Annotated in this window: 85 protein-coding genes and 1 tRNA gene (2 of these 86 cut by a window edge); 64 read left to right on the top strand and 22 right to left on the bottom strand. The window is 67.4% G+C overall.

The genetic code is table 11. The features are described 5' to 3' along the window. The 3 genes from pckA to M5D76_RS06770 all read left to right on the top strand — a co-directional run. A protein-coding gene (gene pckA, locus M5D76_RS06780) for a phosphoenolpyruvate carboxykinase (ATP) (RefSeq protein WP_248922630.1) crosses the window boundary here: on the top strand, positions 1–154 show its end. Its footprint begins 1,436 nt before the window's first position; only the last 154 of its 1,590 coding nucleotides appear in the window; its start codon lies off the left edge, out of view; it ends in the stop codon at positions 152–154. Between the two features lie 308 nt (positions 155–462). Then, entirely contained in the window at positions 463–2,286 is a 1,824-nt protein-coding gene (locus M5D76_RS06775) for an NAD(P)-binding protein (protein WP_248922629.1), read from the top strand. After that, positions 2,280–4,016 (top strand): [FeFe] hydrogenase, group A, encoded by a 1,737-nt coding sequence (locus tag M5D76_RS06770; protein ID WP_248922628.1) that lies wholly within the window; start codon positions 2,280–2,282, stop codon positions 4,014–4,016. The genes M5D76_RS06775 and M5D76_RS06770 overlap by 7 nt, the downstream gene beginning before the upstream one ends. Positions 4,017–4,111: 95 nt before the next feature. On the opposite strand, the gene M5D76_RS06765 is transcribed toward M5D76_RS06770, so the two are convergent. After that, on the bottom strand, positions 4,112–4,573 hold the full coding sequence (locus M5D76_RS06765) for an RpiB/LacA/LacB family sugar-phosphate isomerase (protein ID WP_248922627.1): 462 nt from the start codon (positions 4,571–4,573) through the stop codon (positions 4,112–4,114). Positions 4,574–4,614: 41 nt separating this feature from the next. Continuing rightward, positions 4,615–5,592 carry a phosphate acetyltransferase gene (pta, locus tag M5D76_RS06760; protein ID WP_248922626.1) on the bottom strand — a complete coding sequence of 326 codons (978 nt, stop codon included), beginning with the start codon at positions 5,590–5,592 and terminating at the stop codon, positions 4,615–4,617. Positions 5,593–5,808: 216 nt separating this feature from the next. On the opposite strand from pta, the gene glf reads away from it, so the two are divergent. From glf to M5D76_RS06745, 3 genes are all read left to right on the top strand, one after another. Then, positions 5,809–7,011: a UDP-galactopyranose mutase gene (gene glf / locus M5D76_RS06755; RefSeq protein WP_248922625.1), complete on the top strand. Its 1,203-nt coding sequence runs from the start codon at positions 5,809–5,811 to the stop codon at positions 7,009–7,011. A gap of 30 nt (positions 7,012–7,041) precedes the next feature. Then, a complete protein-coding gene (locus M5D76_RS06750; RefSeq protein ID WP_248922624.1) occupies positions 7,042–8,076 on the top strand; it encodes a glycosyltransferase family 2 protein in 1,035 nt (344 codons plus the stop codon). Positions 8,077–8,407: 331 nt separating this feature from the next. Further along, on the top strand, positions 8,408–10,450 hold the full coding sequence (locus tag M5D76_RS06745) for an MBG domain-containing protein (RefSeq protein WP_248922623.1): 2,043 nt from the start codon (positions 8,408–8,410) through the stop codon (positions 10,448–10,450). Positions 10,451–10,538: 88 nt separating this feature from the next. Here the strand turns inward: M5D76_RS06745 and M5D76_RS06740 are convergent, their stop codons facing one another. The 4 genes from M5D76_RS06740 to rlmD are packed head-to-tail and all read right to left on the bottom strand — an operon-like array spanning position 10,539 to position 14,356. Beyond that, positions 10,539–11,513 (bottom strand): P1 family peptidase, encoded by a 975-nt coding sequence (locus M5D76_RS06740; RefSeq protein ID WP_248922622.1) that lies wholly within the window; start codon positions 11,511–11,513, stop codon positions 10,539–10,541. Further along, a complete protein-coding gene (locus M5D76_RS06735) occupies positions 11,510–12,136 on the bottom strand; it encodes a Maf family protein (protein ID WP_248922621.1) in 627 nt (208 codons plus the stop codon). The genes M5D76_RS06740 and M5D76_RS06735 overlap by 4 nt, the downstream gene beginning before the upstream one ends. A 49-nt stretch (positions 12,137–12,185) precedes the next feature. Beyond that, complete coding sequence (locus M5D76_RS06730; RefSeq protein ID WP_248922620.1) at positions 12,186–12,992, bottom strand: M15 family metallopeptidase; 807 nt, start codon at positions 12,990–12,992, stop codon at positions 12,186–12,188. Between the two features lie 50 nt (positions 12,993–13,042). Further along, the gene (gene rlmD / locus M5D76_RS06725; RefSeq protein WP_248922619.1) at positions 13,043–14,356 is read right to left on the bottom strand and encodes a 23S rRNA (uracil(1939)-C(5))-methyltransferase RlmD; all 1,314 of its coding nucleotides are present in this window, start codon (positions 14,354–14,356) and stop codon (positions 13,043–13,045) included. Positions 14,357–14,920: 564 nt separating this feature from the next. Between rlmD and arcA the strand changes: the two genes are divergently transcribed. From arcA to M5D76_RS06700, 5 genes are all read left to right on the top strand, one after another. After that, the gene (gene arcA, locus M5D76_RS06720; RefSeq protein WP_248922618.1) at positions 14,921–16,162 is read left to right on the top strand and encodes an arginine deiminase; all 1,242 of its coding nucleotides are present in this window, start codon (positions 14,921–14,923) and stop codon (positions 16,160–16,162) included. 103 nt (positions 16,163–16,265) lie between these two features. Further along, positions 16,266–17,261 (top strand): ornithine carbamoyltransferase, encoded by a 996-nt coding sequence (gene argF, locus M5D76_RS06715; RefSeq protein ID WP_248922617.1) that lies wholly within the window; start codon positions 16,266–16,268, stop codon positions 17,259–17,261. Positions 17,262–17,446: 185 nt separating this feature from the next. Continuing rightward, positions 17,447–18,889 (top strand): basic amino acid/polyamine antiporter, encoded by a 1,443-nt coding sequence (locus M5D76_RS06710; RefSeq protein ID WP_248922616.1) that lies wholly within the window; start codon positions 17,447–17,449, stop codon positions 18,887–18,889. 92 nt (positions 18,890–18,981) lie between these two features. After that, a complete protein-coding gene (locus M5D76_RS06705) occupies positions 18,982–20,103 on the top strand; it encodes an aminotransferase (RefSeq protein WP_248922615.1) in 1,122 nt (373 codons plus the stop codon). Between the two features lie 493 nt (positions 20,104–20,596). Next, positions 20,597–22,171, top strand: a complete 1,575-nt coding sequence (locus tag M5D76_RS06700) for a YfcC family protein (RefSeq protein WP_248922614.1) — start codon at positions 20,597–20,599, stop codon at positions 22,169–22,171. A 223-nt stretch (positions 22,172–22,394) separates the two neighbouring features. Here the strand turns inward: M5D76_RS06700 and trpS are convergent, their stop codons facing one another. Together trpS and M5D76_RS06690 are read right to left on the bottom strand one after the other, a co-directional pair. Further along, the gene (gene trpS, locus M5D76_RS06695) at positions 22,395–23,447 is read right to left on the bottom strand and encodes a tryptophan--tRNA ligase (RefSeq protein ID WP_248922613.1); all 1,053 of its coding nucleotides are present in this window, start codon (positions 23,445–23,447) and stop codon (positions 22,395–22,397) included. Between the two features lie 66 nt (positions 23,448–23,513). Next, the gene (locus M5D76_RS06690) at positions 23,514–24,239 is read right to left on the bottom strand and encodes a M48 family metallopeptidase (RefSeq protein WP_248922612.1); all 726 of its coding nucleotides are present in this window, start codon (positions 24,237–24,239) and stop codon (positions 23,514–23,516) included. A gap of 117 nt (positions 24,240–24,356) precedes the next feature. On the opposite strand from M5D76_RS06690, the gene M5D76_RS06685 reads away from it, so the two are divergent. Further along, entirely contained in the window at positions 24,357–24,956 is a 600-nt protein-coding gene (locus M5D76_RS06685) for a 5-formyltetrahydrofolate cyclo-ligase (protein ID WP_248922611.1), read from the top strand. Between the two features lie 95 nt (positions 24,957–25,051). Here M5D76_RS06685 and aroQ read toward each other — a convergent pair whose 3' ends face one another. From aroQ to M5D76_RS06640, 9 genes are all read right to left on the bottom strand, one after another. After that, a complete protein-coding gene (gene aroQ, locus M5D76_RS06680; RefSeq protein ID WP_248922610.1) occupies positions 25,052–26,017 on the bottom strand; it encodes a type II 3-dehydroquinate dehydratase in 966 nt (321 codons plus the stop codon). 150 nt (positions 26,018–26,167) lie between these two features. Then, positions 26,168–27,466: a shikimate kinase gene (locus tag M5D76_RS06675; RefSeq protein ID WP_248922609.1), complete on the bottom strand. Its 1,299-nt coding sequence runs from the start codon at positions 27,464–27,466 to the stop codon at positions 26,168–26,170. Further along, positions 27,467–28,612 (bottom strand): bifunctional chorismate mutase/prephenate dehydratase, encoded by a 1,146-nt coding sequence (locus M5D76_RS06670; protein ID WP_248922608.1) that lies wholly within the window; start codon positions 28,610–28,612, stop codon positions 27,467–27,469. Position 28,613: 1 nt separating this feature from the next. Further along, positions 28,614–29,759, bottom strand: a complete 1,146-nt coding sequence (gene aroC / locus M5D76_RS06665) for a chorismate synthase (RefSeq protein ID WP_248922607.1) — start codon at positions 29,757–29,759, stop codon at positions 28,614–28,616. Between the two features lies 1 nt (position 29,760). Next, on the bottom strand, positions 29,761–31,122 hold the full coding sequence (gene aroA, locus M5D76_RS06660; protein ID WP_248922606.1) for a 3-phosphoshikimate 1-carboxyvinyltransferase: 1,362 nt from the start codon (positions 31,120–31,122) through the stop codon (positions 29,761–29,763). 3 nt (positions 31,123–31,125) lie between these two features. Continuing rightward, on the bottom strand, positions 31,126–32,250 hold the full coding sequence (gene aroB / locus M5D76_RS06655) for a 3-dehydroquinate synthase (RefSeq protein ID WP_248922605.1): 1,125 nt from the start codon (positions 32,248–32,250) through the stop codon (positions 31,126–31,128). Then, positions 32,247–33,110 carry a prephenate dehydrogenase gene (locus M5D76_RS06650; protein WP_248922604.1) on the bottom strand — a complete coding sequence of 288 codons (864 nt, stop codon included), beginning with the start codon at positions 33,108–33,110 and terminating at the stop codon, positions 32,247–32,249. Before M5D76_RS06650 ends, aroB begins: the two co-directional genes overlap by 4 nt. Next, positions 33,110–34,135, bottom strand: a complete 1,026-nt coding sequence (gene aroF / locus M5D76_RS06645) for a 3-deoxy-7-phosphoheptulonate synthase (protein WP_248922603.1) — start codon at positions 34,133–34,135, stop codon at positions 33,110–33,112. The genes M5D76_RS06650 and aroF overlap by 1 nt, the downstream gene beginning before the upstream one ends. A gap of 173 nt (positions 34,136–34,308) precedes the next feature. After that, positions 34,309–34,385: transfer RNA gene (locus tag M5D76_RS06640), tRNA-Arg, on the bottom strand. Between the two features lie 515 nt (positions 34,386–34,900). Here M5D76_RS06640 and M5D76_RS06635 point away from each other — a divergent pair. From M5D76_RS06635 to rsfS, 23 genes are all read left to right on the top strand, one after another. Beyond that, the gene (locus tag M5D76_RS06635) at positions 34,901–37,282 is read left to right on the top strand and encodes an HAD-IC family P-type ATPase (protein ID WP_248922602.1); all 2,382 of its coding nucleotides are present in this window, start codon (positions 34,901–34,903) and stop codon (positions 37,280–37,282) included. Next, positions 37,272–39,953 carry an aconitate hydratase AcnA gene (gene acnA, locus M5D76_RS06630; RefSeq protein ID WP_248922601.1) on the top strand — a complete coding sequence of 894 codons (2,682 nt, stop codon included), beginning with the start codon at positions 37,272–37,274 and terminating at the stop codon, positions 39,951–39,953. Before M5D76_RS06635 ends, acnA begins: the two co-directional genes overlap by 11 nt. 31 nt (positions 39,954–39,984) lie before the next feature. Continuing rightward, complete coding sequence (locus M5D76_RS06625; protein ID WP_248922600.1) at positions 39,985–40,965, top strand: zinc ribbon domain-containing protein; 981 nt, start codon at positions 39,985–39,987, stop codon at positions 40,963–40,965. A 332-nt stretch (positions 40,966–41,297) separates the two neighbouring features. Beyond that, positions 41,298–41,840, top strand: coding sequence for a peptidylprolyl isomerase (locus M5D76_RS06620; protein ID WP_248922599.1), 543 nt, complete (start codon positions 41,298–41,300; stop codon positions 41,838–41,840). A 31-nt stretch (positions 41,841–41,871) separates the two neighbouring features. Then, on the top strand, positions 41,872–43,239 hold the full coding sequence (locus M5D76_RS06615) for a tetratricopeptide repeat protein (RefSeq protein ID WP_248922598.1): 1,368 nt from the start codon (positions 41,872–41,874) through the stop codon (positions 43,237–43,239). A 53-nt stretch (positions 43,240–43,292) separates the two neighbouring features. Next, entirely contained in the window at positions 43,293–44,336 is a 1,044-nt protein-coding gene (mreB, locus tag M5D76_RS06610) for a rod shape-determining protein (protein ID WP_248922597.1), read from the top strand. 9 nt (positions 44,337–44,345) lie between these two features. Further along, positions 44,346–45,341: a rod shape-determining protein MreC gene (gene mreC, locus M5D76_RS06605; protein ID WP_248922596.1), complete on the top strand. Its 996-nt coding sequence runs from the start codon at positions 44,346–44,348 to the stop codon at positions 45,339–45,341. 9 nt (positions 45,342–45,350) lie between these two features. Further along, positions 45,351–45,917: a rod shape-determining protein MreD gene (gene mreD / locus M5D76_RS06600; RefSeq protein ID WP_248922595.1), complete on the top strand. Its 567-nt coding sequence runs from the start codon at positions 45,351–45,353 to the stop codon at positions 45,915–45,917. A 12-nt stretch (positions 45,918–45,929) separates the two neighbouring features. Further along, positions 45,930–47,954 carry a penicillin-binding protein 2 gene (mrdA, locus tag M5D76_RS06595; protein ID WP_248922594.1) on the top strand — a complete coding sequence of 675 codons (2,025 nt, stop codon included), beginning with the start codon at positions 45,930–45,932 and terminating at the stop codon, positions 47,952–47,954. A gap of 87 nt (positions 47,955–48,041) precedes the next feature. Next, entirely contained in the window at positions 48,042–49,196 is a 1,155-nt protein-coding gene (locus M5D76_RS06590; RefSeq protein ID WP_346348412.1) for an FtsW/RodA/SpoVE family cell cycle protein, read from the top strand. A gap of 30 nt (positions 49,197–49,226) precedes the next feature. After that, the gene (locus M5D76_RS06585; RefSeq protein WP_248922592.1) at positions 49,227–50,261 is read left to right on the top strand and encodes a hypothetical protein; all 1,035 of its coding nucleotides are present in this window, start codon (positions 49,227–49,229) and stop codon (positions 50,259–50,261) included. Further along, positions 50,258–52,144 carry a TIGR03960 family B12-binding radical SAM protein gene (locus tag M5D76_RS06580; protein ID WP_248922591.1) on the top strand — a complete coding sequence of 629 codons (1,887 nt, stop codon included), beginning with the start codon at positions 50,258–50,260 and terminating at the stop codon, positions 52,142–52,144. Before M5D76_RS06585 ends, M5D76_RS06580 begins: the two co-directional genes overlap by 4 nt. Next, positions 52,131–52,841 (top strand): TIGR03936 family radical SAM-associated protein, encoded by a 711-nt coding sequence (locus M5D76_RS06575; RefSeq protein WP_248922590.1) that lies wholly within the window; start codon positions 52,131–52,133, stop codon positions 52,839–52,841. The genes M5D76_RS06580 and M5D76_RS06575 overlap by 14 nt, the downstream gene beginning before the upstream one ends. A gap of 141 nt (positions 52,842–52,982) precedes the next feature. After that, positions 52,983–53,351, top strand: a complete 369-nt coding sequence (gene rplU, locus M5D76_RS06570) for a 50S ribosomal protein L21 (protein ID WP_248922589.1) — start codon at positions 52,983–52,985, stop codon at positions 53,349–53,351. 33 nt (positions 53,352–53,384) lie between these two features. Continuing rightward, on the top strand, positions 53,385–53,633 hold the full coding sequence (gene rpmA, locus M5D76_RS06565; protein WP_248922588.1) for a 50S ribosomal protein L27: 249 nt from the start codon (positions 53,385–53,387) through the stop codon (positions 53,631–53,633). A 351-nt stretch (positions 53,634–53,984) separates the two neighbouring features. Continuing rightward, entirely contained in the window at positions 53,985–54,536 is a 552-nt protein-coding gene (locus tag M5D76_RS06560) for a hypothetical protein (protein WP_248922587.1), read from the top strand. A 25-nt stretch (positions 54,537–54,561) separates the two neighbouring features. After that, positions 54,562–56,427 carry an ABC transporter ATP-binding protein gene (locus tag M5D76_RS06555; protein WP_248922586.1) on the top strand — a complete coding sequence of 622 codons (1,866 nt, stop codon included), beginning with the start codon at positions 54,562–54,564 and terminating at the stop codon, positions 56,425–56,427. After that, complete coding sequence (locus tag M5D76_RS06550) at positions 56,427–57,173, top strand: energy-coupling factor transporter transmembrane component T family protein (protein ID WP_248922585.1); 747 nt, start codon at positions 56,427–56,429, stop codon at positions 57,171–57,173. Before M5D76_RS06555 ends, M5D76_RS06550 begins: the two co-directional genes overlap by 1 nt. 86 nt (positions 57,174–57,259) lie before the next feature. Further along, the gene (gene obgE / locus M5D76_RS06545) at positions 57,260–58,723 is read left to right on the top strand and encodes a GTPase ObgE (RefSeq protein ID WP_346348404.1); all 1,464 of its coding nucleotides are present in this window, start codon (positions 57,260–57,262) and stop codon (positions 58,721–58,723) included. 2 nt (positions 58,724–58,725) lie between these two features. After that, the gene (gene proB, locus M5D76_RS06540; protein ID WP_248922584.1) at positions 58,726–59,850 is read left to right on the top strand and encodes a glutamate 5-kinase; all 1,125 of its coding nucleotides are present in this window, start codon (positions 58,726–58,728) and stop codon (positions 59,848–59,850) included. A 9-nt stretch (positions 59,851–59,859) separates the two neighbouring features. Continuing rightward, on the top strand, positions 59,860–60,564 hold the full coding sequence (gene nadD / locus M5D76_RS06535; RefSeq protein WP_248922583.1) for a nicotinate-nucleotide adenylyltransferase: 705 nt from the start codon (positions 59,860–59,862) through the stop codon (positions 60,562–60,564). Between the two features lie 23 nt (positions 60,565–60,587). Beyond that, on the top strand, positions 60,588–61,265 hold the full coding sequence (yqeK, locus tag M5D76_RS06530; protein WP_248922582.1) for a bis(5'-nucleosyl)-tetraphosphatase (symmetrical) YqeK: 678 nt from the start codon (positions 60,588–60,590) through the stop codon (positions 61,263–61,265). Positions 61,266–61,289: 24 nt separating this feature from the next. Continuing rightward, complete coding sequence (rsfS, locus tag M5D76_RS06525) at positions 61,290–61,730, top strand: ribosome silencing factor (RefSeq protein WP_248922581.1); 441 nt, start codon at positions 61,290–61,292, stop codon at positions 61,728–61,730. Here rsfS and dinB read toward each other — a convergent pair. After that, positions 61,727–62,959: a DNA polymerase IV gene (gene dinB, locus M5D76_RS06520; protein ID WP_428847233.1), complete on the bottom strand. Its 1,233-nt coding sequence runs from the start codon at positions 62,957–62,959 to the stop codon at positions 61,727–61,729. The genes rsfS and dinB overlap by 4 nt on opposite strands. A 419-nt stretch (positions 62,960–63,378) precedes the next feature. Between dinB and M5D76_RS06515 the strand changes: the two genes are divergently transcribed. Further along, complete coding sequence (locus M5D76_RS06515) at positions 63,379–74,940, top strand: InlB B-repeat-containing protein (protein ID WP_346348403.1); 11,562 nt, start codon at positions 63,379–63,381, stop codon at positions 74,938–74,940. 281 nt (positions 74,941–75,221) lie between these two features. Here the strand turns inward: M5D76_RS06515 and M5D76_RS06510 are convergent, their stop codons facing one another. Next, entirely contained in the window at positions 75,222–76,466 is a 1,245-nt protein-coding gene (locus M5D76_RS06510) for a sensor histidine kinase (RefSeq protein WP_248922578.1), read from the bottom strand. Between the two features lie 13 nt (positions 76,467–76,479). Further along, on the bottom strand, positions 76,480–77,160 hold the full coding sequence (locus M5D76_RS06505) for a response regulator transcription factor (RefSeq protein WP_248922577.1): 681 nt from the start codon (positions 77,158–77,160) through the stop codon (positions 76,480–76,482). 235 nt (positions 77,161–77,395) lie between these two features. Here M5D76_RS06505 and rpsP point away from each other — a divergent pair, with 235 nt between their 5' ends. From rpsP to M5D76_RS06365, 28 genes are all read left to right on the top strand, one after another. Continuing rightward, on the top strand, positions 77,396–77,764 hold the full coding sequence (gene rpsP / locus M5D76_RS06500) for a 30S ribosomal protein S16 (protein ID WP_248922576.1): 369 nt from the start codon (positions 77,396–77,398) through the stop codon (positions 77,762–77,764). 4 nt (positions 77,765–77,768) lie between these two features. Beyond that, positions 77,769–78,077, top strand: a complete 309-nt coding sequence (locus M5D76_RS06495) for a KH domain-containing protein (protein WP_248922575.1) — start codon at positions 77,769–77,771, stop codon at positions 78,075–78,077. Positions 78,078–78,082: 5 nt separating this feature from the next. Continuing rightward, complete coding sequence (locus M5D76_RS06490; protein ID WP_346348402.1) at positions 78,083–78,601, top strand: ribosome maturation factor RimM; 519 nt, start codon at positions 78,083–78,085, stop codon at positions 78,599–78,601. Then, positions 78,602–79,399 carry a tRNA (guanosine(37)-N1)-methyltransferase TrmD gene (gene trmD / locus M5D76_RS06485; RefSeq protein WP_248922573.1) on the top strand — a complete coding sequence of 266 codons (798 nt, stop codon included), beginning with the start codon at positions 78,602–78,604 and terminating at the stop codon, positions 79,397–79,399. Continuing rightward, a complete protein-coding gene (lepB, locus tag M5D76_RS06480; RefSeq protein ID WP_248922572.1) occupies positions 79,386–79,982 on the top strand; it encodes a signal peptidase I in 597 nt (198 codons plus the stop codon). The genes trmD and lepB overlap by 14 nt, the downstream gene beginning before the upstream one ends. A 130-nt stretch (positions 79,983–80,112) precedes the next feature. After that, positions 80,113–81,021, top strand: a complete 909-nt coding sequence (locus M5D76_RS06475) for a glycine--tRNA ligase subunit alpha (protein ID WP_248922571.1) — start codon at positions 80,113–80,115, stop codon at positions 81,019–81,021. Then, on the top strand, positions 81,022–83,118 hold the full coding sequence (gene glyS, locus M5D76_RS06470; RefSeq protein WP_248922570.1) for a glycine--tRNA ligase subunit beta: 2,097 nt from the start codon (positions 81,022–81,024) through the stop codon (positions 83,116–83,118). It abuts the gene before it with no gap. A gap of 55 nt (positions 83,119–83,173) precedes the next feature. Beyond that, the gene (locus tag M5D76_RS06465) at positions 83,174–83,575 is read left to right on the top strand and encodes a kinase/pyrophosphorylase (RefSeq protein ID WP_248922569.1); all 402 of its coding nucleotides are present in this window, start codon (positions 83,174–83,176) and stop codon (positions 83,573–83,575) included. 218 nt (positions 83,576–83,793) lie between these two features. Further along, complete coding sequence (gene ppdK, locus M5D76_RS06460) at positions 83,794–86,559, top strand: pyruvate, phosphate dikinase (RefSeq protein ID WP_248922568.1); 2,766 nt, start codon at positions 83,794–83,796, stop codon at positions 86,557–86,559. 123 nt (positions 86,560–86,682) lie between these two features. Continuing rightward, positions 86,683–87,750 carry a deoxyguanosinetriphosphate triphosphohydrolase gene (locus M5D76_RS06455; RefSeq protein ID WP_248922567.1) on the top strand — a complete coding sequence of 356 codons (1,068 nt, stop codon included), beginning with the start codon at positions 86,683–86,685 and terminating at the stop codon, positions 87,748–87,750. A gap of 151 nt (positions 87,751–87,901) precedes the next feature. Then, a complete protein-coding gene (locus M5D76_RS06450; RefSeq protein ID WP_248922566.1) occupies positions 87,902–92,626 on the top strand; it encodes an InlB B-repeat-containing protein in 4,725 nt (1,574 codons plus the stop codon). Between the two features lie 115 nt (positions 92,627–92,741). Further along, the gene (gene rplS, locus M5D76_RS06445) at positions 92,742–93,083 is read left to right on the top strand and encodes a 50S ribosomal protein L19 (RefSeq protein WP_248922565.1); all 342 of its coding nucleotides are present in this window, start codon (positions 92,742–92,744) and stop codon (positions 93,081–93,083) included. Between the two features lie 69 nt (positions 93,084–93,152). Continuing rightward, positions 93,153–93,941 carry a ribonuclease HII gene (gene rnhB / locus M5D76_RS06440; RefSeq protein ID WP_248922564.1) on the top strand — a complete coding sequence of 263 codons (789 nt, stop codon included), beginning with the start codon at positions 93,153–93,155 and terminating at the stop codon, positions 93,939–93,941. 227 nt (positions 93,942–94,168) lie between these two features. Continuing rightward, a complete protein-coding gene (locus tag M5D76_RS06435) occupies positions 94,169–94,768 on the top strand; it encodes a YraN family protein (protein WP_248922563.1) in 600 nt (199 codons plus the stop codon). Further along, entirely contained in the window at positions 94,768–96,267 is a 1,500-nt protein-coding gene (locus tag M5D76_RS06430; protein WP_248922562.1) for a YifB family Mg chelatase-like AAA ATPase, read from the top strand. The genes M5D76_RS06435 and M5D76_RS06430 overlap by 1 nt, the downstream gene beginning before the upstream one ends. Then, positions 96,267–97,187 (top strand): DNA-processing protein DprA, encoded by a 921-nt coding sequence (gene dprA, locus M5D76_RS06425; protein ID WP_346348401.1) that lies wholly within the window; start codon positions 96,267–96,269, stop codon positions 97,185–97,187. Before M5D76_RS06430 ends, dprA begins: the two co-directional genes overlap by 1 nt. A gap of 8 nt (positions 97,188–97,195) precedes the next feature. Next, complete coding sequence (gene trmFO / locus M5D76_RS06420; protein WP_248922561.1) at positions 97,196–98,530, top strand: methylenetetrahydrofolate--tRNA-(uracil(54)-C(5))-methyltransferase (FADH(2)-oxidizing) TrmFO; 1,335 nt, start codon at positions 97,196–97,198, stop codon at positions 98,528–98,530. Then, the gene (gene xerA, locus M5D76_RS06415) at positions 98,524–99,486 is read left to right on the top strand and encodes a site-specific tyrosine recombinase/integron integrase (RefSeq protein ID WP_248922560.1); all 963 of its coding nucleotides are present in this window, start codon (positions 98,524–98,526) and stop codon (positions 99,484–99,486) included. The genes trmFO and xerA overlap by 7 nt, the downstream gene beginning before the upstream one ends. Before the next feature lie 255 nt (positions 99,487–99,741). Further along, positions 99,742–100,515, top strand: a complete 774-nt coding sequence (gene rpsB / locus M5D76_RS06410) for a 30S ribosomal protein S2 (RefSeq protein ID WP_248922559.1) — start codon at positions 99,742–99,744, stop codon at positions 100,513–100,515. 49 nt (positions 100,516–100,564) lie between these two features. After that, positions 100,565–101,434: a translation elongation factor Ts gene (tsf, locus tag M5D76_RS06405; protein WP_248922558.1), complete on the top strand. Its 870-nt coding sequence runs from the start codon at positions 100,565–100,567 to the stop codon at positions 101,432–101,434. A 163-nt stretch (positions 101,435–101,597) separates the two neighbouring features. Next, positions 101,598–102,317, top strand: a complete 720-nt coding sequence (gene pyrH, locus M5D76_RS06400) for a UMP kinase (protein WP_248922557.1) — start codon at positions 101,598–101,600, stop codon at positions 102,315–102,317. Positions 102,318–102,325: 8 nt separating this feature from the next. Beyond that, a complete protein-coding gene (gene frr / locus M5D76_RS06395; RefSeq protein ID WP_248922556.1) occupies positions 102,326–102,871 on the top strand; it encodes a ribosome recycling factor in 546 nt (181 codons plus the stop codon). A 2-nt stretch (positions 102,872–102,873) separates the two neighbouring features. Then, a complete protein-coding gene (uppS, locus tag M5D76_RS06390) occupies positions 102,874–103,659 on the top strand; it encodes an undecaprenyl pyrophosphate synthase (protein WP_248922555.1) in 786 nt (261 codons plus the stop codon). Next, positions 103,656–104,600 (top strand): phosphatidate cytidylyltransferase, encoded by a 945-nt coding sequence (locus M5D76_RS06385; RefSeq protein WP_248922554.1) that lies wholly within the window; start codon positions 103,656–103,658, stop codon positions 104,598–104,600. The genes uppS and M5D76_RS06385 overlap by 4 nt, the downstream gene beginning before the upstream one ends. Further along, positions 104,597–105,796 (top strand): 1-deoxy-D-xylulose-5-phosphate reductoisomerase, encoded by a 1,200-nt coding sequence (gene dxr / locus M5D76_RS06380; protein WP_248922553.1) that lies wholly within the window; start codon positions 104,597–104,599, stop codon positions 105,794–105,796. The genes M5D76_RS06385 and dxr overlap by 4 nt, the downstream gene beginning before the upstream one ends. 4 nt (positions 105,797–105,800) lie before the next feature. Then, a complete protein-coding gene (locus M5D76_RS06375; protein WP_248922552.1) occupies positions 105,801–107,171 on the top strand; it encodes a M50 family metallopeptidase in 1,371 nt (456 codons plus the stop codon). 41 nt (positions 107,172–107,212) lie between these two features. After that, positions 107,213–108,298 carry a flavodoxin-dependent (E)-4-hydroxy-3-methylbut-2-enyl-diphosphate synthase gene (gene ispG / locus M5D76_RS06370; RefSeq protein WP_248922551.1) on the top strand — a complete coding sequence of 362 codons (1,086 nt, stop codon included), beginning with the start codon at positions 107,213–107,215 and terminating at the stop codon, positions 108,296–108,298. A 154-nt stretch (positions 108,299–108,452) separates the two neighbouring features. Continuing rightward, a complete protein-coding gene (locus M5D76_RS06365; RefSeq protein ID WP_428847248.1) occupies positions 108,453–110,162 on the top strand; it encodes a proline--tRNA ligase in 1,710 nt (569 codons plus the stop codon). Positions 110,163–110,241: 79 nt separating this feature from the next. On the opposite strand, the gene M5D76_RS06360 is transcribed toward M5D76_RS06365, so the two are convergent. Together M5D76_RS06360 and M5D76_RS06355 are read right to left on the bottom strand one after the other, a co-directional pair. Next, the gene (locus tag M5D76_RS06360) at positions 110,242–113,127 is read right to left on the bottom strand and encodes an InlB B-repeat-containing protein (RefSeq protein WP_248922549.1); all 2,886 of its coding nucleotides are present in this window, start codon (positions 113,125–113,127) and stop codon (positions 110,242–110,244) included. Between the two features lie 147 nt (positions 113,128–113,274). After that, a protein-coding gene (locus M5D76_RS06355) for an InlB B-repeat-containing protein (RefSeq protein WP_248922548.1) crosses the window boundary here: on the bottom strand, positions 113,275–115,343 show its 3' portion. Its footprint extends 874 nt past the window's final position; the window shows 2,069 of its 2,943 coding nt (coding positions 875–2,943); its start codon lies off the right edge, out of view — the gene reads right to left on this strand; it ends in the stop codon at positions 113,275–113,277.

Below are 115,343 nucleotides of genomic sequence, written 5' to 3'. Positions count from 1 at the left end.
GAGCGACCAGGTCCTCCAGCCACGAGAGACCTGGACCGACAAGGCCGCCTACGACGAGTGCGCCCACCGGGTCGCGAAGATGTTCGTGGACAACGCCGCCGAGAAGTACCCGGACATGGACCCCGAGGTGCGTGCCGCCGGCCCCGTCGCCTAGGTCGCAACCCCGCACTCAGGGCAGCAAAGAGCGTCTCACCTGTGGACCCACCCCGAGCGGGTGGGTCCTTTGCGCGGCGTGCGGCCGAGCGCGGAGGAGCGCGGGGGAGCGCGGAGGGAAGGTGTGGCGGCGGGCGAGGGGCAGGCTCCTCTCGCCAATGCGACTTCCGTCGCGCAATTGCTACCGTTGGGCGAAGGCGCGCGGCGCGTCCTCGAATGCAACGCCGTTCGCGCCTGCCGCTGTCATATAGTTCCGAGCATTGCGGTGCAAGCCGCGACGTCATGCTGAATGTCTTGATTGGGGGATCAATGGCAAGACTGCACGTCATGGAGAGGAGCGAGGCGCAGGTCGTCATGGACGACCTTCACGAGGCCATCGGCCGGCGCCTCGCGGTGAGCTCGCTGGCGCCGTGTCCCGTGGAGTTCACGGCGGCGTTCGTGGGCATGTGCGCCACGCAGAGCTGCGGCAAGTGCACGCCGTGCCGCGTTGGGCTCAACGTGTTGAAGGACCTGATGGAGAGCGTGCTCGACGGCACGGCCACCGAGGCCACGATCGACCTGATCGAGAAGACCGCGCGCACCATCTACCTCTCGAGCGACTGCGCCATCGGCTACGAGGCCGGAGAGATGGCGCTCGAGGCCGTGCTGGGCTTTCGCGACGACTTCGAGCATCACGTGCACACGGGCGCCTGCGGCTTCGAGCAGAGCCAGCTCGTGCCGTGCGTGTCGGGCTGCCCGGCAGGCGTCGACATCCCCGGCTACATCTCGCTGGTCGAGGCCGGCGAGCTCACCGAGGCCGTGCGCCTCATCCGCAAGGACAACCCGCTGCCGCTCGTCTGCGGCTACGTGTGCGAGCACCCCTGCGAGATGCACTGCCGCCGCGGCATGGTGGACGACCCCATGAACATCCGTGGCCTCAAGCGCTTCGCGGTCGACCACATGGAGCGCGACTACCGTCCGCACATGGCCGAGCCGACCGGCAAGCGCGTCGCCGTCGTGGGCGGCGGCCCGGCCGGTCTCTCGTGCGCCTACTACCTCGCGGTCATGGGCCACAAGGTCACGATATTCGAGGCGCGCAAGCACCTCGGCGGCATGCTGCGCTACGGCATCCCGAGCTACCGCCTGCCGCGCGAGCGCCTCGACTCCGAGATCCAGTGGATCCTGGACTGCGGCATCGACGTGCGCCTCGAGACGCCCGTGAGCGACCTCGCGGCGCTGCGCGACGAGTTCGACGCGACCTACCTTGCGATCGGCGCCCACAGCGACCGCAAGCTCGGCCTGGACGGCGAGGACGCCGAGGGCGTCGTCTCCGCGGTCGAGATGCTGCGCGCCATCGGCGACGGCGACATGCCGAGCTTCGCCGGCGAGCGCGTCTGCGTCATCGGCGGCGGCAACGTCGCCATGGACGTCGCCCGCTCGGCCGTGCGCTGCGGCGCCGAGAAGGTCACCATCGTCTACCGCAGGCGCGTCGCCGACATGACCGCCCAGGACGAGGAGATCGCCGGCGCGGCGGCCGAGGGCTGCGAGCTGCTCGAGCTGCATGCCCCGCTTGCGATCGAGGTGAAGGACGGTTCCGTCTCGGGCCTGCGCGTCCAGAAGCAGATCATAGGCGGCCTCAGCCGCGGCCGCTTCGCGCCGCGCGCCGCCGACGAGGACGAGGCGACCATCCCGTGCGACCGCGTCATCGTCGCGATCGGTCAGGCCATCGACTCCAAGGGCTTCGCCGAGCAGGGCGTGCCGTGCTCCCGCGACAGGATCGCCGCGGCGGATGACGGCTCCATCGAGGGCTTCGACGGGCTCTTTGCCGGCGGCGACTGCCAGTCGGGCCCGGCGACCGTCATCCGGGCGGTCAACGCGGGCAAGGTCGCGGCCGCCAACATCGACGGCTACCTCGGCTTCAACCACACGATCGACAAGCACAACGTAGACATGCCGCCCGTCACCTTCAAGGGCAAGGTCTCCTGCGCGCGCTGCGAGCTCACCATGCGCGAGGCGTCCGAGCGCAAGGGCGACTGGACGCTCGTCGAGAGGGGGCTCTCCGCCCAGGAGGCCCACCAGGAGGCATCTCGCTGCCTGAGGTGCGACCACTTCGGATTCGGGGCGTTTCGCGGCGGAAGGATCATGCAATGGTAACTCTCACTATCGACGGCAAGGTCGCCGAGGTCGAGGAGGGCACCACCATCCTCGACGCCGCGCGAACCGTCGGGATCGAGATCCCGACCCTGTGCTACCTGCGCGACCTCAACGAGATCGGCTCCTGCCGCGTGTGCGTGGTCGAGGTCGACGGCATCGACCAGCTCGTCGCCTCGTGCAACAACCGCGTCCTCGAGGGCATGGTGGTGCGCACCAACAGCCCCACGGTCCGCGAGGCCCGCAAGATGAACACCGAGCTCCTGCTCAGCATGCATGACTCCTCCTGCACGAGCTGCGTCCGCTCGGGCAACTGCACCCTGCAGGGGCTGGCCAACGACCTCGGCATCTACTACAACGACTACGGCGAGCGCTCGGTGCGCTACCTGCAGTGGGACAAGGACCTGCCGCTCATCCGCGACAATCGCAAGTGCATCATGTGCCACCGCTGCATCCAGGTGTGCGACAAGGTCCAGGCCTCGGGCGTGTGGGACGTCACCAACAGGGCGAGCCACGCGAGCATCAACGTCAGCGCCGGCGCGCGCCTCTCCGACGTCGACTGCACGCTCTGCGGCCAGTGCATCACGCACTGCCCCACGGGCGCCCTGCGCGAGCGTGACGACACCGAGAAGGTCTTCGCCGCGCTCGGCGACCCGGACGTGACCGTGGTGGCCCAGATCGCCCCGTCGGTGCGCACCGCCTGGGCGGAGTCGCTCGGCTCCGAGGGCGGCGATGTGCCCCTCGAGCGCCTCGTGGGCGCCCTGCACCAGATGGGCTTCGACTACGTGCTCAACACCGACTTCACGGCCGACCTCACGATCATGGAGGAGGGCAGCGAGCTGCTCCATCACCTCGAGCGCTCGCAGAAGGGCGGCTACCCGCTCTTCACCTCGTGCTGCCCGGGCTGGGTGCGCTTCGTGAAGGCCCACTACCCGCAGCTCGTCGACGACGTCTCGACCTCCAAGTCGCCGCAGCAGATGTTCGGCGCCATGGTCAAGAGCTACTACGCCGAGAACCTCGGGCTCGACCCGCACAAGGTCTTCTCGGTGTCCATCATGCCCTGCGTCGCCAAGAAGGCCGAGTGCTCCTACGAGAACATGAACGACGCCTGCGGCGACCCCGACGTCGACGTCGTCCTCACGGTCCGCGAGGTCGTGCGCATGATCCGCGCCGACCACGTGAACGTCGACGTGGTCTCCGACGAGCCCTTCGACGAGCCCATGGGCTACGGCACGGGCGCCGGCATCATCTTCGGCGCCACGGGCGGCGTCATGGAGGCCGCGCTTCGCACGGCACACTACCTTGTGCTTGGCAAGGCTCCGGAGGACGACATGTTCGAGTCCGTCAGGGGCCTCAAGGGCTGGAAGGAGGCCACCTTCGAACTCGGCGGCACAGATGTGCGCGTCGCCGTCGCGAGCGGCCTCGCGAACGCCAAGGCGCTCTGCGACGCCGTGGTCGCCGGCGAGGTTCACTATGATTTCGTGGAGGTCATGGCCTGCCCGGGTGGTTGCGTCAACGGCGGCGGCCAGCCCATCCACGACGGTTGCGAGCTCGCGGGCGTGCGAGCGGAGAAGCTCTACGGCCTCGACCGCGTCGCCAAGTACCGCAACTCCTACGAGAATCCGCAGGTGAAGGCCGCCTACGAGAACTACCTGGGCGAGCCGCTCTCCGAGCGGGCCGAGCAGCTGCTCCACACCGACCAGCACGCATGGTCGATGCCGGGGGAGCGCTAGCGCGGGAGGGCGTCTTCGCTTGCCAGGATCGCCACAAAGAGGGGAGGGCCGCGCATCCGCGCGACCCTCCCCGTTCCTTGCGTATGCGTTGCGCCCTACTCGACCTCGGTCGTGCGCTCCGCGTCGATCTCGAAGACCTTGTCGCGACGGCGGACGTACTTCTCGTCCGTGAGCGCGTCAGTCTCCATCCACGTCTTGACGACGGCCATCGCAAGCACCGGTCCGATGAGCTTGCCGCCCAGGCAGAGCACGTTGGCGTCGTTGTGCTGGCGGGCGAGCTCGGCGCAGACGGGGTCCTGGCAGACGCACGCGAAGATGTTGCGGTACTTGTTGGCGATCATCGCGCTGCCGTAGCCGACGCCGTCGACCAGGATCGCCCTCTCGCACTCGCCGCGCGAGACCGCGCGTGCGGCCGGGCACACGAAGTCGGAGAGGTCGCAGCTTCCCTCGTCGTGGGTCCCGAAGTCGACCACCGTGTGGCCCTGCTCCTCGAGCCATGCCTTGATCTGCATCTTGAGCTGGTATCCCGCGTGGTCATTGGCCATTGCGATCTGCATGGGTGCCTCCCGTCCCGTTCGGTGCGTTGCCTGAGCGTTTCTTACTTGTAGAGCTGTGCCTGGACCGCGGTGATCGCGACGACGCCCACGCTGTCCTCGGCGGAGCAGCCGCGCGAGAGGTCGTTCACCGGGCGCGCGATGCCCTGCAGGATCGGGCCGTAGGCCTCGGCGTCGTCGAAGCGCTGGACGAGCTTGTAGCCGATGTTGCCGGACTGAAGGTCGGGGAAGACCAGGACGTTGGCCTTGCCGGCGACGTTGGAGTTCGGCGCCTTGAGGTTGGCGACGGAGGGCACGAGCGCGGCGTCGAGCTGGAGGTCGCCGTCGAGCGCGAGCTCGGGCGCCTTCTCGTTGGCCAGCTTGGTGGCCTCCTGGACCTTGGTGGGGGTGTCGCCCTTGGCGGAGCCCATGGTGGAGAAGGAAAGCATCGCGACCCTGGGCTCGTCGCTCATGAAGAACTTCCACGACTCGGCGGAGCCGATGGCGATCTCGGAGAGCTCGTCGGCGTTGGGGTCGATGTTGAGGCCGCAGTCGGCGAGCAGCAGCGTGCCGTCCTCGCCGTACTCCTCCTTGCCGGTGCACATGATGAAGAAGGCCGACACGAGCTTGGTGCCAGGGGCGGTCTTGAGGATCTGCAGCGCGGGGCGCAGGGTGTTCGCGGTGGAGTGGCAGGCGCCGGAGACCAGGCCGTCGGCGTCGCCCATCTTGACCATCATGGTCGCGTAGTAGGTCGCGTCGTCGAGCTGCTCGCGGGCCTGCTCGATGGTGACGCCCTTCTTGGCGCGCAGCTCGGCGAACTTCTGCGCGTACTCCTCGTGCTTCTCGCCCCTCTTGGGATCGACGACGGTGACGCCGTCGATGTCGATCTTGTCGGGGTCGCCGAGGATGATGAGGTCAGCCAGGCCCTCGGAGGCGATCTCGCGCGCCGCCTCGAGAACGCGCTCGTCCTCGCCCTCGGGCAGGACGATCTTCTTCTTGTCGGCCTTGGCCTTGTCCTTCATTCGCTGCAGAAAGTCGCTCATGTGTACTCCTTATATATGGTTCCCTTCGCTGGTCAGGCACGAATACTTCGCGGAGTTGTGCACGGGTGCTGGGTATTTGGTGCCATCGGGCAATATTATAGGGCCGAGTGTTAGAATCACTAGCGAAATCGAGTCACGGGTATGCCCCTAACTCGATTCTTTTATGTACGAGACCTGCGGATTCGCCCGCAGGAGCTGGTCTGAAGGGATTAGTTCATGAGCATCCAGAGCGGTCTGCCCGACTCATTCAACCCCCAGTCCTATGACGCCATCGTCGTCGGGGCGGGCTACGCGGGTGCCGTCTGCGCCCGCCGCATGGCGGAGGCCTGCGGCTTCAAGGTCGCCATCCTCGAGAGGCGCAACCACATCGCGGGCAACGCCTACGACTGCGAGGACGAGGCGGGCGTGCTCATCCACAAGTACGGTCCGCACATCTACCACACCACCAACGACCGCGTGCACGAGTTCCTCTCGCGCTTCACGGAGTGGACCGACTACTCCCACAAGGTCCTTGCCAACGTGCACGGCCAGCTCATGCCCGTTCCCTTCAACCACCAGTCGCTGAAGATCGCCTTCGGTGACGAGAAGGGCGAGCGCCTCTACCAGAAGCTCGTCGCGACCTTCGGGCAGGACAAGAAGGTCCCCATCATGGAGCTGAGGGAGAAGAACGACCCCGAGCTCTCCGAGATCGCCGACTACGTCTACGAGAACGTCTTCCTGCGCTACACCATGAAGCAGTGGGGCAAGACCCCCGACGAGATCGACCCGGCCGTCATGGGCCGCGTGCCCGTCTTCGTCGGTGACGACGACCGCTATTTCCCGCAGGCTCCCTACCAGGGCATGCCCGAGGTCTCCTTCACCGACATGTTCGCGCACATGCTCGACCACGACCTCATCTCGATCTTCCTCGACGTCGACGCCCGTGACATCCTCGAGGTGGGGGAGCGCTCCGTCAACGTCTGCGGCAAGCCCTTCGGCGGCGAGGTCATCTACACCGGCGCCCTCGACGAGCTGTTCGACTTCGACCTCGGCGCCCTCCCGTACCGCACGGTCGACATGGTCTTCGAGACGCTCGACAAGGACCAGTTCCAGCCCGTCGGCACGGTCAACTACACCGTCTCCGAGAACTTCACCCGCATCACGGAGTTCAAGAACATGACCGGCCAGGTCGTCCCCGGCAAGACCACGATCCTGCGCGAGTACTCCCGCGTCTACATCCCCGGCGTCGGCGAGACCCCCTACTACGTCATCAACGAGCCCGAGAACATCGAGCTCTACAAGAAGTACCGCGCCCGCGTCGAGGGCGTCCTGAACTTCCACGTCGTCGGTCGCCTCGCTGAGTACCGCTACTACGACATGGATGGCGTCACTGCCTCGGCACTCGAGCTCTCCGACGAGATCATCAGCAGCAACCACTAGCGCGCGTGCGCGTACCAAGGACGGTTATCCATGCAGAAGACCCTCACGTTCGGCATTCCCTGCTACAACTCCTCCGAGTACATGGACCACTGCATCGAGTCCATCCTCGAGGGCAGCGACTATGCCGAGGACGTCCAGATCGTCGTCGTCGATGACGGCTCGACCAAGGACGACACCTTCGAGAAGGCCAAGTCCTGGCAGGAGCGCTATCCCCAGATCGTGAAGGCCGTCCACCAGGAGAACGGCGGCCACGGCATGGCCGTCCTCAAGGCGCTCGAGAACGCCGACGGCACCTACTTCAAGGTCGTCGACTCCGACGACTGGGTGGACGGCGACGCCCTCAAGGAGCTTCTCTCCAAGCTGCGCCGCTTCATCTCCTTCGAGACCCGCGTCGACCTCGTCATCACCAACTACGTCTACGAGCACGTCGAGGACAACAAGCAGACCACGGTGGACTACGGCTTCGCCATCCCCAAGGGCAAGATCATCACCTGGGACAAGATGGGCCACTTCAACCTCTGGCAGAACCTGCTCATGCACGCGCTGTGCTACCGTACGGACGTCCTGCGCGCCGGCGGCGTCCCCATGCCCGCGCACACCTTCTACGTGGACAACATCTACGCCTACGTGCCCCTGCCGCGCTGCAAGACCCTCTACTACCTCGACGTCGACCTCTACCGCTACTTCATCGGCCGAGGCGACCAGTCCGTCAACGAGGACGTCATGGTCAGCCGCATCGACCAGCAGCTGCGCGTAACGCGCATCATGATGCGCGCCTACCACCTCTACGACGACGTGGAGAGCTCGCGCCTGCGCAGCTACATGGTGGGCTACTTCACGCTCATGATGGCCGTGTGCTCCATCTTCTCCAAGCTCTCCGACAAGGAGGACGCGATGGACAACCTCGACGCCCTCTGGAGCGAGCTGCGCCAGTTCGACGCGCGCATGTACCGTCGCGCGCGCAAGGGCATCGTGGGTCTTGCCACCAACCTGCCCGGCGCCTACGGCACCAAGGCGACCCTGTTCTTCTACCACGTCGCGCAGAAGCTCGTTAAGTTCAACTAGAACACTCGTCTTCTGTTGCGCTTTCGCTCGTGATGCAGCGAATCGAATGCGGCCGGACCGACGTCTGTCGGTCCGGCCGCTCTTCACTTCTTGGGGCGCCCTGCGCGGTCGGATTCGCAGGTGGCGTGAGCGTACGCTTGCGTCGCCGACGCATAATGAGGCGCCGTCTACGGTGAGCAGCGGGTCGGAGTCCCTTTTCAGGACCCATGTTTGGTTAAGATTTATTTTTGACGTGACCGGCCGTCCAGGTGCAGCCACCTCCCTTGGAGACGTGTCCGAGGCGGGGGCCGAGTGCGCGAGAGCCGAAGCATTGGTCGGAGGGGATGCCCCGATGAAGCATGTAACGCATGGGAAGACGCTTGCGGGAAAGGCGTTCAACGTTGCGCTTGCGGTGGCGCTGGCAATTGGGCTGACGCCTCCGGTCCGCGCGTTCGGCAGCGATGGCGTGACGGCGGCGGAGCCCGCCGCAGGGGAGCAGGCGACCACACGGGACGCGTCTCCCTCCGATGAGGCGCAGACGGTGTCGGAGCCTACTGCCACTGGTGCTCTCTCCGCAACAGAGACCGAGGCCGTACGGGACGAGAGTTCTGAGGTGTCTGCGACTGATGACGTGGAGGGCGAGCAGACGGACATGGGAGGCCCCTACACCGCAAGGGCAACCGGCGTCGACAACCTCAATTATGCGCTTCCGTCCGAAGTTTCGACGCCCTTCACGATCGGCAGGGCCAGGCTGACGGTCAAGGCGAATGACAAGGCCATCACTTACGGCGAAGAGCCGGCCAGCGACGGGGTCACTTACAGTGGCTTTGCGGCTGGCGACGATGAGAGCACCCTCGGCGGCACCCTGGCCTTCTCCTACGACTACGAGCAGTATGGCGACGTGGGGAGCTATGCCATCACGCCCTCGGGCTTGACCAGTGACAACTACGACATCGTGTTCGAGACCGGCACCCTTACGGTAAGTCCGAAGCGGGTCAGCGTTCAGTGGGGAGAGGTCGTGCGCTTCACGTACAACGGGCAGCCGCAGGCCCCGACGGCAACGGTCAACTCTGACGACCTGGTGAACGGCGACGTCTGCGAGGTGACGATATCTGGCGCGGAGAAGGACATTGGTGGCTACCACGCGACGGCGTCAGGGCTTACGAACAAGAACTACGCGCTTTGGGGAACGCAGGAGAGGGACTTCTCCATCGGCCAGAGGGAGGTCGGTCTGAGCTGGGCCGACACGGAGCTTCCCTACACCGGCTCCCCGCAGAAGCCGACCGCGACGGCCACCGGGCTGGTGGAAGGCGACGTCTGCGAGGTCACGGTCACGGGCGAGCAGACGGAGGTGGGCGGCCCCTACACCGCCACGGCGTCCCGCCTGTCGAACCTCAACTACAGGCTCCCGTCCGCCGTGACGCAGGACTTCAGGATCGTTCCCGCTGACAAGGGCGGGCTGGATGAGGCAATCAAGAAGGCCGAGGAGATGCTCAATCCCACCGGCGGGGATGACCCGGCCGGCATGGACGACCCCGACGTCAGCAGAGCGGTGGGCAAGCTGAGGGCGGCAGTTGACAAGGCGAAGGAGACGTCGAGCAAGGACAACCCTACCAAGGGCGAGGTCGACGAGGCCGAGGCGGCCGTGATGGAGGCCCAGGCCGAGCTTGAGAGGGCAGTCGACGACAAGGTGAGGGCCGACGAGGTGACGGGTGAGATGAACGATCTGCCCGCACCTGACAAGGTCACGGCAGACGACAGGGACGCCATCGAGGCTGCGCGCGCGGCCTACGACGCGCTGACCGACGTTCAGAAGGCAAAGGTGAGCCCCGACGCGCTGAAGAGGCTTGAGGCCGCCGAGGCTGCGGTGAAGGATGCCAAGATCGTCTACACGGTCGTGAGGGGCGAGGGCGGCTCCTGGACGAAGGGCGGCTCAGATGGGCTTGAGTTCGCCTTCAAGCGCAACGTGAACGACGAGAGGACCATCGACACGTTCTCCGGCCTGAGGGTCGATGGCGTCGAGGTCCCCAAGGACGGCTACACGGCCGTCGCGGGGTCTGTGGTGATCACCCTCTCGCCCGCCTACCTCGAGACGCTCTCGGCCGGTGACCACGAGCTGACGGCGACGTTCGTCGACGGCGACGATGTGGCAGTGGGCTTCAATGTCCTGGAGGCGCCATCCTCTGGCGAGGCGGGTGTGGACGGCGGCACGGGCACCGATGACGGCTCGGCCGGCGCGTCCGCGAAGGCTGCCCCGAGCAAGGCGGCGACCCCCAAGACTGGCGACGTCACGCCGCTTGCGTTGCCCTTGTCTTGCGCCGCGCTTGGCCTTGTCTCGCTGGTCGCGTCACGTAGGCGGGAGCGCGGGTCCGTTCGCGACAAGCGCAATCGCTAGGGGGCATGCAAGCCGTTTCGAGCGCGGACAAGCACTAATGCCGAGAAGAGCCGGGGGCTAGGCCGCGGCTCTTCTCGGTGTCGTGTGTTTAGGCTAGGTCGCAGGCCGCCTTGAGGCCGTAGGCGCCCTTCGCGCTGCGGGCGGCGTCGGCGATCGCCTGCTCGAGGGCGACCGTGGCCGTGGCGCCCACCACGTCGACGGGCATGTCCACCTCGCCGGTCGCCATGACGAAGACGGTGTCGCCGTCGTTGGTGGTGTGGGTGGGCCAGATGGCGTGCGCGTAGGCGTCGGCGGCCATCTGGGCGACCTTGGTGGCGTCGGCCTTGGTGAGGCGGGCGTTGGTCACGACGCACGAGATGGTCGTGTTCGTGCGGAAGGAGAGCCTGGCGGCGCCGGCCGCGATGTTGGAGATCGCGGCGGCGGGGGAGACCACGTGCTCGCCCGCGTCGTCGGTGATGCCGGCGATCCAGGCGCCGGTCTCGGGGTCGCGGACGTTGCCGGCCGCGTTGACGGCGCTTATGGCGGCGCAGGCCAGCGGGCCCTCGTGGGCGACGGCCTGACCGAGCCCCGCCTTCATGGCGTGGTCGGGGCCGGCGAGCTTGCCCACGCTGCAGCCGCAGCCCGCACCCACGTTTCCGCTGGCGAGCGTGCTCTTCTCGTCCAGCGCGACGCGAACTGCCTCGGCGCCCTCGTTGGCCGAGGGGCGAACCTTGGGGTCGCCGACCATGAGGTCGAAGAGGCAGGCGGAGCTCACGATGGGGACGACACCGACGCCCACGTTGAGGCCGATGCCGCGGCGCTCGAGCTCCTCGGCGACGCCGCAGGAGGTGGCCAGGCCAAAGGCGCTGCCGCCCGAGAGGACGACGGCGTGCAGGACGTTGACGGTCTCCTCGGGGCGCAGCAGGTCGGTCTCGCGGGTCGCGGGCGCGCCGCCGCGCACGTCGACGCCGCCGGTGGCGCCCTTGGGGCAGACGATGACGGTGCAGCCGGAAGCGCCGTCCTCCATGGTCACGTTTGCGGCGTACACGCCCGAGATGGCCTCGGCTCCGCGGATTGTGCTCATCTGAGTCCCTCCAGTATCCGTGTGATGTTCTCGTCGCCGCCCCGTCGCTCGAGCACGCGGTCGAGCTCGCAGAGCGTGCGCGTCACGGGGAGGCCCACAACATTGTAGTAGTCGCCCTCGATGCCGGAGACGAGCAGGCGCCCCAGTCCCTGGATGCCGTAGGAGCCCGCCTTGTCTGCCGGCTCGCCCGAGCGGACGTAGGCGCCAATCTCTTCGGCCGAGAGGGTGCGGAAGCGCACGTCGGTGGTCTCGTGGAAGGAGACGCGCTCTTCTCGGCCGCCCGAGCGGACGAGCAGGCAGACGCCCGTGGAGACGTGGTGTGTGGCGCCTGAGAGCTCCTCGAGCATGGCTCGGGCCTGGTCGTCGTTTGCGGGCTTGCCGAGCGCGTGGCCGCCCTCGCGCCATACGATCGTGTCGGCGGCGAGCACGGTCTGGCCGGCGAGCTCGGCGGGAAGGTCTGCCGCGCAGGCCTCGGCCTTGGCGCACGCGAGGCGCTCGACGAGCTCCGTGGGCGACTCGCCCTCGCGCGGCGTCTCGTCGACGTCGGCGGGGCGGACGATGGGGGAGATGCCGAGGTCCTCGAGGATTTCTCGGCGCCTGGGCGATCCTGATGCGAGTATCAAGCTCTTCTCCTTACGTGGCGGGCGGTCCCGCCTGGTTGTGCGTTGTCGCCTACCTGGCGTAGGCCTGCGCGTAGGTGTCGGTCACGCTCGTGGGCAGCTCGAAGTGCTGGTAGTCCTTGCGGTCCTCCCAGTCGCCGCCCCATTCGAAGCCCTTCTCGAGAAAGAGCTGGTAGCAGAGGTCGCCCTTCTCGATCTTGTAGTCGAAGTCCTGGTCGCGGTCGAGGTAGGGCGCCCCCGTGGCGGGCTCGATCACCTCGGTCTGGCTCCCGTCCTCGGCCGTGACCACCTTGTGGTACGGGTTGTAGAGCGTGTTGATGTCGACCGCCATGCCCAGGCCGTGCTTCGAGACCTTGTTGGTGTGCGAGATGAAGCGGAAGTTGAAGCACGACGAGTTGTTGTCGCGCATCATGGTCTCGTCGTCGGCCAGGTAGTTGTCGGGCAGGACCATGCGCTCGATGGGGTAGCCGGCGTCGTAGAGCCGCTCGAAGATCTCGAGCACGTCCTGCGCGATGAGCTTGTGGCAGACCATCTCGCCCTGGTGGGTGTTGCCGGCCTTGTCCTTGTGCAGCACGGTCAGGTATCTCAGGTCCTCGCGGGGCACCACGCAGTCGTCCTTGTAGGTGCGGCCGCTGCGCATGCGCTCGAAGAGGTCGTCGGAGATCTCGCGCACCGAGAAGCCCTCGCGCGACGTTGCTGCCTGCGCGTCTTGGGTCTGGCCCTGTGCCTGCTGCGACTGTTGCTGCTGGCCCTGTTGCTCGCCCTGCTGAGTCTGCTGTTGCTGCGGCTGCTGCGCGCAGGCGCCGAGGCCCGCCGCAAGCGTGCAGGCGAGCGCAACGGAAAGTGCCGTCTTCCTCATGCTTCCTCCCGACCTCGTTGCCCTGTGGGACCCATTGTCGCGCGCCGCGGCTAGCGGCGGCGCAGGATGCAGACGTTCTCGACGTGGAAGGTCTGCGGGAAGAGGTCCACGGGCGTGACGGACGCGACCTCGAAGGTGCCGGCCTCCTCGAAGCGAGCGAGGTCGCGCGCGAGCGTGGCCGGGTCGCAGGACACGTAGGCGATGGCGCGCGCCGGCTGCTTGCTCAGCTTGGCCACGACCTCCTCGGCGAGGCCCGCGCGCGGCGGGTCGACCACGATCACGTCGGCGTCGGTGTCGGGGAACTCGCGGCCCGCGTCGCCGCCCTGGGCGTCCACGTTCTCGAGGTGCGCGCACTCGAGGTTGCGCCTGAGGTCGCGCACGGCCGGGCCGTAGGACTCGACCGCAGAGACGAAGGAGGCTCTTCTCGCCAGCGGGAGCGTGAAGGTGCCCGCGCCGCAGTAGAGGTCCATAGCCTCGTCGCCCTCGCCGGGCGCCAGCCCCTCGAGTACGAGCTCGACGAGCCTCTCCGCCGCGACGGTGTTGACCTGGAAGAACGACGGGGCGCTCACGGCCATGCGCTCGCCCGCGATCTGCTCGCCCCAGCTGCCCTTGCCCGAGAGGCGCTCGACGCCCACGATCCGGCGGGCCTTGGTCGGCCCCTTCACCATCACGCGCACGACCGAGGTGGTCTTGGCCGCGTCGCCGAGGATCTTGGCCGCCTGCGCGCGCGGGAACGGCCCCGGCTGCGTCCAGAGCGCGACCTCGACCTCGCCGGTGCGCCTGGACGCCCTGATGCCCACGCGGTCGAGCCTGATGCCGTGCGAGTTCGCGAGGTACGTGAGCGCGCCCGACACGGCCTTGGGCATCTTCTGGAACTTCTTGTCGAGAAGGGCGCAGGCTCCCACCTTCACGACGCCCGCGTCGCCGGCGCCGTGCATGCCGATGGTCACGCGCTTGGGCCCGCGCTCGAACGCGAGCTCGATCTTGTTGCGGTAGCCCCACTCGTCGGAGGGGGAGAGGAGCGTGCCCACGAGCTCGTCGGCCCGCTCGGGATCGAAGTGCCCGATGCGCCTGAGGGCGTCCACGACGCCCTCGCGCTTGGCGCGCGCCTGCGCGTCGTAGGCCATGTGCGCCCAGGGGCATCCGCCGCAGACGTCGGCGTAGGGGCAGGCAGGACGTACGCGGTCCGCGGAGGGCTCGAGCACCTCGGTCACACGCGCGCGGGAGTAGCTGCTTGCCTCGGACGTGACCTCGGCCTCGACGACGTCGCCGGGAACGCCGCCCGCCACGAACACGGTCTTTCCGGCCTCGTCGCGCGCGATCGCGTCGGCGCCGTAGGCCATTCTCTCTATCTCAAGGCGCACTATTGCTACCCACCTTCCGGAGTCCCTTGCCGCCTCGCGCGGCATTCGCTATGGGCATTATCGCCGAGGGCGTGCGTCGAGACGTCCTCCCGAGCCCGATTTCATCGCATCTCGGCTGGCGCCTGGTTTTCGAAGGTCGATATACCCCTATATGAAAGGTTCTTCGGAAAGTTGTTCCCTGTTACATAAAATCGCGATTCTATTCTCTAAACATGTATATTTCCAAACTGTGTCGAGAGCGTTCCAGTCCTCCGTTTTTCGGCTTGCCGGGAAGCCTGAACGGTATGCTTTTCTCGCCTGAGCGTTAAATTAGCGCAGGTAGAAGCCATGCCCTCAACGCGATATTCATATCTTCCTACCGTCTGTAGGCCAGATGCTACCGTTCCCCCTCCCGAGGGGCGCTGTGAAAAAAATTTCAAATTGATATTGGATATATTCGCTTTTGGCGTTATTGTTGGTACTGCAGCGGAGCCAGAGTGCCTCCGGCGCCCTCAGATCCGGCTGCAGAGTATTAGATTCGTGTGTCGGAAGAAGTCTTCTGGCACGAAAGGAGTGGGAGGAACCATGGCTAACGGGCTCTACGTCCACAGCGAAATTGGCCCCCTGAAGAAGGTCTGCCTTCATCGTCCCGGCGAGGAGCTTCTGAACCTCACCCCCGACGACCTTGAGCGCCTTCTGTTCGACGACATCCCCTTCCTGGAGGTCGCACAGGCGGAGCACGACAAGTTTGCGGAGCTCCTCCGCAACGAGGGTGTTGAGGTTCTCTACCTCGAGAAGCTCACCGCCGAGGCTCTCGACGCCGCTGGCTCCCGTGACGAGTTCACCGAGCAGTGGCTTGACGAGTCCGGCCTGCGCGGCCACAACACCCGCGCTGCCGTGAAGGAGTTCATGGACTCCATCACCGACACCCAGGCCTTCGTCGAGAAGTGCATCGCCGGCATCCGCAAGAACGAGCTCGACATTCCCCACGGCTCCGGCAGCCTCTCCGCGATCGTCGACGACCAGGACGCCGTCACCGACCTCCTGATCGACCCGATGCCCAACACCTACTTCACTCGCGACCCGTTCGCGATCGTCGGCAAGGGCGTCAACCTCAACCACATGTACTCCGTCACGCGTAACCGCGAGACCCTTCTCGGCAAGTACATCTTCCGCGATCACCCCGAGTACAAGGACGCTCCCCTCTGGTACCGTCGCGACAGCGCCTACCACACCGAGGGCGGCGACGTCCTGAACCTCAACGCCCACACCCTGGCCATTGGCATCTCCCAGCGTACGCAGGCTGCTGCCATTGACTCCCTCGCCCGCAACATGTTCTGGGGCGACAAGGGCTGCGAGATCGACACGATCTACGCCTTCAACATCCCGGCGTCCCGTGCCTTCATGCACCTCGACACCGTCTTCACGCAGATCGACGTCGACAAGTTCACCATCCACCCGGGCATCATGGGCACCCTCCAGGTCTTCAAGATCACCAAGGGCGCCGTCGACGGCGAGCTCAAGATCGAGGAGATGGTTGACACCCTCGAGAACATTCTCGCCAAGGCCCTCGGCCTCGATGCCGTCAAGCTCATCAAGTGCGGTGGCGGCGACCCCGTCGCGGCTGCTCGCGAGCAGTGGAACGATGGCTCCAACACCCTCTGCGTCGCTCCTGGCAAGATTTGCGTCTACCAGCGCAACTCCGTCACCAACGACGTCCTCTACAAGGAGGGCCTGGACCTCATCGTCGTTCCGTCCGCGGAGCTCTCCCGCGGCCGTGGTGGCCCCCGCTGCATGAGCATGCCCTTCGCTCGCGAGGACATCTAAGTCTCTCTTTGATTCACCGTCCGGGGGTGCGCAAGCACCTCCGGACTCTGAATGTTTGTACCTGGCGCCATCGGCGCAAAGAAACATCGAAAGGATCTAGAACATGGGCGTTAACCTTCGTGGTCGTCACTTCCTGAAGCTCCTCGACTTCACCCCCGAGGAGATCAACTACCTGCTCGACCTCTCCGTCGACTTCAAGAACATGAAGCGCGCCGGCATCCCTCACCGTTACCTCGAGGGCAAGAACGTCGCCCTTCTCTTCGAGAAGACCTCCACGCGCACCCGTTGCTCCTTCGAGGTCGGCGCCTACGACCTCGGCATGGGCGTCACCTACCTTGATCCCTCCGGCTCCCAGATGGGCCACAAGGAGTCCATCGCCGACACCGCTCGCGTCCTCGGCCGCATGTTCGACGGCATCGAGTACCGTGGCTTCGAGCAGGAGAAGGTCGAGGAGCTCGCTCACTACGCCGGCGTCCCCGTGTGGAACGGCCTCACCAACGAGTTCCACCCCACGCAGATGCTCGCTGACATCCTTACCTTCAAGGAGAACTTCAACAACGACATCAAGGGCCGCACCCTCACCTTCATGGGCGACGCTGGCAACAACGTCGGCAACTCCCTCATGGTCGTCTGCGCCAAGCTGGGCGTGAACTTCGTCGCTTGTGGCCCCAAGGCCAACATGCCCGAGGCTGCCCTCGTCGAGCAGTGCCGCGCCATCGCCGCGGAGAACGGCTCCACGATCAAGATCACCGAGGATGTCCACGAGGGCGTCAAGGACGCTTCCGCCATCTACACCGACATCTGGGTGTCCATGGGCGAGCCCGACGAGCTCTACAAGGAGCGCATCCCTCTGATGGAGCCCTACCGCGTCACCTCCGACGTCATGGCCCAGGCTCAGGACGACTGCATCTTCCTGCACTGCCTGCCCTCCTTCCACGACACCAAGACCACCAAGGGTGCCGAGGTTGCGAAGAAGTTCGGCATCACCGAGATGGAGGTCACGGACGAGGTCTTCGAGTCCCGCGCTTCCAAGGTTTTCGACGAGGCCGAGAACCGCATGCACACCATCAAGGCTGTCATGTACGCCACCCTCAAGTAAGAGGTTGTGCCTTTCGGGGCGCCGCATTGCGCGGCGCCCCTTTTTTATTTGCCAACTAAACAATGGTTTCTCTGTGTTTTGTCGTCGTGATTGGCCATCGGACATGCGTCTTGTGGTCGTCGGCCGTCTGACGTTTGTCCCTGTTGGGGCGTGTCCTGTTCGCACTATGCATTGGAGGTTCATCGATGTCCGACAAGAAGGGACTGGGGCTCATCGCCCTCGTCGGCATGGTTGTCAGCTCCTGCATCGGCTCGGGCGTGTTCGCCACGGCCGGTCAGCTCGCAAACGCTGCGAGCCCCGGTGGTGCTCTCGTCTCCTGGCTGATCGCTGGTCTCGGCTTCCTGTTCCTGGCTCTCGCCCTCGCCAACCTTGGCGCCAAGAGGCCTGAGATCAACGGTCTGTTCCAGTATGCGACCGAGGGCTTCGGCCCGTTCTCCGGCTTCCTCAGCGGCTGGGGCTACTGGCTCTCCGCATGGCTCGGCAACGTCGGCTTCGCCACGATGGTCGCCCAGACCCTCGCCGGCGCCATGCCCGACATCTTCAGCACCGGCGAGGCCGGCAACCCGAACGTGATGGCGATCGTGGCGGTCTCCGTCATCCTCTGGATCATCACCTTCCTCGTCATCAACGGCGTCGAGAGCGCTGCCACCCTGAACGCCGTCGTCATGGTCGTCAAGGTCGCCTCGATTCTCGTCTTCATCGGCTTCTGCATCATCTCCTTCAATGCCGGCGTCTTCACTGCCGACTTCTGGGGCACGATGGAGCGCAACGTGGTGCTTATGAACGAGGCGGGCGTAGAGCTTGGTGACCTTGGCACCCAGGTCATCAACTGCCTGCTCATCATGATGTGGATGTTCATCGGCATCGAGGGCGCCTGCGTCATGAGCGCCCGTGCCGAGCGCAAGAGCGACGTCGGCAAGGCCACGATCATCGGCCTCCTCGTCCTTCTCGTCCTCTACATCGGCGCGTCTGTGCTTCCCTACGGCGTCATGCCCTACGAGGAGCTCGTCGCCGCACCTAGCCCCGCGACCGTCACGGTCTTTGAGAAGCTCGCCCCCGGTTGGGGTGGCACCTTCCTGAGCGTCGCCATCATCGTCAGCGTCCTCGGCTCCTGGCTCTCCTTCACGATGCTGCCTGCCGAGACCTCCAGCGACATGAGCAACGAGCACCTGCTGCCCGCCAGCTGGAACAAGATGAACAAGAAGGGCGCCCCGCAGATGGCCCTCATCATCGTCGGCGTCTGCACCCAGGTGTTCTTTATCGTCTCCAGCTTTGCTGCCGATGCCTACACGTTCGCCATCAGCATGTGCACGGTCACGATCATCATCAGCTGGACCCTCGCGGCCGCCTACCAGGTGAAGATCGGCGTCCAGGACCACGACGTCCTCAACGTCGTCTTCGGCGTGATCGCCGTCGCCTTCCAGGTCGTCACCGTCATCCTCTCCGGCTGGGCCTTCATGCTCCTGGCCTGCCTCGGCTACATCCCCGGCTTCATCTTCTACGCCAAGGCGCGCAAGGAGGCCGGAAGTGGCATGTCCAAGGGCGAGGTCATCGCTGCTGTCATCGTCGCGATCCTCGGTCTCGTCAGCATCCCCATGGTTGCCACCGGCTTCATCGCCGTCTTCTAGGAGATGCCTCTCGGCCCCAGTCCGCGCTGCGGGCTGGGGCTTTTTCTGTCTAGCACTTCGTTCCTAAACTCATCGGCAATGGGGGAGTGTGCATGAGAATCAAGACGATCGGTGTCGAGGCCTTCCTCAACGACTACGAGCACGAGGCTCGTCTCGACATAGCCCAGAGCACCATCGCGAGTCTCACCATGGGCGAGATCCTCGAGCTCGACGGCCAGGGCGGCTCTACCTTCTACGATCAGCTCAACCGCGAGAAGATGAACTATGGCTGGATCGAGGGATCGGCCGAGTTCAAGCAGGAGGTCGCGAAGCTCTACAAGAGCGTCGACCCTGACAACGTGCTTCAGATGAACGGCGGCACCGGCGCCAACCTCAACGCGATCATGGCGCTCGTCGAGCCGGGAGACCACGTGGTCGCTGAGTACCCGACCTACCAGCCCCTCTACGACCTCCCCGAGGCGCTTGGCGCCGAGGTCGATCACTGGGTCATCCACGAGGAGGATGGCTGGCAGCCGCGCATCGACGAGCTCAAGAAGCTCGTCAGGCCGGACACGAAGCTCATCTGCATCAACAACGCGAGCAACCCGCTCGGCGCCGTCATCACGACGGAGGCCATGGAGGAGATCGTCGAGATCGCCCGCAGCGTGGATGCCTGGGTCCTCTGCGACGAGGTGTTCTTCCCCCTCGAGGAGCCCGAGAAGTGCACGAGCATCGTCGACCTCTACGACAAGGGCGTCTGCACCAACAGCGTGAGCAAGGACTACAGCGTGCCTGCGGCCCGTTGCGGCTGGACCGTCTCCAACAAGGAGCTTGCCGACCGCATGCGCGTGCTTCGCGACTACACCATGATCTGCAGCGGCGTCTTCAATGACGCACTGGCCACCTACGTCCTCAGGAATCGCGAGCGCGTCATCGAGCGCAACCTCAAGATCATCCGCACTAACCGCGAGATCGTGAACGAGTGGATGGCGGGGGAGAGGCGTGCGAGCTGGATTCCGCCCAAGGGCGTCAGCGTAAGCTACATGCGACTCGACATTCCCGTCGACGACGAGTCGTTCTGCCTGGACCTGCTGCGGGACACGGGCGTCCTCCTCGTTCCGGGCAGCCGCTTCGACCTCCCACGTGGTGCGCGCCTTGGCTACTGTGCCCCAGAGGCCACGCTTCGCGAGGGCCTCTCGACCCTGAGCGCCTACATGCACGAGAAGTTCGACTAGCCTCTCGTCGGCAACGGCAAGGTGAAGGGGCCTCCCTCGGGGGTCCCTCTTTTGTGGCGGTACGTCAACTTTTACGGATGCCTTCGTACAAACGTTTGCGCGAGATCACTTCGCAGTTCGTCATGCATACAGACTAGTATTTATGCACTTAGAATTTTCGGTCTCTCGGTCTGATTCATATATGTACAAACTGTGGCTTCAGCATTCATACATATTGTGATTTGAATGTCCCTGCAGGTAAATCATCCAATAGGACAGTTTGGAAATACGGCAGATGGTCGAAAATCCAGTGGGAACGGTATGTTTTAGGTGACCGGAAGTCTTTCGCGCCAAATCCCGCCCGCTCACCAACTGGCGCAAGAAACCCCTTGTTTGATTCATTCGATGCGTGTAGAGTGTATGGACGAACAGTTCGCTTTATGTTCAGTTTCAGTTTCTTGGGAGTTTCTGTACGTACGACAGATGCCTCAGAGCATCGAAAGGAGTTGCGGTCATGTCTGATACGACGACGCAGCCGAAGAAGAAGAAGAGGGAGATGCTTACCTCCTTCTCCATCATCTTCATCCTACTTGCCATCGTGGCGATCATCACGATCATCGTTGGCAACATCACCCCCGACGTCAAGGGCGCCACGCTCGGCGACTTCCTCATGGCTCCGGCCAAGGGCTTCGCTGACGCCATCGACGTCTGCCTGTTCGTCATGGTCCTCGGTGGCTTCCTCGGCATCGTGAACAAGACGGACGCCCTGTCCACCGGCATTGCCGTCCTCGTCAACAAGATGAACGGCAAGGAGATGGCCCTCATCCCCATCCTCATGGCCATCTTCGCGTTCGGCGGCACCACCTACGGCATGTGCGAGGAGACCGTCGGCTTCTACGCCCTCCTCTCCGCGACCATGATGGCTGCAGGCTATGACTCCCTCACGGGTGCCATGATCGTCCTGCTCGGCGCTGGCGTTGGTTGCCTCGGCTCCACCGTCAACCCGTTCGCCACCGGCGTTGCCTCCGCGGCCCTCACCGGTCTCGACATCGCAGTTGACCAGGCCGTCATCATCGGCCTCGGCCTCATCCTGCTTCTCGTGACCTACGCGATCGCCGTGTTCTTCGTCCTCAGCTACGCCAAGCGCGTCAAGGCCGACCCCTCTCGCACGCTCATGAGCGCCACCGAGATCGAGAACGCCGAGGCTGCCTACGCCAACGACGAGACGGGCGAGAAGAACCTCGCGCTCACCGGCAAGCAGAAGGGCGTCCTCGTCATCTTCGCTGCCGCCTTCATCGTCATGGTCATCTCCTTCATTCCCTGGGAGGACCTGGGCGTCAACGCCTTCGTGGCTGGTGCCTCCAGCCACGAGGAGGTTACCGAGGTCACTGGCGATGACATCGCCGAGAAGTACGCCGATGACGGCGTCCTCACCTTCAAGAACGAGGTCAAGGGCGAGCTCGCGACCGAGGTCGTCGACAACGCCGGCTGGTCTGCCTTCCTGACCGGCACCCCGCTCGGCAAGTGGTACTTCGCCGAGTCCACCACCTGGTTCCTCCTGCTCGCAATCATCATCGGCATCGTGGGCGGCCTCTCCGAGCACGAGATCGTCGACGAGTTCATGGCCGGCGCCGGCGACATGATGTCCGTCGTCATGATCATCGCCGTCTCCCGTGGCGTCTCCGTCCTCATGAGCTCCACCGGCCTTGCGGACTACGTCCTCAACTCTGCTGCTAGCGCGCTTTCCGGCACCTCTGGCGTCGTCTTCGCTATCGGCTCCTACCTGCTCTACTTCCTGCTGTCGTTCCTCATCCCCTCGACCTCCGGCATGGCTACCGTCTCCATGCCGATCATGGGGCCCCTGGCTGCGCAGCTCGGCTTCAACCCCGCCGTCATGGTCATGGTCTTCTCCGCCGCCTCTGGCGCCGTGAACCTGATCACCCCGACCTCCGGCGCGATCATGGGTGGCCTTGCCCTGTCCCGTGTTGAGTACAGCACGTGGTTCAAGTTCGCCCTCAAGATCGTCGCGTCCGTGGCCGTTGCCTCCATCATCGTCCTCACGATCGCGATGCTGGTCATTCCCGCGTAACAAGCCGGGACAAGAGACTGAACGAAAGGCGCCCCCAGAGATGGGGGCGCTCTTTTGTGCCGAGGCTCTCGGGCGAGGGCGTCTCGCGCGGGCGAAGATGGCTCGAGGGCAGGGCGTCGCCGGGCCAAGGGCGCCGTCGGATCGTGGCCTTGGCTCTTCTCGGCATGAGAAAAGGGCGACACCCTGAGGTGCCGCCCCGTCATTGGTTCTGGGTGCGTGTGGGCTAGTAGCTCATGCCCATGGCCTCGCGGACCTCGCCGAGGGTCTGCTCGGCGATGGCGTTGGCGCGCTTGTTGCCGTCGGCGAGGACGTCGCGGACGTAGTCGAGGTCGCCCTCGAACTCGTGGCGGCGCTCGCGGATGGGCGCGAAGTAGGAGTTGACGGCCTCGGTGACGTAGCTCTTGAGGGCCCCGCCGCCGCCGTTGCCGATCTCGTCGGCGATCTCGCGCGGGTCACGGCCGGTGCAGATGCCGGCGGTCGTGAGCAGGGCGGAGACGCCAGGGCGGTTGTCCGGGTCGAAGGTGATCATGCGCTCGGAGTCGGTCTTGGACTTCTTGATGAGCTTGGCGGTCTCCTCCTCGGTCATGGAGATGGAGATGGCGTTGCCGTAGGACTTGCTCATCTTGCGGCCGTCGAGGCCGGGGATGAGGGGGTTCGAGGTGAGAAGGCCCGAGACCTCGGGGAAGACGTTGCCGAAGCGGCTGTTGAAGCGGCGGGCGATCTTGCTCGTGACCTCGATGTGGGGCAGCTGGTCGCGGCCGACGGGCACGATGTTGCCCTTGCAGAAGAGGATGTCACAGGCCTGATGGACCGGATAGGTGAGGAGAAGGCCCGTGAGCGAGTGGCCGGAGGCCTCCATCTCCGCCTTGACCGTGGGGTTGCGCTGCAGCTCCGCCTCGCTCACGAGGGAGAGGAACGGCAGCATGAGCTGGTTGGCCGCGGGCACGGCGGAGTGGGTGAAGATCATCGTCTTGGCGGGGTCGATGCCGCAGGCCAGGTAGTCCATGACCATGTTGTAGACGTTGTCCTGGATGTGCTCGGTCGTGTCGCGGTCTGTGATGACCTGGTAGTCGGCGATGATGACGTTGGTCTTGACGCCGAGGTTCTGCAGGCGGACGCGCTCGACGAGCGTGCCGAAGTAGTGGCCGAGGTGGAGGCGTCCGGTGGGACGGTCGCCGGTCAGCATCGTGTACTTCTCGGTCTTGCCGGCGTCGATGTCGGCCTGTATCTCGTTGCTGCGCCTGAGCGCGGCCTCGTAGCTACCTTCGTTGGGCATTGTCTCTCCTTGTCGTGCGTTCACATACCTGTCTATGGTACGGCATCGGGCGGCGTCTGTGGCCGTCTATCTGCGCGGGGGCGTGGCGTTGAGGATCCTGCGCGCCTCGCGGTTCCTCGGGTAGTAGGCGTCGAGGAGGCGGTGGAAGCGCGCGTTGTGGCTGGGCTCGAGCAGGTGGCAGAGCTCGTGGACCACGACGGACTCGAGGCACTCGATGGGGTACTCGACGAGCTGGGCATTTATGGTGATCATGCGCGTCTTGGTGTTGCAGGAGCCCCAGCGGGTCTTCATGCGGCGGATGCGCCAGCCCGAGCAGTGGATGGCGCATCGATCCTGGAGGCGCTCGAAGACGTCGGGCAGGATCTGGGCGAGCTGCTGCTTGAGCCAGGCCTCCACGAGGCGACGGGCCTCGGCGTCGCGCTCGTCGGCTTCGAGGTCGGCCCTCAGGTGGATGCGGAGTTTTTCGCCCTCGCGCTCGACCGACTGCGCGCGCTTCGTGGGGGCGTCGGTGACGTGGGTGACGTGCAGCGGCGTCCCGAGCAGGCTCACGCTGCCGCCGTCTGCCCAGTGCCCAGCCTCGCGGTCGCGGATGGTCGCGACCCGAGCGAGCCGCTGCTCGACCCAGTCGCTCTTCTCGTCGGCGAAGTCCTGGATCTTTGCGAGGGGATAGCCGTAGGGGGCACTGACGGCGATCGTCGCGTCGGCGCGGACCTTGAGGTTGACGCGGCGGATGCGCTTTCTCGTGACGGGGACGCTCGTGCCCGCAATGCGTACGGTTTCTGGCTCTCTCATGCGGTTCCTGGTGTCTCAATGGTGAAGGTGAGGTTAACAAGATTCGAACTATCATATATCGAGTGCGCTCGAATACGGTAAAGTGTACGCTGTTTGTATGTAAAGAGGGGAGGGTTCGTGGCTAGTTCATACGGTGAGGACGCAAGCAAGCAGGCGCTTCGCAACGGCTACCTCTCCCTTTCCTCCAACATGTCGCCCGCGCTGCGGCGTCGCGTTGACGCCGAGGTGCGCGACCACCTGAAGGCGTGCCCGGCCTATCGGGAGGCCTCTCTGGTTCTGGCATACGTGCCGTTCCGCGACGAGGTTGCGACGCGCGGCATCATCGAGGACGCCTGGGATGCCGGCAAGACGGTCGCCCTGCCGCGCTGCGTCGGCGGCCCACGCTCCCTCGCGTTCTACTCCGTCGGGTCGCTCGACGGGCTGAGGCGTGGGTCGCGCGGCGTGCTCGAGCCCGTCTGCGGCACGGGCGTCGCGCCGGTCAACGGCGACGAGCTGGAGGAGTCGGTGTGCCTCGTGCCCGGTCTCGTGTTCGACTCCAAGGGCTACCGCGTCGGATACGGCGCCGGCTACTACGACAACTTCCTCTCGCACTATCGCGGGACCAAGATCGGGCTTGCCCGCACGATGCAGCTCAGCGGAAACCCGCTGCCGAGCGACCCGCACGACGTGCCGGTCGACGTCATCGTCAGCGACGGTGCCGTCTGGATGTGCCGCTAGCGGACGCGGCGGTTCTGCAGTTGAAAAGGCCTCGAGGGCGTGCCCCCGAGGCCTTGTTTCTTTCGTATCGCATGGTCGACTGAGTCGCGCCCAGGCTATCCCCTGAGGTGGCTGGCCATGTCCTCGATTGCCTTGCGGTAGCCGTCGATGCCCATGCCCGAGATCGTCTCGAAGCAGGCGGCCCTCACGTAGGAGACCTTGCGGAACTCCTCGCGCTCGTCGACGTTGGAGATGTGAACCTCGATTGCGGGGATCGACACCGCCTTGAGCGCGTCGAGAATCGCGACGGAGGTGTGGGTGTAGGCGCCGGGGTTGATGACGATGCCGTCGAACACCTGGTAGGCGTCCTGGATCTTGTCGACGATGTCGCCCTCGTGGTTCGACTGGAAGCAGAGGCAGTCGACGAAGCCCTCCTTGGACGCGACCTGCTTGCAGAGCTCGAGCAGCGCCGAGAAGTCCTGCTTGCCGTAGACGTCGGGCTCGCGCACGCCGAGCATGTTGATGTTGGGGCCGTTGATGACGAGCAGCCTCAGGCCGTCCTCGTCCTCGTCGTCGAGGTCGTCGGCCTCGTCCTCGAAGTCGTCCTCGCCGCCGAGCAGCATGCGCTCGAGCTCGCTCGCGTCGGACTCCGCGGCGTCGTCGTCGGCCGGGGCGGGTGCCTCGGGGGCGTCCTCGTCGTCGTCGAAGTCGTCGAGGGTGCTCGCCATGTCGGCGGCAGAGGCGACCTGGCCGCCCTGCGAGGTGATCTGCACGCTCAGGCGGGAGGGGGAGAAGCTCGTGACGGGAAGGGCCGCCTCGATGGTCGGCGGAAGCCCCGTGAGGCCGGCGAAGGACTCGAACACGTCCGCGACGACGCGGGGACCGAAGACGACCTCGAACCCGTCCGCGCCACGGGTGGTGGTGCCGAGCACGCCCTCGATGGAATTGAGAGCCTGCTTGTCGACGATGGTGGGGTTCGCGACCCTGATGCGTAGCCTCGTCATGCAGAGCGAGTTGGCCAGAACGTTGCGCTTGCCTCCGACGCTCCTGAGTACCTCCGCTGCAGCTTCGTTCACACCCATGTCTCGACGGACTCCAATTCCTTCGTGGGGCGCACGCGCGCCCATCGCAATCAAACCTTTGCAAGTATAGGGTCGCACCGTCCGACGCGTTGCGAAAACCATAGTGAAAACGGTGTGCGTAGCGTGTCGCGGGGCGAGCGTGGAAGACGCCTACGCCACGGGCCTCCCCAGCGCGGCCAGGATTTCACGTGCGTCACCCTGGGGGCTTCCCGTACATTGAATCCGCAGGTCAGCCCACTGTTGGTAGAGATGCATGCGCTGTCGCGCGAGCTCCTCGACGCCGCGGTCCTGCGAGAGCGGACGCCCCCTCTGCGAGAGCTCCTCGATGGGGCGCTCGAGCATCACGATGGTCGCGTTCTGGTGGAGAAGAGCGTAGTTCTCGGGCCTGGTGACGATGCCCCCGCCGCACGACACCACGAGCCCCGAGCGCGAGCACCAGTCGGCGCAGGCCGCGGTCTCGAGGCGGCGGAACTCCTCCTCGCCGCGCCGCTCGATGCACTCGGCGGCGCTCATGCCGTGCGCGATCTCGAAGGCGTCGTCGAGGTCGACGAACGGCCGGTTCTCGATGCGCGCGAGCTGGCGGCCCGTCGTGGTCTTGCCCACGCCGGGCATGCCGATGAGCGCGATGTTGCGGCTCTTGTGGGCGATGTCTTGGCAGATGTCGCCCACGAGATGCGAGGGCAGGCTCCTGCCCTGGAAAAGCTGGCTGGCAAAGTACGCCTGCGAGACGAGCATGCCGAGTCCCGACTGCGAGGGGATGTGGAGCCTCTCGGCCTCAAGGCAGATGCCCGTGCGCTCGGGGTTGTAGACCACGTCGACCACGCCCGCGAGCGACCCTATGCGCTCGAGGACGCCGGGCTTGAGGGGAGAGGCGGGGCAGTCGGGGTAGGTTCCCACGGGCGTGGTGTTGACCACGAGCGCGGTGTCTGCGTGGCGCTCGAGCAGGGTCTTATAGGTGTCCTCGCCGGTGCGCGAGATGACGCTCGTGCGACACCCGGCGTCTCTCAGCACGGGCACCACGGCGCGGCTCGCGCCGCCCGAGCCCAGCACGATGGCCTCGCGGCCGCCCAGCGCCTCGCGCGCGCTTGCGCCGAGCTCGCGCCGGCAGAAGTCCTCGAGCAGCCACGAGAACCCCAGCACATCGGTGTTGTCGGCGAAGATCGTGCCGTCCTTGCGCCTGACCAGCGTGTTCGCGACGCCCAGGCGGCGCACGCGCTCGGAGCGCGCGTCGGCGAGGCGCGCGGCCTCGGCCTTGTAGGGAATCGTGACGTTGAGCCCCTGCCAATCCTCGCGCCCGCGCACGAAGGGCTCGACCTCGTCGGGCTCGAGCTCGACGAGGCGGTACGGCCAGCTCCCGAGCGCCGCGTGAATCTGCGGCGACCAGCTGTGGCCGAGCTTCCTGCCCAGCAGGCCGAAGGGGGTCGCGTCTCGCTCGCCCTCCGTCGCCACCTAGACCACCTCCGCGTAGCTGCCGAGGTAGCGGAACTCGTCGCACACGTCACCGAGCGACGAGATCAGCGTGCGGAACTCGGGCGAAGCCGCCGGGCAGTCCACGTCGAAGTAGAACATGAACTCGAAGTCGCGCTCGGGGATGGGGCGGCTCTCGAGCTTGACGATGTTGATGTCGAGCTCGAAGAACTTGGCGAGGACCTTGTAGAGCGAGCCGGGCTCGTGCGGGAGCGTCAGCATGAGGCTGCTGCGCGTGGCGCCCGCGAAGATCGTGAGCTGCTTCGCGATGCAGGCGAAGCGCGTGTAGTTGTTGCCGCGGTCCTGGACGCTCTTCGCGAGCGGCACGAGGTCGTAGATGTCGGCGCAGGGCAGCGACGCGAGCGCGGCCACGTCGCTGCGTCCGCCCTCGGCGACCATCTTCGAGGCCACGGCCGTGTTCTCGCACACGTGGACCTGGACGTCGCCCATGGAGCGCAGGTACTCGCCGCACTGGTTGATGGCCTGCTCGTGGCTGTAGACGTGGCGGATGCCCTCGAGCGTGGCACCCGGCAGCGCGAGCAGGTTGTGGTCGATCTTGAGGCGGCACGTGCGCACGATGTGGAAGCTGTGGTCCATCATGAGGTCGAACACGCGCGTGACCGAGCCGGCGGTGCTGTTCTCGATCGGCACGACGCCGTACTCGCAGAGCCCCTCCTCGACGGCGCGAAAGACCGCCTCGAACGAGTCGAGGTAGCTGATCTGCGCGTGGCGGAACATGCGGTCGGTCGCGATCTGCTGGTAGGCGCCCTCGACGCCCTGGCACGCCACGAACGCCTCGCGCGGGAACGTCGCCGGCGACTCCGCGAGCGCCGCGCCGATCGCCTCGGCGACCTCGCTCGTGCGGCCCACGCGCTCGCCCTGGCGGTTGCGCGACGCCTCCATGAGCAGCTGGAACAGCACCTCCACGTAGGTGCGCATCTCGGGCGGGACCTGTCCCGCGCGCTGGGCGAGAAGAGCGCGCTCGCGGCTGCGGTCCAGCACGGGAAGCCCGCGGGCCGCCTTGTAGTCGGCAACCCGCTCCGCGCACGCCATGCGCTCGAGGAACAGCTCCACGATCTGGTTGTCGATCCGGTCTATGTCACGCCTGATCTCGTCAAGCTCGCTCATGCTACGCCTCCCGTCCGTCGTCCGCCCCACGGCCCTCCGCGGGGTTCGTGAGCCACGCGTCGAGCAGCGCCAGTGCCATCACGGCCTCGGCCACGGGCACGGCGCGCGGCGCGATGCACGGGTCGTGCCGGCCGCGGATCTCGAGCGCCTCGTCGCGCATCTCGCGCAGGTCGACGGAGCGCTGCTGCCGCGCGATGCTCGGCGTCGGCTTGACGGCGATGCGCATGAGCACGGGCTCCCCGGTCGAGATGCCGCCCAGGATGCCGCCCGCGTTGTTGGTCTCGCACGCGGCGCGCCCATCGCGCACGCGAATGGGGTCGTTGTTCTCGCTGCCGCGCAGCCGCGCCGCCTCGAAGCCGCGCCCGAACTCGACGCCCTTCACGGCCGGGATCGCGAACGCCATCCGCGCGAGCGCGTTCTCCAGCCCGTCGAACATGGGCGAGCCGATGCCGGCGGGAAGCCCGCACGCGATGCACTCGATCACGCCGCCCACCGAGTCGCCCTCGCGGCGCGCCTCGTCTATGGCCGCGAGCATGGCGTCCCTCGCGTCGTCGTCGATGACGGCGGGGCCGTCCTTGCCCTCGAGCGCCTCCATCTGTGCCGAGAGGAGCGCGCGTGACTCCTTGGAGCAGTCCAGGGCCGCGAACGCCTCGTCCGCCACGCCCGCGACCTCGAGGAGGTGCGCCCTCACGCGCACGCCACGTCGCTCGAGCTCCTGCAGGGCGATGCCGCCCGCCACGCAGAGCGGCGCCGTGAGGCGCCCGGAGAAGTGCCCGCCGCCCGACGGGTCCTGGTTGCCGTGCCACTTGGCCCAGGCCGCGAGGTCGGCGTGACCCGGGCGCGGCACGGCGCGCACGTTGTCGTAGTCGCCGGGGCGCGTGTCGGTGTTCGAGATCACGGCGCACAGCGGCGCCCCGCAGGTCTCGCCGCGGCCGTTGAGGCCGCTCAGGATGCGGGGCTGGTCGGCCTCGCGGCGGGCGGTGGCCCAGGGGCCCTGGCCGGGCGCTCTTCTCGCCATGAAGGCGCCAAGGCGCCCCATGTCGACGGGCAGGCCCGAGGGCAGGCCCTCGACCACGCAGCCGATGGCCTCGGAGTGTGACTGTCCGAACACGCTGACGCGCAGGGTGTCGCCGATGCTTGAGGGCATCCTATGCCTCGCTTTCGCTGGTAGTCGTGTCGTTCGCGGCGCCTGCGGCGTCCGGCGCCGGGCGCGCGATGCCGCCGAGGGCGCGGAAGTCGTCGAAGAACGCGGGGTAGGACTTCTGGACGCATTCGGCGCCGTGGATGGTCGTGGGGCCCGTCGCGTGGGCGCCGCAGATGGCGGCCATCATGGCGATGCGGTGGTCGTTCGCGGCGTCGACCTCGCCTCCCGCAAGGGTGCCGCGGCCGCGGATCGTGAGGCCGTCGTCCTCGACGGTGACGTCGGCGCCCATGGCCGTGAGGGCCGCGCACACGGTCTCGAGGCGGTCGGACTCCTTGAGGCGCAGGCGGGCCGCGCCGACGATCCTCGTGGTCCCCTCGCACAGCGCTGCGACGCCGGCCAGCGGCGGCACGAGGTCGGGAATGCCCGACGCCTCGATCGTGCGGCCGCGGAGGCCGTCGTGGGTGACGCTCGCTACGCCCGCGCCCGTGGAGACGCGCGCGCCGAAGGCCGCGAGGGCCGCGAGGCACGCGCGGTCGCCCTGGCCGCTCGCGAGGTCGAGCCCGCGCACGCCGACCGTGCCGCCGCACGCGCCCGAGCTCAGCCAGAAGGCCGCGTTGGACCAGTCGCCCTCGACGCTGACGGCGCCGCCGCTCGCGGGGCGTGCGCTTCCCGAGACGCGGTAGGCGAGAAGAGCATGGCCGCTCTTCTCGGTCGCTCGGACTTCGACGGTGACGCCGAAGGCCGCGAGCGCGGAGACGGTCATGTCGATGTAGGCGCGCGACTCGACGGGCTCGCTCACGAGGACCGTGACGTCGTCGCGCAGGGCGGCCGCGGCCATGAGCAGGCCGCTCACGTACTGCGAGGAGACGTCGCCGGGGAGCTCGAAGGTGCCGCCCGCGAGCGTGCCGGAGACCTCGAGGGGAAGGGTGCCTGCGGGGGAGAGGACGGCCCCATGCTCGACGAGCTGCTCGTAGAGGGGGCTGAGCGGGCGCTCGGCGAGTCGTCCGTGGCCCATGAGTCGTGCCGGGCGGCCGAGCGCGCAGACGACCGGCAGCATGAAGCGCAGGGTCGAGCCGGACTCGCCGCAGTCGAGGGTGGGCACGGTCGCGGGTGCGTCGGCGCCGCCCGCCGGTGCGCCCTGGGGGATGGGCCTCACGCGGAAGCCGGTCTTGGTGCGGGCGATGCGCGCGCCGAGGGCCTCGAGGCACGCGATGGTGGCGTCGATGTCCTTGGAGGTCGTGGCGCAGTCGATGTCGCAGGTCGCGTCCGCGAGCGCCGCCATGATCAGCAGGCGGTGCGCCGCGGACTTCGACGCGATGGCGTCGATGGTGCCCGAGAGGGGCTTGGGTTCGATGATGTAGTCCATGTCCTACCTTGTGAGCGTGCCGCACCCCTGGCGCACGAGCTCCTCGAACTCGGCGAGCGTGACGGTGCGGATGGTTGCGGAACCGATGGCCACGGGCACCACGATGTTGATGGTGTCGCCGTGGCGCTTCTTGTCGTGCGCGGCGAAGGAGACGATCGTCTCGTGGTCGAGGTCGGTGTCGGCGGGAAGGCCGTGGGCCAGGCACGCGTCCTCGATGACGCGCGCGACCTCGACGCTGCTCCAGCCGCGGCTCGCCGCGGCGCGCGCCATGCAGCAGAGGCCGGCGGCCACGCAGGAGCCGTGGCCGAGCGAGAAGTCGCTGGCGGCCTCGATGGCGTGGCCGATCGTGTGGCCGAGGTTGAGGGTCTGGCGAAGTCCCGCCTCGCGCTCGTCGGCGTCGACCACGTCGCGCTTGACGCGCACGTTCTGTGCGACGAGGCGCACGAGGGCCTCGCTGTCGCGCGACTCGGCCACGATGGGGTGGGAGACGAGGTCGCCGAAGAGCTCGGGGCCCGACAGGACGGCGTGCTTGATGACCTCGCCGCAGGAGTCGGCGAGCTGCTCGGGCGCGAGCGTGTCGAGGCAGTCGACGTCGGCCACCACGAGCGACGGCTGGAAGAAGGCGCCCGCCAGGTTCTTGCCGGCGGCCAGGTCGATGGCGGTCTTGCCGCCGACCGAGGAGTCGACCATCGCGAGCAGCGACGTCGGGACCTGGACGACCTGGCAGCCCCTGAGGTAGAGCGCCGCGGCCAGGCCCGCCATGTCGCCGGTGACGCCGCCGCCCACGGCCACGACGACGTCGTTGCGCGTGAGCTCGGCCGCGGCCAGGCCCTCGAGCAGGCCCGAGAGCGTCTCGATGTTCTTGTTGGCCTCGCCCGCGGGGAAGACCTGCAGCGACGTCTCGTAGCCGGCCTCGGCCAGCGACTCGGCCACGGCGTTGGCGTAGAGGGGCGCCACGTTGTCGTCGGAGATGACGCAGGCGCGCTCGCCGCCGCATGCCGCGCGCGTGAGCTGCCCCACCTCGTCGATGATGCCGACGCCCACGTGGACGTCGTAGGACCGGGACGGGGTGTGGACCGCCACCACCTCGTGCGCTCGGGCCTCACCCTCCATCTCGCATGCGCTCATTCGCCGTCGACCTCCCTCTTGATGCGGTCGCCCTCGGCGAGAAGAGCCTCGAGCCGCTCGGCGTCCCTCTCGTCGATCGCGTCCTTGTACTGCTGCAGGTGCTCGATGATCGTCTGGATCTCGCGGGACAGGTTGTCGGCGTTGTCGAGGAAGAGCTCCTGCCACATGGCCGCGTTGAGGCAGGCCACGCGCGTGAGGTCGCGGTAGGACCCGCCCGAGAACCCCCTCTGCTCGCGGGCCGTGGGGCTCTTCACGTATGCGTTCGAGACGACGTGTGCCAGCTGCGAGGTGAACGCGATCTGGCGGTCGTGCTGCTCGGGCGTGGCGAGCGTGTAGGAGCCGAAGTGGCAGGGCTCGAGCAGGGACTTGATGCGCTCGAGGACGTCGAGGCGCTCGAAGTCGTCCATCTTTGGCGGGACGACGACCATGGGGGCGCCGCAGAACATGTCGGCGCGCCTCCAGGCGAAGCCGGAATGGTGCAGGCCCGCCATGGGGTGGCACCCGACGAAGGTCCAGGCGCGACCCTCGGCGATCTCGAAGCAGCGCTCGCAGACGCTTCGCTTCACGCCGCAGGCGTCGATCACGATCGCGCCGTCTGCGATGAGGTCGCTCTTCTCGGCCAGCCAGTCGATCGTCATCTGGGGGTAGCCCGAGAGGATGATGAGCTCGCAGGTGCCGATCGTGTCGTCGTCGAGGCGCCCGTCGATGGTCTCGATGAGGGCGAGCTCGACGGTGGCCTCGGTGCGGTTGCAGGCGAGGACCTCGCGGCCGGCGTCGTGCAGGGCCTGGGCGAACGAGCCGCCGATGAGGCCGAGGCAGACGATGCCGACGCGGCCCGGCTTGAAGGTCCGGGCCGCCACTACTCGTCCCCGAGGTCGGCGAGGATCGCCTCGCGGATGAGGGCGATGCGCTTCATGGCGTCGGCGAACTGCGGGGGAGTGAGCGCCTGCGCGCCGTCGGACCAGGCGTCGGCCGGGCTGTTGTGGACCTCGATCTCGAGGCCGTCGGCGCCCGCGGCGCAGGCCGCGTAGGCCGCGGGGCGGACGTAGCGCGTGTAGCCGGTGGCGTGGCTCGGGTCGCCCACGACGGGCAGGTGCGAGAGGTTGTGCAGGACGGGGATCGCGTTCACGTCGAAGGTGTTGCGGGTGCGCGTCTCGAACGTGCGAATGCCGCGCTCGCAGAGGATGACCTTCTCGTTGCCCTCGCTCATGATGTACTCGGCGGCCATGAGCAGCTCGTCGATGGTGCCGGACATGCCGCGCTTGAGCAGGATGGGGACGTCGGTGCGGCCGACCTCCTTGAGCAGCGTGAAGTTCTGCGCGTTGCGGGCGCCGATCTGCATGACGTTGACGCCCTTCTCGAGGAAGAGGGGGACGTCGCGGGCGTCCATGATCTCGGTGACCACGGGCATCTCGAGCTCGCGGCCGGCCGCCATGAGGAGGTCGAGGCCCTTCTCGCCCATGCCCTGGTAGGCGTAGGGGCTGGTGCGGGGCTTGTAGGCGCCGCCGCGCAGCATCGTGGCGCCGGCGGCCTTGACCGCGCGGGCGATCTCGATGAGGTTGTCGCCCTCGACCGAGCAGGGGCCGGCGATGACCTGGAAGTTGCCGCCGCCGATCTTCACGCCGTAGCCGCAGTCGATCACGGTGTCCTCGGGGTGGAACTTGCGGTTGGCCTTCTTGAAGGGCTCGGAGACGCGCCTGACCTGGTCGATGATGTCCATCGACTCGAGCAGGAAGGGGTCGATGCGCGTGGTGTCGCCGATGATGCCGACGACGGTCTCGTTCTCGCCGCGCGAGACGTTGGTCCTGAATCCGCGGTCCTCGATCCACTTGACGAAGTGGTCCAGCTGGTCCTGGGTCGCGGAGTCCTTGACGATTGCGATCATGTGCATGCCTTTCTCGGCAGGGATGAATCCTGATTCCTGCCGATGCTACAACATAGATGCGCATTGCGAACGGGCGGTATTCAAAGTGTTACGAAGAGGATGCCGTCCGCGCCGCCGACGGCAAAAAAAGAGGCCGGCCCAGCGGCCGGCCTCGTGCGTGGCGATGAAGTAGATGGTGACCCCAGTGGGGTTCGAACCCACGACCTTTCGCTCCGGAGGCGAACGCTCTGATCCACTGAGCTATGGGGCCACGCAGGGATGGATTATACGTCAACTCCCACGGCCGACGGGCCTTGATTTTGGGTGCGGGCGGCGCAGCCTGGTCGTGCTGGCTGGGGACGTCGCTTTCGTCGCTGCCGACGCTGGCGCAAACCCGCCTCGACTCGCGAGTGCCAAAGGGCGTAAGCGCAAACTGGCCTCGAGGGCGCGATTTTTTGATGCCTTGCAGCGCAGATGTGGGTTGAGGGCGCGACCGTCAGCGCAGAATGGCCTCGAGGGCGAGAGTGGAGTCGTGCCCTCGAGCGGGTTTTGCGCTGCAGCTCACGCCCTCAACGGCATTCTGCGCTGACCCCTCGCGCCCTCGAGGCCACTCTGCGCACAGATTCACGCCCTCGACGGCAGTTTACGCTGAGCGGTCGCGCCCTCGACGGGGTTTGCGCTGCAGACGATTTTGAGTCGGGCCCTCCCGGCGAGTGGCCGCGCGCGTGGCGACAGGCCCGCATCGCCTACAATCGATTTCGTCAACGCAACCGAGAGGAGACTCCCTTGAGCTCGACGAAATCCGCGTCTCGTCCCTGGGAAGGCATGTCCGGCCTGAGCGACGCCGAGGTCGCCGACCGCGTCGCGCAGGGGCTCACCAACGCGAACACTGACGTCAAGACCAAGTCGATCGGCCGGATCTTCGCGGAGCACGCGCTGACGCTCTTCAACGCGATCAACGTCGCCATGGCGATCCTCGTCCTCACGACGGGCTCGATCAAGAACATGGCGTTCATCATCGTGGTCTTCGCCAACCTCGTGATCGGCGTCTTCCAGGAGGTCCGCGCCAAGCGCATGGTCGACAAGCTGACTATCCTCACCGCGAAGGACGTCCGGGTCCTTCGCGGGGGAGAGGAGCGTTCCATCCCGATCTCCCAGATCGTGTCGGGGGACCTCGTCATCGTCTCGCACGGCGACCAGGTGCCGGCTGACGGCGAGGTCGTGGCGGGCACGGCGCTTCTGGACGAGAGCCTGCTCACGGGCGAGAGCGACAACATCGAGAAGGCCGCGGGCTCCGAGGTGTTCTCCGGCTCGTTCGTCGAGACCGGCGCCGTCTGCTACAAGGTGACCAAGGTCGGCCGCGAGGGCTATGCGGCCAGCATCAGCGCCGAGGCCAAGACCGCCAAGGCCATCCGCTCCGAGATCATGGACACGCTCAACTTCATCATCCGCATCGGCACCTACGCGCTCATCCCCATCGGGGCCGTGCTCTTCACGAGGCTCATGCTGTCGTCTCACTTCGGCTACCAGGAGGCGGTCCTCCAGACCGTCGCGGCCGTCATCGGCATGATCCCGCAGGGCCTCGTCCTGCTCACCTCGTCGGTGCTCGCCATCGCGACGACGCGCCTCGCCATGCGCAAGGTCCTCGTGCAGCAGGCCTACTGCGTCGAGACGCTCGCCCGCGTCGACGTGCTCTGCCTCGACAAGACGGGCACCATCACCACGGGCTCGATGGAGCTCGGCGACGCGCTGGGGGAGGGCGCCCTCGAGGCCGCCTACGCTGTCGCCCGCGCCAACGAGGCCGACGCCAACGAGACCGCCCGCGCCATCCTGGCCGCCGGCGCAGACGCCGGCCTGGCCACGCCCGCCATCGAGAGGAGCGTGCCCTTCTCGTCGAAGACCAAGTACTCGGGCTGCGTGCTCGTGGGCGGCCGCTGCCTGGTCATGGGCGCCGCGCAGTTCGTGCTCGGCGACGACTTCGCCGCCCACGAGGCCGAGGTCCGCTCGTTCGACCAGCTCCAGCGCGTGCTCGTGGTGGCGGAGGCCGACTCCTTCGCCGACGACGGCACGCTCGAGGGGCGTCCGCGCGTCATCGGATTCGTCGGCATCCGCGACGAGATCCGCTCCACGGCGGCACAGACCATGAGCTTCTTCAAGGACCAGGGCGTCGAGCTGCGCGTCATCTCCGGCGACGACCCCTACACGGTGAGCGGCATCGCCGCGGCCGTCGGGCTTCCTGACGCCGAGCACTACGTGGACGCCTCGACCCTCACCGACGACGAGGCCATCGAGCGCGCCGTCGACGAGGCGCGCGTGTTCGGCCGCGTGACGCCGCAGATGAAGCGCGAGCTCGTGCGCAGGCTGCGCGACCGGGGCCACGTGGTCGCCATGACCGGCGACGGCGTGAACGACGTGCTCGCCCTCAAGGAGGCCGACTGCTCGGTGGCCATGGCCTCGGGCTCGGCCGCCGCGCGCAACATCGCCGAGATCGTGCTCGCCGACAACGACTTCGCGCACATGCCCGACGTCGTGGCGGAGGGCCGCCAGTCCATCAACAACCTGGAGCGCTCGGCGACGCTCTTCCTCATGAAGACCGTCTACACGGCCGCGCTCGCCCTGATCGCGATCCTCATCCCGCCCTACCCGTTCGTGCCGGTCCAGATGTCGCTCGTCTCGACCGTCGTCATCGGCGCGCCCTCGTTCGTGCTCGCCCTCGAGCCCAACCACGAGCGCGTGCGCGGCTCCTTCGTCAGCAACGTGCTGAGGCGCTCGCTTCCCGCCTCGATCGCGATTACGGTCATGCTCTTCTCGACGATGGTCATCGCCCGCGTCTTCGGGTGGGACATGGGCATGCTGTCGACGACCTGCATGATCGAGATGTTCGCCGTGGGCCTCGCGCTCGTGTGGCGCATCTCGCGCCCGCTCAACGCGCTGCGCGTCGCCGTGCTGGTCATGGTGGTCGCGCTTGCCATCATCGGGTGCACGGTGTTCGGGTCGTTCTTCTCGGTCACGCCTCCAACGTTAATTTCTGGTGCCGTCGCCGCCGTGTCGTCCGCTTTGGGCATATTCTTGTTCCTCAGAGCATATGACCGAGCCGCGAGCGACGAGGGCAACACCGGCCTCGTCTCGCGCGTTGTAGCGAGGGTGGAGAGGGCACATGAGTCTTGACGCAGAGTTCGACCGCGCGGTGGCTGCCGCGCGCACGCCGAGGGCCATCGAGGTCGAGGGGGTGCGCCGGCTCGCCTATGACGTCTCGGGCATCCCCGGTGCCAGCGAGCTGCCGCGCGCGCTCGTGGTGCTGCTCGAGAACTGCGTGAGGAGGGCCTCCTCCGACGAGGAGGCCGCGAGGCTCGCGCGCCGCGTGGTCGAGGCCGGCCTCGCGGGCGAGAAGGGCGAGCAGATCGAGTTCATGCCCGCCCGCGTGCTGTTCCAGGACTTCACGGGCGTGCCCGTGTTCGTCGACTTCGCCGCCATGCGCGACGCCATGGTCGAGAGGGGCGGCGACCCCGCCCGCGTCAGCCCGCAGATCCCGTGCACCCTGGTGGTCGACCACTCGGTCATCGCGGACCACGTGGGATGCGCCGACGCCGCCGAGCTCAACGAGAGGCGCGAGGCCGAGCGCAACCGCGAGCGCTTCGCGTTCCTGAAGTGGGCCGCGAGCTCCTTCGACAACGTGAGGATCGTCCCGCCCGGCGAGGGCATCTGCCACCAGCTCAACATGGAGCGCTTCTGCGAGGTCGTGGGCACCGACGCGCTCGCCGAGGGCGACGTGCCCGTGGCCTGCTTCGACACGCTCGTCGGCACCGACTCGCACACCACCACGGCCAACGGCCTGGGCGTGCTCGGCTGGGGCGTGGGCGGCATCGAGGCCGAGGCCGCCGCGCTCGGCCAGCCCATCACCATGCTCGTGCCGCCCGTCGTCGCGCTGCGCCTCACCGGTCGCCTGCGCGCCGGCGTGAGCGCCATGGACCTCGCGCTCACGGTCGCCGAGGTGCTCCGCCGCGAGGGGGTCGTGGGCTCCCTCGTCGAGGTCGTGGGCGACGGCGCCGCCACGCTCACGGCGACGCAGCGCGCCTGCGTCTCCAACATGACGCCCGAGTACGGCGCCACGACGACGCTCTTCCCGGTCGACGAGCGCGCCCTGGACTACCTGCGCGTGACCGGGCGCGACGAGTCGCTCGTCGAGCTGGCGCGCGCCTACTGCGAGATGCAGGGGGTCTTCGGCGCCAGCGAAGGCCGTCGCTATTCTCGCGAGATCGAGATCGACCTCGGTTCGGTCGAGCCGAGCCTGGCCGGCCCGAGCCGCCCGCACGACCGCGTGGGCGTCTCCGGCCTTCGCGACCGCTTCCGCGCGACGCTCGCCGCCCATGGCGTCGAGGACGTCCGCGGCGGCATCCGCGCCGAGGTCAAGGGCGAGGGGTTCGAGGTCGCCGACGGCACGGTCGCCATCTGCGCGATCACGAGCTGCACGACGGCCACCGACCCGGCCATGATGGTCGCGGCCGGCATCCTCGCGCGCAAGGCCGCCGAGCGCGGGCTCGCCGCGAAGCCCTGGGTCAAGGCGATCCTGGCGCCCGGCAGCCGCGCCACCACGCTCCTGCTCGACCGCGCGGGCCTCTCCGAGCCGCTGCGCGAGGTCGGCTTCTACACCTGCGGCTTCGGCTGCATGAGCTGCATCGGCAACTCCGGCGAGATCGCGGGCGCCCTCAAGGAGCACGCCAGCGAGGTCGAGCTCGCCAGCGTGCTCTCGGGCAACCGCAACTTCGAGGGTCGCATCTCGCCCGACGTGAGCCAGAACTACCTCTGCCAGCCCGCCATGGTCGTCGCGTACTCGCTCGTGGGCACCGTCGACGTGGACCTCTCGACGGAGCCGGTGGGCGTGGGCGCGGACGGCGAGCCGGTCATGCTCGCCGACATCCTGCCGACCGACGAGGAGGTCGAGGCCGTGCTCGGCTCCCAGCTCTCGCGCGACGTCTTCGACGAGTGCGCCGCCGGCCTCTTCGAGGGCTCCGGCGCCTGGCGCGACATCCCCTCGAGCCAGAGCGCGACCTTCGCGTGGGACGAGAAGTCCACCTACGTTCGCCGCGCGCCCTACTTCGACATCGCGCGCGCCGAGGGCACCATCGAGATCTCGCGGGCGCGGGCGCTCGCCCTTCTCGGCGACTTCGTCACGACCGACCACATCTCGCCGGCCGGAGCCATCGCGGCCGACTCGCCGGCCGCGCGCTACCTCACCGAGCGCGGGGTCGAGCGGCGCGACTTCAACACCTACGGCAGCCGCCGCGGAAACCACGAGGTCATGGCCAGGGGCACGTTCGCCAACGTCAAGCTCGCCAACGCGCTTGCCGAGGGCAGGCGCGGCTCGTGGACGCGCGACTTCGTGACCGGCGAGCTCGAGAGCATCTTCGACGCCTCCGAGGCCTACCGCGCGGCGGGCGTGCCGCTCGTGGTCGTCGCGGGCAAGCTCTACGGCTCGGGGTCCAGCCGCGACTGGGCGGGCAAGGGGCCGGCTCTTCTCGGCGTGCGTGCCGTCATCGCGGAGAGCTTCGAGCGCATCCACCGCTCCAACCTCGTGCAGATGGGCGTCCTGCCGCTGCAGTTCATGGAGGGGGAGAGCGCGTCCGCGCTCGGGCTCGACGGAACCGAGACCTTCGACATCTCGCCCGTGGACGTCTCGGGCGGCCTTCCCGCCAGTCGCGTGGCCCACGTCTGCGCGACGCGTTCAGACGGCTCCAAGGTTTCGTTTGATTGCGTGGTGAGGGTGGACACCCCGGTGGAGGGGGACTATATTTCCGCGGGTGGCATCCTGCCGTACGTGCTGGACCGCCTCTGCGAGTAGACGCCGCCTCCGATCTCTGCGGGAGGATCTCATGATATGTCCCAACTGCGGCTCTAGCGTGCCCGACGACGCCCTGAGGTGTCCGGCGTGCCGCGCGGAGCTCGACGTGACCATGCGCATACCCAAGCTCGACGGCCCCGTCTGGTGCGAGGGCTGCGGGTCGCTCATACCCCTCGACAGCCCCACCTGCCCCGGCTGCGGCCTTCCCAACCCCCGCTACGTCGAGGGTGCCGAGAAGAGCGCGCCCGACTCCTCCGAGGAGGCCCTTGACAGCGAGCGCACCCACGCCATCCCGCGCATCGAGAGCGCCATCCCGTCCGACCCCGAGGAGGGCGCCACGAACGTGCGCGACGGCCTGCCGCGCACGCGCGTGTTCATCCTCTCGCTCCTGATCGGCGTGCTCGCCATGAGCGCGATCGTGCTGCTCATCACCCACCCCTGGGACCCCAACGCCTTCGACACGAAGGCCAAGACCGAGGCCGACACCTCGATGGCCGGCTTCCCGGGCCACGTCAGCGAGCTGCAGGGGCAGGACAAGGGCGACGCGAACCAGGGCGGCGAGGTGCAGTCGGGCGACGACGCGACCTTCGACAAGCTCACGGACGTCCACTCCACCCTCGGCCAGATTGCGTCTGCCGTCGACGACAACGAGGACCTCTTCGGTCGCATCGCCGTCACCGGCTCGGCCGAGGAGCGCGCCAAGGGCAAGAGCGCGGCCGACGACCTCGCGATCAGGTGCAGCAACCTCATCGACCGCATCTCGACCATCGACGTCTCGTCGGGCACCTACGAGGAGGACGCCCAGAACATGACCACCTTGGGCAGCTGGCTGCGCAACAGGCTCGACGCGCTGTGCGAGGCCTGGAAGACCGACGTCGCCATGGACAACCCCGCCTCCCAGAAGGACGAGGTCGAGTCGCTCCTGCTCAACTCCGACGGCGCCTCGGTCACGAAGAGCTACAAGTCGCTCTTCGACCAGAACTACGAGGACTGGAAGCCGCAGAAGAAGTAGGGGAAAGGCGCCACGCTCTTCTCGCCTGCCGAAATCCCAAGCTTGCCGCAAGGGTAAGGACCAGCGAATGTTTGCCCCGGGGGCGCGTGCTCAGATGCGCTCCCGGGGCCAACTTGCGCCGCGGGACCCGTAGGCCTCACGCCCGGAGGGGCATCCGGGGACGCCAAGAACGGCTCCGGCACTAGAAAATGCAAACGTCACACGCTACTTTGTCTGCCGAATATGTGAAAGGTGCGCGCTGCTGCTAGAATTGGACAGAATGAAAATTGCAGGAGATATGTAGCTGCCACGCAGGCAATACGGCGGAGGCATCCGCCAGAGAAGGGGAGGAAATGGGCTTCTTCACCGATCCGCTCCACACGCCCGAGTACGAGCTCAAGGGCAACGAGGTCGCCGTCATCGAGACGAGCAAGGGCACGATCCGCGTCGCTCTCGACGGAGAGGGCGCGCCCATCCACGTCGCCAACTTCTGCGAGCTCGCGTCCGCCGGCTTCTACGACGACCTCAAGTTCCACCGCTACGTCCCGGGCTTCGTCATCCAGGGCGGCTGCCCCAACACGCGCGACATGACTCCCGAGCAGGTCGCCTCCGGCGCCACCGGCCCCTTCGGCATGCCCGGCACGGGCGGCCCCGGCTACCGCATCCGCCAGGAGTACACCACCAACCCCAACAACAAGCACGTCGATGGCGCTCTCGCCATGGCGCGCTCCCAGGATCCCGACTCCGCCGGGTCGCAGTTCTACTTCTGCCTCGGCCCGCAGCACATGCTCGACTCGGGCTACACGGTCTTCGGCACCACGATCGAGGGCCTCGACGTCGAGAAGGAGCTGCGCGCGGGCGACGTGATCGAGTCCATCAGGATCGTGAACGCCTAGAGGCGAGACACACCCACTACCGAGGAGAGACATGAATCAGCAGGCATACGAGGCTGGCAAGGCCGCATACAAGCAGGGCGACTTCCTTCAGGCCGTCGCTCAACTCTCGCAGGCGAAGTTCCCCGGCGAGGTCTCCGGTGAGATCGACCATCTCCTCGGAAACTGCCTCATGAAGCTCGGCCGCTTCGACGAGGCCGCCGTCGCCTACGGCGAGGCCGCCGCTGACTCCTCTTACGGCCACGCGGGCGCCCTCGCCTGCAACAGGGGCCGCGCCCTTCTCGCCGCCAACAAGCCTCAGGAGGCCATCGCCGCCCTCAACCTGGCGACCCAGGACCCCGACTACCCGACGCCGTACAAGGCCCACGTTGCCCTCGGCAAGGCCTACACGCGTATCGGCAACGTCCGCGAGGCTGGCGTCGCCTACCGCAACGCCGCCATCGACGAGTCGAACCCCGACCCCTCGAGCGCCCTTCGCAACCTCGGCGGCTGCTTCATGCAGATGGGCCGCGCCGTCGACGCCGTCGAGGCGTACCGCACCGCCCTCGACTTCTCGACGCCCCTGGCCGACCAGAACGTGATCTTCGCGGACCTCGGCCTCGCCTACGTGGCGGCCAACCGCATGGGGGAGGCCGTCGACGCCTTCAACCACGCCACGGCCGACGGCAACCTGACCCTCACCCCCGAGGCCCAGGCCGCCTACGACGCCGCGCGCAAGGCCATCTCCGCCATCTCCGGCGACGGCCCCTCCGAGACCGACGCCTTCCTGAAGGCCGCCGGCTACGGCACCGGCGCCATCGACCCGCTCGACCCCACGGGCTCCACCGGCGAGTTCATGCCCTCTCCCGAGGACACTGGCTTCTTCTCCATCAAGGAGGAGGACATCGTTGCCCAGGACAAGCGCGAGCGCAAGGTCCGTCGCAAGAAGAAGCGCGGCGGCGCCAAGGTCCTCATCGTCATCCTCGTCCTCCTGATCGCCCTCGTCGGCGTCGGTGGCTTCGCCTACTTCCAGGGCTACGGCTGGCCCACGCAGGAGAGCGTCGTCCAGGGCCTCTTCGGCCAGGGTTCCTCCCACGGCGACGTGGCGAGCTACCTCGACAGCTCCGTCTCCAACGACGCCCGCCAGCAGATCGAGAGCGTGCTTCCCGCCAACGCCTCGAGCGTCTCCGTCGAGGGCATCGACCGCTCCATGTCGTCCTCGAAGGTCCTCGCCAAGGCCACGCTCTCCGCGGGCGGCGAGCAGTCCTACGAGATCGAGATGGTTCGCAGCGGCATCGGCTGGAAGGTCAGCAAGGTCACCGCGATCTACTCCTCCCAGGAGGGGCAGGCCAAGGTGTCCGACGGCTCCTCAAGCACGAGCTCCTCGAGCACCACTTCGGGTACCATTTCCAACGGACAGTAGAGAACACCACGCCCGGGCGCGCCGCGCCCCCCACCACGTAGGGATTGGAAGAAATGTCAATTCTTGACTCTCTCTTAGGCGAAAACGACAGCGATCTCGCCATCGACCTCGGCACCGCGAACACCCTCGTCGCGGCCCGCGGTCGCGGCATCGTGCTGAACGAGCCCTCCGTCGTCGCCATCGACAAGAGCGAGGATCGCGTGCTGGCGGTCGGTGCCGACGCCAAGCGCATGATCGGCCGCACGCCGGGCAGCATCATCGCAGAGCGTCCCCTCAAGGACGGCGTCATTGCCGACTTCGACGTCACCGAGGTCATGCTCCGCTACTTCATCGAGAAGGCGCGCGGCACGAGCCGCTACCCGTGGTCGCCGCGCCCCCGCGTCGTCGTCTGCGTCCCCTCGGGCGTGACCTCCGTCGAGAAGAGGGCGGTCTTCGAGGCCACCATCTCCGCCGGCGCGCGCCAGGCGTACCTCATCGAGGAGCCCATGGCAGCTGCCATCGGCGCCGACCTGCCCATCGAGGACCCGACGGGTTCCATGGTCGTCGACATCGGAGGCGGCACCACCGAGGTCGCCGTCATCGCAATGGGTGGCATCGTCGTCTCGCAGTCCATCCGCACCGCGGGCGACGAGTTCGACCAGACGATCCTCGAGCACGTGCGCGACGCCTACAACCTCTCCATCGGCGAGAGGACCGCTGAGGACATCAAGATCAAGGTCGGCTCCGCCGCGCCCCTCGCCGAGGAGCTCGACGTCGAGGTCAACGGCCGCGACGTCATGAGCGGCCTGCCGAAGAGCGTCAGGATCGAGTCCGAGGAGATCAGGCGCGCGCTCGACGCCCCGCTCGACCTCGTCACCAAGGCCGTGAAGGACGCCCTCGACGTCACGCCTCCCGACCTCGCCAGCGACCTCATGTACTACGGCGTCCTCCTGACCGGCGGCGGCGGACTCCTTCGTGGCCTCGACCAGAGGCTCCGCGAGGAGACAGGCGTTCCCGTCAACGTGAGCCCCACGGCTCTCGAGAACGTCGTCAACGGCTGCGCGAAGGTCCTCGAGGCGAATGCCCTCTCGGGCGGTTTCGTTCAGAGCGCGAACTAGCGAGGCGCCATGCCTACGCTGAGTGCTGGCAGCTCGAACAACTCGGGCTTCCGCAGGAACAACGCAAGCTCTGGCGGACGCATCGCCATCATCTTCGTCGTCCTCTCGCTGGTCCTCTTCACGGCCAGTGCGCGCGACACGGGGACGGGTCCCTTTTCCGTCGTCCGCGGCGTGGTCTCGACCATCGTCATGCCGGTCCGCTTCGTCGGGGCCGCCGTCACGGCGCCCCTGCAGGGCCTTGGCAACGTGTTCGCCAACCTGACGGCCGACCAGGGGACGCTCTCCGAGCTCAAGGCCGAGAACGAGCAGCTCAAGGCCAAGAACTCCGAGCTCCAGGAGGCCGAGCAGACCGCGACGCGACTCCAGAACCTCCTGGCGCTGCAGAGCACCTACAGCCTCCAGTCGACCGCGGCGCGCATCATCTCCGCCTCGACCGACTCGTGGAGCGACACCGTCACGATCGACAAGGGCACGACCTCGAGCCTCGCCGTCGGCATGCCGGTCTCCGACTCCAACGGCGCCATCGGCCAGATCATCGAGTGCGGCCCCGCGAGCTCCACGGTGCGCCTCATCTCGGACGAGAACTCCTCGGTCTCCGCGATGGTGCAGTCGAGCAGGGCCCAGGGCATGCTCCGCGGATCTGCCGACGGGACGCTCCGCCTCACGCTGATCGGCACCGACCAGACCGTCTCGGTCGGAGACACGGTCGTCACGAGCGGCCTCGGCGGCGTCTTCCCCAAGGGGCTTCCGCTCGGCACCGTCGCGAGCGTCAGCAAGAACCCCGGCGCGCTCTACTACGACATCGTCGTCACCCCGCTCTCCAAGACGGAGAGCTTCGAGGAGGTCCTCGTCATCACCTCGCTCACCGAGGGGCAGCACGCGACCTCTGAGGACATCCAGTCCGCCGACAACCAGGGCTCCTCGGGCTCTGCCGACGCGCAGCAGTCGCAGGCGACCAACAGCGACGGCGCCGCCTCGAACGAGTCCGGCCAGAACCAGGGATAGGAGGGGAGCATGCAGGTAAAGGACACCAACAAGAACCGTCGTGACGTCGCCATCCTGGCGGTCGTCTGCCTCGTGCTGCAGCTTGCCGTCGCCCCCAACCTGGCCCTGGGCAACGGCCACATCAACTTCGCCCTCGTCTTCGCCGGCATCGTCGCCCTCACGCGAGGCGGACGCATCGGCGTCATCTGCGGCTTCGTCGCGGGCCTCGTGTTCGACCTTCTCGGCACCGGCCCGATGGGCGTCATGTCGCTCCTGCTCACCGTCGCGTCGTACTTCATGGGCATCGAGGTCAGGAACCGCCTCGCGGAGGACTTCTCCGGCTCGATGATCGTCTACGTCATCGCCGCGGTCGCGGTGTGCCTGCTGCACAACCTCACGATGTTCCTCGTCGGACAGGCGACCGACTTCGTCGACGTGCTCTTCCTCCGCTCGCTCCCGAGCGCGCTCCTGAGCGTACTGGCGTTTTTGCCCTTCGCCTACCTCATCTCGCGCGCGGGCTCCAACTCGAGCCTCGGCGGAGGCATTGGCTCTTCTCGTCCCAAGCACTCCGGCAAGTACAACATTGGCGGGGTATAGGGGGCGTAAGGCATGAGTCCCATCGTCGCCATCATCATCGTACTCGCGGTCCTGCTTGCGGCCCTCGTCATCGCCTTCCTGCTGGTGGGCCGTGGCGAGTCGCGCTTCAAGTTCGACATCGGCGGCTCGGCGCCCACGGCGGCCGGCGGCTCGGACATGTCGACCGAGGGCGGCTTCAAGTCGCGCCTGCTCGGCCTCGACGTGTTCGCGGGCTCGATCATCGTCGTCCTCCTCGCCCGCCTCTGGTCGATGCAGCTGATCTCGTCGAACGACTACAGCAACCAGGCCGAGTCGAACCGCACGCGCAAGATCTCCGTCGGCGCGCCCCGCGGCCGCATCCTCGACCGCAACGGCAAGGAGCTCGTCAACAACCGCCCGAGCCTCACCGTCGTCGCAAAGCCCGACGTGGCCGAGGACGCCGTCGAGCTCAAGGTGCTCGCGAACCTCATCGGCATGCCCGAGATGGCCGTCAAGCGCAAGGTGTCGAGCTCGACCGAGTCGGCGCAGAGCATGCGCACCGTCGCCGTCGACGTTTCCAGGCGCGTGGTGGCCTACATCGGCGAGCACCCCTACGTGTTCTCCGACGTGAGCGTCGAGGAGCGCACGCAGCGCAACTACCCGCAGGGCAACCTCGCCTCGCACGTGCTGGGCTACGTCGGCACGGTCAACTCCGACCAGCTCGAGAACGAGGACGAGGCGGAGGACAAGATCACCTACGAGTCCGGCGACATCGTCGGTCAGGCGGGCATCGAGATGCAGTACGAGAGCGTGCTGCAGGGCGTCAAGGGCGAGCAGACCGTCTACGTCGACGCCGACGGCAACGTGCTGAGCTACTCGAGCTCGGTCGAGGCGCAGAGCGGCTCGGACATCGTGCTCACGATCGACTCGGCGATCCAGAAGGCGGCCGAGGACTCCCTCAACGGGCACATCCAGCGCCTGCGCGACTCGGGCAAGGGGGAGTGCTATGGCGGCGCCGCGATCGCGATGGACGTCACCAACGGCGAGATCATCGCCATGGCGAGCGCGCCCACCTACTCGCCGAGCGTCTTCGTGGGCGGCGTCTCCTACGACGACTGGCAGAACCTCTCGAGCGAGGGCAGCTGGAACCCGCTCATCAACAGGGCGGTCTCCGGCCAGTACCCCTCCGCCTCGACGATCAAGCCGCTCTCGACCTTCGCGGCTCTCAACTACGGCATCGCCAACGTCGACTCCGCCTACGACTGCGCCGGCTACTGGACCGGGTTCGGCGAGGGCTTCGGCCAGTACTGCTGGGACCACAACGGCCACGGCCACATCGACCTCGAGAACGGCATCACCTTCTCCTGCGACGTCGTCTTCTACGAGATCGGCAAGGGCTTCTACTACTCGAGCCGGCAGGACGGCCTGCAGGACACGTACCGCAAGTGGGGCCTTGGCTCGTCCGAGGGGATCGACCTTCCCTCGGAGGCGTCGGGTCGCGTTCCCGACGCGAAGTGGAAGTGGAACTACTTCACGAGCTCCGACGACCAGGCGCGCTCCTGGCAGGGCGGCGACCTCACCAACCTCGCGATCGGTCAGGGCGACCTCCTCGTCACCCCGCTGCAGATGCTCTGCGTCTACTCCGGCCTCGCGAACAACGGTGAGGTCTGGAGGCCGCACCTGCTCAAGGGCGTCAAGTCCTCGCTCGGCGGCGGCGCCGTCGTCGAGTACAAGAACTCGGTCCTTCGCTCCGTCAAGGAGAAGGACGAGTACGTCGACATCGTCCACAAGGGCCTCTCCGGCGTCATCTACCGCGAGTCCGCCGAGCAGGCCTCGCACTTCACCAACCTCAGCGTCCAGGTCGCCGGCAAGACCGGTTCGGCGGAGACCTCGCACGACGACCCGACCGGCTGGTTCATCGCCTACGCGCCGGCAGACAACCCGAAGTACGTCGTCGCCTCCGTCGTAGAGAACGGCGGCTTCGGCAGCGAGGGCGCCATGCTCGTGGTCCGCGACATCCTGGGCGCCATCTACAACGAGCCCGACGACTCGACCGCGACGGCCTCGGGCTCGCAGTAAGGGGGAGCAGTGGCAAAGCACTCAACATCCGCGCAGGCGAAGGTGGGGGAGGGCGGACTCGGCTCCTTCTCGGCCTTCTACAGCCACATCGCCGGGCAGCGCGCGCCGCGCGCCAGCTCGCGCAACCTGTCGCGCGGTCCCATCTGGTGGCCGCAGCTCCTGCCTGCGATCCTGCTCGTCATCTACGGGACCGTCGTCATCTACTCGGCCTCGCTCACCATCCCCGAGGCGTCGTTCCCGCGTCACCTCATGGGCGTCGCCATGGGTGCCGTGGGAGGGTTCCTCATCTGGCGCTACGACTACCGCGCACTCGCGAACATGTCGAAGGTGCTGCTCGTCGTCGACTGCGTCCTCATGCTCCTGCCCAGCGTGCCGGGCCTCTCGCACAACGCGCTCGGCATGACCGGCTGGATCAAGATCCCGATCATCGGCATGACCTTCCAACCCTCCGAGATCGCGAAGCTCGTCACCATCTACCTCATGGCGTCGCTCGGCGCCGAGTACAACGGCAAGATCGAGTCGCTCGCCGACTACGCCAAGCTCTGCGGCATGCTCCTCGTGCCGTTCGTGCTGATCATGACCCAGCCCGACCTCGGCACCGGCCTCATCATCCTCGTGACCGGCGCGGCGATCATCATCTGCTCGGGAGCCAAGCGCCTCTGGGTCATCATCACGATCTCGTTCATCGTGGTGGGCGCCGCCCTCATCGTCACGACCTCCATGACCGAGGGCATGCCGCACCTGCTCAAGCAGTACCAGCTCAACCGACTCATCGTCTTCATGGACCCCTCGGTCGACCCCACCGGCGACGGCTACAACCTCCAGCAGGCCAAGATCGCCGTCGGCTCGGGCGGCCTGATCGGCAAGGGGTTCGGCAACGCCACCCAGGCCGCGAGCGGCTTCCTTCCCGAGGCACACACCGACTTCGTCTTCGCTCTTCTCGCCGAGGAGTTCGGCTTCCTTGGCAGCGTCGTGCTGCTCGGCCTCTTCGGCGTGCTCATCTTCACCACCGTCGCCCTCGCCCAGAGGATCGAGGCGCCCTTCGGCAAGCTCGTGCTGGTGGGCGTGGCCACCATGTGGTCGTTCCAGCTGCTGCAGAACGTCGGCATGTGCATCGGCATCATGCCCATCACGGGCATCCCGCTGCCGTTCGTCAGCTTCGGCTCGTCCTCGATGCTGGCGCAAATGACGGCGGTGGGCATGGTACAGTCTGTATGGAATCACAGGCCCAAGGCGGGCTAGCCGCGCCGGGGCATCGGGCAGGGGAGTCGTATGGCACGTAAGAGAAGGGTCTCCTTGGGAGACGTGGCAAGCGTCGTGAGCGCCGGGCGCGCGAGCGAGAGCCAGCGCACCGCAGAGGTCGCCGTGCTCCTGCTCGTCGACCCCACCGCGGCGCCCGAGCGCGCCCTCGCCCTCAAGCACGCCTTCGTGCCCGAGCTCGGCACCTCGGTCGTTCGCGTCGGAGGGCTCGACCGCGCGCTGGTCGCCTCGCGTCGCTTCGACGCGGCCGTCGTGCTCGCGGGTGCCGACGCCGCGGGCTCCCAGGCAATCGCCGAGGAGGTCGCGCGCTGCGGCTGCCCGGTCGCGCTCGTCGTCGAGAGCTCGCTTGACGTGCGTCGCCCCCAGCTCCCCGAGACCGTGGCCGCCCTCATCGACGTCATCTCCGTCGCCTCGGCCGACGCCCTCGCGTCGCGCATCGCCACCTGGATCGTGGGTGCCGCCGCCGAGAAGAGAATAGCCCTCGCCGCGAACTTCCCCTTCTGCCGCAAGGCCGCCGTGAGCGAGGTCGTAGGCTCGTGCGCCCTCGAGAACGCCGCGGTCGGCGCCGTGCAGATCATCCCGGGCGCCGACTTCCCGATCATGTGCGTGAACCAGATCCGCCTCGCGCTCGACATCGCCGCCTGCCACGGTCAGCCCATCTCGGTCGAGCGCCTGGCCGACATCGGCGGCGTCTTCGGCGTCGGCCTGCTCTACCGCTACGTCGCCCGCACCCTCGTCGGGCTCGTGCCGGGCGTCGGCTGGCTGCTCAAGGGCGCCGTCGGCTACGCAGGCACCGTCGCCACCGGGCAGGCGCTCTCGCTTCGCTTCAACCCCGACGCGCCCAGCCCCCGCCAGGGCGTCGAGCGCGTCCGCGACACGATCACCCAGCTCTCGCGCTCGGCCGCCGACGTCGCGCGCGTCGCCAGGGGAGAGGCGCGCCCCGCCCCGGCCGCGACCGAGCCCGCGGCGCAGGTCGTCGAGGCCGCATCCGCCCTTCCTGCATCCCAGCCCGCAGACGACTACCTCACGATTGGCCAGCAGCAATGAGACTTCCCCGAGAGGACCGCTACGACCTCATCGAGCCCCTGCTGCCGCTCGTAGAGAAGCCCTCGCGCTACCTCGACCACGAGTGGGGCGCCGAGACCGACCAGTCCGGACCCTTCCACGTCTGCCTCATGTACCCCGACGTCTACGAGGTCGGCCTGCCCAACATGGGCCTCGCCATCCTCTACCGCACGCTCAACGCGCAGCCGGGCATGAGCTGCGAGCGCGGCTACCTGCCCTGGGTCGACATGGCCGACCTCATCCGCGAGCGCGACGTGCCCCTGCTCTCGCTCGAGTGCTCCGCGCCCGTCGCGTCCTTCGACGTCGTCGGCTTCACGCTCGCCCACGAGATGGCCTGCACCAACATCCTCGAGTCGCTCGACCTCGCCGGTATCGCCCTGCTCGCGGCCGACCGCGACGAGGACGACCCCATCGTGATCGCGGGCGGCCCCTCGGTCTGGAACTGCGAGCCGGTCGCCGAGCTCTTCGACGCCGTCCTGCTCGGCGACGGGGAGGAGGGCATCGTCGACATGTGCGCCTGCGTGCGCGACGGTCGTGCCGCCGGCCTCAGCCGAGAAGAGCTTCTCCGCTCCCTCGCGCGCATTCCCGGCGTCTACGTCCCCTCCCTCTATGAGGTCGTCGTCGACGAGACGTCAACGCGCTGGGGCTACGCCCGCCCGCTTCCGGACACGCCCGCGCCCGAGGTCGTCCTCAAGCGCAGCTACGCCGACCTCTCCCAGTCCGACCCGCTCCCGCAGACCATCGTCCCGTACATGGGCGTCGTCCAGGACCGCCTCGCAATCGAGGTCCTGCGCGGCTGCGCCCGCGGCTGCCGCTTCTGCCAGGCCGGCATGAGCTACCGCCCCGTGCGCGAGCGCCCCTTCGACCAGGTGGTCGATGCATGCCGCGAGGGCCTCGCGATCACCGGCCACGACGAGGTCTCCCTCACGAGCCTCTCCACCACCGACCACTCCCAGTGCGCGCAGATCCTGCACCAGCTCAACGCCGACGCCCGCGAGCGCGGCGTGCGCGTCTCCATCCCCTCGCAGCGCCTCGACTCCTTCGGCGTCGAGATGGCGGCCGAGGTCGGCGGCGCCAAGAAGGGCGGCCTCACCTTCGCCCCCGAGGCCGGCAGCCAGCGCCTGCGCGACGTCATCAACAAGAACGTGACCGAGGAGAACATCGACCTCGCCGCCCGCAACGCCTTCGAGAACGGCTGGCGCCGCATGAAGCTCTACTTCATGATGGGCCTGCCCACCGAGACCGACGACGACATCGTCCAGATCAACCAGGTCGCAGACCGCGTCCTCGAGATCGGCCGCGACGTCGTCGGCAAGGGCCCCAAGAGCGGCGTCTCGGTCTCCATCTCGGTCGCCGTCTTCGTGCCCAAGGCCCACACGCCCTTCCAGTGGGCCGGCCAGCTCCCGCTCGAGGAGGTCCGCCGCCGCCAGCAGCTGCTTTTGCACTCCTGCCCTGACCGCGCGATCCGCATCTCCTACCACGACGCCGAGGTCTCTCTCGTCGAGGCCGCCCTCTCCAAGATGGGCCGCGCCGGCCTGCGCCTCGTGATGGCCGCCTGGAGGCGTGGCTGCCGCTTCGACGCCTGGACCGACCAGTTCTCCTTCGAGCGCTGGGTCGAGGCGGCCCGCGAGGTCGGCCTCGACCTCGAGGACATCGCCGCCGAGTCCTTCGACCTCGACGCGCGCCTGCCGTGGGAGCACACCTCGCCTGCCGTCTCCAAGGGCTTCCTCAAGCGGGAGTGGCGCCGCGCCGCCCAGGGCATGACCACGGCCGACTGCACCATGGAGACCTGCGCGGGCTGCGGCGTCTGCCCCACGCTCGGCGTCGAGAACCTGATTGCGGGTGAGCGCCATGCAGCAAGCTAGTCCCCAGCCGCGCCTGCGCGTCCGCTATAAGAAGGACGGCCGCCTGGCGTTCCTCGGCCACCTCGAGGTCATCAACACGCACAACCGCTCGATCCGCCGCTCGGGCGTGCCCTTCGCCGTCGGCAACGGCTTCGCCCGCCGCATGCGCCTGCAATTCTCGCAGGCCCTGCCCGTCGGCGCCTCCTCGGAGTGCGAGTACTTCGATCTCATGCTCACCGAGAAGATCGAGGCGTCCAGGGCCCTGGAGATGCTCGTGGCCGCGACGCCCGCCGCGCTCGCACCCCAGGACGCCGCCTACGTCGACCGCAGCCTGCCCGCCCTCGAGGCCTGGCTGACCCGCGCCCTCTGGCGCGTCGAGTTCCTCGGCCGCGACGTCGATGCCGCGGCCCTCGACCAGGTCCTCGCCGAGCTTCGCGGCGAGGGCGACCTCGAGTACCTGCGCGGCGACAAGCCCAAGCACATCGACCTCTCGAGCGCGCTCGTGGGCTGGACCCTCGACGAGGTCGACGGCCGCCAGGTGATGTCCCTCGAGACCCGCTCGTCGAACGCCGGCGCTCTGCGCCCGCAGGTGCTGCTCGACGCCGCCTTCGCCCGCATGGGCGCCTCAGAGGCCGAGGCTGGCGCGCCCGCGCTTCGCGTCGCGCGCGTGGGCCAGTGGCACGAGGCCGATGATGGGCATCTCGTGAATGCCCTGTAGCTGGGCACCCTCGGCCAGAAAGGCCGCTATCCTAGGCAAGGCGTGATGTGCCTGTGAACTATCTTTTTTCGTTGACTAGGCAGGTCATGGCTAGTAAGATGTGTTGCTGTTGCACTAAAACCAGTAATGAAGGGTTACCAAATGTACGCAATCGTTACCACTGGTGGCAAGCAGTATAAGGTTGCCAAGGGCGACGTCCTCGACGTCGAGAAGCTCGACGCGCAGCCTGGCGACAAGGTCAAGCTTGACGTCCTCATGCTGAATGACGGCAAGAAGACTGTCGTTGACGCTGCCACGCTCGCTAAGAAGAAGGTCACCTGCGAGGTCGTCGAGCAGTTCAAGGGCGAGAAGGTTCTCGTCTTCAAGCTCAAGAAGCGCAAGCGCTACCACCGCACCAAGGGCCACCGCCAGATGCTGACCAAGATTAAGGTCACCTCTATGCCCACCACCAGGACCTCCGCCTCCAAGGCTGCCTCCACCAAGGACGAGTCGGCCAAGGCGTCCGAGTAGTTTTTCACTTTGAGTAGATAGGCAGGTAAGACAATGGCTCACAAGAAAGGCCTCGGATCCTCCCGTAACGGCCGTGACTCCAACGCCCAGCGCCTCGGCACCAAGATCTTCGGCGGCCAGGCCGTGAAGACCGGGCAGATCATCGTCCGCCAGCGCGGCACGCACATCACCCCCGGCGAGAACGTCGGTCGCGGCAAGGACGACACCCTGTTCGCCCTCGCCGACGGCACCGTCGAGTTCACCAAGGGCGCCAAGCACTACGTGCACGTGCGCACCGCCTAGTTCAAGGCATATAGCGTGTTCGAGAGCCTTCCCAGCAGGGGAGGCTCTCTTTTTTTGCGTGCCCATTGTTTCGGTGTGATTTCGCATCCTTCGGCGGCGGGGACCGTGCCCGGTGTCTCTGGTAGATTTCCGCGCAACGGCAATCGACCAGAGGAAGGGGAGGTGAAGAACATGCTCGCACGCGCGCGCCAGAACTGGTGGTGGCATGGACTTCCTTCCCTCGGTCAACTCTGAGCCGATCGCTGCCGCATAGACAAAAGCCAAGGCGACTCCCGAGTTGGTCGGGGGTCGTCTTTTTTGTGTCTATGTCCCAGGTCCATCCGTCGCATTCGAAGTCACCAGGAGGAACCCATGTCCGAAACTACGCAGACCCGCACCGTCACCACCACCAAGGCCGCCGGCCTCGACGTCGGCGCCCTCGTCCTCGTCGCGATCCTGCTCGCCGCCGGCTTCATCCTCAACCTGACCGTCGGCAAGGCGCTCGCGATCACCGGCATCCAGCCCGAGTTCGTCATCTCCTCGTACTGCCTCGCGATCCTGCTGCTCCGCCCGACGCGCGCCCAGGCCGCCGTCATCGGCCTTCTTGCGGCGACCGTCATCCAGCTCACGACGTCCATCCCCGGCCTCGAGTACGTCTGCGACCTTCCCGCGTCGGTCCTGATGGCGACCATCGTCATCATGACGGGCGAGCGCGGCCCCAGGGGAGTCATTCCCTTCGTCGGCGCCTTCGCCACCACGGCAGTCTCCGGCCTCATCTTCGCGTCGCTGGCGACTACGGTCTTCCTCAAGGCCGACGCGCTCGCCATCCTCGCGATGCTGCCCATCGTCTTCGGCACGGCCGCCTTCAACGGCGTCGTCGTGCAGGCGCTCTACCTGCCCCTCAAGAAGGCCGTCAGGCGCTAGCGCAACGCCGGAAGGAGTCGTGACCGTGTCCATTACGCTTCCCACGCGCGTGGCCGAGAAGAGCCGACGTGCCGAGTGCGAGACCGCTGTGGTGCCACTCGCCTACACCGAGCCCGAGCCCAGTCACCAGGCCGGCGCCGAGGCGGGGCCCGTCGTCTCGCTCGACCACGTCAGCTTCTGCTACGAGGGCGAGCCCACGTTCGCCCTGCGTGACGTCAGTCTCTCCGTGGAGCCCGGCTCCTTCGTCGGCGTTATCGGCCCCTCGGGTGCTGGCAAGTCCACGCTCTGCTCGGTCGTCTCGGGTGCCGCGCCTCACCACTTCGCCGGCACCTTCCGCGGCACCGCCACCGTCGACGGCATGGACACCTGCGAGGTCGGCCTCACCGACGTCTCGCGCGTCGTGGGGTCGGTCCTGCAGGACATCGACTCCCAGATGGTCGCCGCGGGCGTCGAGGACGAGCTCCTCTTCGGGCTCGAGAACTTCGGCGTCCCGCGCGACCAGGTCGAGGCGCGCCTCGCCTGGGCCCTCGACGCCTGCGGCATCGCGGACCTTCGCTCGCGCGACATCGCCACGCTCTCGGGCGGCCAGAAGCAGAAGGTCGCCATCGCCGCGATCCTGGCGCTTCGCCCCAAGGTGCTCGTGCTCGACGAGCCGACGGCGGCCCTGGACCCCGCGTCCTCGCGCATGGTCTTCCAGACCCTGCGCGACCTCAACGACTCCGGCATCACGGTCATCGTCGTCGAGCAGAAGGCCGCCCTTCTTGCCGAGTTCTCGGACCGCGTGGTCGTCCTCGACGGCGGCCACGTCGTCCTCGACGGCTCGCCGCGCTCCGTCTTCGCGCGAAGGGGTGCCCTGCGCGAGGCCGGCGTCGACCGCCCCCGCGTGACGCTCGTCTCCGACCTTCTCTCCCAGGCGGGCGCGTTTCCCGCCGAGAAGAGCTTCCTCACGGTGGACGAGGCCGTCGCGGGCCTGCTCGAGGCGCTTCCTTGCGCCGTCGCTGCCGGCCCCGCCGCGCCCATGCGTGCCTCGCGGGGTCGCGCCGGCAAGGCGCCATGCCCGCCCGTCACGGGGGAGCCCGTGCTCCGCCTCCGGGACGTCTCGTACGGCTATGAGCGCGGCCGCGTCGCCGTGAGCTCCGTCGACCTCGACGTCCGTCCCGGCGAGATCGTCGCCGTGGTGGGGGAGAACGGCGCGGGCAAGACCACGCTCACCAAGCTCGTCGCGGGGCTGCTCAGGCCCACGTCGGGCGAGGTCACGGTCTGCGGGCTCGATGTGCGCCGCGCCCGTGCGAGCGAGGTCGCCCGCCACGTCTCGACCCTCTTCCAGAACCCCGACCACCAGATCTGCCGCCAGACCGTCCTCGACGAGGTCACCTTCGGCCTCGTCCTGCAGGGGGTCGATCCGACAGAGGCGCGAGAGCGTGCGCGTGGTGCCGTCGAGCGCCTCGGCCTCCCGGCCGAGGCCGCGCCCTTCGCGCTCCCTCGCGGCCGGCGGCAGGTCGTCGCCCTCGCCTCGGCCATGGCCCGCGAGCCGCGCCTGCTCGTGCTCGACGAGCCGACGAGCGGGCTCGACGCCCGCGAGCGTAAGACGGTCATGGGCGCCGTGGACGAGGCGAGGCAGGGAGGTTGCGCCGTCGTCATGGTCTGCCACGACATGGAGGTCGTGTCCGACTTCGCGACGCGTCTGGTCGTCATGGCCGAGGGGCGCGTGCTGGCCGACGGCGCCGCGGGCGAGGTCTTCTCGCGCTCGGACCTCCTGGCTCGCGCTCGCGTCGCCGCGCCCCAGGTGGCCGACGTCGCGGGTCGCCTCGCCCAGGCCGGGTTCGAGGCATTTTCCGGCGTGTCGGACCCGCGCGAGCTCGCGCGGGTGGCAGAGGGGATGGTGCGCTAGTGGTCGGCCTCTTCGAATACTCCCAGGGCAGCACGGTCCTGCACCGTGCGAACCCCGTGGCCAAGCTCGCGCTTGCCGCCTCACTCTGCGTGGCCACGTCGCTCGCCGCGCACATTCCGACGCTGCTCGCGATCATCGCCGTCGTCCTTCTCGGCGCCGTCTATGCCGGGGTGGGCGGTCGCGCCCTCGCACTCGTGCGCGCCCTTGCGGTGCTTGCGGCCCTGATGCTTATCGTGCAGACCGCCATCGTCCGCTCGGGCGAGCCGGTCATCCTCTGGGTGACCGACCGCGGGCTCGACCTCGGCGCGCACGTGGCGCTCCGCCTCGTCGCCTTCGCCATGCCGCTCGTCCTCATGCTGTCCGTGACCCGCATGTCCGACCTCACCAACGCCGCGGTCGAGGTGCTCCACCTGCCGTATCGATACGCGTTCGCGATCACCTGCGCCCTGCGCTTCGTGCCGATCCTCGCGCAGGAGATGGCCCGCATCGTCGAGGCCCAGACGGCCCGCGGCCTCGAGGTGGACTCGCCGAACCCCGTCAGGCGCCTGCGTCTGACGGTCCCCCTCGTCGCGCCGATGCTCATCGGCGCGGTGGGGCGAGCCGACGCGACGGCCCTCGCGGCCGAGCAGCGCGGGTTCTACCTCCGCGGGCGCGACTCCTCATACAAGCGCTACCCGATGCGGGCCAGGGACGTGGCTCTTCTCGGCCTGTGCCTTGTGGTTATTGTGCTTGGGGCGGCGTTCTAGGAGCGACCTTGGCACCCGTCCCAGCATGAGTCGGTCATTTGTTTTACGATGACAAGGCTATGTAGAGGCACTAAAGGAGGACCAACGTGCCCACCAACACCTTCACAGATCTCTGTCGCATCAACGTCAAGGGCGGCGACGGCGGCGCAGGCTGCATGTCGTTCCGCCGCGAGGCGCATGTGCCCAAGGGAGGGCCTGACGGCGGCGACGGCGGCAGGGGCGGCAATGTCGTGCTCGAGTGCGACCCCCAGCTCTCGTCGCTGATCGACTACCGCTTCAAGCACCACTTCAAGGCCGAGCGCGGCACGCACGGCCAGGGCGCCCGCCGCCACGGTCGCGACGGCAACGACATGGTGCTCAAGGTGCCCCTCGGCACCGTCGTGCGCGAGCTCGACCCCGAAACCATGGAGCCCGCCTTCCAGATCGCCGACCTCACCCAGCCTGGCCAGCGCGTCATCGTGGCGCCCGGAGGCGTGGGCGGCAAGGGCAACATCCACTTCGTCACGTCCGTGCGCCGAGCTCCCGCCTTCGCCGAGAAGGGCGAGCCCGCCATCGACCACTGGATCGAGCTCGAGATGAAGATCATGGCCGACGCCGCCCTCGTGGGCATGCCGTCGGTGGGCAAGAGCTCGCTGATCGCGCGCCTCTCCGCGGCGCGCCCCAAGATCGCCGACTACCCCTTCACCACGCTCGTCCCCAACCTCGGCATGGTGCGCGCCGCCTCGGGCGAGAGCTTCGTCGTCGCCGACGTCCCCGGCCTCATCGAGGGCGCGAGCGAGGGCAAGGGCCTCGGCCACGAGTTCCTGCGCCACATCGAGCGCACGGCCCTCATCCTGCACGTAGTCGACATGACCGGCGGCTTCGAGGGACGCGATCCCGTCGACGACTACGAGAAGATCAACGCCGAGCTCGCGGCCTATGCGTCCGAGCTTGCCGAGCGCCCGCAGATCGTCGTGGCCAACAAGTGCGACATGCCCGACCTCGAGGATGACATCGAGCGCCTGCGCGCCGCCGCCGAGCGCGACGGCCACCCCTTCTTCCAGGTGTCGGCCTTCACGGGCGCCGGCCTCGACGAGCTCGTCCTCGAGACGGCCCGCCAGGTCAGGGGCCTGCGCAGCGAGATCATCGTCCCCGACAACCTCGAGGACCCCTCGCTCGAGCTCGAGCACAGGCGTAAGCTGCGCGACCGTTCCATCACCATCACCCGCGAGGAGAAGGGCGTCTGGCGCGTCTCCGGCGGCGCCATCGAGCGCATGGTCGTCCAGACCGACTGGGACAACGACGAGGCCGTCGCCTACCTGCAGCATCGCTTTGCCCGCCTCGGGCTCGACAACAAGCTCGCCGCCGAGGGCTGCTGCCAGGGCGACGAGGTCCGCATCCTCGGATTCGCCTTCACCTACGAGGGCGGCGACGAGCGCGAGGACGACGTCGAGGAGCTCGACGAGGACTTCGCCCGCATGGTCGAGGCCGAGTCCATCGAGGTCGTGCCCGACGACGTCGACGACGCCGACGCCGACGAGACCGATGCCGACGCGACGGGGGAGGAGTAGCCGTGGAAGGTGTGTTCGACGCCCCCGGCGTTGTCGTCGTCAAGATCGGCTCCACGACCCTCGTCGACGACGCGGGTCGTCCCGACCGTGCGTTCATCGGTTCGCTCTGCGAGCAGGCGGCCCGCCTGCACGAGGACGGCTACCACGTCGTGATCGTCTCATCGGGCGCGGTCGCCGCCGGCATGGAGCGCCTCGGCCTGACCGAGCGCCCCGGCGACACGCCCGGCCGCCAGGCCTGCGCGGCCGCCGGCCAGGCCGCCCTCACCGAGGTCTACGCCGACCTGCTCGCCCGCTTCGACATCCCCTGCGGCCAGGTCCTCCTCACGCGTCGCGACCTCACCGACCGCGAGGGCTACCTCAACGCCCGCAACACCCTCGGCCGGCTCATCGAGCTCGGCGCGATCCCGGTCATCAACGAGAACGACACCATCTCCGTCGCCGAGATGAACTTCGGCGACAACGACATGCTCGGCGCCATCGTCGCGACGATGCTCAACGCCGACCGCTACGTGATCCTCTCCGACGTGGACGGCCTCTTCACGGCCAATCCCGCGACCGACCCCGACGCCCAGCTCGTCGAGCTCGTCGAGAGGATCACGCCCGAGCTCGCGGCCATGGCAGGAGGCTCGTCGTCTGCCGTCGGCACCGGCGGCATGGCGTCGAAGGTCCGCGCCGCCCGCGCGACCATGGTCGCCGGCATCCCCACCACCATCTGCCGCGGCCGCCTCGAGGGCTCCTTCGTCGACGCCGTGCACGGCGAGCACATCGGCACGCGCTTCGAGCCCACCGCCGACGCCCCGCACGAGAGCGCCCGCAAGCTCTGGATCGGCCTCGCCGAGATGGCCCGCGGCTCGCTCACCCTCGATGCGGGCGCCCGCCGCGCCGTCGTCGAGGGAGGCGCCTCGGTCCTGCCCGTCGGCGTCACCGAGGTCGAGGGCACCTTCGCGTCAGGCGACGTCGTGAGCGTCCTCGACGCCGAGGGCAACCTGCTCGGGCGCGGCGTCTCGCGCTACTCGGCCGATGAGATGGTCCGCGTCCGCGGCCTCTCGCTCGACGTCATCGAGCGCTTCATGCCGGAGAAGGCGGGCACCCCCGCCATCCACCGCGACGAGCTGCTCGTGTTCTAGGGAGGAAGCATGGCTCTGGGTGAGGACGAGATCGAGCGCATGGCCGAGGAGGTCGTCGAGAGGGCCGACCTGCCCTTCCTCGGCTCGGACCCCGCGCGAACCTACCGCCTCGGCATCATGGGCGGCACCTTCGACCCCATCCACAACGGCCACCTCGTCGCGGCCGAGCAGGCCTTCGACGACCTCGACCTCGACGTCGTCGTGTTCATGCCCGCGGGCCGTCCCGCCTTCAAGCAGGACCGCGGCGTGACGGCGGGGGAGGACCGCTATGCGATGACGCTTTTGGCGACCTCCGACAACCCGCACTTCCTCGCGAGCCGCTTCGAGGTCGATCGCGACGGCATCACCTACACGGCCGACACCCTCGAGCGCCTCAGCGCCATCTACCCCGACAACGTCGAGATCTACTTCATCACGGGTGCCGACGCCATCGCCGAGATCGTGACCTGGCGCGACGCCGACAAGATCGCCCGCCTCGCGCACCTCGTCGGCGCCACGCGCCCTGGCTACGACCTCAGCCACGCCCGTCGTATCGTCGACGAGTCGCCCTTCGACTTCGACGTCACCTACCTCGAGGTCCCGGCGCTCGCCATCTCCTCGAGCTACCTGCGCCAGCGCGTCGGCGCGGGCCAGAGCCTGCGCTACCTCACGCCCGGCACCGTGGTCGGCTACATCCACAAGCACCACCTCTACTCGCTCCAGCACGGCTGCTAGATCCCGAAAGGCACCAGAACCGCATGTCAGACCCCACGTCAGATCCCACGACCGCACCCGACCTCCCGCCCGCCTCGCCGGACGAGAAGAGCCTCTACACCGAGGGTCAGCTCGCCCTCATCCGCAGGCTCGAGCGCGACCTCGACGCGCGAATGGCCGCCGTCAACCCCCGCCGCCTCGCGCACTCGCTCTCCGTCGCGACCACGGCCGAGTCGCTCGCCGTAACCTACGGCGTCGACCCCTTCCTCGCGCGCGTCAGCGGCATCCTCCACGACTGGGACAAGGTCGTGCCCGCAGGCGAGCTCATCGGCCGCGCCCGCGACCTCGGCGTCGACCTCGGCGTCGACTTCGAGCTCGTCGAGCCGCTCCTGCACGGTATCGTCGCGGCCCGCGAGCTGCCCGCCCTCTACCCGGAGCTTCCTGCCGAGGTGTTCCGCGCGATCGAGCGCCACACGACCGCGGACGCCGACATGAGCCCGCTCGACATGGTCGTCTTCGTCGCCGATGGCATCGAGCCGCTGCGACGGGGTACGATAGGAATACAGGAGACCCGCGACCTGGTGGGCAACGCTCCTCTCGATGAGGTGTTCTGGAAGTCCTTCACGGGCGGCATCACCTACGTCGTCGCAACGGGGCGCTACCTCTACCCAGGCACGATCGACGTCTACAACAAGCTGGTTCTTCGCAGGTCGGCGCGCTAGCGCCCCTGCCCGAAAGGAGATTGCATGGCATCTACACCCCTCGAGCTCGCGAAGGTCGCGGCAGCCGCGGCGGACGAGAAGAAGGCAACCGACATCGTCCTGCTCGACATCTCGAACGTCTCCGACGTCGCCGACTACTTCCTGATCTGCACGGCGGCCAACAACCCGCAGATGGACGCCATCGTCGACGGCATCAAGGAGAAGGTCCGCGTCAACTGCCAGGAGAAGCCGCTTTCCTGCGAGGGGCGCGCCAACGCCACGTGGGTCCTTCTCGACTACGGCCCCGTCGTCTGCCACGTCTTCAAGCCGGAGTCGCGCGACTACTTCAGGCTCGAGCGCCTCTGGGGCGAGGGCGTGCGCGTCGAGCTCGACCTCGAGGGTGCCATGCCCGCCAGCGACCTCGACCTCGTCATGGCCGCCGCCGACGCGACGGACTCCGCCGCGGACGCGCCCGCGGAGTCCTAGTCCTTCGGCTGCCGATAGCCGAAACGCAGGTCACGCCCGTATGACAGGGCGTCCGAGCCAAACTTCGAGCGCACCTCGTCGGCAGCGACCGACAGGTCCCTCAGGCGCTTCTTGCGCAGCCTGGCCTCCTCGTCCCCCTGGTCGAGGAGGTCCATCTGAAACGACACGTCGTCGTCGAAGCCGCTCACGCCCACGCCCACGAGGCGCACCGGCGAGCCCTCTGCCCACATCTGGTCGAGAAGAGCCACGGCCGCTTCGCCGAAGACGTGCTCGTCGTCGGTCATCTCGCTGAGCTGCGAGCGCATCGTGCGGGTGTGCGACATGTCGCGCCTCAGCTTGAGGGTGACGACGTGCCCGGCGAGGCCCTTCCTCCTCAGGCGGCTCCCCACGAGCGCGCTCACGTGCCTGACGGCCGCGACGACCTCGTCGCGCTCGGTGAGGTCGACGGGGAAGGTCCGCTCGTTCGAGACGGACTTCGGGTCCTCCTCCACGTCGGCTCCCAGCACCTGCGAGCGCTCGAGCCCCTGCGCGCGCACGACCATGCTCGGTCCGTGCACGCCGAAGGCGAGCTCCATCTCGCGCAGGTCGGCCTCGGCGAGTTTTCCCAGCGTGGTGATGCCCATCTCGCAGAGGCGCCTCTCGGTCGCCGCGCCGATGCCGCTCATCGCGCGAACCGGCAGGGGAGCGAGAAACGACGCCTCGGTGCCGGGCGGCACCACCGTGAGGCCGCGCGGCTTCTGGCGCTCCGAGGCGATCTTGGCGACCGTCTTGTTGGTGCCGAGACCGATCGAGCAGGTGATCCCCAGCTCCGAGACGTTGCTCTGGATGCGCCTGCAGATCTCGATGGGGCTCTCCCTGGAGTAGCGGCCCGGCGTCACGTCGAAGAACGCCTCGTCGACGGAGACCTGCTCCATGAGGGGCGTCTCGTCGAGGATGAACGACATCACCCGGTTGGACATCTCCCGGTACCGGGCGAAGTTCCCGCCGGTCCAGATCGCGTCGGGGCAGAGCCGCCTCGCCTGCGCGGACGGCATGGCCGAGTGCACCCCGTAGGGGCGCGCCTCGTAGGACGCCGTCGAGACGACGCCGCGGCCCTCGGGGCTGCCGCCGACGATGACGGGCTTGCCTCGCCACTCCGGATGGTCGAGCTGCTCGACCGACGCAAAGAAGGCATCGAGGTCGAGAAGTCCGATGGCGGGCCCGTCCCAGTGCAGGAGCGGGTTTGTCACGCGTGCGTCTTCCATGCGTCGATTATACGGCTCGGGCCAGACATGGCGAGAAGAGCGTGCCTTCGGGGGCGCGACACCGTCGTGCGGGCGAGAAGAGCATGCCTTCGGGGGGTGCGACACCGTCGCACCAGGCTCGAACAGCGCGCCTTCGGCGCGAACTCGCCTGGCACGACGGTGGCCGCGCCCGGGTGGCGTCCACTTGCCGGCACGGCGTTGCGTCCCTTGCTCACCTCTTCATGCTGTGGCCGTCGTAAGCTGTTTCAATGATTGAAGTCTCCCATGGATGCCAAGTTGCCCCGTTCGCTGCTCAACGGGGTCGTTCGCACTTCTGACCTTTGCCTTTCGATGTCCGTCGTGTTTGTATTGAAATGTATATGGAACAAGAGCATTTTGCGTGAACGCGATAGAAGGGGAAGGCTATGGCTAGGAAGAATGCTTCAGGGAGGGGTCGCTCTAGGTTAGTCCTCTCTTTGTTTCTTTCTGCCGCGCTGACGCTGCAGGGCATGCCCGCGCAGGCGCTGGCCGAGATTGCAGGCACAAACGGGATCGCGCCCGCATCGGGGGCCGCCGCGCCAGCGCCGGGTCCCGATACTGTGATTGAGCCACAGGCTGCTGCATCCATCACCGTCAGATGGGACGCTAATGGCGGCCACCGACTGCCTGCGGACGTAGTCAATGAGCAAAGGTCGGCCGCGCTTGCCGAGGGTAAGAGCGTCGAGGAGGCGGCCGCTATTACGGAGGAGACGGTCAGCGAGCAGGCTTCCTGGTCCACCACTCAGGCCGCTGCCACTGCTCTCGGCGTGCTTCCGTCTGCCGAGCGTGTCGGATGGGCTCTGGCGGGATGGGCCGAATCTCCAGACGCATCTGAGCCAGGCATAGACGAGGGCACCGTGCCAACGCCCATAGATCCAGACGCGGCGGAAAAGGTCGTAACGTACTATGCGGTGTGGCAAGCAGCCTATACGATTCGCTTTGAAGCCAACGGCGGTGCGGGAGAGATGGACGCGCAGTCCCGCACGATGGGTGATGGCAAGGCGCTGTCCGCGAATGCGTTTACGCGCGAGGGCTACACGTTCATCGGTTGGTCCACCAAGCCGGACGACAACGGCACCGTTTACGCTAACGAGACCGTGGGTGACTTCTCGGCGGAGCCAGGCCAGGTGCTGACGCTTTACGCGACCTGGCAAAAGGACGATGCGAAGGCGCCGGTCGCGACCCAAGGCGAGTTGCCGCAGGTGAGCCACGAGGAGTCCGTGGGCGAGGGAGACGGCGCACCTGCCGTGGGACTGAAGCTCTCGACTCAGTCGGCGCCGGCGACCACCGACAACGCTCCCGTCGTGACCTTGGGCGACCCGGCATGGGCGGATGGGAGCCATGAGTTTGTCACCTATCCCAATGCCACCATTTCTGGCAACGCTCGCGCACTCGTGCTCACCAACTCCGCTGGCAAGGTGGAGTCCGGTGTTACGCCCGATCTCGGCGAGAACAATAACGACAACACGGGCATATGGCTTTTCTTCGACGAGTATGCCCTGTCCGGTGTCCCCGCCGGTGCGGATGGCAAGACCGCGCAGGACGTCTTGCGCCAGGCTAGGTTCGCATATGCGGCTGGCATGAAGGTTACGGTTGAGCTCGACGCCAACCCCAGTACGGCGAATCTTGCAGGGAAAGGTTGGTGCATAAAGGAGTCGGCGACCAGGCCCGGCCGCCTATTCATGTTCGTTCCAAACGACCCGGGCACCTTTGTCGAGGGGTACAATCTGGCCAAGAACTTCACCTATCGCGGCATGAGGGGCTACCTGGCTACGCCGCTTAGTAGGGGCGAAGTGGCCGAGATCTACGCGACCGGGGGCGGCAACAACACGATGCTCGGTTCTGCGGTGGCTTTTCACTACTACAACGGTAGACTTGCACAGGGCTGGAGTTACGCCGATCCGGACGAGATTTTCGCTTACGAGTACGGTACGGCGCACCTCGCCGAGGGCGAGGAGTGCAGGCCGCCCGATTATCTTCCAGCACACCGAACGAATTCTGGTTCTTCCATCGGGGGTTATTGGGAAGGCGGCAAGCGTGGGACCGCGGCTGCTGTCAATCTAGATAGAAGAACGGAAAGAGAAAAGCATACGTATTGGTGGTGCGGTCCGAACGCGGGCACCCTCATAAGGTCCACTGGCATGTGGGGGAACGGACAGCCCGACTGGTATGGCTTCAATAACACCAGTGTCTATTCCGTGCCCAACAGTCCCAACTACGAGTACATAGTTTGCCCGTGGGGCTCGCCCGCTAACAGCCTTAACGATTTTAGCGAGAACGTCGTTTATTCCTACGAGGTCGAGTTCGGCGGCTACGACGAAGGCGCGGACCCCTCGGGTCGTGTGACGGCAGCCCAGGCTGCTAACGTCGAGGACCTCCCGAGTGTGGAGGTCACCTACTCTGCCAACGGGCACGGATCGTATGAGGCTACGGATCGTGCGCTCGTGGGTTCCACGCTCTCAGAGCCTGCCGCGCCCACGGCGGAGGGATACACCTTCGGCGGCTGGTATACAGACGTTGCTTGTACAGACGCTAACAGGTGGGACTTCGCTTCAGCTAAGGTTGCTCGTGCCGACGACGGAACGCTCGCGCTCTATGCCAAGTGGGTGGTCAACGAGTACACGGTAACGTTCCACGGCAACGGCGGCAAGACCGCCGACAATGCGGAGACCTACACGCAGTCCTTTACATACGACGAGCCCGCCAAGGCCCTCACCGCCAACGCGTTCACGAAGGACGACGAGTTCTTCTCGGGTTGGACGACAAACGCTGCCGATGCCACCATCGCGTACTTGGACGGCGCCAAGGTGCAAAACCTGGCGAGTGCGAGCGGTGCCAACGTGGACCTGTATGCCCAGTGGGTCTCGGCTCCCACGCTCGATCTCGGTCCGGCCACCGACAACGGTGACGGTACGGTGAGTTTCAGGGACGCGCGTATTGTGGGCAAGGTTTACACCATGGAGGTAAGCGCCAACGAGGGCGCTATTACCAACATGCAGAGCGCTAATCCAAGCGTCATCTCCAAGGGACACGCCGCGGACCTCACGGAGTTCGAGAGTGGAACAAGCACTGTGAATACAAAGGTCGGCACCTGGATATACACCGACGAATCCATCTACGGCGGGGACACGGCGCTCGAGACCCTGCGCAGCCTCAGGTTCCAAAAGGTGGAGGGACTTGCCGTTACCGTGGACCTCGACAGTAACCCAAACCGTAACCTCGACCTGGTCTCGGGTCTGGTGTCCCTGGGAGGTGGCAAGTACATCACCAGGACTAAGGACCAGAAGATCATGACGGTGCAGCTTGCGGCTGTGAGGACCATTCTGTACCGCGGCATGCGCGCCTACGTCGCCACGCCGGTGAATGACGCGGAGCTCGAAGCGCTCAAGAAGCTGTGCTCCATGCCCCCTGCGGGGACGTACGAGAACTACAGGCTCGGGGCCTGGGCGGCCGTAAGGGCCGACGGCAGCAAGTTCACCTTCGAGGACGAAGGATACAGCAGAACGTGGAAGAGGCCAGCTGGATACCCGGCGCGCAACTCTTCTGTCTCGTACTCCGATGCGGATAAACAGAAGGTCGTAGACCTGTCGTACTGGTTTAACGGCCCGCTGGCGGGCGCTATGATAAAAAACAGCTCGCTGTCCGTAAGCCCCGCCAGCCCATATCACGGCAATATGTACGACGGTTACGAGGAGGGTGCAACGCTCGGCTGGAGGGTTATAGACAACAGGCGCGGAGTGGCCTCGGGTAGACCGGCTGACATCCTCCTTGATTCTATCAACGTGTCGGATACGCGTGCAGATGGTACAGGCTCTGCAGATCAGCCCGAATACGAACTCATCGAGTTCGGCGGGTACGAGGTCGGCCAGGATCCCGGCGGTCGCAAGGAGGCGCTGGACGTCACAAGTTCCACGTCGGTGTTCTACTCGGTCTCGTATGACAAGAATGCGTCCGACGCGACCTTCGACGCTGACGCGTACAACAACTCGTTCGCAACGTACGGTAACAAGCTCGCCAAACCCGACGTGGATCCCGTGCGCACGGGTTACGTCTTTGGTGGCTGGTACACGGATGCGGCCTGCACCGAGGCCAACAAGTGGAACTTCGACGATGACGTCATTGTTCAGGGCGATCCTCGCCTGAGCGGCAACGCACTCACGCTCCACGCCAAGTGGACGCCCATCACGTACTCGATTGCCTTCGACCCTGGCACTGGCGCCACGGGCACCATGGCCAGCATCTCGGGCAAGAGCTACGGCGAAGAGGTTACCCTCCCCGAATGCACCTTCGTGAAGAAGGACGAGAAGGCCAAGTTCCTTGGCTGGGCGACGAGCCCGACCGCGGCTAGCAACCTGCGCGCCACGTATGCCGACCGAGCGAAGGTGAAGAACCTCAGCGCGACGGGTGGCTCAACCGTAACCCTGTACGCGGTGTACGCCACGGCGCCAGGCGTCATCCTGGGCGCGCCTGAGTGGTGCGACGCCAGTGGCAATGCCCTCGCTGACCAGTCGCACGGGGGCACGTACTTCCGCTTCCCCGACGCTCAGGTCGTCGGTGGGACCGCGTACACCATGTACCTCAACAACAGCGGCGGGAGCATCACGGTGCCAGGTGGCTCGTCCGCGCATCAGGCCGACCTAACCGAGAACATTAGCGGGACCAGCACCGTTAATCCAAACATCGGGACATGGCTCTACACGGATGCCACTATAACCGGTGGCGACACCGCGCAGAACACTTTGAAATCTTGCGTCTTCGCCTACACGACCGATGACCAAACCCTGACGGTAGAGCTTGACGGCAACCATAACTCCGACAACCTGAGCGGACTCAAGTTGACGCGGATGGACGATGGAAGGTACGTGACAGTACTTCTGAACGAAAACCTTACGTTCACAACCTCATCGTCGGATACCCGACGCTCTCTTACAGAGCTGTGGTCCAAGCCGCACGACTATCTTTATCGAGGGCAACGTGGTTACGCGGCGTCGTTTAGGAGTCAGGCGCAGCTCGAGACTGCTTTGCGCCTGGTGCCGAGCGGTCAATACGTAACGGCTGCGACGCCGATGATCAACAAGGACGGAACAACGATTGACGGTAATGTGGCCGGTCAGCTGACGCTTCAGATGCCTCGGCCTGGTTCTGTGGACGACTTTGGCTATACCTGGCCGAGCAACTGGCCTGGACCGAAAGTGAATTCCTATTACGGCATTTGGTCGGAAGGTGACCCAAGGTTCAAACAGCTCTACTACTGGTTCGACGGCCCAGACCAGGGAAAGTTGGTGGCTGCCGACGGTTCGGATTTGCAAAGTAGCCTGTATGCATACAACACTTCTGCAGCAGATCCATCTTGGTTTAACAAGATCGGTGTGCTTGGTGCGTACATAAAGGGAGCTTATGGTGGTTATTCGGGTGAGTACACGGGACTCGGTTCCATAAGCCCGTTCCATCAGTTCTTTATGGGTGCGTTCGCTCAGTTTGGCGGCTATGAGGCCGGTCATGATCCTGGCGGCCGTGATGAGGACCTTCAGACCACGACGGCGTTCAAGCTGTTCCCGAGAATCATGTTCCACGAGGACCCGGCCGACCGCAGCGCCATCACCGACTCCAAGACCCAGATGACCACCATCGGCTCCAAGGTGGCCAAGGAGGACGTCGCCGTAACGGACGGCTACACCAGTGACGACAACTGGTACCTGGATGGAGCCAGCGCCCCCTGGGACTTCTCCAACGACGCCACGGATGCGTCCATGCAGTCCTCGGACGGCAACATTCACCTTTACGCAAAGTTCAACGCGCACTCCTACAAGGTTCGCTTTGACGGCAACGGTGCTACCTCGGGTGCCATGGCCAACGAGGACTTCACTTACGGCGAGGCCGCAAAGTCCCTTACCAAGAATGCGTACACACGCACCGGCTACACCTTCGCGGGTTGGACGGATGACCAGGCCGCAACGCCGTTCACCAAGGCATCAGATATCGACATGTTTGCCTATAACGTTTATGAGGATGAGAGGGGGGTGAGCAACCTCAGCGCCGAGGACGGTGCGACCGTGGTTCTCAAGGCGCTGTGGACACCTGACAAGCGTGACAACGATAAGACGGACACCGGCGAGGGATCCGACAATACTGGCGAGCACATTGCTGCCAACAACATTCTCTTCTCGCTCGATGAGGCGAAGACGCACTGCAGCAGGTCCGAGGCCGAACGCGCAAGCGAACTCATAAGCCTTGCGGCCGCCTATGGCGAGGATGCCGAGGGGCGTGCGCTCGAGCTCAGCGTGCTGGACTATCTGCAACCGGCGGTTGGCGAGTACCAGGTTGTGTTCATGGCGCCTGGCGGCACGTCGCTTGCCATTACGGCAAAGGTCCGCGCGCACGTGGCCGGCACGGAGAAGCAGATCGCGGCCAACGATTTCGTTGTGGCAAAGGGCCAGGTCACGAGTCTTGCCACCAGCGCCGTTGCCCTTGCGGGCGCCACGGCGTTTGACGTTGCCACGCGCGACGACCTCAGCTCCACGATCGTTGCCGACGTGAGAGCCGTACAGGCTGTGCGTGGCGCCTATGACGTAAGCTTCTCGCTTCCGGGCGACGGCGCTCCTAGCGTGACGGTGACGTGTACGGTGGTCGACGCCATGGGCACCGACATCACCGACCCCGATGCCTCTGGGCTTGCGGTGAGTGCGAGCGACTTTGCCGTGCAGCGCTCGGATACGGCGCTGCCGCTTGATAGCGCGGAGGAAGGCACGGCAAGCGCCGTTGGCCTCGCGAACGCGCGGGCATGGGTCTATGCCACGGGAGAGGCTTCCTACGTGTGGTACCTATGCGAGGGTGCGAGTACTGACGCTGCCTACGAGCTGGACGTCTCCGCCGTTGGTGACAAGGACGTGACCTTTGTTGCGGGCAAGGCCGAAGCCAAGGTCGTGGCTCACGTGCGCGACAGCGTCGAGGTTGGGGGCAAGTACGTGGCCTATGCAAACGGGTTTGCCTTAGGTAAGACCGAGGCCCAGGCTTTGCTGAACAAGACGTCCGATCAACAGGCGGTCGAGCTTGTGACCCGCGCGAACGCCGGTGCGTACTCCACCGAGACTGGGGCGCTCGTGGACCCGGCGGACATCACCGTCACGTGCGAGCCTGCGCTGGTGGCTAAGCCTGGCAAGTACACCGTGACCTACACGGTGGGCGAGGGCTCCGAAGCCACGAGCGTTAGCGTGACATTGACCGTGAGCGATGCTTATAGCGAGGACACGACCAACCACGTGGCCGTGTCTGCCAACTCGTTTGTCGTGGGTAAGCGTGACGATGCCCTTGCGGCTGCCGACATCATTTCGATGTCTGGCGCAAGGGCCTGGGACACCCAGACCGGTCAGGCCAAGGACATTGTGGTTACCGTAGACGACGCCGAGCTGCCCGTGGGCGGGCTGGACGTGTCCTCTCCGGGATCCCACACCATAACATTTGCCGTTGCGGGAACGACTGTGAGCGTAACCGTGACCATGACCGTGACGGATGCGAGCGGCATAAGCGAAGACGGCACCCAGGGCATTCGAGCCAACACCGTGCGGCTGAGCGTCGCTGAGGCGCAGGAGGTCTTGGACGGACGGGCTGCCGGCGCGACGCCCGCTCAGGCGCAACGTGCGACTGCACTTCTCGTGGGTGGAGCCGGTGCCGTTGCGTGGGACACGTCCACGGGCGAGGCACTCGAGCCGGTCTCGGTGCTCAGCGCTACCATCGCGGCAGTGTCCGGCACGTATACTGTGTCCCTCGCGAGTCCCGGAGAGGGGCGCTCACGGGCGACCGTCACCGTTGACGCCGTCGTGTACGACGCCGTCACCGTGGACGACTCCGACGCCGAGGGCAGCGCCCACGAGGGCATCGCCGCCAACGACTTCGCGGTGGCCAAGGGCGATGCGGTCGACCTCGCCAAGGCAACGAGTCTCGCTCATGCGAGCGCTTGGTCCACTTCGGACGGGTCCAGGGTGGATATCGTGGCGCCTACGTCGCCTACGTCCTTCTCGACTGCGGTCACTGGGGTCGTCAACGTTGAGTTTGCGACGTTAAAGGGAACTTCGGTAACCGTGAGGATGTACGTGCGCGATCACGCTGACAGCGGGTCGGGCACTGCCACTGACGAAAGCGTCGACCCGCCGGTCCAGGTTCCGTGGTCCGAGGCCATTTCCGCCAACGATTTCGCCGTGGCGGCCTCTGCGGTCAAGGATTGCACCAACGCCCTGGAGCTTGCGGCGCTGCTCAGGAGAGCGTCGAACGCCAGGGCGGTGGATCTGCTCACGGGAAACGATGTCGCCATGGTCGTGACGCATACGGGGCTTGCTGCGGGCGCCGCGCCTGCAAAGGGGGTCTACCCGGTCACGTTTGCGACCCCGCATGGCAAGTCCGTTACGGCCACATGCACCGTGTATGACAAGGTTGCAAGCAAGGACCAGCCCGCGGACGACAGCGTCGTGCCTGCGGTTCCGGAGGTTCACGAGAACATCGCCGCCAACGACTTCGCGGTGGCCAAGGGGCAGGCAGTGACGTCGGACGACGTCGTGCGCCTCTCCGGCGCCCGCGCCTGGGACACCTCCACCGGCGCCGCCGTGGCGGTGAGCTGCACCGCGCTGCCTGACACCAGCGTGGTGGGCGCCGTGTCCGTGACCCTGGCCACGGCCAAGGGCACGACGGTGGCCGTCACGTGCCGCGTGGCGGACCAGGCCGCGTCCGTGGACGACGGCACGATACACCAGGCCATTGCCGCGAACGACATCCACCTCGCCAAGGGCGGGTCTCTCACCCAGGAGAGCGCGCCGGGACTCGCGCGCGTGCGCCTGTGGGACACCTCCACCGGAGAGGACCTCGTGGCGACCAAGCTCGCCACCACCATCGCCTCCGACTTCGACGCGGGGGTGGTGGGCGCCTACGACGTGACGTTCGCCTCGAACGACGTGGGCGGGCCGAGCGTCACGGTGAAGGCCCACGTGTACGACGCCGTCACCGTGGACGACTCCGGCGCCGCGGGCAGCGCCCACGAGGGCATCGCCGCCAACGACTTCGCGGTGGCCAAGGGGCAGGCAGTGACGTCGGACGACGTCGTGCGCCTCTCCGGCGCCCGCGCCTGGGACACCTCCACCGGCGCCGCCGTGGCGGTGAGCTGCACCGCGCTGCTTGACACCAGCGTGGTGGGCGCCGTGTCCGTGACCCTGGCCACGGCCAAGGGCACGACGGTGTCCGTCACGTGCCGCGTGGCGGACCAGGCCGCGTCCGTGGACGACGGCACGATACACCAGGCCATTGCCGCGAACGACATCCACCTCGCCAAGGGCGGGTCTCTCACCCAGGAGAGCGCGCCGGGACTCGCGCGCGTGCGCCTGTGGGACACCTCCACCGGAGAGGACCTCGTGGCGACCAAGCTCGCCACCACCATCGCCTCCGACTTCGACGCGGGGGTGGTGGGCGCCTACGACGTGACGTTCGCCTCGAACGACGTGGGCGGGCCGAGCGTCACGGTGAAGGCCCACGTGTACGACGCCGTCACCGTGGACGACTCCGGCGCCGCGGGCAGCGCCCACGAGGGCATCGCCGCCAACGACTTCGCGGTGGCCAAGGGCTCCTCCATCAACCTCGCGAGGGCTATCGAGCTCTCAAGTGCCCATGCCTGGAGCACCTCCGATGGATCTGACGTGGCCGTGACCAGGCCCACGACGTTCGACACAAGCGTCGTCGGCGACGTGCCCGTGACGTTTGAGACCGCAAAAGGCACCTCCGCCGCCGTTACCATGCTCGTGCGTGAGCACGTGAGCGACGGTACGGGCGCTGCGGGCGACGTGCAGCTGAGCATGAACGACTTCGTGGTGGGCAAGGACGAGGTCAAGAACAGCTCCGACGCGGACGCGCTTGCGGGGCTCCTGAGGGATGCGGCCGACGTCCGCGCGGTCAAGGGAGACGGAGGGCCGCTTGAGTCTCCCGTTAGCGTTGACGCAGGGGACCTGCAGGCTGGGGTCGAGCCCACACTGGGCGACCATGACGTGACCTTCTCTGCCGGAGGCGCTTCTGCGACGGCTACCGTCACCGTCGTGGATCACGTCAGCCGTCCTGGCGCCACATCGACCTGCCGCGACGCTATCGCTGCAAACGACTTCACCCTGGCCCTCAACGAGATGGGTGAATCGTCCGCGCTCGCCGTGCTTGTGACGCAGAGGTCTGGCGCTCGCGCATGGAACGCAGACACTGGCGCGACCGTGACTGGGATCGTTGCAGACACGAGCGGCCTACAGCCCCATACGGGCACCTACAGCGTGACGTTCACCACCCCTGGCGGCGCCAGCGTCACGGCAAGCTGCACGGTGACCAAGGGCACCACGAACCCGACCGCGCCCACAGAGCCCGCGGAACTTGCCTACACCGGCCAGCCGCAGAAGCTGCTGCAGGGCGGCACCACCGAGGGCGGCAAGATCCAGTACTCCACCTCACCTGAGGGCCCGTGGTCGGACGAGCCGCCCACGGCCACGGACGCAGGCGAGTATCACGTGTGGTGGAAGGTGACGGGAGGCGACGACTGGCAGGACACCGATCCGCAGGAGGTCGTGGTCATCCTCGAGAAGGCCAACAACGGGTGGGCGGTGCAGCCGTCGATCGAACCGTGGACGGCCGGCCAGACGCCGTCTGCGCCTGTGGGCCAGGCGAGTTTCGGCTCTGTCGAGTTCCAGTACCGCAGGAGCGGCGAGGGCGATGACATGTGGACCACCGCCGTGCCCGTGAAGCCTGGCGACTACGAGATGCGCGCCGTGGTGAGCGAGGCGACCAATTGGAGCGGCCTTGCGACAACCGTGCCCTTCTCAGTGGTCCACGACACACTGACCTACAAGGCGAACAGCGTCTTCGCCGAGGGCCTGACGGCCTCCTTCCTGGGTTCGACCGGCGACGTGGTCTCCGTGTCGGACGTCGGATTTGTTTGGCCCGAGCATTCCTTCAAGGGATGGAACACGTCCCCCGACGGGACTGGCGACGCGTACATGCCTGGTGACGAATACGTGCTGAGCGTTGGCAGCGACGTCCTGTACGCGCAGTGGGACCCCGTGGGCGAGCTGCGATATGACGGCAACGGGGCGACAAACGGAAGCATGGCTTCGCAGGCAGGCGGCGCCGGGACGGCGGTGGAGGTTCGTTCGTGCTCCTTCGCACGCGATAACTTCCGCTTTGTGGGATGGAACACCGAAGCTGACGGATCGGGAGACTCCTATCAGCCCGGCGACAAGCTCAAGCTCGCGATAGGCGGCAACCTGCTCTATGCGCAATGGGAGAGCCTGCCTGCCGCCGGCTCGGTAAAGCAGCTGGTTGTCGACGACAACTGGGGAGGTGCGCGCATCGCGCAGGGCGACGACTACCTGGCCGAAGCAATCGAGCTCACGGATGACGAGCAGAGTGCCATGATTTCCGGCTCTGATGTCTTCGTCTATGCCGTTGTTCGCGATGCGTCCGGGGTCATTACCGAGGAGGAGCGTGCTCTTCTCGGCGGCGCCCTGGGCAAGGGAATGGTGAGCGCGGCCTATCTGGACGTCACGCTGTGCGTGCGCGTGGGCGATGGTGCCGTGAGGCAGGTGACGAGCTGCAAGCGTCCCGTCACGGTGAGCGTCACGCTTGCGGGCGACGACGCGGCTCGTTCGACGTACGCGGTCTCGCGCCTGCACGACGGTCGCGCGACGGTTGTTCCGAGTGCGTTCGCAGCGCCGTCCCTCGCGTTCGATTCGGACCAGTTCTCGTTGTTCGAGCTGGCCTACCCAGCGGACTCGTCCGTGCCGGTGACCGCGCCTGACGCGTCCGCGCGCAGGGCCTCCTCGACGCCCAAGACGTCCGACCCGCTTGCCATGGCTGGCGCCGTGGCGGTCCTTGTCGCTGCGTCGGCGTGCGGCCTGGTGCTCGTTGGCGCGCGGAGGAGGAAGAGGCGCGCATGAGCCTGGTCGCCGGTATGGGATGAGCATCGCCACGTCGGACTTGGAGACGTGAGTCCAGGGCGCTAGGCGGCGGCGACGTCGCTGGAAGCGAGGGTCTTCTGTAGATGCGGGGGTGGCCTTGGGGCCGCCCCCGCTTTTTGTGGGGCGTGTGGGAGGGGAGGGGCGCTCCGGCGCGGTTCCCCGTGGCGTCAGGCGAGTTCGCGCCGAAGGCGCGTTGTTCGAGCCCTGTCGTCACGGGGACCGCGCACCCGGAAGGCACGCTCTTCTCGCCCAGCGTCGTGCTAGAGGGTGACCGTGAAGGTGGTGCCGGCGTCCTTGGAGCTCGTGGCCTGGATGGTGCCGCCGTGGGCCTCGGCGATGGACTTGGCGATGGCGAGGCCGAGGCCGAAGCCGCCCGTGGACTCGCTGCGTTCGCGCGCCTTGTCGGAGCGGTAGAAGCGGTCGAAGATGTGCTCGAGGTCGTCGGGGTCGATGGGGTCGCCCTGGTTGGTGACGGAGTAGCGGGCCTTGGAGCCTTCGCGGGCGAGCTCGAGGCGGATCGCGCTGTCGGGGGCGGCGTACTTGCAGGCGTTGTCGATGAGAATGCGCACGAGGCGCTCGATCCACGCGCGGTCGCCCCTGATGTGCACGTCGGGCTCGATGTGGGCGTCGATGGTGCAGCCATGCTCGAAGGCGACGGCGTCGAACTCGAGGGCGCTCACGTCGACGATCTGGGAGAGGTCGAGGTCCTCGCGCTGGGACTCGGGCGCGATCTGGGCCGCGCCCTCGTCGGCGCGGGCGAGCTGGAGCAGGTCGTTGACGAGGGACTTCATGTGGGAGGCCTCCGAGGCCGTGCTCTCGACCCAGCGTCGGCTCTCGGCGGGGATGGCCTCGTCCTTCATGAGGATCTCGGTGTTTGCGAGTATGACGGCGAGCGGGGTCTTGAGCTCGTGCGAGGCGTCGGCGACGAAGCGGCGCTGGCCCTCCCAGGCCTCGGCGACGGGCGCGAGCGACCAGGCGGCCAGCGCGTAGGTGATTCCGAAGAGGACGAGAAGAGCGATGGCCGCGATCTGCGCGTCACGAACGATGAGCTCGTGCATGGCGCTGTCGGCGTCGGTGGTGTCGACGATGGCGATGCGGACGCTGCCGTCCGAGAGGGTCCTGGACATCCAGGAGACGTGCGCCTCGGCGTCGTCGCCGGAGGTCGCGCTCGTCGAGAGGACCTCGCTGACCACCGACGTGAGGACGGACTGGTTGATGTAGACGCCGCCGTCGCTCGTCTGGAGAATGACGCCGTCGGAGGAGACGAGCACGCCGAGGGCGAGCATGTTGCGTCCGCGATCGCCGCCTTCGCGGTCGTGCTGCGGGGCGCCGATGGTGGGTACCGAGTCGATGTCGCCGGCGAGGTTGCGCTCGAGGGCGCCGATGATGATGTTCCTCTGGCTCGAGTAGGAGGAGTAGAGCGAGATCGCCAGCGACGCCACGAGGACGAGGCCGACCAGCGTCATGACGATCGCGATGAACTTGACCTTGAGTCTCTTGAGCATGGGCGCCTCGCCGCTAGTCGCGCTCGAGGGTCTCGAGGCGGTATCCCAGCATGCGCAGGGTGGTTATCTGGACCTTCGAGCCGATGTGGGAGATCTTCTTGCGAAGGAAGGACACGTAGGCCTCGACGGAGTTCTCAGAGGCCTCGCCGGCGGTGCCCCAGACGCGGGTGAGGAGGTCCTGCTTGGACACGATGCGCGAGGTGGAGCCCATGAGCATCTGCATGACCTCGAACTCCTTGCCGGAAAGGTGGACGCTCTTCTCGCCACAGGAGAGGTCGTGGGTCGTGAGGTCGAGCGTGAGGTCGGCGAAGTGGGCCTGCTCCATCACGACGTCTCCCTGGCGACGGGTGAGGGCGCGCAGGCGCGCGAGGAGCTCGGCCGACTCGAAGGGCTTGGTCATGTAGTCGTCGGCGCCGGAGTCGAGGCCCTCGACCTTGTCGGAGGTGGTGGTGCGCGCGGTGAGCATGAGGATGGGCAGGGCGTTGCCCTCGCGACGCAGGCGGGAGACGACCTCGAAGCCGTCCATGATCGGGAGCATCACGTCCATGACGGCGGCGTCGTAGAGGCCGCTCTCGCAGGAGACGAGGCCCGCCTTGCCGTCGTAGACGGCCTCGCAGCGATATCCCGCGTCGGAGATGATCTTGACCAGCGCGTCCGCGAGGTTCTTCTCGTCCTCTACAACTAATATGTTCATGGTTGCACCGTGCCTCTCGTTTCGTGCGTATGAGAAGAGTGTAGGGTGCGGGCCTGAAGTTCTCCTTAAAGGGAGGGGCGAACGGCGGCCGTGGGGCGCGATTCGCCCGTGAGGTTCACAAAAATGACACGGTGCTACCATGCGCAGGTGGCGTATCATTTACGTCTGCGTTTTGTGGCAATGCGACGCACCTATCCATCTATCCACGGCGTCGCTCGTCTGAAGGAGTTTTGTTTTGGCAGTTAAGATTCGTCTCGCCCGTCATGGCGCCAAGAAGCGTCCGTACTACCGCGTTGTCGTCGCCGACGGCCGCATGCCCCGCGATGGCCGCTACATCGAGCTCGTTGGTCGCTACAACCCGCTGACCAGCCCCAAGACGATCGACCTCGACCTCGAGAAGATCGACGAGTGGGTTGCCAAGGGTGCCCAGCCCTCCAACGCCGTCGCTCACCTGATCGACATCGCCCGCTCCGACGCCCCGGCGCCCGAGAAGAAGCAGAAGATGTCGAAGAAGGCCGCCGCCAAGGCCGCCGCTGCCGCCGAGGCCGCCGCTGAGGCTGCCGCCGAGGCCGAGGCCGAGGCTGAGTCCGCGGACGCGGAGTAGCGCCATGTCCGAGGAAATCACGGACGTCGTAGATTCCCTCGACCAGACTGCCGGCGACGCCGAGGAGATTGCCTCCGACAAGGTCGCCGACCTCGTGGAGTACATCGTCTGCGGTCTCGTCACCAACGAGGAGGCCGTCTCGCTCGATGTCACCGACAGCGACGGCTCCGCCCTCATCGAGGTCAGCTGTGCCGAGGAGGACGCGGGTCGCATCATCGGCAGGAGGGGTCGCACGATCAAGGCCATCCGCACGCTCGCTCGTGCGCTCGGCTCGCGCGTGGGCACTTCCGTCGAGGTTGAGGTTCTGGGCTAGCATCCGTGCATCCCAGGTATAGAGCCATAGCCCGTGTGGAGAAGACGCACGGGAAGAGGGGGGAGGTCGTGACGGTTCCCGTTCACGGCCTTCCCCCTATGCTGCGCGAGGGCCTCGAGGTCTTCGTGGTGCCGCCTGCGCTCAAGGGCCCGCGGAGCCTCATGGTGCGCGAGGCGGACCTCGGCAGGTCCGGCCAGCTCGTCGCCCTCGAGGGTGTGACGGGCATCGGCGAGGCCGAGCGCCTCGTCGGCCATGCGCTTCTGGCGCGCGTCGAAGACCTTCCCGAGGGATTCGAGGCGCACGATGTCGACGCTCTTCTCGGCCGCGAGGTAGTGGACGAGAAGAGCGGGCTTCTGGGCTCGATCGTCGAGGTCATGGTGGGGCCCGCCAACGACGTGTGGGTCGTGGACGGGCCGTTCGGCGAGGTGCTCCTGCCCGCCGTTGAGTCCGTTGTGGTCGATGCCTCGGGCGAGGGACCCGTCAGGGTGCTCGCGCCGGAGGGCCTTCTGGAAGGGGGAGAGTAGATGCTGCTTGAGACGCTGTCGGTGTTCCCGCAGGTGTTCGCCCCCTATCTCGACGAGTCGATCATGGGGCGCGCGCAGCGGGCGGGCATCTTCCGCTTTGCCGCGTATGACCTGCGCGACTGGACGCACGACCGCCACCGCACCGTGGACGACGCGCCCTTCGGGGGCGGCCAGGGCATGCTCATGAAGCCCGAGCCGATCTTCGAGGCCGTGGAGGACATCGCCGCCCAGGGGGAGGAGCGACCCCACGTCGTGTTCTTCTCGCCGTGCGGCCGCCGCTTCGACCAGGCGTGTGCCGAGAGGCTTGCCGAGCGCGAGCGCGTGCTGTTCGTCTGCGGCCGCTACGAGGGTATGGACGAGCGCGCCTACGAGCTCGCGGACGAGGTCCTGTCGCTCGGCGACTACGTGCTGACGGGCGGCGAGCTCGCGGCGCTCGTCGTTATCGACTCGGTGGTGCGCCTTCTGCCCGGCGCGCTCGGAGACGACATGAGCGCGAAGGACGAGTCGTTCTCGAGCGGCCTTCTGGAGTACGCGCAGTACACGCGCCCCGCCGACTTCCGCGGCATGCGCGTGCCGGACGTGCTGCTCTCGGGCGACCACGCCGCCGTCGACCGGTGGCGCCGCGAGAGCGCGCTCGAGCGCACCGTGCGCTGGAGGCCCGACCTCCTGGACAGCGCCGACCTGACCGAGGCCGAGCGCGACCGCGCCCGCGAGATCGCGTGCGAGATCGAGTCCGTGCGCGCAGACGATACGAAAGACGAGGACCTGACGGGAGGCGCCAGCGATGGAGAATCCTAGGCACCTTAACGGACGGCGCAAGCTGGTCCGCGTACCCCGACCCAAGCTGCCCGTGTGGCTCGACTGGGTCATCACGATCGCCCTGGGCATCGGGGTCGCCCTGCTCTGCCGCAACTTCGTGGCGGAGCCCTACCTCGTGCCGTCGGGCTCGATGCTCGAGACCATCCACGAGGGCGACCGCGTCCTGGGCGAGAAGGTCACCTTCCGCTTCGACGCCCCCAAGCGCGGCCAGGTCGTCACGTTCCAGGACCCCGACTCGGCCGACACCACGCTCATCAAGCGCGTGATCGCGACCGAGGGCCAGGTCGTGGACCTCGTCGACGGCAAGGTGGTCGTCGACGGCCAGACCCTCGACGAGCCCTACACGCTCGGCAAGCCCAGCGAGGCCATCTACCGCCACTCGAAGGTGCTCTCCGAGCCCATCAGCTACCCGTTCACGGTGCCCGCCGGCTGCGTGTGGGTCATGGGCGACAACCGCACCAACTCGCTCGACTCGCGCTACTACGGCCCCGTGCCCGTGAGCTCGATCTCGTCGCGCGCCGTGGCCATCTTCTGGCCCCCGTCCGATTTCGCTACACTCTAGTGTTGGCCGCGGCGGCGGGCGAGAAGAGCGTGCCCTCGGGCACGAGGCCGTGCCCTTCTCGCCTGGCGTACCTCGCGCGACTGGCACTCCCGGCTTTGTTCCAACTATGTTTTGAGGAGAAGAACGGTTCATGATCGATAAGCCACTGACGTTCCAGGAGATGATCCTGGCGCTCGAGCACTACTGGGCCGATCAGGGCTGCACCGTTATGCAGCCCTACGATTCCGAGGTGGGCGCGGGCACGTTCCACACCGCCACGCTGCTGCGCTCGCTGGGTCCCGACGCCTGGCGCACCTGCTACCCGCAGCCCTGCCGCCGCCCCGCCGACGGCCGCTACGGCGACAACCCGAACCGTCTCCAGCACTACTACCAGTTCCAGGTCCTCATCAAGCCGTCGCCGGCCGACTCGCAGGACCTCTACCTGGGCTCGCTTGCCGCCATCGGCCTCGACCCGAAGGACCACGACGTGCGCTTCGTCGAGGACGACTGGGAGTCGCCCACGCTTGGCGCCTGGGGCCTCGGCTGGGAGGTCTGGCTCAACGGCATGGAGGTCACCCAGTTCACCTACTTCCAGCAGGTGGGCGGCATCGAGGTCGACCCCGTGCCCGTCGAGATCACCTACGGCCTCGAGCGCATCGCCATGTACGCGCAGGGCGTCGACTCCGTCTACGACCTCGTGTGGAGCTACCTGCCCGACGGCACGCCCATGACCTACGGCGACGTCTTCCACGAGAACGAGTTCGAGTTCTCGACCTACAACTTCGAGGTCGCCAACGTCGACATGATGCGTCGCAAGTTCGACGAGTACGAGGCCGAGTGCCACGCCTGCCTCGAGCGCGACCTGCCGCTTCCCGCCTACGACTGCGTCATGAAGTGCAGCCACGCCTTCAACCTGCTCGACAGCCGCGGCGCCATCTCCGCGACCGAGCGCGCCAACTACATCCTGCGCGTTCGCACTGTCGCCAAGGAGTGCTGCGAGGCCTACCTCGCCAAGGTCGCCAAGACGGATGAGAAGAGCGAGAACGGGGAGGTGGCCTAAATGGCAGACGCAAAGGATTTCCTGCTTGAGATCGGCACCGAGGAGATGCCCTCGGCCCCGCTCATGCACGCCGTGAAGCAGCTCGGCGAGCTCGTCGCCGCCGGCCTCGACGAGGCCGGGCTCGACCACGGCGAGGTGCGCTCGATGAGCACCCCGCGCCGCCTGGCCGTCATCGTGCGCGACGTCGCCGTCGCCACCAAGGAGGTCCACGAGGTCAAGCGGGGCCCCGCGGTCGAGATCGCCTTCGACGAGTCCGGTGCGCCCACCAAGGCCGCTGCCGGCTTCGCCCGCAAGTTCAACGTCGACGCCACCGAGCTCGTCCGCAAGGTCGACGCCGACGGCCGCGAGTACGTCTTCGCCGAGAAGAACGTGGCCTCCAAGCCCGCGGAGCCCATCCTGAGCGCGCTCTCCGAGCGCGTGATCGGCTCCCTCGAGTGGCCAAACTACCGCAGCCAGCGCTGGGGCGCAGAGCACGCCTCGTTCGTGAGGCCCGTCCGCTGGATCTGCGCCCTGCTCGGCGAGTCCGTCGTTCCCGTGACCTACGCCGACGTCACGTCCTCCAACGTGACGCGCGGACACCGCCTGCTCGGTGCCGGCGAGCACGTCGTGGCGAGCCCCGCCGCCTACGTCGACGTCCTGCGAAAGGCCGGCGTCCTGCTCGAGGACGAGCGCCGCGAGAGGATCCTGGCCGGCATCGCCGAGGTCGAGGCCGAGCGCGGCGGCGCCCACGTCGACACGCCCAAGCGCATCTTCGACGAGGTCGTCAACCTCTGCGAGTGGCCCACGGTCCTCGTCGGCACCTTCGACGAGGAGTTCCTCGACGTCCCGAGCGAGATCATCTGCGAGTCGATGCTCTCCAACCAGCGCTACTTCCCGATCTACGACGCGGAGGGCAAGCTCACCCGCGAGTTCGTGGTCGTCTCCAACTCCGACCCGCACAACAACGAGCGCGTGATCGACGGCAACGAGCGCGTGGTCCGCGCCCGCCTCGACGACGCAAAGTTCTTCTACGAGGAGGACCTCAAGCAGCCGCTCGAGTCCTACGTCGAGAAGCTCAAGTCGGTCGTCTTCCAGGAGAAGCTCGGCACCGTCTACCAGAAGAGCGAGCGCATGGTCACCCTGGCCCGCGCCGTCGCCGAGCAGGTGGGGGAGGGCGAGGGCCTCGTCCGCGACGCGAGCCGCGCCGCGCACCTCGCAAAGGCCGACCTCGTGACCCAGGCCGTCGTCGAGTTCACGAGCCAGCAGGGCGTCATGGGCGGCTACTACGCCGCGGCCTCCGGCGAGTCCGAGGACGTCGCCTGCGCCATCCGCGACCACTACCGCCCGCGCTTCGCCGGCGACGACCTGCCCTCGAACACGGTCGGCATCTGCGTTGCCATCGCCGACAAGCTCGACACCGTCTGCGGCATCTTCGCGATCGACGAGCCGCCCACCGGCTCCTCCGACCCCTTCGCGGTCCGCAGGTCCGCCATCGGCATCATCCAGATGCTGAGGGCGCTGCCCAAGACCTCGCTCAAGCAGCTGGTCCAGACGTCGCTCGAGTCCTACGCCAAGCAGGGCATCTCCTTCGACGCCGCCGAGGTCCAGGCGAAGGTCGAGAAGTTCTTCGCCGGCAGGCTCCACACCATCGCCAAGGGCGAGGGCGTCGCCGCCGACACGATCGAGGCCGTCAGCTCCGTCGGCGTCATCGACCCGAGCGAGTTCCTCGCCCGCGCTCGCGCCCTCGACGAGGCCCGCGCCAGCGAGCCGGAGCTCTTCGACGACCTGGCCACCGCCTACGCGCGCGCCGCGCACCTTGGTGACGCGAGCCTCGGCACCGACGTGGACGAGTCCATCATGGGCGAGTCCGAGCGTGCTCTTCTCGCCGCCTGCGAGACCGGGGCCGAGAAGGTCGCCCAGTCGCTCGCGAGCGAGGACTTCGCGGCCGCCTGCAAGGCTCTCGCCGAACTGAGGGAGCCAATCGACCGTTTCTTTGATGACGTTCTCGTCATGGACGAGGACACTGTTGTCAGGGAGAACCGCCTGCGGCTGCTCAACAAATTTGCGGCCGTGTTCGGCGGAGTTGCCAACATCGGTGTACTCTCTAAGAAGAAGTAGGGAGGACCTCAGGGTCCAGAACGCATAGTGCGTTCCTGTTGTTTGGAGGATCTTCATGGCAGATGCAGCAATCGACGACCAAATGTTCAACGCTGCCACCCCTGTCGTCATCGTGCTCTCCGACGCGCGCGGCAAGACCGCCACGGGCGTCGTCGAGGCGGCGGCTGACCAGTTCGGTGCGGACTCGGTTGTCATCAAGAAGCTCAGCAACGTCAACTCGGTCGAGATGGTGAGCGACTTTCTGAGCAAGGAGGCCGCGGAGGACATCCCGCAGGCCGTGTTCCACACGATCGTGGAGCGCAACCTCAGGCGCGACATCCGTCGCGAGCTCGACAGGCGCGGCATTCCCTCTATCGACCTGCTCGGCCCGGCCATCACGGTCATCTCCACGCTCACGGGCGAGGAGCCGCACTACGAGACCGGCCGCCGCGTCGACACCGAGGTCCAGGAGGTCTAGGCGAGAAGAGCGCGGAAGTATACCCCACTTTCCACTCGTTGGCAGCGACAAATCTTCCACCCCATGATTGTTGCCGTTAGTGGTTCCGAACGTTTTGTTCAGGTTTTTTGGGATATTATGCAATTGTTGTGAAGGGGCGCCTGCGGTGTTTTGACACGGCAGGCGCTCTTCGTTTTACAGGTACGAAAGTGCCACGGAACTACGATCAGGGGTGTCATATGGCAGAAAAGCACGTGTACAAGTTCGGCACGGACGAAAACGGCAACAATGTCACCGAGGTCGCGGGCGGCTCCGTCGAGGAGGCCAAGTGGATCACCGGCGGCAAGGGTGCCAACCTCGCCGAGATGGCCAACATCGGCCTTCCCGTCCCGCCGGGATTCTCGATCACCTGCCAGACCTGCGTTGCCTACTCCAGCGCCGGCAACGTTTGGCCCGAGGGCGTTCTCGACGAGATCGATGAGTATCGCGCCGACCTCGAGAAGCGCATGGGCAAGAAGCTCGGCGACAAGGAGGACCCGCTGCTCGTCTCCGTCCGCTCCGGCGCTCCCTTCTCGATGCCCGGCATGATGGACACGGTCCTCAACCTCGGCCTCAACGACGACTCCGTCCAGGGCCTCATCAAGCAGACCCAGAACGAGCGCTTCGCGTGGGACTCCTACCGCCGCTTCGTCCAGATGTTCTCCAACGTCGTCATGGGCGTCGACAGCGACCTGTTCGAGGACGCGCTCAACGACAAGAAGGCCGCCAAGGGCGTCAAGCTCGACACCGACCTCGACGCGCAGGACCTCAAGGAGATCACGGAGACCTTCAAGAAGATCTTCGCCAAGCACGTCGACTCCGCGGCGCACCCCGAGGTCGCCCCTGACGGCGTCGCCTCCTTCCCGCAGGACCCCTACCTGCAGCTGCGCCTCGCCGAGCAGGCCGTCTTCGGCTCCTGGAACACCGAGCGCGCCGTCCTCTACCGCAAGCAGAACAAGATTCCCGACGAGCTCGGCACCGCCGTCAACGTCCAGGTCATGGTCTTCGGCAACAAGGGCGAGAGCTCCGCGACCGGCGTCGCGTTCACGCGCAACCCGGCCGACGGCACCAACGAGCGCTACGGCGACTTTCTGGTCAACGCCCAGGGCGAGGACGTCGTCGCGGGCATCCGCAACACCGAGCCCATCGCTGACCTCGTGAAGATCCCCGCCCTCAAGGAGGCCGGCGAGGAGCTCTACCACGTCTTCGAGATCCTCGAGGACCACTACGCCGACATGATGGACCTCGAGTTCACCATCGAGCAGGGCAAGCTCTGGATGCTCCAGACCCGCGTGGGCAAGCGTACCGCGCTGTCCGCCCTCAAGGTCGCCATGCAGATGGTCGACGAGGGCCGCATCACCAAGGAGCAGGCCATCATGCGCGTCGCTCCCGAGCAGCTCGACCAGCTCCTGCACCCGCAGTTCGACCCGAGCGCCAAGGTCGACGTCGTGGCCAAGGGCATGAACGCGAGCCCCGGCGCCGCCGTGGGCGCGGTCGTCTTCTCCTCTGACGCCGCGGTGCACTACTCGCACATCGAGAAGCCCTGCATCCTCGTCCGCTGGGAGACCACGCCCGACGACCTCGCCGGCATGGTCGCCGCCGAGGGCATCCTGACCTCGCACGGCGGCAAGACGTCGCACGCCGCGGTCATCGCCCGTGGCATGGGCGCCCCCTGCGTCTGCGGCGCCGAGGCCCTCAAGATCGACGCGAAGGCCAAGGAGGTCACCATCGCCGGCACCGGCATCACGCTGCACGAGGGTGACATCATCTCCATCAACGGCACCACGGGCGACATCATCATCGGCGCCGTGCCGCTGACCCGCCCCGAGCTCACCGGCGACCTCGAGACCATCCTCACCTGGGCCGACGGCGTCCGTCGCGATGCCTCCCGCGGCCGCAACATCGGCGTCCGCACCAACGCGGACAGCCCCGAGGACGCGCAGCTCTCCGTCGACTTCGGCGCCGAGGGCATCGGCCTCGACCGCACCGAGCACATGTTCCTTGGTGACCGCAAGGAGATCATCCAGTCCTTCATCCTCGCCGAGACCGACGGCCAGAAGCAGCAGGCGCTCGGCCAGCTCCTCAAGGCCCAGACCGGCGACTTCGAGGGCATGTTCAGGGCCATGGACGGCAAGGAGGTCATCGTCCGCCTGCTCGATCCGCCCCTGCACGAGTTCCTCGACGACCCGCGCGAGCTCGCCGTCGAGATCGCCCGCGCCGAGGGCCGTGGCGAGAACGACGTCCAGCTCAAGGCCATGGAGGACCGTCTCTCGCGCCTCGACTCCTTCCAGGAGGCCAACCCCATGCTCGGCCTTCGCGGCTGCCGCCTCGGCATCGTGTACCCCGAGCTCAACGACATGCAGGTCCGCGCCATCGCCGGCGCCGCGGCGACCCTCATCAAGCAGGGCTTCGATCCCAAGCCGGAGATCATGGTCCCGCTCGTGTCGACCGTCGACGAGCTCAAGCTCGTCCGCGAGCAGATCGAGAGCGGCATCCAGGCCGTCGCGCAGGCCGAGGGCGTCGAGCTCAACATCCCCATCGGCTGCATGATCGAGCTCCCGCGCGCTGCCGTCACCGCCGACGAGATCGGCAAGTACGCCGACTTCTTCTCCTTCGGCACCAACGACCTCACTCAGACCACCTTCGGCTTCTCGCGTGACGACGTCGAGAGCGCCTTCATCCCGCAGTACCTCGAGAAGAAGGTCCTCAGGACCAACCCGTTCGAGACCCTCGACAAGGGCGTCGCCAAGCTCGTCGAGATGGGCGTCAAGGGTGGCCACGAGGCCAACGAGACGATCATCTGCGGCGTCTGCGGCGAGACCGGCGGCGATCCGGACTCGATCCAGATGTACTACGACCTCGGCCTCGACTACGTGTCCTGCTCGCCGTACCGCGTGCCCATCGCACGCCTCGCCGGCGCCCAGGCCAAGATCAGGTCGAACGGTGGCCCGAAGAAGCTCGGCTAGCGCAAGCGCCTCGAGTCGACCACCTTCGGTGATTCGCTAGCAGGGGAGGGGCCTCGCGCCCCTCCCTTGTGCTATATAGGTACGTGTGAGACGCACTGTCAGCTTCCAGGGTTTGGGGGCCGGATGAGCACGTGGACGCGCGAGGACATCGAGAAGAGCGAGCATGAGCTACTCTCGCCCTATGCCAGCTGCGCAGACCAGACTCGGGGTCGCGGACGCCCCGAGGAGCCGGACCGCTACCGCACCTGCTACCAGCGCGACCGCGACCGCATCTTCCACTGCAAGAGCTTCCGGCGGCTCGCCAACAAGACGCAGGTCTTCCTCGCGCCCGAGGGCGACCACTTCCGGACCCGCCTCACCCACACCCTCGAGGTCGCGCAGATCGCGCGCGACATAGCACGTCCCCTCGGCCTTAACGAGGACCTCACCGAGGCCATCGCGCTCGGCCACGACCTCGGCCACACGCCCTTCGGCCATGCGGGCGAGCGCGCGCTGCGCCGCTCCATCGCGCGCCACCTTGGCGTCGGGTTCGACGACGAGCCGCCGCGCGAGCTCTTCATGCACAACGTCCAGAGCGTGCGCGTCCTCGAGCTGCTCGAGCGCGAGGGGCGCGGCCTCAACCTGACGCGCGAGGTGCTCGACGGCATCAGGTGCCACGCCAACGGGCTGGTCGCCTCCACCCTCGAGGGGCGCGTCGTCGCGCGCGCGGACCGCATCGCCTACGTCAACCACGACATCGACGACGCGGAGCGCGCGGGCGTGCTTCGCGAGGACATGCTTCCCGCCGGCCCGCGCGAGGTCCTGGGCAAGACCTCCTCGGAGCGCATCGAGACCCTGGTCGAGGACATCATCTCGGAGAGCTCGGACCTCGACGACGTGGTCGCCTCGGACGCCGTCTGGGGCGCCCTGCTCGAGATGAGGGGCTACCTCTTCCGCAACCTCTACCAGACCGGCGACGCCAAGTCGGAGGAGCCCAAGGCCGGACGCATGGTCGAGGCCCTGTTCGACCACTTCATCAACCACCTCGACGAGGTGCCCGACGAGTACCTCCGTGCCACCGGCGAGGACCACGTGCGCGTCGCCGACTACGTCTCGTCGATGACGGACCGCTATGCGATCAGGGTCTACGAGAACCTCTTCGTCCCGCGCGCATGGGCCTTCATCGGCCCGAAGCCCTCACCGGGGCTCTAGGCGGATCTGGCCTCGCGTGGGGCCCATCCTCCGTATGCTGGTCGCAGGGGCGCACTTACCGAGCATGCTCCGTTATCCGCGCTGTTGCGTGATACCCTTTATGCACGTATAGGCGTACTCCGATGCATCCTGCGTCGAAGGAGCGTGTGACATGCAGCGACGTGCCTCGGCGAGAAGAGCCCTCGCCGTCCTCCTTTCCATTACGTTGGTCGTTGGCCTCTGGCCGGGCGGCGCCGCGGTCGCGGCCGGCGATACGGAGTCACGAGATTCCGGCGAGGTCGCGGTCGCACCCGTCGGCGAGGCCTCGGGCGATGCGCCCGTCGCGGCTGACGTCGCGGACGTGACCGATGCGACCTCATCTGCCCCTTCGACCTCGGATCCAGCCCAGTTCGCGCCTGTCGGCGGAGTGCCGGCCGATGACCCGCGCGACACCTCTGTCGCCACGCCCCTTGAAGTCGCTGGCGCCATCGACTCCACGGAAGACAAGGGGCCCGTCGACCAGGATGGGCGTGCTCAGGGGGAGGCCGCCCCCGCCATCGACTATCTCGGCAGGAGCGGAGGCCTGTGCGTTCGCCTTCACGCCCCCGAGGGTGCCTTTCCGGCCGGAACCGTCGTTGGCGTCAGGCCCGCTGACGGCGACGAGGTCGTCGCGGCGACAGAGGGCCTCCTTTCGGGGGACGCCGTCGACGCGCGTGCCGTTGACATCTCCTTCGTGCGTGACGGCGTGGAGCTCCAGCCGGCGCCGGGTCATGAGGTACGGGTTTCGCTCCTGCCCGACCAGCCGCTCCAGGGCGAGTGCTTCAGCGCCGTCCACCTCTCTCATGGGTCTGCCGAGGTCGTGGCTCCGGCCGTTTCCACCTGCGCGACCTTCTCGGCGGACAGCTTTTCCATCTACGGCATCGTGGGCGAGAACGCGAGCAGGCGGCTGCAGGTGACGTTCAAGTCGGGCGGCGCCACGCTCTCGACGCAGATCGTGCGCGAGGGCGACACGCTTGTTGTGCCCGACCCCTCGGCCTCGCATCAGCAGCAGAAGCTCTACTACTGGGAGGTCGGCGATGTCGACCTACCCGAGTCCTACCTGGGCCGTCCGCTCACGTCAGATGACATCGACCGCATGATCGCGACCCTAGGCGCAGTACCCCTTTCTGGGGACAACATCTGGGGCATCACGGCCTCAGCCGTGTTCGACGAGGGGTATCGCGCCTACTTTCATAAGAACGCACGCGGGCACGAGCTCGCCGAGATCGTCGCGGACTCTCTCGAGACGGACATGGGCCTGTCGGTGGACCTCTCGAAGGCCACCTTCGTCGCTCCCGACCCCACGCTCAAGCTCGTGGGATGGGACGAGTACGACGATGGGGGCGCTTTTCTCCGCAGGTATTCGACGAGCGGCGTCGTGACGCTCTCTGACGACGTGCATTATTACCCAGCGCTCGCAACCGGTATCTGGGTCTCCCTCGACCTGAGCCCCGCGGCAACTCAGCCAAACGTGTTCGCTCAGCTTGTCGACGGCGAGACCCGCCAATGGCGGCTCTCCTTCGCCGACCTGCCCACCGCATCCGATCTTGGAGAGAGCTACTGCCAGGGCTACACCTTCGGAGGCTGGTTCAGAACGCGGACCGGCACGTCAATCGACGACTACGAGTACGAGGACCCCGTCACCGAGGACGTCACGCTCACGAGCGCGAGCGTGACGCTCTATGCGAAGTGGGTGCCCGCGGACGTCACCTACTCGGTGGTGCATTGGGTCGAGGGTCCCGAGCGCGGCCCGGGCGAGGGCGACTACACGATCTTCGCAACCGAGGCCAAGTCGGGCAAGGTGGGAACCGCGATTCCCGTCACGGAGTACGCGGAGATCGACTCCGATGCGGGCGGCTATCACATTGCCGGGACGGACGATCTCGGAAACGGCGGCGTCCTGAACGAGCAGGTGGTGACAATCACCCGTGACGGCGCCGCCGTGAAGAACGTCTACCACAACCGCAACAGGGTCAAGCCCACGTTCAAGAAGCTCAACAACGGGGCGGTCCTCGATCCGGGCATGGACGGGAGGTACGAGAACTACATCAAGTGGGGAGAGGGGCCCGACTACTGGGACCCCAACGGGGTGATCGACGGGTACCTCGAGGGCGGTCACAGCGGAAACACCTACTACCTCTTCTCCGGCGGCAACGTGCTGGGCAAGACCACGCAGTTCAGCAACGAGCGCGGCTGGACCTACACCTATCCCTACTACCCGCTGTTCTCGCTTCCGGACAAGACGGCCTTCACGTATACGGGGACGACGACTTGGACCGCTCGCTCCGTAACCCAGGACCGCTTCTACTTCGAGGTGATCGAGGGTGAGGCCAGTCCCGATGACATCGAGGTCACGTTTGGCGGTCAGACGCTCACCCTTGCGATCAATCCGGATCGCACGTTCAACGAGAACTCGTCGATCCAGGCCTCGCAGTGGGCGATCAACAAGAACCCCAACACGACCAAGTTCATGTTCGAGGGCTTCACGAAGTGGGCGTATCGCCACGGCGTGTCGCAGACGAACCACAGCCCCGTCGTCGATCCGTTCCTCACGGGCACGGCTAACGTCAGGCCGTACCTCGGTGACGACGAGCTGCGTCACATCGACTGGTTCTACACGCGCAATCGCTACACCCTCTCGTATGCCAACGTCGACGGCGTGATCTGGCCCGAGGGTCGCACGCAGCCCGAGCCGAGGGTCGTCCAGTACGGCGCCGCCCTTGCGCCGCATGATCCCGGCCTCTCTGAGGGGTCGCTGCGCTCCGTCGGCGGCAAGACCTATGCATTTGACGGGTGGTACCGCGACGCTGGCGCGGCCTTGAGCCCGGACGACCCGCAGAGCGCGACGAGGCGCCTGGATTTCGCCACGGAAACGATGGGTAAGGACACCGTCGCCTATGCCGCGTGGCGTCCCCTGTCGTTCACGCTTGCGTACGAGTCGAACGGCGGGACACCCGTTGACCCCGTGGTCGTCGAGAGCGGCGAGCGCGCCGAGGAGCCCGTGGCCCCCACCAAGAGCGGCGCCACCTTCGTGGGCTGGTTCAAGGACGAGGCATGCACCATTCCCTGGGACTTCTACACCGACCGCGTCACGGCTGACGCGACCCTGCACGCCAAGTGGATTTCGGGCCAGCCTTGTTCGCTCTCGTATCACAAGGCGGGCGGGGACCCGGTGGGCTCCGACGCCACGCGCTACTACTCGGGAACCCGCGTTAAGCTTGATGCCGCGCCGACGGACGCGACCCAGACCGGGGCTTTTCTCGGCTGGAGCACCATTCAGGGCGACGCCTCCGGGCTCGTGCAGAACACCTTCACCATCTACGACGACACGCACCTCTATGCGGTCTACGGCGACGCCCCCGAGACGGGCGGGCCCGAGGTGACGCTCGACCAGAACCAGCCTGGCCCCGGGGCATCATCCACCTATGGTCTCTCGACGGAGCGCGTGAACGACCAGGTCACGCTTCCGGGCGTGCCCGTGGGCGAGGTCGCGGCTCCGCGTGGCTATGGCTTTGTCGACTGGAACACGGAGGCGGACGGGTCGGGCGAGTCGTGGCAGGCGGGCGTGCACGTCGGCGTGTCGTCGGCGACCAGGCTCTATGCGCAGTGGGAGCCGCTCCAGATCGCGACGCCGACGCTCTCCGCTAGCTTCGTCTACGACGGTCGCGCCCACGAGCCCAGGCCGGACGTCAAGACCGAGGACGGCGAGCCTCTGCTCGAGGGGGAGGACTACGCCCTGAGCTACGACGCCAACGTCCATCCGACGACCGATTCGGCAAAGGCGACCGTCACCATCACGCCGACGGAGACGGGGCGCGTGTGGCTTGCCGACCCCGTGACGCTGCCGTTCGACATCGGCAAGGCCACGCTTGACGTCACGCCGCGGCCGGTCACGATCACCTATGGTGAGGCCGCGCGTGCGGATGGGGTCGACTTCTCCGGGTTCGTCGAGGGGGAGGGGCCCGACGTGCTCTCGGGCGAGCTTGCCTACTCCTTCGAGCGGCGGCTCGGCACCGCATCGGACGTATACCCCGACGCCGGCACCTACGACATTGTTGCGTCGGGCCTCGCCTCCAGCGACTACCAGTTCCGCTATCTGCCCGGCACCCTCACCGTCGAGCCACGCGAGGTCTCGCTCGACTGGGCCCGCGACGTGGTCTACAGCGGCGACGCCCAGCGCTATGGCGGCGCGCGCGTAACGGACACGCTCGCGGGCGACGAGGTCGTTGTGTCGGGGCTCGACGGCGCGGCCACGGCGACCGACGTGGGCACCTACCTCGTGCAGGCGAGCGCGCTCTCGGGCGCCCAGGGGCACAACTACCGGCTGCCCGCGGACCCCTCGCACGAGTGGCGCGTCCTCAAGGCGCCCAACAGCGTGAGCGCGCCCGAGATCTTGGGCTGGGCCGCTGGCTCCTACGACGTCGAGAAGAACGCACCGTACAGCTGGGCGCGCTTTGCCGCTGCCGGGGAGCCCGCCTTCGAGTACCGCGCCGCGGGCGAGGGCGAGGGGGAGTGGTCGCCTGAGGTCCCGAGCGAGCCTGGCCGCTATGAGGTGCGCGCCCTCGTGGCCGACACGGCCAACTACGAGGCCGCGACGAGCGAGCCGACGGAGTTTGTCGTGACGGAGCCCGAGGTCGTGCCTCCCGCGCCCGAGCCCGAGCCCGAGACCGATCCTACGGACACGCCCGACCCCGACGAGCGCCGCGAGATCCCGGAGCGCGCGGCTGCGACCCCGGTCACGCCTCGGACCGGGGACGCGCCCTCGTGGCCGGCCGCGGCTCTTCTCGCCGTGGGCGGCTGCTGCCTCGCGTGGGCCGTGGCCTCGCGCGGGCGCAAGAACGACTCGGACTGTGGATAACTCGCGCAGACGATCTTTTCCTTGTCCAAGCCGCGACCAACCCATATAATCTTCCCTTGTGTGTAAACCTATGTGTCGGTCGCAGTGCGTCGGCACCTCTAGAGACGAGGAAAACATGGACTACATCCGCGCCATCGAGCGTCAGCAGATCCGCGAGGACATCCCCGAGGTTCGCGTTGGCGACAACGTCAAGGTTCACTACCGCATCAAGGAGGGTGACCGCGAGCGTGAGCAGGTCTTCCAGGGCGACGTCATCCGCATGAGCGGCGGCAGCTCCCGCGAGACCTTCACCGTCCGCAAGATCAGCTTCGGCGTCGGCGTCGAGCGCACCTTCCCCCTCCACAGCCCGAAGATCGCCAAGCTCGAGGTCGTCCGTCACGGCGTCGTGCACCGCGCCAAGCTCTACTTCCTCCGCGACCGCGTGGGCAAGGCTGCCCGCCTTCGCGAGAGGCGCTAGTCTCAAACGACCGGCTTTCGAGGCGGCACCTGCTCTGCGGGTGCCGCTTTTTTGTTCTAAGGAGACCCGATGCCCAAGGGGGTGCGCGCCGCGAGCGCGCGTGAGATCGCAGCCGTGCTGGCGGACGCGTCCGTGGACGAGATCGACTCGCTCTGCGAGCGCTACGCCGAGGACCCGCGCAAGCAGGTGCAGCACGCCATGGAGAGCGCCCGCCGGCGCAAGGAGCGCGAGCTCGCCGAGCGCAGCCGCGTCGACGGCATGTACGAGTACATGCGCGAGCTCGGCGGCGACGGCATCGTGCTCGGCGTCGACGAGGTCGGCCGCGGCGCGATCGCTGGCCCCCTCACCGTCGCGGCGGTCGCCCTGCCCGACGACCCGCGCATCTGGGGCATCAACGACTCCAAGCAGCTGACGCCCGCGCGCAGGGAGACGCTCGCCGAGAAGATCGCGGAGGTCGCGCTCGCAATCGGCATCGCGCACATCGAGCCCGCCACGATCGACGCCGTGGGGATGGGCAACGCGCTTCGCCAGGCCATGGCTATGGCCATCGAGAACGCCGGCGTCGAGGCCGACAGCGTCCTCATCGACGGCAACCCCGTCCACGTGCACCCGCGCGAGAAGACCATCGTCAAGGGCGACGCGCGCATCGCCTCGATCGCGGCGGCCTCCATCGTGGCCAAGGTCACCAGGGACAACCTCATGATCGAGTACGACGGCGAGTACCCCGAGTACCACCTCGCCGAGTGCAAGGGCTACGGCTCGCAGGCCCACATCCAGGCGATCCGCGAGCACGGGCTGAGCCCCATCCACCGCGTCTCGTTCTGCGGCAACTTCCTGGAGACGCCCTCGCTCTTCTAGGCCGGCTGCGCAGCCTCCACGGACAACCCATCACCCTAAGCGGTGCCTTGCGTCCCGAGCGTGTCTGCGATGCGCGAGGGACGCTCTTCTCACCTGCACAAACGCGAGTCACGGCACGACTTTTGGCAAAAGCGACGCATTCGGTCAGATTCCTCCCGACTCATGAGAGATAGGGGAGAGCCAGCATTGGGAGACTTCTCGTCCCGTCCAGAGATGAGGAGGTTCCCATGAGCAGCGCAGCCACCGAGAAGGCCCCGAAGGCCAAGCGCCCCGCGTCGGGCCCGTCCGCGAAGCCCGCGCGCCGCAAGCCCAAGGCGAAGAAAAACGTCGCCGAGGCGGCCGCGGCCGAGAAGAGCAAGGCCTTGCCCGAGGCTCCCTGCGGGGCGACGGGCGAGCCCGGCCCCGAGCACGACCACCCCGACGGCGCGGGCAAGAGGCGCAAGAGCGTCTCCGAGCTCAACGCCTACGAGCTCGGGCGCGAGGGCGAGCAGGTCGCGGCGTCCTACCTCGAGCGCCGCGGCTACGAGATCCTCGACACGAACTGGAAGACCCACTACGGCGAGGTCGACATCGTGGCCCGCGACGGGGAGGAGATCGTCCTCGTCGAGGTGAAGACCAGGCTCTGCGTCGGCCCAGACGCGCCCGAGATGCCCGAGATCGCGGTCGACGATCGCAAGCAGCGACGCTACCGCTCCTTCGCCCTCTACTACCTCGCCGAGCATCCCGAGGAGGACATCGTCCGCTTCGACGTCATCGCCATCAACATCATCGGGGAGCGACTGGCGAAGCTTCGCCACCTTGTCGGCGCGTTCGCGTGTGACGACTGATGAGCCGCTCCTTCGTCGTGCACGCCGCCACGCTCCGCGGCGTCGAGGCGCTGCCCGTCGAGTGCGAGATCTCGTGCTCGGGAGGCATTCCGGGCATCTCGCTCACGGGGCTTCCCGACGGCGCCATCCGGGAGTCGCGCCTGCGCGTGCGCTGCGCGCTCTCGAACCGCGGCTACCAGGTGCCGAGGCTCCACTTCACGGTGAACCTCGCGCCCGCGGAGGTGCGCAAGAGCGGCACCGGCTTCGACCTGCCGCTTGCCGTGGGCATACTCGCCCTCACGGGCCAGATGTCCCCCTGCGACATAGAGAACTGCCTCTTCGTCGGCGAGCTGGGGCTCAACGGGAGCGTCCACGCCGTTCGCGGCATGGTCGCGTACCAGAAGCTCGCGCGCTCCCTCGGCCTCAGGCTCGTCTGCGCGCCCGACGCCGAGCTGGGACAGGGCGTCGAGGAGGGCGTGCTTCGCGTGGACGACATCGGGCAGCTCTCGTGTGGCATCAGGTTCCTCACCTCGCTCCCTCCGTCCTCGCAGGGGGCGCGAGGGCACCGGGAGGCATCGCCGGCGCTCGACTTCGCCGACGTCATCGACCAGGAGGCGGCCAAGCGCGCCCTCACGATCGCCGCGACGGGAGGGCACGGCCTGCTCATGGTTGGGCCTCCGGGCGCCGGCAAGACCATGCTCGCGCGCAGGCTCCCTTCCATCCTTCCGCCCCTCACGGAGCGGGAGCGAGAGGAGGCCATGCTCGTCAACTCGGTGGCGGGCCAGGGCGTCGAGGAGATCGTCGCCGGCATACGCCCCTTCAGGGCGCCGCACCACTCCGTGTCGCTCGCAGGCCTGATCGGGGGAGGGCGGCCCGTCGTCCCGGGCGAGATCTCGCTCGCGCACAAGGGCGTCCTCTTCCTCGACGAGCTGCCCGAGTTCGCGACGAACGTCCTTCAGGCGCTCCGCCAGCCCTTCGAGGAGCGCGTCGTGCGAATCGTGCGCGTCGACGGCGTCTACTCGTTCCCCTGCGACTTCACCTTCGTTGCGGCCGCAAACCCCTGCCCGTGCGGGCACCTCGGCGACACGGGCCACGAGTGCCGCTGCACCCAGGCGATGGTCGACAACTACCAGTCTCACATCGGCGGTCCGCTCATGGACAGGATCGACATGCAGCTCTTCGTCGCGCGCCCCGCCGGCTCCGAGGTGATCGGCGGACGCAGGGGGATGAGCTCCGCCGAGATGCGGGAGGCCGTCGAGCGCGGCCGCGCGTTCGCCGCGTGGCGCGCCTCGCGCGAGGGCGACGCGACGGAATCAGAGGCCGAGGTGGCCCGCCAGGGGCTTAGTGCCGAGGCCTCGAGCCTGCTCGAGGGCATGTCGGCGCGCTTCGCCATGGGAGGCCGCTCGATCGTCAGGGTCGCCAGGGTCGCGCGCACGATCGCCGACCTCGACGAGCGCGAGCGCGTCAGCGCGGACGACATCCGGGAGTCGTGCTCCTACCGCGACCGAGGGGAGAGGTGATGGGCATGGAGTCGACATGCGTGGTCGAGAAGGGCGACGAGCTCTACCCCGCGATGCTGCTTGACCTGTCGAGCCCACCGGAGAGGCTCTACTGCAAGGGGTCGCCCGAGGTGCTCTCGCGGCCCTCGATATCCATCGTCGGGGCCCGGCGGGCCACGCCCTACGGCGTCGCCGCGGCCAAGATGGCCGGGCGCATCGCCGCCGAGTGTGGCCTCGTGGTCGTCTCGGGAGGCGCCATGGGCTGCGACAGCGCGGCGGCCCGCGCGGCGCTCGACGCCGGCGGCTCGACCGTCGTCGTCTCGGGCTGCGGCGCCGACCGCGTCTACCCGCGAAGCTCCCGCGACGTCTTCGAGCGCGCCGCCGAGGGCGCGGGCGTCGTCGTCTCGCTCGAGCCCTGGGGGTCGCCTCCCAGGCGCTACGCCTTCCCGAAGCGCAACCGCGTGATCGCGGCGCTCTCCGAGGCGACCTTCGTCGTCGAGGCCGGCCTCAGGTCGGGCACCATGGGCACGGCGAGCGTCGCGTCCGAGCTCGGCAGGCGTCTCTACGCCGTCCCGGGCTCGATCTTCTCGCCCGAGTCCGCGGGCACCAACCGCCTCATCGCGGACGGCGCGGCCATCGTCTGCTGCGAGGCGGACCTCGAGAGCTGCATCTCGCTCGACTTCGACCGCCTCAGGCTCCTCGAGCAGAGCATGCCAGGCGAGAAGAGCCGCATGATGAGCGCGCTGGTCGCCCAGCCCCTGCGCGCCGACGACCTCGCGAACCGCTTCGAGGAGAGCGTGCTCACCGTGCTTCGCGCCCTGGGCGACTACGAGGCGAGGGGCTGGGTCGTGCGGCTTCGCGATGGAAGGTACGCCCCCTCGGAGGAATTCCTGCTTGCGCGGGATAGAATGGAGGCCGGAAAAGTGGAACCAGGAACGTGAGGTAGACCTTGGCAGAGCATGTGATCGTAATCGGCGGCGGGCTTGCGGGCAGCGAGTGCGCGCTCCAGCTGGCGGCGCGCGGCGTCGCCGTGACCCTCGTGGAGCAGAGGCCCGAGTCGACGTCGCCGGCGCACCACACCTCCGACTTCGCGGAGCTGGTGTGCTCGAACTCCCTGAAGTCCACCAGGCACGACAGCGCGGCGGGCCTTCTCAAGGAGGAGCTCGCCCACATGGGATCGCAGCTCATCGAGTGCGCCCGCGAGGCGGCCGTCCCTGCGGGCGGGGCGCTCGCGGTCGACCGCAAGCTCTTCTCGAGGCTCGTCAGCGAGAGGATCGAGGCGAGCCCCCTCATCGAGGTCGAGCGCCGCGAGGCCACCAGCATCCCCGAGGGGCACGTCGTGGTCGCGGCGGGCCCGCTCTGCTCTGACGCGCTCTTCTCCGACCTCGCACGGCGCGTGGGCGGCGAGTCGCTCTCCTTCTTCGACGCAGCCGCTCCTATCGTGGACGCCGAGACGATCGACCGCTCCATCGCCTTCTCCCAGTCCCGCTACGAGGAGGAGGGGAGGGGTGACTACCTCAACTGCCCGATGACGAAGGAGGAGTACGAGGCCTTCTACGAGGAGCTCGTCTCCGCCAAGCGCGTCGTCTCGCGCGAGTTCGAGCAGACCGACCTCTTCAACGCGTGCCAGCCCGTCGAGGAGGTCGCGCGCACGGGCGTGGACTCGCTTCGCTTCGGCGCGCTCAAGCCGGTGGGGCTCACCGACCCCAGGACGGGCCGCCGTCCCTGGGCCGCGGTGCAGCTGCGCGCCGAGAACGCCGCATGCACGGCCTACAACCTCGTGGGCTTCCAGACCAACCTCACCTGGGGCGAGCAGGCTCGCGTCTTCCGCATGATCCCCGGCCTCGAGGGCGCCGACTTCTTCCGCTACGGCGTCATGCACCGCAACTCCTTCGTCGACGCACCGCGCGTGCTCGACGAGACCTTCGCCATACCGGGCACCACGGTGCGCCTCGCCGGTCAGATCACGGGCACCGAGGGCTACGCCGAGGCCATCGCGTCGGGCCTGCTCGCAGCCCTCAACACTGTGGCCGACCTGCGCGGCCTCGAGCGCGTGAGGCTTCCTCGGACGTCGGCCTTCGGCGCGCTCGTGGCCTACGCGACCGACCCCGCAACCACGCCCTACCAGCCGATGCACGTGAACTTCGGCATCGTGCCGCCGCTCGACGGCCCGAGGATGAAGAAGCGCGAGCGCTACCAGGCCTACGCCGACCGCGCCGAGCGCGACCTCGCCTCCTACCTCGAGAGCAGGCCCGACCTCTTCCAGGCGGCCCCGTCGTGCTAGACGCCGACGACAGGGCGGAGGCGCCCGCGGACGAGGGCGCGGAGGCGGCCGTCGAGACCGACGTCCGCCGCGAGCTGGGGCGCTTCCTTGCGCAGCTCACGACCCTTCGCAACCTCTCGCCCAACACGGTGCGCGCCTACGGCATCGACCTCGACGCGTACCTCTCGTGGGCGGAGCGCGAGGGCGTCGACGTCCTTCACGCCGCCCACGTCGACGTCAGGCGCTACCTCGCGTACCTCACGCGCGCCCGCTACGACGCCTCGACCATCGCGCGGCACCTCTCCGCCATCCGTGCGTTCCACCGATGGCTCCTGCGCGAGGGCGTCACGACCGAGAACGCCGCGGACACGATCTCGAGCCCGAAGCGCGCCCGCACGCTGCCCCACACCATGAGCGACGAGGACGTGGGGCGCCTGCTCGAGGCGTGCGGGGGAGAGGAGCCTCGTGACCTGCGCGACAGGACCCTCGTGGAGCTGCTCTACGCCTCGGGTGCCAGGATCTCGGAGGCCTCGCGCCTCGACATCGTCGACGTCGACTTCGCCGAGGGCCAGGTCAGGCTCTTCGGCAAGGGCTCCAAGGAGCGGATCGTCCCGCTCTACGACGGCGTGCTCGCGCGCCTGAAGGACTACCTCCAGCTCGCGAGGCCTGCGCTCGAGGGCGGGCGCGGACTCTCCGAGGGCTCGCTCTTCGTCTCCACGCGCGGCCGGCGCATGAGCGCGGACGCCCTGAGGAGCGCCTTCGAGCGCCGCGTGAGGCTGGCCGGGCTCGACCGGGCCATCACGCCGCACGCCATGCGCCACACCTTCGCGACCGAGATGCTCACCGGCGGCGCGGACCTCCGCAGCGTGCAGGAGCTCCTGGGCCACGCCAACCTCTCCACGACCCAGATCTACACGCACCTCTCGGTCGAGCGCCTCAAGGACGCCGCCCGCCAGGCGCACCCCAGGGGCGAGTAGGCCCAAGGGCGCGCCGCGGGGGAGGGCGAGGCTCCTCTCGGCATGGTGGTCGTGTTGTGGAGCGAAGGTGATTGGAGCTTTTGTGGTGCGTCGGCGAACGGTTGCTGGTATACTCACAAATCGCTGTGCGTCCGCACGGCATAAATTCGCACGCGTGACGACTCGTCGGCCACGGTGCCCGGGGCATCAGCCGTGCCCTGGGTGGCTCGAACGGGGTTGACATCACGCGGAGGACAAACCAACGGAGGTTTAGAAATGGCTGTTAAGATCAACATTCGTACCCTGCTCGAGGCCGGTTGCCACTATGGCCACCAGACCCGTCGCTGGAACCCCAAGATGAAGCCCTTCATCTTCGGCGAGCGCAACGGCATCTACATCCTCGACCTCAAGCAGACCGTCCTGGGCGCTGACAAGGCGTACTCCTTCCTCAAGGACACCGCTGCCAAGGGTGGCCGCATCCTCTTCGTCGGCACCAAGAAGCAGGCCCAGGAGCCCATCGCCGCCCAGGCCGAGCGCTGCGGCATGCCCTACATCAACCAGCGTTGGCTCGGCGGCATGCTCACCAACTTCGTGACCATGCGCTCCCGCATCGACCGCATGGAGGAGCTCGAGACCATGGTCGAGGACGGCCGCATGGCCCTTCTCCCCAAGAAGGAGCAGGCTGTTCTCGGCAAGGAGCTCGAGAAGCTCCAGCGCAACCTCGGTGGCGCCCGTGAGCTCCACGCCCTGCCCCAGGCCATCTTCGTGGTCGACACCAAGCGCGAGGAGATCGCCATCCGCGAGGCCAACCGCCTGCACATCCCCGTCGTCGGCCTGCTCGACACCAACTCCGACCCCGACGTGGTCGACTACGGCATCCCCGCGAACGACGACGCCATCCGCTCGGTGAACCTCATGTGCGAGCTCGTGGCTGACGCCGTCCTGGCCGGCACCGGCAAGGAGCAGATCTCCGTCGAGGAGATGTCCGCCGGCGAGACCACTCCTGCCGTCGAGGTCGCCGAGGCCACCGAGGCCCCCGCTGCCGAGTAGCACCAGCTCTTCGTACCGATAGACTTCCGACCCCAAGGAGGGGCAAACCATGGCTCAGATTACCGCCGCCCTCGTCAAGCAGCTCCGCGAGATGACCGACTCCCCGATGATGGAGTGCAAGAAGGCCCTCGTCGAGGCTGACGGCGACATCGAGAAGGCCGTCGACGTCCTGCGCAAGATGGGCGTTGCCAAGGCCGTCAAGCGCGCCGGCCGCGACACCAACGAGGGCACCATCGCCGCCTACGTCTCCGAGGACGGCAAGACCGGCGCCCTGCTCGAGCTCACCTGCGAGACCGACTTCGTGGGCACCAACCCCAAGTTCACCGGCTTCGCCATGGAGCTCGCCAAGGCCGTCGCCGAGAACGACCCCGCCGACGAGGCCGCCCTCAAGGCGTGCGCCATGGGCGAGGGCACCGTCGAGTCCGAGCTCACCGAGATGATCCACGTCATCGGCGAGAACATGAAGGTCGCCCGCTTCCAGCGCGTCGCCGTCGAGTCCGGCGCCCTTGCCGCCTACGTCCACCACAACGGCAAGCTCGCTGACATCGTCACCTTCGACTTCGCCAACGACGCCACCAAGGACAACGCCGACTTCGCCGGCTTCGCCCACGATGTCGCGATGCAGGTCGCCGCTGCCGCCCCCGTCGCCGCCAAGCGCGAGGACGTCCCCGCTGACGTGATCGAGCACGAGAAGAGCATCTACATGGCTCAGGCCGCCGAGTCCGGCAAGCCCGAGGCCATCCAGGAGCGCATGGCCACCGGCAAGCTCGAGAAGTTCTTCAAGGAGAACGTCCTCACCGAGCAGGAGTCCATCAAGGAGTCCGGCTCCACGATCAACGAGCTCGCCGCCAAGGTCAGCAAGGCCGCTGGCGACGAAGTCAAGGTCGTCTCCTTCGTCCGCTACTCCTTCGGCGAGTAGTCGAGAGACACATCTCAGGTGGGGCCGGTGCCACGCGCATCGGCCCCATTTTTGTGTCTCGTGTACGGCCAGCGGCGCAGGCGCGCCCATCCGCTGGCCTCTGCTATTATCAATAAGGTTATTCAACGGCGTTGGTTTGCCATCGCATGACTGGAGGCACGTTTTGTCTGACTACAAATATAAGCGCGTGCTCTTGAAGCTCTCCGGCGAGGCCCTCATGGGCTCGAGGTCCTTCGGCATCGACCCCGACATCCCTCAGCGCATCGCTGACGAGCTCAAGCCCGCCTATGAAGCGGGCGTGCAGATCGGCGTCGTCATCGGCGGCGGCAATATCTTCCGCGGCATCTCCGGCGCCGCGGCCGGCATGGACCGTGCCCAGGGCGACAACATGGGCATGCTCGCGACCGTCATCAACTCGCTGGCGCTGCAGGACACCTTCGAGCACAACGGCATGGAGTGCCGCGTCATGAGTGCCATCGAGATGCACCAGGTCTCCGAGACCTACATCCGCCGTCGCGCGATCCGCCACCTCGAGAAGGGCATCATCCCCATCTTCGCGGCCGGCACCGGCAACCCCTTCTTCACCACCGACACCGCGGCGGCCCTTCGCGCCTGCGAGATCAACGCCGAGGTCCTCATGAAGGCGACCAAGGTCGACGGCATCTACGACAGCGACCCCGTCAAGAACCCCGACGCGGTCAAGTTCGACACCATCAGCTACCGTGAGGTCCTCAAGCGCAACCTCAACGTCATGGACTCGACGGCCACTGCGCTCTGCCAGGACAACCACATGCCCATCATGGTGTTCAACCTCGATGGGGACGGCATATTCGATCGCGCTCTGCGCGGGGAGGACGTCGGCTCGACCGTCGTCGACGAGTAGGAGAGACTATGAGCGAGTACACCAAGAACGCCAGGACCCAGATGGAGAAGGGCATCGACGCCCTCAAGAACAACTTCACCAAGGTGCGTACGGGCCGCGCGAACGCGCACGTGCTCGACGACATCAAGGTCGACTACTACGGTCAGCTCACGCCCGTCACGCAGCTCGCCGGCATCAAGGTCCCCGAGGCCTCGATGCTCGTCATCGAGCCGTGGGACAAGAGCGCCCTCAAGGAGATCGAGAAGGCCATCGAGACCTCCGACCTCGGCATCACCCCGAGCAACGACGGCGCCTCCATCCGCCTTCCCTTCCCGAAGCCCACGGAGGAGAGGCGCAAGGAGCTCGTCAAGGAGTGCGGCAAGTACGCCGAGGACGCCAAGGTCGCCATCAGGAACGCCCGTCGCGACGCCAACAACAAGGCCGACCGCGACGAGGAGCTGACCGAGGACGAGGTCGCGCGCGAGAAGAAGGAGATCCAGAAGCTGACCGACGAGTACGTCGCCAAGGTCGAGGAGCTCCTCAAGAACAAGACCGCCGAGGTCATGGAGATCTAGCCTTGACGTTCGACGAAACCGCGCTGAGGGAGTACTTCTCCGACGCGCCCGACGACATAGCGCTCGACGACGTCGACCTCACGCGCATCCCGCGGCACGTGTCGTTCATCATGGACGGTAACGGCCGCTGGGCGCAGAGCCGTGGCCTCGACCGCTCGAAGGGCCACATCGCCGGCGTCGACTCGCTGCGCGAGACGGTGACCACGAGCGTCAGGCTCGGCCTCGACGCCCTGTCGTGCTACGCGTTCTCCACCGAGAACTGGAAGCGACCCCAGCGCGAGGTCAACCTTCTCATGCACCTCTTCGCGACCACGCTCATGAAGGAGATGCCGCTCTTCCACCAGGAGAACGTGAGGCTGCGCTTCCTGGGCGACCTCGAGGCGCTGCCCAAGGAGACCCGCGAGGTCTTCTTCCGCGGCCTGGACGAGACGAGCGACCACACGGGCATGACGTTCGCCCTTGCGGTGAACTACGGCTCGCGCTCCGAGATCGTGCGCGCCGCCCGCAACCTCGCCGCGAACGCGGCCATGGGGAACCTGTCGCCCGACGAGATCGACGAGGAGCTCTTCTCGGCCAACCTCTACACGGCCGGCATTCCCGACCCGGACCTGCTCATCAGGACCTCGGGCGAGATGCGCCTGTCGAACTACCTGCTGTGGCAGCTCGCCTACACCGAGTTCTACGTGACTGACCTCTACTGGCCAGACTTCTCGCGCTGGGAGTTCCTGCGCGCGGTCAGGTCGTACCAGTCGCGCGACCGCCGCTTTGGGGGTGTCAAGGCGAAGTGACGGCCCCCGAGAGCAGAGACGAGGAGACGCCCCAGGGGCTCGAGCGCGGCATCGCCCGGCTCGAGCGCAAGCGCGAGTCGAAGGAGGAGCAGCGCGCCGCCGGCGACCTGCGTGGCCAGCGCGCCCGCGGGTGGACCGAGAAGCTGCTGACGCGCACGACCTCGGGCTTCATCTACTCCGTCGTGGTCGTCGGCTGCCTGTTTCTGGGCACGTGGGCGACCTGCGCGCTCGTGTGCGCCATGGCGTGGCTGTGCTGCTCCGAGTTCTTCAGGATGAGCCGCATGGCCGGGCGCATGCCCAACGAGATCCTCGGCCTCGCCGTCGCAATTGCCTATCCCGTCGCGTCGGTCCTTCCCATCGACGGCATGCTTCTCTACGTCACGTTCGCCCTTCTCGCCGGCTGTGCGATCTGGTACGTCTTCACGCCGCGCGCCAACATCGCCGACGTCGCCGTGACGGCCTTCGGGCCCGTCTACACGTCTCTGCTCTTCTGCGGCGTCACGCTCCTGAGGTCGAGCGACGCCAGCTGGGTCGGCGGCCTTCTGACCTTTGGCTGCATGGCGTCGGTCTGGGTGAGCGACGCCACGGCCTACTTCGTCGGCTCGCGCTTCGGTCGCCACCGCCTGGCGCCGCGCATCTCGCCCAACAAGAGCGTCGAGGGCTTCTGGGGAGGTCTTGCGGGCTGCGTGCTCGTGTGGGTCATCCTCTGGCTCATCGGCCTCTGGCGCCTGCCGCTTCCCGTCGCCCTCGTGGCAGGCGTCCTGGTCGGCGTCGTGTCGGTCGTGGGCGACCTCTTCGAGTCGCGCATCAAGCGCGGCGTCGGCGTGAAGGACTCCGGCGACATTATGCCGGGTCACGGGGGCCTGCTCGACAGGTCCGACTCCATGCTCTTCGGATGCATGGTCGCGTACGTCATTCTCCACCTAGGGGGCATTGCTTGAACATCTTTGAGGACACGGCGCCAACGTCGAGCCGCAAGAGGCCCATTCGCGTCGTGGTGCTCGGGGCATCCGGCTCCATCGGAATGCAGACGCTCGACGTCTGCCGTCAGCACACCGACAAGGTAGAGGTCGTCGGCCTCGCCGTCCGCAGCTCGACCGAGTTCGTGGCGCGCGCGGCCGAGCGCCACGGCGTCAGGGTCGTGGCCGTCACCGACGAGCGCCACGCCAAGGACCCCGCGCTCGAGTCGCTGCCCGCGGGCTGCGACCTTCTCGTCGGCGACGACGCCCTCGAGGAGATCTGCCTGCGCGACGACGTGGACTGCGTCGTCTCCGCGGTCGTCGGCTTTGCGGGCATCAACGCGGGCTACGCGGCGCTCAAGGCCGGAAAGACCCTGCTCTACGCCAACAAGGAGTCGCTCGTCGTCGGCGGCGACCTGCTCATGCCGCTCGTGGCCCCGGGTCAGCTCATCCCCGTCGACTCCGAGCACAGCGCCATCTACCAGTGCCTGGTGGGGGAGAGGAGAAGCGACCTCCATCGCATCTGGCTCACGTGCTCGGGCGGGCCGTTCTTCGGGATGAGCCGCCGGCAGCTCCTGAACGTCACGGCGGGCGACGCCCTGCGCCACCCCACGTGGCAGATGGGCGCCAAGATCACGATCGACTCCGCCACGCTCATGAACAAGGGCCTCGAGGTCCTCGAGGCGCACCACCTCTTCGACGTCGACGTCGACGACGTGAGCGTCCTCGTGCAGCGCCAGTCGATGATCCACTCGATGGTCGAGTTCTCCGACGGCGTCGTGAAGGCGCAGCTCGGGCCCTCTGACATGCGCATTCCCATCCAGTACGCGCTGAGCTACCCCGAGCGCTGGGACAGCCCGGCCGACCGCGTCGACTACTGCGGCGCGCCCAACTTCACGTTCGACCGAGCCGACGAGGACACCTTCGGCTGCCTTGCGCTCGCCAAGCGCGCGGGCCGCGAGGGCGGCATCATGCCGTGCGCGATGAACGCCGCAAACGAGGTCGCCAACCTCGCCTTCCGCGAGGACCGCTGCAACTTCCTCGACATCGAGGAGGTCGTGCGCTCCGTCATGAACGAGACCAAGCCGGACCCCGTCGAGTCGCTCGAGCAGCTCCACGAGGTCGACGCCCGCTCCCGCGAGGCCGCGTCGCGCGCGCTCGCCAGGATCAGCAGGTAGCGCCATGGCCGTCGTGTCCGCGATATTCTGGGGCCTCGTCGTCCTGTCGCTTCTTGTCGTCGTCCACGAGGGCGGCCACTTCCTGGCGGCCCGCGCGTTCGGCGTCCGCGTGACCGAGTTCTACCTCGGCATGCCCTGCCGCAAGCGCCTCTTCCGCAAGTCGCGCGCCTACGGCACCGAGTTCGGCGTCACGCCCATCCTGCTGGGCGGCTACAACCGCATCTGCGGCATGGAGGGCGAGCACGACGACCGCCTCGCCGACTGCCTCGACCTCGTGCAGCGCCGCGGCCGCGTCACCATTGCCGAGGTCGCCCGTGAGCTCGCCATCGACGAGGAGCGTGCGCTCACGCTCCTCGTGACGCTTGCCGACTGGGCGTCCATCAGGCCCTACTACGACGCCGGGAAGGGCGAGGAGCCTGGGCAGAGGGACTGGCCCGAGGCCTTCGAGACCCTCGAGCGCGACGCCAACCACCTGACCGAGTACGACGCCGGCCACGACTTCGAGTCCGAGGGCACCACGGCCGCGGGCGAGCCGCACCAGATCGCCGCCGACCCCGCCGAGGCCCTCTCCGCCGAGCGCTCCCACACCTACCTTGGCATGGGCTTCATTCGTCGCGTCGTCATCCTTCTGGCTGGCCCGCTCGTGAACATCCTGCTCGCCTTCGTGATCGTGACCGCCACGCTCTCGACCGTCGGCGTGGCGACCATCGTCAACTCCAACGTCCTCGGCGGCGTTGAGTCCGGAAGCGCGGCCGAGCGCGCGGGCCTCGCCGCGGGCGACGCCATCGTGCGCATCGGCGAGCGCGACTGCTCTGACTGGCAGGGCGTCGTCGAGGCCATCGACCAGGCCTTCTCAGCCGGCGGCGACTTCGACGTTACCTACGTGCGCGACGGCCAGACCGCAGTCGCCCACGTCGTGCGCCCCGAGGGCGAGGGCAAGCCCGTGCTCGGCGTCAATGCGCAGACGCGCATGGTGCCGGTCCCGGTCGGCGACGCTGCCATGGCGGCCCTCAACTACGGCGCCACGGTCGCGACCTTCGCCGCTCGCCTCATCATGCCGCAGCACACCATGGAGACCCTCTCGAACACCTCGTCGGTCGTGGGCATCTCGGCGGCGGCCAGCCAGGCGGCAGCGTCCGGCCCCATCGACCTCATGCTCTTCGTGGCCATGGTCTCGATGTCGCTCGGCTTCATGAACCTGCTTCCCATCCCGCCGCTCGACGGCGGCAAGATCCTCGTCGAGGTCATCCAGCTCGTGAGCCGCCGCACGCTCTCCGTGCGCGTCCAGAACTGGATCAGCTACGCCGGCCTCGCCTTCTTCCTGTTCATCTTCGTGTTCGCCCTGAAGAACGACATCTTCCGCCTGCTCTTCTAGACGGCACTCCCGTCCAAGCACGCACTTCCAAGGTGGTACCCATGACAAGCAGCAACACCCTCCCGCGCGAGCTCACGCACCAGGTGCACGTCGGACCGGTCGCCATCGGCGGCGACGCGCCCGTCTCGGTCCAGTCCATGTGCACGACCAAGACGGACGACCCCGCCTCGACGCTCGCCCAGATCGGCCGCCTCGCCGACGCCGGCTGCGAGATCGTGCGGGTCGCGATCCCCAAGCCCGACGTGCTCGACGGCTTCCAGGAGATCTGCGAGAAGAGCCCGCTTCCCGTGGTCGCGGACATCCACTTCGACCACCGCCTCGCCATCGAGGCCGCCCGTCGCGGTGCGGCGGGGCTGCGCATCAATCCCGGCAACATCGGCTCCTGGGACCGCGTCGACGCCGTGATCGACGAGGCCGGCGCCGCGGGCATCCCCATCCGTGTCGGCGTGAACGCAGGCTCGCTCGACCGCGCCTTCGACGAGCGCGACGACATGACCCTGCCCGAGAAGCTCGTCGCCTCGGCCGTCTCGCACATCGAGCACTTCGAGGCGCGCGGCTTCACCGACGTCGTCCTCTCGGCCAAGGCCCACTCGGTACCCACCACGCTCGAGACCTACCGCACGCTCTCGCGCGAGCTCCCGCACGTGCCCCTGCACGTCGGCGTGACCGAGGCCGGCACGCTTCGCCAGGGCACGGTAAAGAACTGCGCCGGCGTCGGCATCCTGCTCGAGCAGGGCATCGGCAACACCATCCGCCTCTCGCTCACGGCCGACCCCGTGGAGGAGGTCAACGTCGCCTGGGACCTGCTCTCTGCCCTCGGCCTCAGGCGCCTGCACCCCGAGCTCGTGAGCTGCCCCACGTGCGGCCGCTGCCAGGTCGACCTCATCCCCATCGCCGAGGAGGTCTCCCGTCGCCTCGCGCGCGTCAAGGCGCCCATCTCGGTCGCTGTCATGGGCTGCGTCGTCAACGGCCCCGGCGAGTCGCGCGACGCCGACCTCGGCATCGCCTGCGGCCGCGGCCAGGGCATCCTCTTCGCCAACGGCGAGCGCATTCGCAACGTCGCCGAGGGCGACATGGTCGACGAGCTCTTCGCCGAGATCGAGGCCCGCTTCGGCGAGCGCGCCTAGCCGCCCGCGGCCGCACGCCCGCGCCCGCGGCGGGGGAGAGAAGCATGTTTTTCTCCTCCAAGGCCACCTCGTGGCCTGCGCGACCGCCCTCGCTGGACTATAGTTTTTCACGCTTGTGCACCCATGAGTTGGAGGATTCACGTTGAGAAAGTACATGAGGATGTCGCGGCTCTACGCCCCGACGCTTAAGGAAGACCCCACCGAGGCCGAGCTCGCGAGCCACCGCCTGCTGCTGCGCGCCGGCATGATCCGCCGCGGCGCCGCCGGCCTCTACTCCTACCTGCCGCTCGCCTGGCGCTCGCTGCGCAAGATCGAGGACGTCATCCGCGACGAGATGGAGGCCATCGACGCGCAGGAGATGCTCGCCCCGATCCTCACCGACGCCGCGCTCTGGCACCAGAGCGGCCGCTGGGACGCATACGGCCCCGAGCTCATGCGCATCACCGACCGCCACGACCACGAGTTCGCGCTCGGCCCCACCCACGAGGAGACCTTCACCGACCTCGTCCGCAACGAGCTGCGCAGCTACAAGCAGCTCCCGCTGACCCTCTACCACATCCAGGACAAGTTCCGAGACGAGCTTCGTCCTCGCTTCGGACTCATGCGTGGGCGCGAGTTCATCATGAAGGACGGCTACTCCTTCTCCGCCACCCAGGAGTCCCTGCAGGAGTGCTACGACCAGGAGAAGGCCGCCTACGCCCGCATCTGCGAGCGCGTCGGCCTCAGGGCCCTGCCCGTCGTGGCCGACTCCGGCCAGATCGGCGGCGACACCTCCGTCGAGTTCATGGCCATCGCCGATTCCGGCGAGGCCGAGCTCGTCTACTGCGACGACTGCGGCTTCGCGGCCGACACCGAGGCCGCCAGCGCCGCGGTCAACGTCGTCGACGGCGAGGCCGGCGAGCTCGAGCGCGTCGAGACCCCGGGCTGCGCCTCGATCGAGGACGTCTCCCGCTTCCTCTCCATCCCCGAGGCGGCCACGCGCAAGGCGCTCGCCCTTATCGACGGCGAGGGTCGCCCCACCGTGGTCTTCGTCCCCGGCGACCACGAGATGAACGACGTCAAGGCCGAGCACGCCTTCGGAGAGTACCACCTCATGAGCGACGAGGAGCTCGAGCAGGCTGGCCTCGTCAAGGGCTACATCGGGCCCGTCGGCCTTCCCGAGGGCGTCCGCGTCTGCGTCGACGTCGCCCTGCGCGACGCCCAGTGGTGGACCGTCGGCGCCAACGAGGCCGACGCCCACCTGCTGCACGCCCACCCCGGCCGCGACTTCGAGATCGCCGAGGACGCCTGGGTCGACGTCATCTGCGCCAAGGCCGGCGACGTCTGCCCCACGTGCGGCAAGCCCCTCTCGGGCGCCCGCGGCATCGAGGTCTCCCAGGTCTTCCAGCTCGGCACCAAGTACTCCGAGGCCATGGGCGCCACCTTCGCCGACGAGGACGGCCGCGAGAAGCCTTTCCTCATGGGCTGCTACGGCATCGGCGTCTCGCGCACGCTCGCGGCCATCGTCGAGCAGCACCACGACGAGCACGGCATCGCCTGGCCTGTCTCGGTGGCTCCCTTCGAGGTCGAGGTCGTGCCCCTCGACGTCAACGACGACGTCTGCTGGCCCGTCGCCGAGCGCATCGCCGGCGAGCTCGTCGAGGCCGGCATCGAGGTCGTCGTCGACGACCGCAAGGAGCGCCCCGGCGTCAAGTTCAACGACGCCGACCTCATGGGCTTCCCGTACCAGGTGGTCTGCGGCAAGAAGGCCATCAAGAACGGCAACGTCGAGCTCAAGGACCGCGCCACGGGCGAGCGCAGCGAGGTCTCCATCGACGAGGTCTCTCGCCTCGTCGCCGAGAAGGTCAAGGCTCAGCGCTCGTAGCCCCACTTGACATCACGCAATCGAGGCCTCGGACGCTTCTGCGCCCGGGGCCTTGCTCTTCTCGACGCCACTCGCGTGCCTACCTCTGGCTCCTCCTGCGACGCCAGGCGCCAATTCCCATGGCGAGAAGAGCGAGCGCCGCGGTCCCGCCCGCGTACGGGAGGGTCGGGTCGGACGTCTTGGGCGTCGCGCCCCGCCGCGCTCCGGGCGCGTCCTCGGACTGGCTTGTTCCCGCGGCCGCCGGCAGCTCGTCCCAGAGGGCGTGCACGGTCACGTTGGGGCTCTCGGCCGCGGCGGGCTTGAGCGTCACGGCGTCCCCGGGCGCGCCAAGGTCCCACGCGCGGAAGCTGTGGCCTGCATACTCGAAGGCGTTCGCAGGCAGCTCGAAGGTCGCGCTCGTCAGCTCTCCCGAGGCGTTCATGTGCTGGGCCTCCGTCATGTCCTCGACTTCGCCGGACTCGGCGCCCGAGCCGTCGAATGCCAGGCGGATCGTGCGCCGGTAGAGGCCGTAGAACTCGGTGGTCATGGGCGTGAAGGCCGCGCCGGGCGTCACGTCCGACATCGTCGTCGCGGCCGTGTCTGCAGACCATCCCATGGGCGTCCAGCTGCCAACGGTCTCGAGCAGCGGCGCCGTGACGGACGAGTACGACGCGCCGTCCGTGAGCTGCTGCACGGCCGTCGCCTGGGAGGCGCTCGCCTCGGCGGCGGGGGAGAGCGTGTTGAGGAGGTCGGCGGCGCTTGCCTGGTGGAAGGTGACGTCACGCTCCCACACCGCGTTGAACTCGAGCGTGCCGGTCTCCGTGGAGAGGTTGCGGACCTCCTCGCCGTCGGCGTAGTCCACCTGGAGCGCGCCCGTCGAGCGCCAGCCGGCGAACGTCCAACCCTCGCGCGAGAGGCCGAGGTCGCTCGCGGTGCGCAGGGGCTTCTCGGCGTCGTTGTAGACGAAGTCCTCGGTTCCGGCGACCCTTCCGTCGTCGACGAACTCGATCGTGTACTCGTTCGCCGACCACTTGGCGTGAAGCGTCACGTCGGACGTCACCGGCTTCGAGAAGTCGTACCTTGCCTCGGGGGCAAAGCCGGGGTCGGTGTACCAGCCTTCGAAGGTGTAGCCGGTCTCCGTCGGAGCCTCCGGCTCCGTTGCCGCCTGTCCGCTCTGCAGGAACTGCGGGGCGATCTCCTGGGCATGGCCGTGCATGACGAACTCGACGTGGGGCGTCCAGAACGCGTAGAGCGTGAGGGGCTCCGTCACGGGATGCGAGAAGTCGTACTCCTGGTACGTGCTCTTGTTGGTCGACCATCCCTTGAAGGTCGTGCCCGTCGCGGCAGGGCGGGTGGGCTCGTCTGCGCTCGTGCCTGTCTCGACGTCAAGGTCGGCCGGGAAGCTCGTCGTCGTGACGCCGTTTGCGTCAAAGTGCACGACCGGCCACCACAGGGCGTAGAGCGTGGTCGACCCCTCGCCATAGAGCCCGTCGACAATCCTCCCGTCCTCCTCGACGTAGCGCGTGCCCTGGCCGTCGGGCTGCGTGTAGTATCCCTTGAACTTCCAGCCGTCCATCTGCGGCAGCTCGATCTTGTCGGTTGCGCCTTCAAGCCCGTCTATAGAGTACGCCGTGTAGTAGGTGTCCACCAGCGGTGCCGAGAAGAGCATGTCCGTGCCTGGAACGGCCGCCTTGCTGTCGAGGTTCACGATGCTCGCGAGGTAGGAGACCGAGGCCGTGCCGTCACCGGTCCCGCCACCCATGTGCGTGTTGGCAACCCACGAGCCGTCCTTCTCGATGTCTCCGCCATCCGCTGACTTCGTGCCGCGAGAGAAGAACGACTCGTTCAGGAATCCCGAGCCACCGGCGCCTGAGGCGTTGTGAGTGGTGGAGACGGCTTTGCCACCATAGTAGCCGCCACCGCCTCCTCCGCGCCCTTCGCTGCCTTGGCCTCTGCCGTTGCCGTTGCCCCCAGTGCCGCCCTGGCCACGTGCGTGGCCGCTCGACTGCGTGCCTGATGCTGGTACCGTTTCACCTGATGTGATGTTTATGCCGTTACCGCCAGTGGCGCCTCCGCCGCTGCCGCCTTGTATGGTACCGCTACAGCCGCCGCCTCCGCCGGCCACCATGATCACGTTTGCGTCTCCCGAGCTGAGGACTTCAACAAGGCTGCGCGGGGCAATCGCGATATGAGTTGCGCCGCCTCCGCCACCGCCACCGTTTTTCATTTGTCTGTCTGTGACGTATCGTGAGCCACTTCCGCCGGCGCCACCGCCGTTTGCGCCGCCGCTGCCTGGCGTTCCAGTCGGTGTGAGGTCTGCCGGGTTTTCCCCTGCTCCACCGGTGACGGCATATGCAACTGTGTTGGCAGCAAATGTGACGGCACCTATTGTGGTACCGCCTGCGGCTGCTCCGCTGCTCCCTCCGCCCTCGGCACCCGTGAGGCTGATCGTGTACACACCTTGGTCGGCAAACGTGATCTGGTATTGGGTTCCGCCCGCAGAGGACGACCATGCGCCGCTTGTGCGCGAGATTGTGGCGGACTCGCCATCAACGATCTCGGCCGCCTGCGGCGTGAGGTCGGACGCCGCCTCGAGCTCCTCCTGAGGTGCCAGGTCGTTCGAGGGGCCAGTCTCGCCTTGCGGCGTCAGGTTCTGCAGGGGGTCGGGCGCGGGCTCGGGTTCCGTGTCCGGGGAGGGGTCGAGTGCGGGCGTGGGCTCGAGGTCGTCCCTCAGGGGTGCGGCGTCCACGCTCTTCTCGGTGGTCGCATCCTGCTGATCTGCTGCGTCATTCGTGGCCTGGGGGTCGTCTGGCGCCTGCGTGTCGTTGGTCTCCTGTGCGGTGCTCGCGCCGTCGGCGGTGGCGGAGGGGTCGGTTACGCCCTGACCGGCGTCGTTGGTGCCGCGCGCCGGAGCGGGGCAGAGTCCGGCGGCGAGGGTGATCGAGAAGAGAACGCAGAGTGCCTTGCGCGTCGTGGTCTGCCTCATGGCGCACCTCGGTTTCGCGTCGCTGGGATGGTCGCCTATCTCTCAAAGTATACGGGACTGGCGCTTGGTCGTTGAACCCCTGACGGGTGAGCAAGCAGGTAGATGAATCAATTTGGGGCCTTATCGGTCGCGTGCGCAGGGCGCGGCCTAGCGTTCGCGGCGGGTGCGGCGCGTGATGCCGAGGGCGATCGCGGCGGTCGCGAGGGCGAGCGCGAGGGGCGCGGGCCACGTGGGACCGTCTCCCGTGGCGGGGGAGGGCGAGCGGCGGTCCGTGGGGCTGGCCGCCTCCGTGGGAGCCTGCGACGGGCCTGCCGGCGCGGGGAGCTCGTCCCAGAGCGCGTGGGCGGTCGTGGTCGCGGCTTCGGTCGCGGCGGGCTTGAGCGTAATGGCGTCGCCGGGGTCGCCGAGGTCCCAGGTGCGGAAGCTGTGGCCCTCGCGCTCGAAGTCGTTTTGGGGGAGCACGAAGGTCACGCTCGTTATCTGGCCCGAGGCGTTCATGCGCTGGAGGTCGACGAGGTCGTCCATCGAGCCCGAGGTCGCGCCGTTGCCGTCGAAGGCGAGGCGCAGCTCGCGGTGGTAGAGGCCGAAGTACTCGGTCGCCATGGGCATGAAGGACTCGCCGGCCGCGACGTCGGCCGCCGACGCGACGACCTCGCTCGCGACCCAGCCGACGCCCTGCCAGGACCCGCTTGTGGGCAGGATCGGCGCCGTGACGGAGGAGTAGGTGGCCCCGTCGGTGAGCTGGGGGAGCGTCTGGTCGGATGATGAGTGGGTTGCGAGCGACGCCGCCGTCTCGAGGTCCGTCGTGAGGGCCGGAATGCTTGCGGCGTGGAACTCGATCGGGCGCTGCCACACGGCGTGGAACTCGATCTTGCCGGTGACCGTCGAGAGGTTCCGCACCGACTCGCCGTCGGTGTAGTCGACCTGGAGCGCGTCGCCCCGGCGCCAGCCGGCGAAGGTCCAGCCCTCGCGTGAGAGGCCCAGCTCCTCGGACGTGAGGAGGCTCTTCTCGGCTGAGTCGTAGACGAAGTCCTCCGTGCCGGCCACGGTTTCGCCGTCGATGAACTCGACCGTGTACTCGTTGGCCGACCACTTGGCGTAGAGCGTTGTGTCGGTCGTGACGGCCTCGTCGAAGTCGTAGGCGTACTCGTCGGCGCAGGAGGGGTGGGTGTACCAGCCGCCGAAGGTGTAGCCGGTCTCGGTGGGGTCTTCGGGGCGCTGCGCCTTCTGGCCCGTCTCGCCCTTCTGGAGGAACTGCGGGTCGATTGCGCCGCCGCGTCCTTGCAGGTCGAACTCGACGTGCGGCGACCAGAACGCGTAGAGGGTGATCGGCTCGCTGTTCGTGAGCGTGGTGGAGAAGTCGTACTCCGTGAACGTGCTCGGGCTCGTGGACCAGCCCTTGAAGTCGTGCATGACGGAGGTCGGCTCGGCCGGCTCGGTCGCGCTGCCGCCGTCGTCGACGACCTGGCCCTCGGGGAAGGAGGTCGTCTCGACCCCGTTGGCGTCGAAGTTTACCTTGTGGCCCCAGCGGGCGTAGAGGGTGGTGGAGCCGAGGTCGAAGAGGCCTGACTTGATGGTGCCCGCATCGTTGACGTAGCAGGTGCCTGCGCCCGCGCGCTCGGTGTAGTAGCCGAGGAACTGGGCGTCTGGGCGCGTTGGGATCGTGATGGTGGTTGCTTGGTCGCCGAGGCCCGTGATCGAGTAGTCGAGGTGGTACTCGTCGACGTCGGGGGCGGCGTAGATGTAGGCGCTGCCGGTCGTGGCAGCGGACTCGCCGGCGTCGAGCGTGATGACGCTGGCGAGGTACCTGACGGAGGCCGTGCCGGCGGCGTCGTTGGTGCCGGCGAGCGTCAGGGCGACCATGGACCCGTCGCGGGTCATCGAGCCGCCGTCGGCGCTCTTCTCGCCCGCAATGAAGCGTTCGTTGATGAAGGCGGAACCGCCGCCACCGCTGGACTTGGTCCACTTGCCGTCTTCGATGACAGCCGCGCCGCCCCAGTAGCCGCCTCCGCCGCCGCCGTGTCCCTCGGCACCGCCGCTCGTGTTGGCGCGTCCGTTGCCACCCGCAGCGCCCTGGCCGATGACGCCTGAGCCAGAGGGAGCGACTTGTGATCCGCCGTACACGGAACCGTACACATTTCTTTCAATGGCGCGCGTGCCGTTGCCTCCGGCTGCACCGCCGCCGGAGCCGCCGGCCCAGCCGGTCCCGCCCCCTC

The organism is Olsenella intestinalis (genome assembly GCF_023276655.1).
GTDB classification, from domain to species: domain Bacteria; phylum Actinomycetota; class Coriobacteriia; order Coriobacteriales; family Atopobiaceae; genus Olsenella_J; species Olsenella_J intestinalis.
This window is presented reverse-complemented; position numbering and strand designations above follow the sequence as displayed.

What these genes read in the sequence shown, in the direction of transcription:
- frr (WP_248922556.1), top strand. Translation starts at nt 102,326, where the DNA reads ATGAGCGAGTACACCAAGAACGCCAGGACCCAGATGGAGAAGGGCATC.
- M5D76_RS06670 (WP_248922608.1), bottom strand. Translation starts at nt 28,612, where the DNA reads ATGAGCGAGCTTGACGAGATCAGGCGTGACATAGACCGGATCGACAAC.
- M5D76_RS06770 (WP_248922628.1), top strand. Translation starts at nt 2,280, where the DNA reads ATGGTAACTCTCACTATCGACGGCAAGGTCGCCGAGGTCGAGGAGGGC.
- M5D76_RS06775 (WP_248922629.1), top strand. Translation starts at nt 463, where the DNA reads ATGGCAAGACTGCACGTCATGGAGAGGAGCGAGGCGCAGGTCGTCATG.
- M5D76_RS06495 (WP_248922575.1), top strand. Translation starts at nt 77,769, where the DNA reads ATGTCCGAGGAAATCACGGACGTCGTAGATTCCCTCGACCAGACTGCC.
- rnhB (WP_248922564.1), top strand. Translation starts at nt 93,153, where the DNA reads ATGCCCAAGGGGGTGCGCGCCGCGAGCGCGCGTGAGATCGCAGCCGTG.
- aroF (WP_248922603.1), bottom strand. Translation starts at nt 34,135, where the DNA reads ATGATCGCAATCGTCAAGGACTCCGCGACCCAGGACCAGCTGGACCAC.
- rsfS (WP_248922581.1), top strand. Translation starts at nt 61,290, where the DNA reads ATGGCATCTACACCCCTCGAGCTCGCGAAGGTCGCGGCAGCCGCGGCG.
- M5D76_RS06585 (WP_248922592.1), top strand. Translation starts at nt 49,227, where the DNA reads ATGGCACGTAAGAGAAGGGTCTCCTTGGGAGACGTGGCAAGCGTCGTG.
- pta (WP_248922626.1), bottom strand. Translation starts at nt 5,592, where the DNA reads ATGAGCGACTTTCTGCAGCGAATGAAGGACAAGGCCAAGGCCGACAAG.
- mreC (WP_248922596.1), top strand. Translation starts at nt 44,346, where the DNA reads ATGCCTACGCTGAGTGCTGGCAGCTCGAACAACTCGGGCTTCCGCAGG.
- ppdK (WP_248922568.1), top strand. Translation starts at nt 83,794, where the DNA reads ATGGCAGAAAAGCACGTGTACAAGTTCGGCACGGACGAAAACGGCAAC.
- M5D76_RS06745 (WP_248922623.1), top strand. Translation starts at nt 8,408, where the DNA reads ATGAAGCATGTAACGCATGGGAAGACGCTTGCGGGAAAGGCGTTCAAC.
- tsf (WP_248922558.1), top strand. Translation starts at nt 100,565, where the DNA reads ATGGCTCAGATTACCGCCGCCCTCGTCAAGCAGCTCCGCGAGATGACC.
- M5D76_RS06455 (WP_248922567.1), top strand. Translation starts at nt 86,683, where the DNA reads ATGAGCACGTGGACGCGCGAGGACATCGAGAAGAGCGAGCATGAGCTA.
- M5D76_RS06765 (WP_248922627.1), bottom strand. Translation starts at nt 4,573, where the DNA reads ATGCAGATCGCAATGGCCAATGACCACGCGGGATACCAGCTCAAGATG.
- ispG (WP_248922551.1), top strand. Translation starts at nt 107,213, where the DNA reads ATGACAAGCAGCAACACCCTCCCGCGCGAGCTCACGCACCAGGTGCAC.
- rplS (WP_248922565.1), top strand. Translation starts at nt 92,742, where the DNA reads ATGGACTACATCCGCGCCATCGAGCGTCAGCAGATCCGCGAGGACATC.
- nadD (WP_248922583.1), top strand. Translation starts at nt 59,860, where the DNA reads ATGGCTCTGGGTGAGGACGAGATCGAGCGCATGGCCGAGGAGGTCGTC.
- aroA (WP_248922606.1), bottom strand. Translation starts at nt 31,122, where the DNA reads ATGGACTACATCATCGAACCCAAGCCCCTCTCGGGCACCATCGACGCC.
- M5D76_RS06615 (WP_248922598.1), top strand. Translation starts at nt 41,872, where the DNA reads ATGAATCAGCAGGCATACGAGGCTGGCAAGGCCGCATACAAGCAGGGC.
- dprA (WP_346348401.1), top strand. Translation starts at nt 96,267, where the DNA reads ATGGGCATGGAGTCGACATGCGTGGTCGAGAAGGGCGACGAGCTCTAC.
- M5D76_RS06690 (WP_248922612.1), bottom strand. Translation starts at nt 24,239, where the DNA reads ATGAGAGAGCCAGAAACCGTACGCATTGCGGGCACGAGCGTCCCCGTC.
- M5D76_RS06505 (WP_248922577.1), bottom strand. Translation starts at nt 77,160, where the DNA reads ATGAACATATTAGTTGTAGAGGACGAGAAGAACCTCGCGGACGCGCTG.
- aroQ (WP_248922610.1), bottom strand. Translation starts at nt 26,017, where the DNA reads ATGGGTGTGAACGAAGCTGCAGCGGAGGTACTCAGGAGCGTCGGAGGC.
- argF (WP_248922617.1), top strand. Translation starts at nt 16,266, where the DNA reads ATGGGCGTTAACCTTCGTGGTCGTCACTTCCTGAAGCTCCTCGACTTC.
- M5D76_RS06360 (WP_248922549.1), bottom strand. Translation starts at nt 113,127, where the DNA reads ATGAGGCAGACCACGACGCGCAAGGCACTCTGCGTTCTCTTCTCGATC.
- trpS (WP_248922613.1), bottom strand. Translation starts at nt 23,447, where the DNA reads ATGCCCAACGAAGGTAGCTACGAGGCCGCGCTCAGGCGCAGCAACGAG.
- aroC (WP_248922607.1), bottom strand. Translation starts at nt 29,759, where the DNA reads ATGCCCTCAAGCATCGGCGACACCCTGCGCGTCAGCGTGTTCGGACAG.
- M5D76_RS06465 (WP_248922569.1), top strand. Translation starts at nt 83,174, where the DNA reads ATGGCAGATGCAGCAATCGACGACCAAATGTTCAACGCTGCCACCCCT.
- M5D76_RS06750 (WP_248922624.1), top strand. Translation starts at nt 7,042, where the DNA reads ATGCAGAAGACCCTCACGTTCGGCATTCCCTGCTACAACTCCTCCGAG.
- glf (WP_248922625.1), top strand. Translation starts at nt 5,809, where the DNA reads ATGAGCATCCAGAGCGGTCTGCCCGACTCATTCAACCCCCAGTCCTAT.
- M5D76_RS06710 (WP_248922616.1), top strand. Translation starts at nt 17,447, where the DNA reads ATGTCCGACAAGAAGGGACTGGGGCTCATCGCCCTCGTCGGCATGGTT.
- M5D76_RS06620 (WP_248922599.1), top strand. Translation starts at nt 41,298, where the DNA reads ATGGGCTTCTTCACCGATCCGCTCCACACGCCCGAGTACGAGCTCAAG.
- M5D76_RS06580 (WP_248922591.1), top strand. Translation starts at nt 50,258, where the DNA reads ATGAGACTTCCCCGAGAGGACCGCTACGACCTCATCGAGCCCCTGCTG.
- aroB (WP_248922605.1), bottom strand. Translation starts at nt 32,250, where the DNA reads ATGAGCGCATGCGAGATGGAGGGTGAGGCCCGAGCGCACGAGGTGGTG.
- rpmA (WP_248922588.1), top strand. Translation starts at nt 53,385, where the DNA reads ATGGCTCACAAGAAAGGCCTCGGATCCTCCCGTAACGGCCGTGACTCC.
- M5D76_RS06450 (WP_248922566.1), top strand. Translation starts at nt 87,902, where the DNA reads ATGCAGCGACGTGCCTCGGCGAGAAGAGCCCTCGCCGTCCTCCTTTCC.
- acnA (WP_248922601.1), top strand. Translation starts at nt 37,272, where the DNA reads ATGAGTCTTGACGCAGAGTTCGACCGCGCGGTGGCTGCCGCGCGCACG.
- M5D76_RS06705 (WP_248922615.1), top strand. Translation starts at nt 18,982, where the DNA reads ATGAGAATCAAGACGATCGGTGTCGAGGCCTTCCTCAACGACTACGAG.
- lepB (WP_248922572.1), top strand. Translation starts at nt 79,386, where the DNA reads ATGGAGAATCCTAGGCACCTTAACGGACGGCGCAAGCTGGTCCGCGTA.
- M5D76_RS06730 (WP_248922620.1), bottom strand. Translation starts at nt 12,992, where the DNA reads ATGAGGAAGACGGCACTTTCCGTTGCGCTCGCCTGCACGCTTGCGGCG.
- M5D76_RS06510 (WP_248922578.1), bottom strand. Translation starts at nt 76,466, where the DNA reads ATGCTCAAGAGACTCAAGGTCAAGTTCATCGCGATCGTCATGACGCTG.
- M5D76_RS06560 (WP_248922587.1), top strand. Translation starts at nt 53,985, where the DNA reads ATGTCCGAAACTACGCAGACCCGCACCGTCACCACCACCAAGGCCGCC.
- mrdA (WP_248922594.1), top strand. Translation starts at nt 45,930, where the DNA reads ATGAGTCCCATCGTCGCCATCATCATCGTACTCGCGGTCCTGCTTGCG.
- M5D76_RS06515 (WP_346348403.1), top strand. Translation starts at nt 63,379, where the DNA reads ATGGCTAGGAAGAATGCTTCAGGGAGGGGTCGCTCTAGGTTAGTCCTC.
- glyS (WP_248922570.1), top strand. Translation starts at nt 81,022, where the DNA reads ATGGCAGACGCAAAGGATTTCCTGCTTGAGATCGGCACCGAGGAGATG.
- M5D76_RS06430 (WP_248922562.1), top strand. Translation starts at nt 94,768, where the DNA reads ATGAGCCGCTCCTTCGTCGTGCACGCCGCCACGCTCCGCGGCGTCGAG.
- M5D76_RS06435 (WP_248922563.1), top strand. Translation starts at nt 94,169, where the DNA reads ATGAGCAGCGCAGCCACCGAGAAGGCCCCGAAGGCCAAGCGCCCCGCG.
- trmD (WP_248922573.1), top strand. Translation starts at nt 78,602, where the DNA reads ATGCTGCTTGAGACGCTGTCGGTGTTCCCGCAGGTGTTCGCCCCCTAT.
- M5D76_RS06740 (WP_248922622.1), bottom strand. Translation starts at nt 11,513, where the DNA reads ATGAGCACAATCCGCGGAGCCGAGGCCATCTCGGGCGTGTACGCCGCA.
- M5D76_RS06365 (WP_428847248.1), top strand. Translation starts at nt 108,453, where the DNA reads ATGAGGATGTCGCGGCTCTACGCCCCGACGCTTAAGGAAGACCCCACC.
- M5D76_RS06475 (WP_248922571.1), top strand. Translation starts at nt 80,113, where the DNA reads ATGATCGATAAGCCACTGACGTTCCAGGAGATGATCCTGGCGCTCGAG.
- M5D76_RS06625 (WP_248922600.1), top strand. Translation starts at nt 39,985, where the DNA reads ATGATATGTCCCAACTGCGGCTCTAGCGTGCCCGACGACGCCCTGAGG.
- yqeK (WP_248922582.1), top strand. Translation starts at nt 60,588, where the DNA reads ATGTCAGACCCCACGTCAGATCCCACGACCGCACCCGACCTCCCGCCC.
- mreD (WP_248922595.1), top strand. Translation starts at nt 45,351, where the DNA reads ATGCAGGTAAAGGACACCAACAAGAACCGTCGTGACGTCGCCATCCTG.
- M5D76_RS06375 (WP_248922552.1), top strand. Translation starts at nt 105,801, where the DNA reads ATGGCCGTCGTGTCCGCGATATTCTGGGGCCTCGTCGTCCTGTCGCTT.
- rplU (WP_248922589.1), top strand. Translation starts at nt 52,983, where the DNA reads ATGTACGCAATCGTTACCACTGGTGGCAAGCAGTATAAGGTTGCCAAG.
- rpsB (WP_248922559.1), top strand. Translation starts at nt 99,742, where the DNA reads ATGGCTGTTAAGATCAACATTCGTACCCTGCTCGAGGCCGGTTGCCAC.
- M5D76_RS06700 (WP_248922614.1), top strand. Translation starts at nt 20,597, where the DNA reads ATGTCTGATACGACGACGCAGCCGAAGAAGAAGAAGAGGGAGATGCTT.
- M5D76_RS06575 (WP_248922590.1), top strand. Translation starts at nt 52,131, where the DNA reads ATGCAGCAAGCTAGTCCCCAGCCGCGCCTGCGCGTCCGCTATAAGAAG.
- arcA (WP_248922618.1), top strand. Translation starts at nt 14,921, where the DNA reads ATGGCTAACGGGCTCTACGTCCACAGCGAAATTGGCCCCCTGAAGAAG.
- mreB (WP_248922597.1), top strand. Translation starts at nt 43,293, where the DNA reads ATGTCAATTCTTGACTCTCTCTTAGGCGAAAACGACAGCGATCTCGCC.